This is a genomic window from Mycobacterium sp. DBP42 (assembly GCF_005924235.1).
Taxonomy (GTDB): Bacteria; Actinomycetota; Actinomycetes; order Mycobacteriales; family Mycobacteriaceae; genus Mycobacterium; species Mycobacterium syngnathidarum.
In genome coordinates this window covers 1-114,336 of record NZ_VCMY01000006.1, presented here as the reverse complement: position 1 = coordinate 114,336, position 114,336 = coordinate 1, and the positions used below count along the sequence as shown (strand labels likewise).

The 114,336-nt window shown below is 66.9% G+C and carries 109 protein-coding genes, 2 tRNA genes and 2 pseudogenes (1 of these 113 only partly in view); 32 read left to right on the top strand and 81 right to left on the bottom strand.

Going from position 1 to position 114,336, the window contains the following annotated elements:
* A protein-coding gene (locus E0T84_RS09315; RefSeq protein WP_249383602.1) for a glycoside hydrolase family 3 C-terminal domain-containing protein crosses the window boundary here: on the top strand, positions 1-1,511 show its 3' portion. It extends 703 nt beyond the left edge of the window; the window shows 1,511 of its 2,214 coding nt (coding positions 704-2,214); its start codon lies beyond the left edge, outside the window; the stop codon is at positions 1,509-1,511.
* On the opposite strand, the gene E0T84_RS09310 is transcribed toward E0T84_RS09315, so the two are convergent.
* Positions 1,499-2,680, bottom strand: a complete 1,182-nt coding sequence (locus E0T84_RS09310; protein ID WP_070944121.1) for a CaiB/BaiF CoA-transferase family protein — start codon at positions 2,678-2,680, stop codon at positions 1,499-1,501. The genes E0T84_RS09315 and E0T84_RS09310 overlap by 13 nt on opposite strands.
* Positions 2,681-2,734: 54 nt before the next feature.
* Here E0T84_RS09310 and E0T84_RS09305 point away from each other — a divergent pair, with 54 nt between their 5' ends.
* From E0T84_RS09305 to E0T84_RS09290, 4 genes are all read left to right on the top strand, one after another.
* Entirely contained in the window at positions 2,735-3,874 is a 1,140-nt protein-coding gene (locus tag E0T84_RS09305; protein ID WP_138744277.1) for a phosphotransferase, read from the top strand.
* 43 nt (positions 3,875-3,917) lie between these two features.
* On the top strand, positions 3,918-4,475 hold the full coding sequence (locus tag E0T84_RS09300) for a TetR/AcrR family transcriptional regulator (RefSeq protein WP_070944123.1): 558 nt from the start codon (positions 3,918-3,920) through the stop codon (positions 4,473-4,475).
* Positions 4,476-4,661: 186 nt separating this feature from the next.
* Positions 4,662-6,146 (top strand): aldehyde dehydrogenase family protein, encoded by a 1,485-nt coding sequence (locus E0T84_RS09295; protein WP_138744276.1) that lies wholly within the window; start codon positions 4,662-4,664, stop codon positions 6,144-6,146.
* Positions 6,147-6,238: 92 nt separating this feature from the next.
* The gene (locus tag E0T84_RS09290) at positions 6,239-6,661 is read left to right on the top strand and encodes a nuclear transport factor 2 family protein (protein WP_070944125.1); all 423 of its coding nucleotides are present in this window, start codon (positions 6,239-6,241) and stop codon (positions 6,659-6,661) included.
* 77 nt (positions 6,662-6,738) lie between these two features.
* On the opposite strand, the gene rlmN is transcribed toward E0T84_RS09290, so the two are convergent.
* Both rlmN and E0T84_RS09280 read right to left on the bottom strand, forming a co-directional pair.
* The gene (rlmN, locus tag E0T84_RS09285; protein WP_138744275.1) at positions 6,739-7,857 is read right to left on the bottom strand and encodes a 23S rRNA (adenine(2503)-C(2))-methyltransferase RlmN; all 1,119 of its coding nucleotides are present in this window, start codon (positions 7,855-7,857) and stop codon (positions 6,739-6,741) included.
* 13 nt (positions 7,858-7,870) lie between these two features.
* A complete protein-coding gene (locus E0T84_RS09280) occupies positions 7,871-8,722 on the bottom strand; it encodes a LysR family transcriptional regulator (RefSeq protein ID WP_070944127.1) in 852 nt (283 codons plus the stop codon).
* Positions 8,723-8,876: 154 nt separating this feature from the next.
* Here E0T84_RS09280 and E0T84_RS09275 point away from each other — a divergent pair, with 154 nt between their 5' ends.
* A complete protein-coding gene (locus E0T84_RS09275) occupies positions 8,877-9,842 on the top strand; it encodes a DMT family transporter (RefSeq protein ID WP_371725753.1) in 966 nt (321 codons plus the stop codon).
* On the opposite strand, the gene E0T84_RS09270 is transcribed toward E0T84_RS09275, so the two are convergent.
* The 4 genes from E0T84_RS09270 to E0T84_RS09255 all read right to left on the bottom strand — a co-directional run bounded on the left by E0T84_RS09270 (position 9,753) and on the right by E0T84_RS09255 (position 12,792).
* Positions 9,753-10,631 (bottom strand): phosphatidate cytidylyltransferase, encoded by an 879-nt coding sequence (locus E0T84_RS09270; RefSeq protein ID WP_171054960.1) that lies wholly within the window; start codon positions 10,629-10,631, stop codon positions 9,753-9,755. The two genes, E0T84_RS09275 and E0T84_RS09270, sit on opposite strands and share 90 nt — an antisense overlap.
* Positions 10,631-11,188: a ribosome recycling factor gene (gene frr / locus E0T84_RS09265; RefSeq protein WP_070187929.1), complete on the bottom strand. Its 558-nt coding sequence runs from the start codon at positions 11,186-11,188 to the stop codon at positions 10,631-10,633. Before frr ends, E0T84_RS09270 begins: the two co-directional genes overlap by 1 nt.
* A gap of 15 nt (positions 11,189-11,203) precedes the next feature.
* Positions 11,204-11,953, bottom strand: a complete 750-nt coding sequence (gene pyrH / locus E0T84_RS09260; RefSeq protein WP_070187928.1) for a UMP kinase — start codon at positions 11,951-11,953, stop codon at positions 11,204-11,206.
* A gap of 146 nt (positions 11,954-12,099) precedes the next feature.
* A complete protein-coding gene (locus tag E0T84_RS09255; protein WP_138744273.1) occupies positions 12,100-12,792 on the bottom strand; it encodes a class I SAM-dependent methyltransferase in 693 nt (230 codons plus the stop codon).
* Between the two features lie 45 nt (positions 12,793-12,837).
* Between E0T84_RS09255 and E0T84_RS09250 the strand changes: the two genes are divergently transcribed.
* The gene (locus tag E0T84_RS09250; protein ID WP_371725751.1) at positions 12,838-13,269 is read left to right on the top strand and encodes a MarR family winged helix-turn-helix transcriptional regulator; all 432 of its coding nucleotides are present in this window, start codon (positions 12,838-12,840) and stop codon (positions 13,267-13,269) included.
* A gap of 65 nt (positions 13,270-13,334) precedes the next feature.
* The gene (locus E0T84_RS09245; RefSeq protein ID WP_070944130.1) at positions 13,335-14,456 is read left to right on the top strand and encodes a glycerate kinase; all 1,122 of its coding nucleotides are present in this window, start codon (positions 13,335-13,337) and stop codon (positions 14,454-14,456) included.
* 6 nt (positions 14,457-14,462) lie between these two features.
* Here E0T84_RS09245 and E0T84_RS09240 read toward each other — a convergent pair whose 3' ends face one another.
* From E0T84_RS09240 to rpsB, 7 genes are all read right to left on the bottom strand, one after another.
* Entirely contained in the window at positions 14,463-14,918 is a 456-nt protein-coding gene (locus E0T84_RS09240) for a DUF350 domain-containing protein (protein ID WP_110765104.1), read from the bottom strand.
* Positions 14,919-14,940: 22 nt separating this feature from the next.
* Entirely contained in the window at positions 14,941-16,104 is a 1,164-nt protein-coding gene (locus tag E0T84_RS09235; protein ID WP_138744272.1) for a glutathionylspermidine synthase family protein, read from the bottom strand.
* Positions 16,105-16,659, bottom strand: a complete 555-nt coding sequence (locus tag E0T84_RS09230) for a hypothetical protein (protein ID WP_138744271.1) — start codon at positions 16,657-16,659, stop codon at positions 16,105-16,107.
* 75 nt (positions 16,660-16,734) lie between these two features.
* Positions 16,735-18,219: an amidase gene (locus tag E0T84_RS09225; protein WP_070944133.1), complete on the bottom strand. Its 1,485-nt coding sequence runs from the start codon at positions 18,217-18,219 to the stop codon at positions 16,735-16,737.
* A gap of 20 nt (positions 18,220-18,239) precedes the next feature.
* Positions 18,240-19,094 (bottom strand): LLM class F420-dependent oxidoreductase, encoded by an 855-nt coding sequence (locus E0T84_RS09220; RefSeq protein ID WP_070944134.1) that lies wholly within the window; start codon positions 19,092-19,094, stop codon positions 18,240-18,242.
* A gap of 286 nt (positions 19,095-19,380) precedes the next feature.
* Positions 19,381-20,208 carry a translation elongation factor Ts gene (tsf, locus tag E0T84_RS09215; RefSeq protein ID WP_138744270.1) on the bottom strand — a complete coding sequence of 276 codons (828 nt, stop codon included), beginning with the start codon at positions 20,206-20,208 and terminating at the stop codon, positions 19,381-19,383.
* Between the two features lie 18 nt (positions 20,209-20,226).
* Positions 20,227-21,060: a 30S ribosomal protein S2 gene (rpsB, locus tag E0T84_RS09210; protein WP_138744269.1), complete on the bottom strand. Its 834-nt coding sequence runs from the start codon at positions 21,058-21,060 to the stop codon at positions 20,227-20,229.
* A 327-nt stretch (positions 21,061-21,387) separates the two neighbouring features.
* On the opposite strand from rpsB, the gene E0T84_RS09205 reads away from it, so the two are divergent.
* Together E0T84_RS09205 and E0T84_RS09200 are read left to right on the top strand one after the other, a co-directional pair.
* Positions 21,388-21,858 carry a M23 family metallopeptidase gene (locus tag E0T84_RS09205; RefSeq protein WP_138744341.1) on the top strand — a complete coding sequence of 157 codons (471 nt, stop codon included), beginning with the start codon at positions 21,388-21,390 and terminating at the stop codon, positions 21,856-21,858.
* A 37-nt stretch (positions 21,859-21,895) separates the two neighbouring features.
* Positions 21,896-22,861 (top strand): TIGR03621 family F420-dependent LLM class oxidoreductase, encoded by a 966-nt coding sequence (locus E0T84_RS09200; protein ID WP_171054959.1) that lies wholly within the window; start codon positions 21,896-21,898, stop codon positions 22,859-22,861.
* Here E0T84_RS09200 and E0T84_RS09195 read toward each other — a convergent pair.
* From E0T84_RS09195 to E0T84_RS09115, 17 genes are all read right to left on the bottom strand, one after another.
* Positions 22,845-23,783 carry an alpha/beta fold hydrolase gene (locus E0T84_RS09195; RefSeq protein WP_249383601.1) on the bottom strand — a complete coding sequence of 313 codons (939 nt, stop codon included), beginning with the start codon at positions 23,781-23,783 and terminating at the stop codon, positions 22,845-22,847. The two genes, E0T84_RS09200 and E0T84_RS09195, sit on opposite strands and share 17 nt — an antisense overlap.
* Entirely contained in the window at positions 23,749-24,627 is an 879-nt protein-coding gene (locus E0T84_RS09190; RefSeq protein ID WP_371725771.1) for a tyrosine recombinase XerC, read from the bottom strand. The genes E0T84_RS09195 and E0T84_RS09190 overlap by 35 nt, the downstream gene beginning before the upstream one ends.
* Before the next feature lie 86 nt (positions 24,628-24,713).
* On the bottom strand, positions 24,714-26,636 hold the full coding sequence (locus E0T84_RS09185; RefSeq protein ID WP_138744267.1) for an acyl-CoA dehydrogenase: 1,923 nt from the start codon (positions 26,634-26,636) through the stop codon (positions 24,714-24,716).
* Positions 26,633-27,679, bottom strand: coding sequence for an oxygenase MpaB family protein (locus E0T84_RS09180; protein WP_138744266.1), 1,047 nt, complete (start codon positions 27,677-27,679; stop codon positions 26,633-26,635). Before E0T84_RS09180 ends, E0T84_RS09185 begins: the two co-directional genes overlap by 4 nt.
* A gap of 22 nt (positions 27,680-27,701) precedes the next feature.
* Positions 27,702-28,325: a TetR/AcrR family transcriptional regulator gene (locus tag E0T84_RS09175; RefSeq protein WP_138744265.1), complete on the bottom strand. Its 624-nt coding sequence runs from the start codon at positions 28,323-28,325 to the stop codon at positions 27,702-27,704.
* Between the two features lie 197 nt (positions 28,326-28,522).
* Entirely contained in the window at positions 28,523-29,683 is a 1,161-nt protein-coding gene (locus E0T84_RS09170; protein ID WP_138744264.1) for an alpha-hydroxy-acid oxidizing protein, read from the bottom strand.
* Between the two features lie 46 nt (positions 29,684-29,729).
* Entirely contained in the window at positions 29,730-30,596 is an 867-nt protein-coding gene (locus E0T84_RS09165) for a siderophore-interacting protein (RefSeq protein WP_138744263.1), read from the bottom strand.
* A gap of 87 nt (positions 30,597-30,683) precedes the next feature.
* Positions 30,684-31,055, bottom strand: coding sequence for a thiocyanate hydrolase (locus tag E0T84_RS09160; protein ID WP_138744262.1), 372 nt, complete (start codon positions 31,053-31,055; stop codon positions 30,684-30,686).
* Positions 31,056-31,065: 10 nt separating this feature from the next.
* Positions 31,066-31,776 carry a thiocyanate hydrolase subunit gamma gene (gene scnC / locus E0T84_RS09155; protein WP_138744261.1) on the bottom strand — a complete coding sequence of 237 codons (711 nt, stop codon included), beginning with the start codon at positions 31,774-31,776 and terminating at the stop codon, positions 31,066-31,068.
* Positions 31,777-31,806: 30 nt separating this feature from the next.
* Positions 31,807-32,646 (bottom strand): SH3-like domain-containing protein, encoded by an 840-nt coding sequence (locus tag E0T84_RS09150; RefSeq protein ID WP_138744260.1) that lies wholly within the window; start codon positions 32,644-32,646, stop codon positions 31,807-31,809.
* 148 nt (positions 32,647-32,794) lie between these two features.
* Positions 32,795-33,937, bottom strand: coding sequence for a DNA-processing protein DprA (gene dprA, locus E0T84_RS09145; protein WP_138744259.1), 1,143 nt, complete (start codon positions 33,935-33,937; stop codon positions 32,795-32,797).
* A complete protein-coding gene (locus tag E0T84_RS09140; protein ID WP_070187907.1) occupies positions 33,934-35,445 on the bottom strand; it encodes a YifB family Mg chelatase-like AAA ATPase in 1,512 nt (503 codons plus the stop codon). The genes dprA and E0T84_RS09140 overlap by 4 nt, the downstream gene beginning before the upstream one ends.
* Position 35,446: 1 nt before the next feature.
* Positions 35,447-35,815 carry a YraN family protein gene (locus E0T84_RS09135; RefSeq protein WP_070187906.1) on the bottom strand — a complete coding sequence of 123 codons (369 nt, stop codon included), beginning with the start codon at positions 35,813-35,815 and terminating at the stop codon, positions 35,447-35,449.
* Positions 35,816-35,919: 104 nt separating this feature from the next.
* A complete protein-coding gene (locus E0T84_RS09130) occupies positions 35,920-36,729 on the bottom strand; it encodes an acyl-CoA thioesterase II (protein WP_138744258.1) in 810 nt (269 codons plus the stop codon).
* Complete coding sequence (locus E0T84_RS09125; RefSeq protein ID WP_138744257.1) at positions 36,726-37,955, bottom strand: CoA transferase; 1,230 nt, start codon at positions 37,953-37,955, stop codon at positions 36,726-36,728. Before E0T84_RS09125 ends, E0T84_RS09130 begins: the two co-directional genes overlap by 4 nt.
* Positions 37,956-37,965: 10 nt before the next feature.
* Positions 37,966-40,110: a thiamine pyrophosphate-dependent enzyme gene (locus E0T84_RS09120; protein WP_138744256.1), complete on the bottom strand. Its 2,145-nt coding sequence runs from the start codon at positions 40,108-40,110 to the stop codon at positions 37,966-37,968.
* A 1-nt stretch (position 40,111) separates the two neighbouring features.
* The gene (locus E0T84_RS09115; RefSeq protein ID WP_070944149.1) at positions 40,112-40,885 is read right to left on the bottom strand and encodes an HAD-IIA family hydrolase; all 774 of its coding nucleotides are present in this window, start codon (positions 40,883-40,885) and stop codon (positions 40,112-40,114) included.
* A gap of 105 nt (positions 40,886-40,990) precedes the next feature.
* On the opposite strand from E0T84_RS09115, the gene E0T84_RS09110 reads away from it, so the two are divergent.
* Positions 40,991-41,269: a hypothetical protein gene (locus tag E0T84_RS09110; RefSeq protein WP_070187901.1), complete on the top strand. Its 279-nt coding sequence runs from the start codon at positions 40,991-40,993 to the stop codon at positions 41,267-41,269.
* A gap of 50 nt (positions 41,270-41,319) precedes the next feature.
* Here E0T84_RS09110 and E0T84_RS09105 read toward each other — a convergent pair whose 3' ends face one another.
* Both E0T84_RS09105 and E0T84_RS09100 read right to left on the bottom strand, forming a co-directional pair.
* Positions 41,320-42,705, bottom strand: a complete 1,386-nt coding sequence (locus E0T84_RS09105) for an aspartate aminotransferase family protein (RefSeq protein WP_138744255.1) — start codon at positions 42,703-42,705, stop codon at positions 41,320-41,322.
* 13 nt (positions 42,706-42,718) lie between these two features.
* Complete coding sequence (locus E0T84_RS09100; RefSeq protein WP_070944151.1) at positions 42,719-44,221, bottom strand: CoA-acylating methylmalonate-semialdehyde dehydrogenase; 1,503 nt, start codon at positions 44,219-44,221, stop codon at positions 42,719-42,721.
* A gap of 112 nt (positions 44,222-44,333) precedes the next feature.
* Here E0T84_RS09100 and E0T84_RS09095 point away from each other — a divergent pair, with 112 nt between their 5' ends.
* From E0T84_RS09095 to E0T84_RS09080, 4 genes are read left to right on the top strand one after another with little or no spacing between them, the layout of a single operon-like run.
* Positions 44,334-45,938, top strand: coding sequence for a PucR family transcriptional regulator (locus E0T84_RS09095; RefSeq protein WP_070944152.1), 1,605 nt, complete (start codon positions 44,334-44,336; stop codon positions 45,936-45,938).
* A 27-nt stretch (positions 45,939-45,965) separates the two neighbouring features.
* Positions 45,966-46,352, top strand: a complete 387-nt coding sequence (locus E0T84_RS09090) for a DUF2237 family protein (RefSeq protein ID WP_070944153.1) — start codon at positions 45,966-45,968, stop codon at positions 46,350-46,352.
* A gap of 19 nt (positions 46,353-46,371) precedes the next feature.
* Positions 46,372-47,826: a YdiU family protein gene (locus E0T84_RS09085; protein WP_070944154.1), complete on the top strand. Its 1,455-nt coding sequence runs from the start codon at positions 46,372-46,374 to the stop codon at positions 47,824-47,826.
* A gap of 24 nt (positions 47,827-47,850) precedes the next feature.
* The gene (locus E0T84_RS09080; RefSeq protein WP_070944155.1) at positions 47,851-48,555 is read left to right on the top strand and encodes a dienelactone hydrolase family protein; all 705 of its coding nucleotides are present in this window, start codon (positions 47,851-47,853) and stop codon (positions 48,553-48,555) included.
* Here E0T84_RS09080 and E0T84_RS09075 read toward each other — a convergent pair.
* The 5 genes from E0T84_RS09075 to rplS form a co-directional block, all read right to left on the bottom strand.
* Positions 48,542-49,744 (bottom strand): amidohydrolase, encoded by a 1,203-nt coding sequence (locus E0T84_RS09075; protein ID WP_070944182.1) that lies wholly within the window; start codon positions 49,742-49,744, stop codon positions 48,542-48,544. The two genes, E0T84_RS09080 and E0T84_RS09075, sit on opposite strands and share 14 nt — an antisense overlap.
* 71 nt (positions 49,745-49,815) lie before the next feature.
* The gene (locus tag E0T84_RS09070; RefSeq protein WP_003881082.1) at positions 49,816-50,121 is read right to left on the bottom strand and encodes a DUF2469 domain-containing protein; all 306 of its coding nucleotides are present in this window, start codon (positions 50,119-50,121) and stop codon (positions 49,816-49,818) included.
* Positions 50,118-50,906 (bottom strand): ribonuclease HII, encoded by a 789-nt coding sequence (locus E0T84_RS09065; RefSeq protein ID WP_083284375.1) that lies wholly within the window; start codon positions 50,904-50,906, stop codon positions 50,118-50,120. Before E0T84_RS09065 ends, E0T84_RS09070 begins: the two co-directional genes overlap by 4 nt.
* A gap of 19 nt (positions 50,907-50,925) precedes the next feature.
* Positions 50,926-51,786 carry a signal peptidase I gene (gene lepB, locus E0T84_RS09060; protein ID WP_070187894.1) on the bottom strand — a complete coding sequence of 287 codons (861 nt, stop codon included), beginning with the start codon at positions 51,784-51,786 and terminating at the stop codon, positions 50,926-50,928.
* A 67-nt stretch (positions 51,787-51,853) separates the two neighbouring features.
* Positions 51,854-52,195, bottom strand: coding sequence for a 50S ribosomal protein L19 (rplS, locus tag E0T84_RS09055; RefSeq protein WP_019347348.1), 342 nt, complete (start codon positions 52,193-52,195; stop codon positions 51,854-51,856).
* Between the two features lie 323 nt (positions 52,196-52,518).
* Between rplS and E0T84_RS09050 the strand changes: the two genes are divergently transcribed.
* On the top strand, positions 52,519-53,475 hold the full coding sequence (locus E0T84_RS09050; RefSeq protein ID WP_070187893.1) for a hypothetical protein: 957 nt from the start codon (positions 52,519-52,521) through the stop codon (positions 53,473-53,475).
* On the opposite strand, the gene trmD is transcribed toward E0T84_RS09050, so the two are convergent.
* The 6 genes from trmD to E0T84_RS09020 all read right to left on the bottom strand — a co-directional run bounded on the left by trmD (position 53,472) and on the right by E0T84_RS09020 (position 57,333).
* The gene (gene trmD, locus E0T84_RS09045; RefSeq protein WP_070187892.1) at positions 53,472-54,155 is read right to left on the bottom strand and encodes a tRNA (guanosine(37)-N1)-methyltransferase TrmD; all 684 of its coding nucleotides are present in this window, start codon (positions 54,153-54,155) and stop codon (positions 53,472-53,474) included. The two genes, E0T84_RS09050 and trmD, sit on opposite strands and share 4 nt — an antisense overlap.
* Positions 54,156-54,166: 11 nt before the next feature.
* Entirely contained in the window at positions 54,167-54,694 is a 528-nt protein-coding gene (gene rimM / locus E0T84_RS09040; RefSeq protein ID WP_138744254.1) for a ribosome maturation factor RimM, read from the bottom strand.
* Positions 54,695-54,704: 10 nt separating this feature from the next.
* Complete coding sequence (locus tag E0T84_RS09035; RefSeq protein WP_003881089.1) at positions 54,705-54,947, bottom strand: RNA-binding protein; 243 nt, start codon at positions 54,945-54,947, stop codon at positions 54,705-54,707.
* Positions 54,948-54,955: 8 nt separating this feature from the next.
* Entirely contained in the window at positions 54,956-55,420 is a 465-nt protein-coding gene (gene rpsP / locus E0T84_RS09030) for a 30S ribosomal protein S16 (protein ID WP_070187890.1), read from the bottom strand.
* A 238-nt stretch (positions 55,421-55,658) separates the two neighbouring features.
* On the bottom strand, positions 55,659-56,078 hold the full coding sequence (locus tag E0T84_RS09025; RefSeq protein ID WP_070187889.1) for a nuclear transport factor 2 family protein: 420 nt from the start codon (positions 56,076-56,078) through the stop codon (positions 55,659-55,661).
* A 19-nt stretch (positions 56,079-56,097) separates the two neighbouring features.
* Positions 56,098-57,333: an osmoprotectant NAGGN system M42 family peptidase gene (locus tag E0T84_RS09020; RefSeq protein ID WP_070187888.1), complete on the bottom strand. Its 1,236-nt coding sequence runs from the start codon at positions 57,331-57,333 to the stop codon at positions 56,098-56,100.
* 75 nt (positions 57,334-57,408) lie between these two features.
* Here E0T84_RS09020 and E0T84_RS09015 point away from each other — a divergent pair, with 75 nt between their 5' ends.
* The 3 genes from E0T84_RS09015 (at position 57,409) to E0T84_RS09005 (ending at position 60,843) form a co-directional block, all read left to right on the top strand.
* Positions 57,409-58,293: a D-alanyl-D-alanine carboxypeptidase family protein gene (locus E0T84_RS09015; RefSeq protein ID WP_070188026.1), complete on the top strand. Its 885-nt coding sequence runs from the start codon at positions 57,409-57,411 to the stop codon at positions 58,291-58,293.
* Between the two features lie 87 nt (positions 58,294-58,380).
* The gene (locus tag E0T84_RS09010) at positions 58,381-59,196 is read left to right on the top strand and encodes a D-alanyl-D-alanine carboxypeptidase (RefSeq protein WP_070187887.1); all 816 of its coding nucleotides are present in this window, start codon (positions 58,381-58,383) and stop codon (positions 59,194-59,196) included.
* An 84-nt stretch (positions 59,197-59,280) separates the two neighbouring features.
* Positions 59,281-60,843 (top strand): sulfite reductase flavoprotein subunit alpha, encoded by a 1,563-nt coding sequence (locus E0T84_RS09005; protein ID WP_138744253.1) that lies wholly within the window; start codon positions 59,281-59,283, stop codon positions 60,841-60,843.
* Positions 60,844-60,901: 58 nt separating this feature from the next.
* Here E0T84_RS09005 and E0T84_RS09000 read toward each other — a convergent pair whose 3' ends face one another.
* From E0T84_RS09000 to ftsY, 6 genes are all read right to left on the bottom strand, one after another.
* Positions 60,902-61,963, bottom strand: coding sequence for an amidohydrolase family protein (locus E0T84_RS09000; protein WP_138744252.1), 1,062 nt, complete (start codon positions 61,961-61,963; stop codon positions 60,902-60,904).
* Positions 61,964-61,967: 4 nt separating this feature from the next.
* Complete coding sequence (gene ffh, locus E0T84_RS08995; RefSeq protein WP_070187885.1) at positions 61,968-63,542, bottom strand: signal recognition particle protein; 1,575 nt, start codon at positions 63,540-63,542, stop codon at positions 61,968-61,970.
* Positions 63,543-63,606: 64 nt separating this feature from the next.
* Positions 63,607-66,096 (bottom strand): [protein-PII] uridylyltransferase, encoded by a 2,490-nt coding sequence (locus E0T84_RS08990; protein WP_138744251.1) that lies wholly within the window; start codon positions 66,094-66,096, stop codon positions 63,607-63,609.
* Between the two features lie 80 nt (positions 66,097-66,176).
* Entirely contained in the window at positions 66,177-66,515 is a 339-nt protein-coding gene (locus E0T84_RS08985; protein WP_003881099.1) for a P-II family nitrogen regulator, read from the bottom strand.
* Between the two features lie 33 nt (positions 66,516-66,548).
* On the bottom strand, positions 66,549-67,898 hold the full coding sequence (locus E0T84_RS08980) for an ammonium transporter (RefSeq protein ID WP_070187883.1): 1,350 nt from the start codon (positions 67,896-67,898) through the stop codon (positions 66,549-66,551).
* A gap of 163 nt (positions 67,899-68,061) precedes the next feature.
* Positions 68,062-69,444, bottom strand: coding sequence for a signal recognition particle-docking protein FtsY (gene ftsY, locus E0T84_RS08975; RefSeq protein ID WP_171054958.1), 1,383 nt, complete (start codon positions 69,442-69,444; stop codon positions 68,062-68,064).
* A 397-nt stretch (positions 69,445-69,841) separates the two neighbouring features.
* Between ftsY and E0T84_RS08970 the strand changes: the two genes are divergently transcribed.
* On the top strand, positions 69,842-71,323 hold the full coding sequence (locus E0T84_RS08970; protein ID WP_138744250.1) for a PE-PPE domain-containing protein: 1,482 nt from the start codon (positions 69,842-69,844) through the stop codon (positions 71,321-71,323).
* Between the two features lie 37 nt (positions 71,324-71,360).
* Here the strand turns inward: E0T84_RS08970 and smc are convergent, their stop codons facing one another.
* The 3 genes from smc to E0T84_RS08955 are packed head-to-tail and all read right to left on the bottom strand — an operon-like array spanning position 71,361 to position 75,687.
* Positions 71,361-74,948 carry a chromosome segregation protein SMC gene (smc, locus tag E0T84_RS08965; RefSeq protein ID WP_070947141.1) on the bottom strand — a complete coding sequence of 1,196 codons (3,588 nt, stop codon included), beginning with the start codon at positions 74,946-74,948 and terminating at the stop codon, positions 71,361-71,363.
* Between the two features lie 26 nt (positions 74,949-74,974).
* Positions 74,975-75,283, bottom strand: coding sequence for an acylphosphatase (locus E0T84_RS08960; protein WP_070187879.1), 309 nt, complete (start codon positions 75,281-75,283; stop codon positions 74,975-74,977).
* A complete protein-coding gene (locus tag E0T84_RS08955; protein WP_070187878.1) occupies positions 75,280-75,687 on the bottom strand; it encodes an OsmC family protein in 408 nt (135 codons plus the stop codon). The genes E0T84_RS08960 and E0T84_RS08955 overlap by 4 nt, the downstream gene beginning before the upstream one ends.
* A gap of 139 nt (positions 75,688-75,826) precedes the next feature.
* Between E0T84_RS08955 and E0T84_RS08950 the strand changes: the two genes are divergently transcribed.
* Positions 75,827-76,654, top strand: coding sequence for a DUF4878 domain-containing protein (locus E0T84_RS08950; RefSeq protein ID WP_070187877.1), 828 nt, complete (start codon positions 75,827-75,829; stop codon positions 76,652-76,654).
* Positions 76,655-76,675: 21 nt separating this feature from the next.
* Here the strand turns inward: E0T84_RS08950 and mutM are convergent, their stop codons facing one another.
* The 11 genes and pseudogenes from mutM to E0T84_RS08895 all read right to left on the bottom strand — a co-directional run bounded on the left by mutM (position 76,676) and on the right by E0T84_RS08895 (position 87,284).
* On the bottom strand, positions 76,676-77,548 hold the full coding sequence (mutM, locus tag E0T84_RS08945) for a bifunctional DNA-formamidopyrimidine glycosylase/DNA-(apurinic or apyrimidinic site) lyase (RefSeq protein ID WP_070947143.1): 873 nt from the start codon (positions 77,546-77,548) through the stop codon (positions 76,676-76,678).
* 6 nt (positions 77,549-77,554) lie between these two features.
* Positions 77,555-78,247, bottom strand: a complete 693-nt coding sequence (rnc, locus tag E0T84_RS08940; protein WP_070947144.1) for a ribonuclease III — start codon at positions 78,245-78,247, stop codon at positions 77,555-77,557.
* Positions 78,244-78,861, bottom strand: a complete 618-nt coding sequence (locus tag E0T84_RS08935) for a DUF177 domain-containing protein (protein ID WP_070187874.1) — start codon at positions 78,859-78,861, stop codon at positions 78,244-78,246. Before E0T84_RS08935 ends, rnc begins: the two co-directional genes overlap by 4 nt.
* 65 nt (positions 78,862-78,926) lie before the next feature.
* A complete protein-coding gene (gene sepIVA / locus E0T84_RS08930; protein ID WP_070187873.1) occupies positions 78,927-79,664 on the bottom strand; it encodes a cell division protein SepIVA in 738 nt (245 codons plus the stop codon).
* Positions 79,665-79,808: 144 nt separating this feature from the next.
* Positions 79,809-80,057, bottom strand: a pseudogene (locus tag E0T84_RS08925) (hemerythrin domain-containing protein); the annotation flags it as partial.
* Between the two features lie 101 nt (positions 80,058-80,158).
* The gene (gene coaD / locus E0T84_RS08920; protein WP_070187871.1) at positions 80,159-80,635 is read right to left on the bottom strand and encodes a pantetheine-phosphate adenylyltransferase; all 477 of its coding nucleotides are present in this window, start codon (positions 80,633-80,635) and stop codon (positions 80,159-80,161) included.
* Positions 80,636-80,673: 38 nt separating this feature from the next.
* Entirely contained in the window at positions 80,674-81,228 is a 555-nt protein-coding gene (gene rsmD, locus E0T84_RS08915) for a 16S rRNA (guanine(966)-N(2))-methyltransferase RsmD (RefSeq protein ID WP_171054965.1), read from the bottom strand.
* Complete coding sequence (locus E0T84_RS08910; protein ID WP_138744248.1) at positions 81,225-84,644, bottom strand: pyruvate carboxylase; 3,420 nt, start codon at positions 84,642-84,644, stop codon at positions 81,225-81,227. Before E0T84_RS08910 ends, rsmD begins: the two co-directional genes overlap by 4 nt.
* A gap of 34 nt (positions 84,645-84,678) precedes the next feature.
* Positions 84,679-85,302 carry a vitamin K epoxide reductase family protein gene (locus E0T84_RS08905; RefSeq protein WP_138744247.1) on the bottom strand — a complete coding sequence of 208 codons (624 nt, stop codon included), beginning with the start codon at positions 85,300-85,302 and terminating at the stop codon, positions 84,679-84,681.
* Positions 85,299-86,120 (bottom strand): DsbA family protein, encoded by an 822-nt coding sequence (locus tag E0T84_RS08900; protein WP_138744246.1) that lies wholly within the window; start codon positions 86,118-86,120, stop codon positions 85,299-85,301. Before E0T84_RS08900 ends, E0T84_RS08905 begins: the two co-directional genes overlap by 4 nt.
* A 27-nt stretch (positions 86,121-86,147) precedes the next feature.
* The gene (locus E0T84_RS08895; protein WP_171054957.1) at positions 86,148-87,284 is read right to left on the bottom strand and encodes an alpha/beta hydrolase; all 1,137 of its coding nucleotides are present in this window, start codon (positions 87,282-87,284) and stop codon (positions 86,148-86,150) included.
* 13 nt (positions 87,285-87,297) lie between these two features.
* Here E0T84_RS08895 and E0T84_RS08890 point away from each other — a divergent pair, with 13 nt between their 5' ends.
* Positions 87,298-88,125 (top strand): aldo/keto reductase, encoded by an 828-nt coding sequence (locus tag E0T84_RS08890; RefSeq protein ID WP_138744338.1) that lies wholly within the window; start codon positions 87,298-87,300, stop codon positions 88,123-88,125.
* Between the two features lie 5 nt (positions 88,126-88,130).
* On the top strand, positions 88,131-88,973 hold the full coding sequence (locus E0T84_RS08885) for an aldo/keto reductase (RefSeq protein WP_138744245.1): 843 nt from the start codon (positions 88,131-88,133) through the stop codon (positions 88,971-88,973).
* 131 nt (positions 88,974-89,104) lie between these two features.
* Here E0T84_RS08885 and E0T84_RS08880 read toward each other — a convergent pair whose 3' ends face one another.
* From E0T84_RS08880 to E0T84_RS08870, 3 genes are read right to left on the bottom strand one after another with little or no spacing between them, the layout of a single operon-like run.
* On the bottom strand, positions 89,105-89,812 hold the full coding sequence (locus tag E0T84_RS08880; protein ID WP_138744244.1) for an HNH endonuclease family protein: 708 nt from the start codon (positions 89,810-89,812) through the stop codon (positions 89,105-89,107).
* Positions 89,809-92,058, bottom strand: a complete 2,250-nt coding sequence (gene recG / locus E0T84_RS08875; protein WP_138744243.1) for an ATP-dependent DNA helicase RecG — start codon at positions 92,056-92,058, stop codon at positions 89,809-89,811. Before recG ends, E0T84_RS08880 begins: the two co-directional genes overlap by 4 nt.
* On the bottom strand, positions 92,058-93,695 hold the full coding sequence (locus E0T84_RS08870) for a DAK2 domain-containing protein (RefSeq protein WP_138744242.1): 1,638 nt from the start codon (positions 93,693-93,695) through the stop codon (positions 92,058-92,060). Before E0T84_RS08870 ends, recG begins: the two co-directional genes overlap by 1 nt.
* A 262-nt stretch (positions 93,696-93,957) precedes the next feature.
* On the opposite strand from E0T84_RS08870, the gene rpmB reads away from it, so the two are divergent.
* Together rpmB and E0T84_RS08860 are read left to right on the top strand one after the other, a co-directional pair.
* The gene (gene rpmB / locus E0T84_RS08865) at positions 93,958-94,152 is read left to right on the top strand and encodes a 50S ribosomal protein L28 (RefSeq protein WP_003881125.1); all 195 of its coding nucleotides are present in this window, start codon (positions 93,958-93,960) and stop codon (positions 94,150-94,152) included.
* 70 nt (positions 94,153-94,222) lie between these two features.
* Positions 94,223-94,579, top strand: coding sequence for a hypothetical protein (locus E0T84_RS08860; protein WP_131823174.1), 357 nt, complete (start codon positions 94,223-94,225; stop codon positions 94,577-94,579).
* A 3-nt stretch (positions 94,580-94,582) separates the two neighbouring features.
* Here E0T84_RS08860 and E0T84_RS08855 read toward each other — a convergent pair whose 3' ends face one another.
* Together E0T84_RS08855 and E0T84_RS08850 are read right to left on the bottom strand one after the other, a co-directional pair.
* Complete coding sequence (locus tag E0T84_RS08855; protein WP_138744241.1) at positions 94,583-95,293, bottom strand: uracil-DNA glycosylase; 711 nt, start codon at positions 95,291-95,293, stop codon at positions 94,583-94,585.
* A 24-nt stretch (positions 95,294-95,317) separates the two neighbouring features.
* On the bottom strand, positions 95,318-96,301 hold the full coding sequence (locus E0T84_RS08850) for a thiamine-phosphate kinase (protein WP_138744240.1): 984 nt from the start codon (positions 96,299-96,301) through the stop codon (positions 95,318-95,320).
* 106 nt (positions 96,302-96,407) lie between these two features.
* Here E0T84_RS08850 and E0T84_RS08845 point away from each other — a divergent pair, with 106 nt between their 5' ends.
* Both E0T84_RS08845 and E0T84_RS08840 read left to right on the top strand, forming a co-directional pair.
* On the top strand, positions 96,408-96,650 hold the full coding sequence (locus tag E0T84_RS08845) for an Lrp/AsnC ligand binding domain-containing protein (protein WP_070188966.1): 243 nt from the start codon (positions 96,408-96,410) through the stop codon (positions 96,648-96,650).
* Positions 96,651-96,660: 10 nt separating this feature from the next.
* Entirely contained in the window at positions 96,661-97,224 is a 564-nt protein-coding gene (locus E0T84_RS08840; protein ID WP_138744239.1) for a DUF3515 domain-containing protein, read from the top strand.
* Between the two features lie 32 nt (positions 97,225-97,256).
* Here E0T84_RS08840 and E0T84_RS08835 read toward each other — a convergent pair whose 3' ends face one another.
* The 3 genes from E0T84_RS08835 to E0T84_RS08825 form a co-directional block, all read right to left on the bottom strand.
* A complete protein-coding gene (locus tag E0T84_RS08835) occupies positions 97,257-98,390 on the bottom strand; it encodes a D-alanine--D-alanine ligase family protein (protein ID WP_070945269.1) in 1,134 nt (377 codons plus the stop codon).
* A 61-nt stretch (positions 98,391-98,451) separates the two neighbouring features.
* The gene (locus E0T84_RS08830; protein ID WP_138744238.1) at positions 98,452-99,558 is read right to left on the bottom strand and encodes a cystathionine gamma-lyase; all 1,107 of its coding nucleotides are present in this window, start codon (positions 99,556-99,558) and stop codon (positions 98,452-98,454) included.
* 28 nt (positions 99,559-99,586) lie between these two features.
* The gene (locus tag E0T84_RS08825) at positions 99,587-100,567 is read right to left on the bottom strand and encodes an NAD(P)H-dependent glycerol-3-phosphate dehydrogenase (protein ID WP_070188999.1); all 981 of its coding nucleotides are present in this window, start codon (positions 100,565-100,567) and stop codon (positions 99,587-99,589) included.
* Between the two features lie 82 nt (positions 100,568-100,649).
* Between E0T84_RS08825 and cofC the strand changes: the two genes are divergently transcribed.
* From cofC to E0T84_RS08810, 3 genes are read left to right on the top strand one after another with little or no spacing between them, the layout of a single operon-like run.
* Positions 100,650-101,315 (top strand): 2-phospho-L-lactate guanylyltransferase, encoded by a 666-nt coding sequence (cofC, locus tag E0T84_RS08820; RefSeq protein WP_070188962.1) that lies wholly within the window; start codon positions 100,650-100,652, stop codon positions 101,313-101,315.
* A 21-nt stretch (positions 101,316-101,336) separates the two neighbouring features.
* Positions 101,337-103,544 carry an RNA degradosome polyphosphate kinase gene (locus E0T84_RS08815; RefSeq protein ID WP_070945267.1) on the top strand — a complete coding sequence of 736 codons (2,208 nt, stop codon included), beginning with the start codon at positions 101,337-101,339 and terminating at the stop codon, positions 103,542-103,544.
* 41 nt (positions 103,545-103,585) lie between these two features.
* The gene (locus E0T84_RS08810) at positions 103,586-104,518 is read left to right on the top strand and encodes an NUDIX hydrolase (RefSeq protein WP_138744237.1); all 933 of its coding nucleotides are present in this window, start codon (positions 103,586-103,588) and stop codon (positions 104,516-104,518) included.
* Between the two features lie 62 nt (positions 104,519-104,580).
* On the opposite strand, the gene E0T84_RS08805 is transcribed toward E0T84_RS08810, so the two are convergent.
* The 3 genes from E0T84_RS08805 to leuC form a co-directional block, all read right to left on the bottom strand.
* Entirely contained in the window at positions 104,581-105,234 is a 654-nt protein-coding gene (locus tag E0T84_RS08805; RefSeq protein ID WP_070188959.1) for an HU family DNA-binding protein, read from the bottom strand.
* Positions 105,235-105,449: 215 nt separating this feature from the next.
* A complete protein-coding gene (gene leuD, locus E0T84_RS08800) occupies positions 105,450-106,043 on the bottom strand; it encodes a 3-isopropylmalate dehydratase small subunit (RefSeq protein WP_019343116.1) in 594 nt (197 codons plus the stop codon).
* 22 nt (positions 106,044-106,065) lie between these two features.
* Complete coding sequence (gene leuC, locus E0T84_RS08795; protein ID WP_070945264.1) at positions 106,066-107,520, bottom strand: 3-isopropylmalate dehydratase large subunit; 1,455 nt, start codon at positions 107,518-107,520, stop codon at positions 106,066-106,068.
* Positions 107,521-107,638: 118 nt separating this feature from the next.
* On the opposite strand from leuC, the gene E0T84_RS08790 reads away from it, so the two are divergent.
* Complete coding sequence (locus tag E0T84_RS08790) at positions 107,639-108,340, top strand: IclR family transcriptional regulator (protein ID WP_070945263.1); 702 nt, start codon at positions 107,639-107,641, stop codon at positions 108,338-108,340.
* Between the two features lie 317 nt (positions 108,341-108,657).
* Here E0T84_RS08790 and E0T84_RS08785 read toward each other — a convergent pair.
* The 5 genes from E0T84_RS08785 to E0T84_RS08765 all read right to left on the bottom strand — a co-directional run bounded on the left by E0T84_RS08785 (position 108,658) and on the right by E0T84_RS08765 (position 112,472).
* Positions 108,658-108,730: transfer RNA gene (locus E0T84_RS08785), tRNA-Glu, on the bottom strand.
* Between the two features lie 68 nt (positions 108,731-108,798).
* Positions 108,799-108,873: transfer RNA gene (locus E0T84_RS08780), tRNA-Gln, on the bottom strand.
* 143 nt (positions 108,874-109,016) lie between these two features.
* Positions 109,017-110,483 carry a glutamate--tRNA ligase gene (gltX, locus tag E0T84_RS08775; RefSeq protein ID WP_138744236.1) on the bottom strand — a complete coding sequence of 489 codons (1,467 nt, stop codon included), beginning with the start codon at positions 110,481-110,483 and terminating at the stop codon, positions 109,017-109,019.
* A 9-nt stretch (positions 110,484-110,492) separates the two neighbouring features.
* The gene (locus E0T84_RS08770) at positions 110,493-111,269 is read right to left on the bottom strand and encodes a fumarylacetoacetate hydrolase family protein (protein ID WP_070188954.1); all 777 of its coding nucleotides are present in this window, start codon (positions 111,267-111,269) and stop codon (positions 110,493-110,495) included.
* A gap of 57 nt (positions 111,270-111,326) precedes the next feature.
* Positions 111,327-112,472 carry a S9 family peptidase gene (locus E0T84_RS08765; protein WP_070188953.1) on the bottom strand — a complete coding sequence of 382 codons (1,146 nt, stop codon included), beginning with the start codon at positions 112,470-112,472 and terminating at the stop codon, positions 111,327-111,329.
* A gap of 118 nt (positions 112,473-112,590) precedes the next feature.
* On the opposite strand from E0T84_RS08765, the gene E0T84_RS08760 reads away from it, so the two are divergent.
* The gene (locus E0T84_RS08760) at positions 112,591-113,781 is read left to right on the top strand and encodes an MFS transporter (protein ID WP_070188952.1); all 1,191 of its coding nucleotides are present in this window, start codon (positions 112,591-112,593) and stop codon (positions 113,779-113,781) included.
* 11 nt (positions 113,782-113,792) lie between these two features.
* Here E0T84_RS08760 and E0T84_RS08755 read toward each other — a convergent pair.
* Positions 113,793-114,224, bottom strand: a pseudogene (locus E0T84_RS08755) (dihydrofolate reductase family protein); the annotation flags it as partial.
* Positions 114,225-114,336: the final 112 nt, after the last annotated feature.

The following is a 114,336-nucleotide window of genomic DNA, read 5'->3' as shown; positions in this document are numbered from 1 at the left end:
ACCGCGCCGCGGCCATGGCCGCGGGCCTGGATCTGGAGATGCCGACGACGGGAGGCGTCTCCGACGCCGAGGTGGTGCGTGCGGTGAGCGCCGGCACGCTGGACACCGCCACTGTCGCGCGGGCCGCAGGCCGGGTGGCGCAGCTCACCCAACGGGTCACCCAAACCGACAACACCGCTACATCTTTCGATGCCGATGCCCATCACCAGCTGGCACGTGAGGCAGCGCAGCGGGCCATCGTGCTGTTGAAGAACGACGGCGATCTGCTGCCGCTGGCGCCGTCACCGCTGGCGGTCATCGGCGGATTCGCCCAGGAGCCGAGATATCAGGGTGGCGGCAGCTCCCATGTGAACCCGACCCGGCTCGACATTCCGCTGGACGAGATCCGCAAGCTCACGGGCGATCACCCGGTGAGCCACTGCTCGGGAAGCGACATCGCGGCTGCGGTGGCCGCCGCCGAATCTGCCGAATCCGCAGTCGTATTCCTCGGCCTCACTGCCGAAGAGGAGTCCGAGGGCTACGACCGCGAGCACATCGACCTCCCGGAAACCCAGCTCGAGCTGCTGCGTGCCGTGGTGCAGGCCCAGCCCCGCACCGTCGTGGTGCTGTCCCACGGCGGTGTGGTGCGTCTGGACGCCGTCGCCGGACTGGCCCCCGCCGTGGTGGACGGGGCCCTGCTCGGGCAGGCTGGGGGCGGCGCGCTGGCCGACGTGCTGTTCGGTGTCGTCAACCCGTCGGGCCGACTGGCCGAGACCGTGCCGCTGAGGCTGCAGGATTCCCCGGCCTACCTCAACTTTCCGTCCGAAGCGGGCCATACCGTGTACGGCGAGCGAATGTTTGTCGGCTACCGCTGGTACGACACCCGGGACCTGCCGGTGGCGTTCCCGTTCGGCCACGGCCTGTCCTACACCCGGTTCGAGTACTCCGACCTGGCGGTCAGTACCGTCGACGCGGGATTGTCCGTGCGGCTGACGGTGACCAACACCGGTACCCGGTCAGGTCGTGAGGTGGTCCAGGTCTATGTCGGGCTACCCGGATCTTCCGTCGGGCGGCCGGTGAGGTGGCTGGCCGGATTCGGGGCGGTCACGCTGGAGCCCGCGGAGCAACGTGCAGTCGAGATCTCCATCAGCCGAGACGATCTCGCGTATTGGAGTACCGATGCCGGGCGGTGGGTTGTCGAGACCGGCGAATACGCGGTCTGGGTCGGCGCGTCGAGCCGAGACCTGCGGTTGACGGCGGCGGTGACGGTGGCCGGCGACGTGCCGACGCTCCCGTTCACCCGCGATTCCACCCTGGGCGAACTCCTCGCCGATCCGGTGGCGGCCCAGTCCATCGCGGACATACTCAGTAGCGCCTCACCGTTCGACACCGGCGATTCCGCACTCGGCACGAATCTGCTGCGGATGCTGGAGTCGGTGCCGATCGGGCGGATAGTGGCGTTCTCGGCGGGCAAGGTCACCGGCGAGCAGCTCGACCGATTGCTGGCGAGCGTCAACGCTCAACGCTCCTGACCGCGGCGCAGCTCGGCCAGGATTTCGTCGGTGTGCGCGCCGAGCGCCGGCGCGACCGTGCGCGGCTGCCACGGAGTGGCCGAAAAATCGGCTGGGCTGGCCACCATCGGAACCGTCGAAATCCCGTCGGGCACTTCGACGATACCTCCCGCGGCATGGAACTGCTCATCGGCGATCACATCGTCGAGGCTGTTGATCGGTGACCAGAAGAAGTCCGGTTCTGCATCGAACAATTGGGCCCAGTGCTCCATCGGATGGCCGGCGAAGATGCCGTCCAGCTGCCCGATCAGCTCGCGGGCATTGACGTATCGGTCGCGCGCCGTGGCGAACCGCGGATCGGTCAGCCAGTCTTCGCGGCCCACGACCCGGCACAGTGCAGGCCAGTGCCGGTCCCCTTGCAGCCCCACGATCCAGAAGCGTTTCCCGTCGCCGGTGATGTAGTTGTTCATGCACGGGTTGGCCATCGCCTCACGCTGGCCGATCGCGACCTGCTGCCCACTCATCAGCATGGTGTTGAGATCGAAGCTGACGGTGTAGGCGCCCTGGCGGTAGAGCGAGGTGCTGACCAATTGACCTGTCCCCGTGCGATTCCTGGCCAGCAAGGCGGCGCACACCGCGGCTGCCAGCGTCGTCCCGGCGGAGTGGTCCCCCATCCCGCCGCGCTGGAACGGCGGGGTGTCCCCCGGACGAGTGAGCAGATCGGCCAGCCCGGCGCGGGCCCAGAACGCGGCGACGTCGTAAGCCGCCCGGTCGGCTTCCGGTCCGGTCAGTCCGTAGCCGGTGATCAGGCCGTACACCAGGCGCGGATTGCGTGCGGCCACGGTCTCGAAGTCCAGTTCGAGCCGACGCAATGCGGACGGCCGCACATTGGTGAGGAAAACGTCTGCGGTGGAAAGCAATTCGTTCGCGGTCTGCCGCCCTTCAGCAGTACCGAGGTCGAGCACGATACTGCGCTTGGAGCGATTGTCCATTTCGAACGGCGGGTTGGCAGCCACGCCGAGATCGGGTTCCAGGCCGAGCATGCGACCGAATGTTCGCGCCGGGTCGCCTGACGGCGGTTCGATCTTGATCACGTCGGCGCCCCAGTCGGCCAGGAGCGCTCCGGCCGCCGGTGCGGCGACCCACACACCCAACTCGACGACCCGGAACCCCTCCATCGGACCCGCCATGCCGCTCCTTCCCAAACCGCTTTACAATCAGGCGCAAATTTGTAAACTTGGCCAATGCTCACACCGGCCCGTCGCCTCGTCCCTGCCGCCGGTCTGGCGGCACACATCGGCCACGGCGTGCAACGTATCGCAACAGACGCGGTCATCGGCCGCATGCGCGCACTGCCCCGCCGCGTGGCCGACCTCGACGCGGCCCACCTCTCTGACCTCACCGGCCGCAACGTCGAGTCGGTGTCGGTGGTCGGCGGCGACGCAGGCACGTCGTCGCGTGCCCGGCTGGCGCTGTCCGGCACCGGGGTCCCCGAATCCGTCTTCGTCAAGATGCCCGCCGAAACCGCGGCCACCCGCATGATGGGCGAGCTGGGTCGGCTGGGACATACCGAGGTTCGCTTCTACCAACAGCTGTCCGCGGGTCTGCCCGGCGTCCCCCGTGCCCATGGTGCGGCCTTCGACGCCCTCACCGGGCGGTACGTGCTGGTGCTGGAGGACCTGACTCTGGGCCCCTGCGAATTCACCGACACCTTGCACCCGCTGGACAAGGACCGCGCCGCGCGGACGGTGGAGCTGCTGGCCCGGGTACACGCGGCATTTTGGGGCAAGCTGCCGGACCGCAGTGGCAACGGGCCGTTGGGCTGGCTGTATTCGGCATCGGGCGATCACACGTCGTTGATGACCGGCTCGCTGCTGAAGTTGTCGGCCAAGCGACTCGCCGAGCGCACCGACATCCCCGTCGCCGACGGGCGGTTCATCGACGAGAACTACCGCGCGGCCGCACAGCTGCTGGACCGCCCGCCACACACCGTGATGCACGGCGACGCGCATCCGGGCAACCTGTTCTTCCGCAATGACGAGGCCGGCCTGCTCGACTGGCAGGCCGCGCGCCGCGGACATCCGGGCCGTGAACTGGCATACACCCTGGTCACCTGCATGACCACAGCCGATCGCCAGGCCGCCGAGCGGGATCTGCTCGACGAGTACCGTCGCGCGCTCGCCTCGGCCGGTGGTCCACAGCTCGATCACGACGAGCTGTGGGAGCGCTACCGCCTCGGCGCGGTCTATGCCTACGCCGCACCCGTCATCACCGCCGGCCTCGGCGGTATGCAGGACGAAGGCATCGCGATCGAAGGCGCGAGACGCGGTGTGGCGGCTTTGGCCGACCTGGAGACTGTGGCAATACTCAAGAAGTTGCTGTGATGGTCCTACCATTTGGTGAACCACGATCAACCAAGGCCTGGACGTGAATGAACCTGTACCCGCGCAGCGGGACGCACCAGTCGAAGACACCTCGACGCGCCATCGAATCCTGGTCGCGACCGCCGAGGTACTGGCCCGCAGCGGTCAGACCAAGCTCAGCCTCTCCGAGGTGGCGTTGCAAGCGGGGGTCTCCCGGCCCACGCTGTACCGCTGGTTCGCCGACAAACAGGAGCTGCTCGACGCGTTCGGCACCTACGAGCGCGAGATGTTCGACCACGGCATCAGCCGTGCCACCGTCGGGCTGCGGGGCACCGAGAAGCTCGACGCCGCACTGCGTTTCATCGTGCAGTATCAGCAGTCGTATTCCGGGGTCCGGCTGGTCGACATCGAACCCGAGGTCGTGATCGCCCAGCTGGCCAACGTCATACCGTTGATGCGGGCACGGCTGCTCAAACTCCTGTCGGGCGCCAACGCCCCGGTCAAGGCCGCCACCGCGATCCGGGTCGCGGTGTCGCACTACATCGTGCGTAGCGATGACGGCGATCAATTCCTGGCGCAGCTACGCCACGCTGTCGGCATCAAGCAGCCCGACTCCAACTGAGGACTTCGGTCTCAACTCTCGTTTCCGCATCTCCTTTCGCACCCACAGCCACTCTGACGCGACACTCGGCACCGACCGCCACCCTGGCGTGACAATCTTGACTCTACGATCGCAGAGACTTACCGAGCGGTCAATGCTTCATTCAAAGGGGTGACACGAGACGCAATTTTTGTAAAGCTGTCTCCTATGACTCAGGTGCAGAGCGACACCGGCGTGCTCGCCGGTGACGAGCGGATGCTCATCGATGGTGAACTCCAATACACCGGCAGCGGTGCGAAATTCGACGTCATCCATCCCGCCAGCGAGCAGGTGGCCGGCCAGGCGACCGACGGCACGGTGGCCGACATGGAACGTGCCGTGGGTGCTGCGCGCCGCGCGTTCGACGAGACCGACTGGAGCCGCGACGTCGACTTCCGCCACCACTGCCTGATGCAGCTGCACGACGCGCTGGAATCCGAGAAGGAGCGGCTGCGCCGGGTGCTGGTCACCGAGGTCGGCTGTCCGGTGACCGTCACGGGCTCACAGATCGAGGACCCGATCGGCGAGGTCAAGCACTGGGCCGAGCATGGGAAGAGCTTCGATTACGTCGTCGACAACGGCGTGCACCAGACGCAGCTGGGGCCGGCGCGCCGCAAGATCGCCTACGAGCCGGTCGGCGTGGTCGGGGCGATCACCCCGTGGAACGTGCCGTTCTATCTCAACATCGCCGAGACGATGCCTGCGCTGATGGCCGGCAACACCGTGGTGCTCAAGCCCGCGCAGCTCACGCCGTGGTCGGGAACCGAGTTGGGCCGCATCGTGGCCGAACACACCGATATCCCGGCCGGCGTGTTCAACGTCGTGGTCTCCAACGCCAACGAGGTCGGCGCCGCACTCTCGGCAGACCCGCGGGTCGACATGATCACCTTCACCGGGTCAACGGCGACGGGGCGGGCCATCTTGGCCGCCGGTGCGTCCACGGTCAAGAAGACCATGCTGGAACTGGGCGGCAAGTCCGCCCACATCGTGCTCGACGATGCCGACTTCAACTCGGCATTGCCGATCGCGGCGATGATGGCCTGCGTCATGAGTGGGCAGTCATGCATCCTGCCCAGCCGAATCCTGCTCCCCCGCAGCCGCTACGACGAGGGCATCGAGCTCCTCAAGGGCGCGATGGAGAACTTCCCGGTCGGCGACCCGTGGACGCCGGGCATCATGCAGGGCCCGCAGATCAGCGCGCCCCAGCGCGAAAAGGTCCTGGGCCTCATCAAGTCCGGCATCGATTCCGGCGCCCGGTTGGTCACCGGCGGCGGCATTCCGGAGGACCTGCCGACGGGCTACTTCACCCAGCCCACCCTGCTCGCCGATGTCGACCCGGATTCGCAGGTCGCCCAAGAGGAGATCTTCGGGCCGGTGCTGACGGTCACCCCCTACGACTCCGATGACGAAGCGGTTGCCATCGCCAACAACTCCATCTACGGGCTGTCCGGGGAGGTTTCGTCCGGGGACGTGGACCGGGCGTTCGCCGTGGCGCGACGCATCCGGACCGGCAACGTCACGATCAACAGCCGCAGCCACTTCGGCATCAACAGCCCGTTCGGCGGCTCCAAGCAGAGCGGCCTGGGACGGCGCAACGGCGAGGAGGGCTTCAAGGAGTACTTCGAGTCCAAGACCATCGGGATGCCCGAATAGCCACACCGAATGTGCACACAGATCGTGCTCTGGCGGCAGAACGCGATCTGGGTGCACGGTCGTTCGGACAACGAAGTGCAGGAGGTGCCCGGGTGAGCTGGGCAGACGATCAACTGGAAATCCAGGCCCTACTGACGCGCTACGCCACAGCCGTGGACTCCAAGGACTGGGAGCGCTACCGGTCGGTGTTCACCGAGGACGCCCAGATCGACTACTCGTCGGCGGGCGCCGTGGTGGGCACCCGCGACGAAGTCGTCGATTGGTTCGCGGCCAACTTCGGGGTGATCCCATGGAGCATGCACTACATCACCAATATCGAGATCTTGGAAACCGATGGGGACACCGCGACCGTTCGGGCGATGTTCTACAACCCCATGCAGTTGCCGGGCATGCCGGACATGAGTGTGTGCGGCGGCTACTACCACCACGAACTGGTACGCACGGCCGACGGCTGGCGCAGCCGCAGCCTGCGCGAGGAGAACGTCTGGTTCAGCAACCCGCCGGGTCAGGCCTGACCGACCACGTTGACATTGAATCCACGCAGACGCCTACTCGAACTTTTGCGGCCTCAGTTCAAAGTCAACGCCGTGACTCAGCCTTCGGCGGCCAATTGACCGCAGGCCGCGGCTATCTCCCGCCCTCGGGTATCGCGCACAGTGCACGAAACCCCTTTGGCCTGAACGCGCTTGACGAACTCCCGCTCGACGGGCTTGGGGCTGGCGTCCCACTTGCTTCCCGGCGTCGGATTGAGCGGAATCAGGTTCACATGCACCAGCTGGCCCAGTTTGGCGTGCAGCTTCTTGCCCAAAAGGTCTGCACGCCAGGGCTGGTCGTTGACATCGCGGATCAACGCGTACTCGATGGACACCCGGCGTGCGGTGACATCGGCGTAATAGCGCGCGGCGTCGAGCACCTCGTCGACACTCCACCGGTTGTTCACCGGCACCAAGGTGTCGCGCAGCTCGTCGTCGGGAGTGTGCAGAGACACGGCCAGCGTGACACCGAGGCGCTCGTCGGCCAGCTTGCGGATGGCCGGGGCCAGCCCCACGGTCGAGACCGTCACGGACCGGGCGCTGATCCCGAAACCGTTGGGCGGCGGCGCGATGATCCGCTTCACGGCGGCCAGCACCCGGTTGTAGTTGGCCAGCGGCTCGCCCATGCCCATGAAGACGATGTTGGACAGCCTTCTGCCGGCGGAGCCGGCAATCCCATCACTGTCATGCTCGTTCCTCAAAATCGACGAGGCCGCCCGGACCTGTTCGAGGATCTCGGCGGTGGACAGGTTGCGCATCAGCCCGCCCTGGCCGGTCGCGCAGAACGGGCAGGCCATGCCACAGCCGGCCTGCGAGGAGATGCACACGGTGTTGCGCTGCGGATAGCGCATCAGCACGGACTCGAAGGTGGTGCCGTCCCCGGCACGCCACAGCGTCTTGCGGGTCTCGCCCGCGTCGCACTGGATCTGCTTCACCGGATCGATCAACGTCGGGAACAGGGCCTCGGCCACCTGGTCACGCACGGCGGCGGGCAGGTCGGTCATTTGTTTCGGATCGGCGATCAGCCGGCCGTAGTACTGGTTGGCCAGCTGCTTGGCCCGAAACTTCGGCAGCCCGAGTTCGGTGACGGCGGCGGCGCGGCCGTCTTCGTCGAGATCGGCAAGGTGCCGCGGCGGCATGCCGCGACGCGGTGCTTCGAAGACCAATTCCTGCTTCATGTCACGTCCAGTATCAGGCTTGTCCGGCGAGAACATCGTGCACAGTGCGCTCAACGGTGTCGAGGACATCGGTGTCGACCCCCGCCCGACCGCGGACGAACACCGATGCACGGCTGGCCGGCGGCAGCCCCTCGGCCAGACACAGCCCGTCGGGGAGTCGGCCGATCATCGGCAGCAGTGCCACACCCAGGCCGGAGCGCACCGCTGCGAACAGGCCGGAAAGGTCGGCGGATTCGGCGGCGATGCGGTATGCGGTCCCACACCGGTCGAGCGTGGCGAACGTGGGTTCGCGCAGCGTGCACGGTTCGGAGAACATCACCACCGGCAACGGCTGGTTCGGCTGAGCGCCGAAGCCGCGGCCCGAAACCCATTTCAGGTCGAGCGTTCCGGCTGCGTGAGCAGGATCCATTCCGGAACCGTCGAGCATCACGGCCAGATCGACCAGACCGTGCTCGAGGGCGTCGGCCAGCGTGACGTTGCGGTCGAGACGAAACCGCAGCCGCCAGTTGGGCAACCGCTCGCCCAGCGCCGCGGTGAGTGCGGGCAGCATCACGTCGGCGCCGTGCTCGGTGGCACCGATCAGCAGCACCTGTTCTTCGGCCGCACCGAGATCGGCCAGCGCCGCGTCGTGTGCGGCGAGGATGCCCCGGGCGTGGCCGAGAACGCGATGCCCCAGTTCGGTGAAGGCGATACCGCGGCCGGATCGTTCGACCACGGGACCGCCGACGACGGCCTCGATGCGTCGCATGTGCTGACTCACGGCGGATTGAGTCATGTGCAACACCGCGGCGGCGCGGTGAAACCCGCCACAGTCCGCCACCGCAACCAGGCTGCGCAGCGGTGCGATATCCAGCACCTGACCCATGCGGCCAACGTACTCCGATCAGTGCATGCGATCAAAAACCAGGGATTTCCTGCTATTCGCAGATTCATTCCGAGTGATTGATTAGCATCAACGATCGGTCATGATTGCCGATAATCGTTGGACCGGCGGTACGGCACTCACCCACGATGGGGCCATGGCGACCATTGCGATGCCCGCGCGCACGGCGACGACCGTGACGTTCTTCTACGCCCTGGGTTATCCGATCGGAAACCTGGCGGTGCACGCCCTGTCCCCGATGGCCGTGCTGGCCGTGCGATTCGGGCTGGCCGGGTTGGTCCTGGGCATCTGGGCGGCGCTGGCCCGGGTCCGCTTTCCCACCGGCCGCAAGCTGCTCCACGTCGCCGTCACGGGCCTGCTGATGCAGGCCGTGCAGTTCTGCGCGCCCTACGTCGCGATTCAGCAGGGCGCGCCGGCGGTGCTGTGCGCGGTGGTCATCGCGATGAACCCGGTCGCGACGGCCTTGCTGGCGGCGATGTTCCTGCGCGACCGGTTGACGCCGCGCCGCGTCGTCGCCCTGGTGCTCGGAGTGGCGGCCGTGCTGACGGCCTGCGCGACGCGCCTGCTCGCCTCGGGCGGGATCGACCCCGCGGTCGGATTGTTGTTGGTGGCGCTGCTCGGCCTGGCCGCCGGCGGGGTCTATCAACAGCGGTTCTGCTCCGATGTCGACTTCCGGGTCTCGACGTCGGTGCAGAACACCGTCGCATTCGTACCCGCCTTGGCACTCATGCTCACCACACCGGTCGAGGTGCATGACGCCACCAAAGCGGTGCTGGCCGTGGCGGGTGTGGTGCTGCTCAACGCCATCCTCGGGGTGTCGCTGTACGTGCGGGCCATCAATCTGCACGGCGCCTCGTCCGTGGCGATGCTGTTCTGCGTCATCCCCGCGGTCGCCGGGGTGCTGTCCTGGTTCATGCTCGGTGAGCGGGTGAACATCGGCATCGCGGCGGGACTGGTTCTGGGCGCGATCGCGTGCTGGCTGAACGCGTCGGCCGCGCGCAGCGACCGTGGCCTACGCCAGCAGCGTCAGCACGATCCAACCGACGACGGCCGACGGCAGCATCGCGTCGATCCGGTCCATGATCCCGCCGTGGCCGGGTAGCAACGTGCCCATGTCCTTGATCCCGAGATCGCGTTTGATCTGCGATTCGATCAGGTCGCCCAGGACGCCGGTGATGACCAGCAGCAAACCTAGCGGCACGCCCACCCAGGCCGGCTTGTCCAGCAGGAATGTCACCGACAAAACGGCGGCGGCGATGCCGAATATCAGCGAGCCACCGAGCCCCTCCCACGATTTCTTGGGGCTGATCGCCGGTGCGAGTAGATGCTTGCCGAACAGGACCCCGGCGACATAGCCGCCGATGTCGGCGAAGACGACGGTCACGATGATGGTGAAGACCCTGGCGCCGCCGTGGTCGGCGAAGATCAGCAGCGCGGTGAAGGCCGCGAACAGCGGCACCCAGGTCGCGAGCAGGATCGTGGCGGCGACATCGCGCAGGTAGTTGACTGGCTGCCGGTCCAAACCCTGGCCGATCAGGCGCCAGACCATGCACAAAACAATGGTCCCGCCGTAGGCACCCAACATCCCCACGGCGCCGAATGGCCAGGTCAGCCAGATCATCGCCTGACCGCCGAGCAGCAGCGGGACGGTCGGCAATGCGTATCCGTGTTCGCGTAGCCGCCGGATCACCTCGTGGGTGGCGATGGCGATGGCGACCGCGAGTAACGGCAGCCACCACATCGGCGCGAACAGGAGGGTTCCGATCGCCATGGCGCCGAGGACGACGCCGACAACGATGGCGGCCGGAAGGTTACGGCCGGCCCGGGACTGCTTCTTCTGCGGTTCTCCGACCGGTGTGTCTGTCACGAAAGGTACTTGCTGATCGGCCACTAGACCTCCAGCAGTTCGCCTTCCTTGTGCTTGACCAGCTCATCGATCTGGCTGGTGTAGGTGTGGGTGGACTTGTCGAGGTCCTTCTCGGCGCGCCCGACCTCGTCCTCGCCCGCCTCGCCATCCTTCTTGATCCGGCTCAGCTCTTCCATCGCCTTGCGCCGGATGTTGCGCACCGACACCTTGGCGTCCTCGCCCTTGGACTTGGCCTGCTTGACCAGATCGCGGCGGCGTTCCTCGGTCAGCTGCGGGATGGAGATCCGGATGATGCTGCCGTCGTTGGTCGGATTGACACCGAGGTCGGAGTTGCGGATCGCGTCCTCGATCGGCTTGAGCTGCGCGGCCTCGTAGGGCTTGATGACGACCATGCGTGCCTCCGGAACATTGATGCTCGCCATCTGCGTGATCGGCGTCATCGCCCCGTAGTAGTCGATGTTGATCCGGGAGAACATGCCCGGGTTGGCCCGGCCGGTCCGAATGGTGGCCAGATCGTCACGCGCCACACTTACGGCCTTTTCCATCTTCTCTTCGGCGTCGAAGAGAGTTTCGTCGATCACGTCGGCATCTCCAGTTCAGGTGGTGACCAGTGTTCCGATCTTCTCACCCGCCACCGCGCGGGCGATATTGCCTTCGGTCAGCAGGTTGAAGACCAGCATCGGCATCCGGTTGTCCATGCACAGACTGAAGGCGGTGGCGTCGGCGACGCGCAGGCCGCGATCGATGACGTCGCGATGGCTGACCTCGGTGAGCAGCTCAGCATTCGGGTCCTCGCGCGGGTCGGCGGTGTAGACGCCGTCGACGGCCTTGGCCATCAGCACAACCTCGGCCCCGATTTCCAGGGCGCGCTGCGCGGCGGTGGTATCGGTGGAGAAATACGGAAGGCCCATGCCGGCACCGAAGATGACGACACGACCCTTCTCCAAGTGCCGCACTGCCCGCAACGGGATGTACGGCTCGGCGACCTGACCCATGGTGATGGCGGTCTGCACGCGGGTGTCGATGCCCTCTTTTTGCAGGAAGTCCTGCAGCGCAAGGCTGTTCATCACGGTTCCGAGCATGCCCATGTAGTCGCTGCGCGTGCGTTCCATGCCGCGCTGCTGCAGTTGTGCGCCGCGGAAGAAGTTTCCGCCCCCGATGACGACCGCGACCTGCACGCCGCTACGCACCACTGCGGCGATCTGGCGGGCTACCTGATGAACGACGTCGGGGTCGAGGCCGACCTCGCCACCGCCGAACATCTCTCCGCCAAGCTTCAGCAGAACCCTCGTATAGAAGGGACGAATGGGTGCTGCGCCCTCGCCGGTGACAGTCGGATCCGCCATGGGTCTCCTCGGCACTCCTCGCATGTAGAGAGCCACCCGGGTTACCCCTGGACGGCCTTCTCCATCCTGCCCTATAGCGAGCAGCACACCTAGTGGGGGGAGCCTTCGCAGACCGAGTGTCGCCGGCGGGCGCAGGTGACTGGCAACTATCCCAGGTGCGCCTGAAGCAGCCACGCCGCCACCGATTTGCGGCCGTTGCCCTCGTCCTGGATGTCGGAACCGGCGAAGTCGGCAAAGTTGGTGAACTGGGGCGGCACATGGGCGTGGATACGGGCCGGGCGGATGTCGTCGATCACCCAGTACTTGCCGACGACCTCGCGCAGTTCGTCCTGGCTGACCGGGTTGGCGGGGCCGGCGTCGCCCATCGTCGTCTTGTCGAAAACCAGCACGAAGTAGGAGGCACCGGGGGCGGCGGCACGCACGATCGACTGCTGGTAGCCCTCCCGCAGTTCGACGGGCATCGAGTGAAACAGCGTCGAATCGATGATCGTCCCGAAGCGGCCGTCGTAGCCGGTGAAGGCGCTGATGTCGGCAACCTCGAAGGTGGCGTTGGCCAGCCCCCGCTTGGCAGCCTCGGCCCGGGCCATGTCGATGGCGGTGGCCGATTGGTCCAGCCCGACCGTGGTGAATCCCCGCGCCGCCAGGTCCAGTGCGGTGGCCGCCTCACCGCAGCCGGCGTCGAGCACCTCGCCGTGGACTTTGCCTTCGGCGATCAGCGCCGCGATCTCGGGTTGCGGTTCGCCGATGCTCCACGGTGGACGGGCCCCGACGAGATCGGGAGCCTCGCCGCGATAGGCGGATTCGAACATTGCGTCAGACATTTCGCTTGATGTGGTCATACGTCCGGTATATCAACGTGGTTGATATGTGTCAATATGGTTGATATGAACGCCGAAATGGGCGGCATCCTGGAGGAGCAGCCTCTCGGATACCTGATGTACCGCGTGGTCGCGGTGTTGCAACCCAAGGTCACCGCGCGGCTGCAGCCACTCGGACTCACGTTGCCGGAATTCGTCTGCCTGCGAGTGCTGTCCATGGCGCCCGGCCAGTCCAATGCCGAGCTGGCCCGTCACACCAACGTCTCGCCGCAGGCCATGAACAACGTGCTGCGCGGACTGCAGGACCGGGGCGCGGTGCGCAGGCCCGCTACCGTCAACTCGGGACGGGCGCTGCCGGCCGAGCTGACTGCCGAGGGAGCCGGATTGCTCAAGCACGCAGAAGCCTCGGTGCTCGCCGCCGAGGACGAGGTACTCGACCGACTCGACGGCGAGCAAAGACGCGAACTCAAGCGGCTCCTGGCCCACGCGGTGATCTGAACAGCGCGCTCCCCCGGCCACTCATACCGCGCCGCGCGGCCGCACAATCGGTAAGTTCCAGAACGATGAAGATCGTTCTGGCCCCAGACTCCTTCAAGGAGTCGATGACCGCGTCGCAAGCCGTGGCGGCGATGCGCGAAGGTGTCCGGTCGGTACTGCCCGACGCCGAGTGCATCGGGGTGCCGATGGCAGACGGCGGCGAAGGGACGGTCGACGCTGTCGTCGACGCGCTCGGTGGCGAACGCATCACGGTCGAGGTCACCGATCCACTCGCACGACCGGTGCAGGCCACCTACGGCTACGTCGGCGGACGCCGCCTGGCCGTGATCGAGATGGCCGGCGCCTCCGGGCTGGAGCTGGTGGCACCGGCAGACCGGGATATACTGCGCGCCAGCACATTCGGTGTCGGACAGCTGATCACCTCGGCGCTGGATCACGGCGCGACCGAGCTGCTGATCGGGATCGGCGGATCAGCGACCAACGACGGCGGGGTCGGCATGCTCACCGCCCTCGGGGTGACCTTCACCGACACCGACGGCGCCGCCCTGCCGCCCGGCGGCGCAGCTCTCACCCGGCTCCATCACATCGACACCTCGGGCCTGGACCGCCGACTGGCCGGTGTCCACGTTCAGATCGCCTCCGACGTCACCGCACCGCTGCTCGGGACCGGCGGCGCCAGCGCCGTTTTCGGCCCTCAGAAAGGTGCCGGCCCCGCTGATGTCGAGACACTTGAGGCCGCGCTGACCCGGTTGGTGGGCGTGACCGAAACCGCCCTGGGGCATGCTCGCCCGAACCGCCCGGGCGCCGGGGCAGCCGGCGGCCTGGGCTTCGGACTGATGGAATTCCTTGCCGCCGACTGCGATCCCGGTGTCGAGGTGATCGCGCAGACCGTCGGCCTGGAGCAGGCGCTGACCGGCGCAGACTGGGTGTTCACCGGCGAGGGCAGCGTCGATGCCCAGACCTTGTTGGGCAAAACCCCGTTCGGCGTCGCGCAGGTGGCCGCACGCACCGGGGCCCGGGTGGCGATATTCGCCGGCCGGGTGGCGGCCGACGCCGACATCCTGCTGGCCCACGGGGTCGAGAAACTGGTGGCCATCACCGAACCGGGCACCCCGTTGGAGCAGGCCTTGCGCGACGGCCCGGCCGCACTGGCCCGCGCGACCGCCTCGGTGTGCCGCGCCCTGTAGCGCGAGCTACAGGATTGCCGCCGCGATGATCAGGCCGAAGGCCACATACGCGGCCGTCACCACCAGGACCTGCGGGGTGAACCTCTCGGAAGCCAGGACGCCGCCGATGTCGATGCCCTTGATCGCCCCGACCAACCGGACCGAGACAGCCTGAGCCGCAATGCCCAACAGACCGAACACCAGCGTGGTGATCAGGCCTTGGACCAAGTCACCCAGGGAGCTGTAGATGGCGATTACGACGATGAACGCCATCGACAACACGCCGGAAGCCGCCACCGCGGCGGCGTTGGGCCGCCCGGCCTGCACGAGTGTGCGCAGCGGGCCGGGCGTGGTCCAGTCGATGACGTAGAAGCCCAGGATCATCAGCGCCACACCGACAATCGAGTACAGCACGATCGCCGAAACGCCGTGTCCGAGGAACGACCAGTAATCGGAGCCGAGCGCAACCATGGTGGTAGTCATATTGGGGTTGTTCCTTCCGGGGTCACAGCGGGATGCGGTGTGGCACAAAGGCAGCGCCGTTGTCGGTGACGAGACCAGAAGTCTCGCGGATTCCGAGTCCGGCGGATTCGTCGCCGACGATCCACGCCCCCAATGCCGGGCGCATGTCGTCGAATTGTGGAAGCGGATCGAGCAGTTGGTATACGTAGCCCTCTTCGCCGTACACACCGCCCGTCTCGGTCTCGTACCCGGCACCCACGATGGTGATGTTGGCACCCTCACGCCCCAATTTGGGTTTGCGCACGTAGTCGGTCAGCTCATGCGGGTCGTCGACATAGGCAGGCAACAGATTCGGATGCCCGGGGTACATCTCCCACAACACCGCCAGGATCGCCTTGTTGCTCAGCAACGTCTTCCACAGCGGTTCCACCCACATCGTGGCCGGCAACTGTTCGACGGCCCGGCGGCCGAAATCGTCGTCGAGCATCCACTCCCACGGGTAGAGCTTGAAGATCGACGACATCGGAGCTTCCTCCAGGTCGACGAAGCGGTCGAGATCCTGGTCGAACCCGATGTCCTCGATGGCCAGGCCCACGGTGTGCAGACCGGCTTCGGCTGCGCACTCCTGCAGGTAGGCCACCGTGACGTGGTCCTCGCCGGTGTGCTCAGCACCCGACCAGGTGAAATAAGTCTCGGCACCCGGGAGCTGGTCACGGATCTCAGTCCAGCGGGCAACCAGCTTCTCGTGCAACGAGTTCCATTGATCGTCGGCTGGGTAGACGTCGGTCTTCCAGTGCCACTGCAGGATCGCCGCCTCCAGCAGCGTGGTGGGCGTATCGGCGTTGTATTCCAACAGGACCGGCGGCCGACGGCCGTCATAACGTAGGTCGAATCTGCCGTACAGGTGCGGATCGCTTCGCCGCCAAGACTTCTCGATATGCTCCCAGCTCCACTCGGGAAGCCCGAAATCGCGGTAGCGACCGGTCAGCACGACGTGCTCAACAGCTTCAAGGCACATCGAGTGGAGCACCTCGACGGAGGCCTCGATCGACAGCACTTCGTCCATGTCGAACACGTAGTGCACCGATTCGTCCCAGTACGGGCGGTCGGCTCCGGTCGCGTCGCGCGCCGGAGTCCCGTAACACATCCCCTGGTCGGCGACGATCTGTTCCCAGCCCGGTCGCGGGGAACTACGTTGGCGGCGCATTCAGCTCCCTGAACTTTTGCCGTAGCTCGACGACGAGCCGAAACCGCCGCGCGAGATCGATGTCCCCGACTTCGTCCTGGCGGTGGTCCCCTTGGGCATCTCCAATGTCCCGCCGCGTGCGATGGTGCCAACCCCACCGTTGTTGCCGCCGTAGTAATAGCGGTACGGCGAACCCAAGTAGATGAAGGTGCCGCCGGCGCTGCTGTGGCCACTGGAACAGTACGAGTCCGGCACGACCTCGTTGGTGCCGTCCTTGACGCAGGACGCCGCGATCTCTTCTTTGTGCAACAGGTGGTAGCCCAGCGCGATGACACCGACGACACCGACCACGGCCACCGAGCCCATCAGTACCTTCTTGCCCGTGGCCGCACGCTGGTCGCGGGTCTCCTGCTGGAGCCGGGCCCATTCCTCGGCGGCCTCGCGTTCCTTCTGCATCTTGTCGCGCTGTCGCGCCTCGGCCACCGTCGGCGGCCGTGGCGTGGCGGTAGCCGGATCCTGCCAGCGAATCGATCCCCGACCGTCCTGGCTCCACTGCTCCTCTGGCCCAGACGTCATTCAACCCCCCGCAAAGTCCGACACCTGCCGGTCATCATAGGAGCAGGCTCGGAGTACCCGCCCAGCGCCCGACGTCTATTTCGCCGCTTTTCGCGCTCGCCTGCGCGGGGCAGCCGGGGCCGGGTCCTGAATCCGCGGCCATGGCCTGGCCTCCTCGAGCTCGAAAGCCAGTTCCAGCAGCAGGGCTTCACGGCCGCGGGTCGTCGACAGCATCATCCCCGCGGGCAAGCCGTTGGCCGTCTGGGCCAGCGGCAGCGAGATCGCCGGATCCCCGGTGGCGTTCTGCAGCGGCGTGAAGGCCACCCAGCTCAGCAGTCGGTCGATGATCTGTTCGTAGTCCGCCGCCGGGTCGAGCCGGCCGATCTCCAGGGTGGGCTCGGCCAAAGTGGGCATGAGCACCGCGTCGTAACTGTTGGACAACCGCTCGGTGATCCGCCGCGACCGGGCCAGCCGGGCGATCGCCGCGGGGACACGATAGAGGTTGCGGGAGGCGTGCCGTTCCAGCCCCAACGTGAGATTGTCCAGTTTGTCGCGGTCGAAACCGGGGCCGAAGGACCGCTTGCCTCCGCGCACCAGGGCATACGCCAAAAATGCCCAGTACAACAGGAAATCGTCCTTGAACCGAGCCTGGACCGGATTGCCGATCACGGTGATCCGGTGGCCGAGTTCTTCGAGCAGCGCGGCTGTCTTGTGGGTCAGTTCGGTCATCTCGACACCGGCGTCGTGGACGACGGACTGCGTGCACACCGCGATACGCAGACGCTGCTTGCCCGGGCGGCTGATGTCACCGATCGGCGGCAGTTTGGGGTTGCGGTAGACCCGCTCCATCTCCCGCAGCAGCGCGGCGGTGTCACGCACCGATCGGGTCAGTACACCGTCGGACACGATCCGCAACGGCATCGTGCGCATGTCCTTGTCCTGCGGCAGCCGGCCCCGCGTCGGTTTGAGACCGACCAACCCGTTACACGCGGCCGGGATCCGGATCGACCCTCCCCCGTCATTGGCGTGCGCGATGGGAACCACCCCTGCCGCGACGAATGCCCCCGAACCCGACGACGAGGCGCCCGCCGTGTAGGCAGGGTTCCACGGGTTGCGGACCGGCCCGAGGCGCGGGTGCTCACACGACGCGCTGAACCCGAACTCCGAGAGCCGCGTCTTGCCCAGCGGTACCAACCCGGTGGCCAGGTAGGCGCGGGCGAAGTCGCCGTTGGCCGGTTCGGGCTGAGGCTCCCACGCGTCGGTTCCGCGCATGGTCGGCATCCCCTCGACCGCCGCGTTGTCCTTGACGAAGGTCGGGACGCCGTCGAAATACCCGCCGTAGCTGCTGGGTGCGGCACCCCGGGCGTGGGCCCGGTCGAAGGCTTCGAACGCCAAACCGTTGAGAGTCGGATTGACCGCTTCGACCCGGGCGATCGCCGCCTCGATCAGATCTGCTGCCGACACCCGCCCGGCCCGCAACTCCTCGACCAGGCCGACCGCATCGTGCTCGCCGAGGGCATCATCGCCGAAGGCACTGCAACGGGTCGGGGCTTTTCGCGCGGGGCGCGGACCGCTAGTCACGCTGCGACGCTAGCAGTCCGTCACTGCGCCCGAGCCACGCTCTGCAGCGCGGCCAGATGCTCGTCGACTGTCCGCAGGCCAGCGCCCATGGTGTTCACCGTGACATGGGTGGCTCCGGCGTCAGCCCATGCCGCGATGTCGGCGGCGGTTTTGTCCGGATCGCCGGCCCAGGCCACCCGACCCTCCATTCCGATGGTCGCCGGGTCGCGTTCGGCCGAGACGGCGGCACGCTCGACTCGGGCCCTGGCCTCCTCGAGCTCGACACCGGGCGCAACCATGGGGAACCAACCGTCGCCCAAACGTCCGGCCCGCTCCAGGGCCCGGGCAGAGGACCCTCCGAACCACACCGGGATCGGGCGCTGTACGGGCAACGGCGCCAGACCGGCCCCGGTCACCCGGTGGTACCGGCCCTCGAACGTTACCGAGGATTCGGTCCACAACCGACGCATCAGCTCGACCTGCTCCTCGGACCGCTTGCCGCGGTTCCCGAATTCCTCGCCGAGCGCCTCGTACTCGACCTGGTTCCAGCCCAGCCCCACGCCCAGGCGCAATCGCCCCTCGGTGAGCAGGTCTACCTCGGCCGCCTGCTTGGCCACCAGCACAGCTTGGCGCTGCGGCAGGATGACCACGCCGGTGACCAGCTCCAGCGAGGTGACCGCGGCGAGGTAGCCGAACATCACCATCGGCTCGTGGAACGTGGTGTACAGGTCATAGGGCCCGGACCAGTCCCGATGCACTGCCGGATCGGCCCCGACGACATGGTCATAGGCCAGAATGTGGGTGAAGCCCAACTCTTCGACACGCTGGCCGTAGGCGCGCACGGCTCCCGGATCTCCGCCGAGTTCCGTCTGCGGAAATACCACACCTATGCGCATGTCACCTCCAACACCATTGCTACCTGCCACACTCCCACATCGGCAAAGCCAGTCGCCCCTGCGTGAGCAACTACCCGGCACCGACCGGGTCACGAATGGACAAAACCCCGCACTTTGGGTGTCTGGGCTTCCTGCGGCGAGCCGGGAAGAACAAAACCCCGCGCTTCCGGGATCGCCGGATCAAGCGCGGGGTTTTGCGACGAGCGGCCGACGGCTGAGCCGTCCATCGGGTGTGGACGGCTGAGCCGTCAAACCGGGTGTGGTGTGCCGCCCGAGTCTTCTGGTGCTAGGCCTGACCGACCTCGAACCGCACGAAGCGGGTCACGGTCACCCCGGCCTCGTCGAGCAGGGCCTTGACGGACTTCTTGTTGTCGGACACCGACGGCTGGTCCAGCAGCACGACATCCTTGTAGAAGCCTGTGACGCGGCCTTCGATGATCTTGGGCAGCGCCTGCTCGGGCTTGCCCTCTTCCTTCGCGGTCTCCTCGGCGATGCGCCGCTCGTTGGCGACGATGTCGGCCGGGACGTCCTCACGGGTGAGGTACTTGGCCTTGAGCGCGGCGATCTGCAGGGCGACCGAGTGAGCGGCCTCCTTGCCCTTGTCCGCGTCCCCGGCGCTGTACTCGACCAGCACACCGACGGCCGGCGGCAGGTCCGCGGCACGCTTGTGCAGGTAGGTCTCGACCGTGCCGTCGAAGTAGGCGGCCCGACGCAGCTCGAGCTTCTCGCCGATCTTGGCGGACAGGTCGGCGACGGCCTGCTCGACCGTGGTGTCACCGATCTTGGCAGCCTTGAGAGCGTCCACGTCGCCGGCCTTGGCGGCAGCGGCGGCCGCCACGACCTGGTTGGCGAGCTCCTGGAATTCGGCGTTCTTGGCGACGAAGTCGGTCTCGGAGTTCAGCTCGATGAGAGCGCCGTCCTTGGCCGCGACCAGACCCTCGGCGGTGGCGCGCTCCGCGCGCTTGCCGACGTCCTTGGCGCCCTTGATACGGAGCAACTCGACGGCCTTGTCGAAATCGCCGTCCGATTCGGCCAGCGCGTTCTTGCAGTCCATCATGCCGGAGCCGGTCAGCTCCCGAAGGCGCTTGACGTCGGCAGCGGTGTAATTAGCCATGTAAGACTTCTCCTGGAATTACGAAGCGTCAGTGGATGTTTCGGGTGCAGCAGCGGCCTCACCCTCGCCGGCGCCTGCGGTCGCACCGGCCAGCAGCTCCTGCTCCCACTCGGCGAGCGGCTCGGCGCCCTCGGCCTGAGCTTCTCCATCACCCTTGCCTGCGCCGGCTCGGGCCTGCAGGCCCTCGGCCACCGCGGAGGCGACGACCTTGGTCAGCAGGGCAGCCGAACGGATGGCGTCGTCGTTGCCCGGGATCGGGTAGTTGACCTGATCCGGATCGCAGTTGGTGTCCAGGATCGCGATGACCGGGATGCCCAGCTTGATGGCCTCGTTGACCGCCAGGTGCTCCTTGTTGGTGTCGACGACCCAGATGGCCGAAGGCACCTTCTGCATGTCCCGGATACCGCCGAGGCTGCGCTCCAGCTTGTTCTTCTCACGCGTGAGCATGAGGATTTCCTTCTTGGTGCGCCCCTCGAAGCCACCGGTCTGCTCCATGGCCTCAAGCTCCTTGAGGCGCTGAAGGCGCTTGTGCACGGTGGAGAAGTTGGTGAGCATGCCGCCCAGCCAGCGCTGGTTCACGTACGGCATGCCGACGCGGGTGGCCTCTTCGGCGATGGACTCCTGCGCCTGCTTCTTGGTGCCGACGAACAGGACGGTGCCACCGTGGGCAACCGTCTCCTTGACGAACTCGTAAGCCTTGTCGATGTAGGTCAGCGTCTGCTGTAGATCGATGATGTAGATGCCATTGCGGTCGGTGAAGATGAACCGCTTCATCTTGGGGTTCCAGCGTCGGGTCTGATGCCCGAAGTGAGCGCCGCTGTCCAGCAGCTGCTTCATGGTCACAACAGCCATGAGCTCATTCCTTTATGTTGTCGGTTGCCGCCCGGCTTCGGGTGATGCCAGGCCCTGGTGCCTGCCGGTTGCCGAACCCGCTCTGGGAAACCCCAGGTCAGGACCGTCGGCACCCGTGTACGACCCCGTTTAGGCGATCGATGTGCGCAGACACGCGAAGTCAGCCCGCAAGCGAGCTGCGGGTAGAAGTTTACACGCTGCTGGTGGGTGCTTTTACCACGCGGCAAACGCGGGCCCGTTCATCCACAGACTCGATATCGGGGCTTCCGAACCGGCTGGGATTGACGGTGAACTGGGGCGGTGAGGTTTGCCGCGGCGGCGCTGCTGATGACCATGGCGTGGGCATGGCCGGCGGCCGCGCACGCCGAAGGCTCCCGGCTGCACTGGCCGGTGTCCCCGCGGCCGACGGTGACCAGGGGTTTCGATGCGCCTTCCCCCAATTGGAACCGCGGCCACCGAGGCGTCGACCTGGCTGCCGTCCCCGAGCAGCCGGTCTATGCCGCGGGGGGCGGCACCGTGGTGTTCGCCGGAGTCCTGGCCGGGCGGCCGGTGGTCTCGGTGGCCCACCCGGGCGGGCTGCGCACCAGCTACGAGCCGGTACAGGCCGTGGTGCGGCCCGGACAGACCGTCACCGCCGGCCAGCTGCTCGGCCCGCTGCTGGCCGGTCATCCGGGGTGCGCGGCGACGGCCTGCCTGCATTGGGGGGCGATGTGGGGTGCGGCCGCCCGGGCGGACTACGTCAACCCGTTGGGGCTGCTGGCCGAGACACCGATCCGCCTCAAACCACTGGCCAGGTGACCCGTGCACCCCGAGCGTGCGGCCTAGTGTCGAAACCATGACCGTCGCGGCGCAATCCCATCGCACCCGGCCGATGCGATTCGGTCTGCACACCGCGCTACCCCGCGGTGCTGCTTTCGCGGAGTTCGCCCGCACGGTCGAGGAATCCGGATTCGACGTGCTGACCATTCCCGATCATCTCGCGCCGACGCTGGCCCCGTTCAGCGGTGCCGCCACCGCCTGTGCGGTCACCTCACATCTGCGCACCGGCACATTGGTGCTCAACAACGATCTGCGCCACCCGGTCGACACCGCCCGGGAAACGGTGAGCGTGGCCGCGCTGTCCGGTGGGCGGTTCGAGTTGGGCCTGGGTGCGGGCCACATGAAGTCCGAATATGACGCCGCCGGGCTGAAATTCGATCCCGGTGGCACGCGGGTTGACCGGCTGATCGAGTCGGTGGAGGTGATCCGTCCACTGCTGGCCGGCGAGCCCGTGGATGTTGACGGTGCGCACTACTGCGTGCGGGCGGACGCCGGTGCCCTGGTCGCGCCGCCTGACGTCGACGTCCCGCTGCTCATCGGCGGTAACGGCACACGCGTGCTGCAACTGGCCGGTCGAATCGCCGACGTCGCCGGGCTGGCTGGTTTCAGCCACAACCACGACGCCACCGAGGTGCGGCTGACCCATTTCGGTGTCGCGGGGTTGCTGGACCGGATCGAGGTCGTCGCCGACGCCGCGGGTGACCGATTCGAAGCCATCGAACTCAATGCCTTGCTGCAGTTCGTGGTCCACACCGACGACCCGGCGGCCGCGGCGGCGGAGGTGGCCGGACCGCTGGGAACATCGGCGGAACTGCTGTTGGAATCGCCGTTTGCGCTGTTCGGCACCTATGAGCAGATGGCCGAGGCGTTGGTGGACCGCCAACGCCGGTTCGGGATCAGCTATTGGACGGTGTTCGACGAATGGCCCGGCCGCGAATCCGCGCTGCCGCACATCGCCGAGGTGCTCAAGCTGTTGCGTTGATGTTCCGCAGGAATCCGATGATCGCATCGAGCACGACGTCAGGACGGTCGCGCTGAACCCAATGTCCGGCGCCTGCAACCACTGTGAGGTGGGCATCGGGGATGAGTCCGGCCGCGGCGCGAGCCCGCGCGACGGGAACGCCGGGATCGCGGTCGCCGTGGACGACGAGAGTGGGGCACCTCAGCTCGCCCAGCCGTGGCGTGTAGACGGTGCGCAGCAGGTTCCACCGCACCTGGTCGCGTTGCCATTGTTCGAATGCGTCGAATCCGCCGGGTTGTTCTGCCGCAGTCATGATCTCGTCCAACAACTCGTCGGTCAGCTGTCGCGGATCCCTGATCAGCGCGTGCATGCTGCGGGTCATCGCGGCCCGGTTGCCGCCCGCCCAACGGGTCACCGCACCGAGCAGACCCGTCCGCAGCATCGCCCAGGTGACCAGCTGGCGGACGCCCGACAGCGGTCCGTCCGACAGCCTCGGCATGAGGCCGTAGCTGCCCAGCAACATCGCGCCGGTCACCCGGTCCGGCCGGTCGAGCACATGGCCGATGGTCATCCCGCCGCCGAGCGACAACCCGCCGATCACGTAGCGGTCCAACTGAATCCGGTCGACGAACTCCCCTACGTAGGCGACCAACCGTTCCTGGGTCACCGCCACTCGCCCCGGCGGACTCTGGCCATAGCCGGGGTGGTCCGGGGCGATGACGCGACAACCCGCCTCGGCCAGTCGGGGGCCGATACCACCCCACGACAACGAAGCGTTGTCCACGCCGCCGCCGTGCAGCAATACGACGGTTGAAACGGGTTGGTGTGGCGCCCAGGTGAGATACGAGACGGGTCCGGATGGCAGGTCCACAGTGGATCGAATTGCGGGTTTCTCCTCTTCGGCGATGTCAGGCGCGCGGGTGAGCTTGGTCGTGCACGGCACGCAACCGCTCCACGGTGACATGGGTGTACAGCTGCGTGGTGGCCAAGGAGGTGTGGCCCAGCAATTCCTGCACGATGCGCAGATCGGCACCGCCTTCGAGCAGGTGGGTGGCCGCGCTGTGACGCAGCCCGTGCGGGCCGATGTCGGGGGCGCCGTCGACGGCGGAGACCGTCTGATGCACCACGGTGCGGGCCTGACGCGGGTCCAGCCGTTTCCCTCGGGCCCCGAGCAACAACGCCGGTCCGGAATCGGCAGTGGCCAACGCCCGACGACCCTCGGTGAGCCACGCCGTCAAAGCGATGTGCGCAGGCTCACCGAACGGGACCGTGCGCTGTTTGTTGCCCTTGCCCAGCACCTGCAGCACCCGCCGTGAGGTGTCGATGTCGTCGATGTCCAACCCGCACAGCTCGCTGACACGGATGCCGGTCGCGTACAGCATCTCCACGACCAGCCGGTCCCGAAGCGCGAGCGGATCACCCTCGCGGGCAGCGGAATTCATCGCCTCCATGGCATTGATCGCCTGATCGCGGCGGAGCACCGCGGGCAGCGTGCGGTGGGCTTTGGGAACCTGCAGCCGCGCAGCGACGTCGTCGGTCAGCAGTCCCCGCCGGGCCGCCCAGGTAGAAAAGGTCTTGACCGTCGAAGTGCGCCGCGCCAGCGTGGTCCGCGCTGCCCCGGCCGCAGCCTGGCCGGCCAGCCACGACCGCAGCGCCGGCAGGGTCACGGTCTCCGGCCCGCCACCGGTGAAATCGAACAACGCCACCAGGTCACCCCGGTACGCCCGGCGCGTGTGCTCCGACCGGCCGCACTGCAGCGCCAGGTATTCATCGAACTCGGCGAGCACATCCGGGACCGCGGGCACCCTGCCACGGTGGCAGAAGTCCGCCGGCCCTGCAGCCGACGCGCCGAGCCGCTACCGTCGCGTGACCATCACGGGGTCATCTCGTAGCGGCCGGCCAGTCCGCGTGCGGCGGTCACCACACGATCGCGGCGTGCGGCGTCGGCCACCGGTTGCTTGACGATGTCGAGGGCACGCTGCTGTTGCACCGCCGTGGCATCGGGGTGGCAATGCAGCTTGGTCGCGTGCGTGGCCATGTCGGTGACGAGCACCTCGAACAGCTGGTCGATCAGGTTGGCGTCGATCGCTTCGATCTCGGCCTGCTCGAGGATCAGCTGGGCGTACGGGATGAGGGTGAACATCTCCCCGATCGCGAACAGGAAGTCCACGTTGCGCTGCTGCTCGGCGTTGGGCGTGGCCACCGCGAGCAGCGTTTGCAACGCCTGGGCCTGGTCGAGGAAGACCGCGACATTCGGCGTCGACGAGAACCGGTGCAGCACCGACTGCCAGTCGCCGAACCTGATCTTCGCCAGCCCACTGCTCGGCCCCTGCCGGAACAAGAAGTCGTCGTTGGCCGCATCCCGGCGGGTCGGGATTTCCGGTAGCTCGACCAGCAGCGGCTTGAGTTGCGGAATCCGTTGCGCCACCGGCAAACCAGCGATGGCGCCGCCGGCCGCCCGCAGGCCTCCGGCGAGCGCACCGAGCACCGGAGCCGGAGCCCGCCCGACCGGCAGTAGGTTCAACGCGGCCAGGCCGGCATCCGACGCGCCGAACATGTAGTTCTGCATGAACTTCAGCGACAGTGCCATGTTGACGTGCACCGTGCCCTCCAGGCGCGGCAGGCCGGTGAGCCCCAGCAGCGCCATGGTGAAGTACATGTCGGATTCGAAGGCCCGCGCCGCGATGGTGTCGGCGAGCAGCGTGACGATCTTCTCGCCCTCGCGGGTGACGTTCATCTTCTCGATCGCGTTGAACAGCAGGTAGCGCCGGTCGTTCGGGTTCGCGCTGCGCATGTAGTCGATCGCCCGCTCGCTGTAGAGCTTCATCCCGACCAGACGGGCGTAGCCGTCGGCGAGCATGCGGCGGATCTGCGGGAATTCGGTGACCCGCTGGCCGAACAGCACACGGTTCTCGGCGTGGGTGACGGCCTCGTACATGGCGTGCTCACACGCCCCGATCGCCCCGAATCCGAGGTTGAACTTGCCGATGTTGACGGTGTTGATCGCGGCGTTGAAGGCCGCCTTGCCCGCATGCAGGATGTCGTCCGCGCTGACCCGATAGTCCTCCAGGTCGAACGCCGCGACGTACATCTGGCCGTCGACGACGTTCTTACGCAGGTGGTAGCTCGAATGTTGGCTGTCGGCGGCGAAGAACAGGTATCCCTCGAAGTCCTGCTCGGGACGGCGCCGATCGAGATCGGAACTGTCGATGATCGGTTTGTCGGAGCGACGGCCGAATACCGAGACCATGCCGGCGAGATTCCCGTTGCCGATGTAGTACTTGCCACCGGTCGCGGTATATGAACCGTCTGGTCTGGGTTCCAGCATCATGTCGGTGGAGTAGACGTCGGCGCCGTGGGACTGCTCGGACAGTCCGAACGCGAAGATCTCCCCCGAGTCGAGCAGGGCGGCAGCCTTTTTGCGCGCGATCTCATTCTCCGATTGCCAGATCGGCCCGAGCCCGAGGATCGTCACCTGCCAGACATACCAGTACTGCATGCCGTAGAACCCCAGGATCTGGCTGTACATGGCATTGCGCGCGGTGTCCCAGCGCTTGTCTGGGTCGCCGTCGGCCTGCGAGGCCGGCGTCAGGAATGTCGCGAAGATGGCCTCCCGCTTGACCAGATCGAGAAAATCGCTGTACCAGACCCGATCCCGGTCCTGCTGCTTGAGCCAGCGCTTGCCGTGCGACTCGAAGAAATCGATGGTGGCCCGGAAGATCTCCCGGGTTCTGGTGTCGAACTGGTCGAAGTCGGTCCGGTTCGGGTCGAACAGGACATCCGATCGTGTGGTCACGCCAAACTCCCTAGATAGGACTGAGATTCGATGAGGCCTTCATCGCTGGGCAGTTGCCCCTGCCCGAACACCCGCTCGTGCTGGCGGGCCCGCAGCTCGTGGTGCGCGTCGGCGGGTTTGACGTAGCCGTAGCGCCTGCGTCCTTCTTCCGGGCTGAGCACTTCGGCGGACCGCGGCGGGATGCCCATGATATAAGGGCCGGCGATCGGTGCCACGGACGGCGCAATGATCTTGGCCACCAACAGCTTCAGCCGCGGTACCCGGTCGACGACGCCGAACCCGAGCTTGAGCACCGGCCGTACGGCCAGGTCGACCGCGCGCGGCTGATCGAATCCGCTGAGCTTGCGCATCCACCGTGGCATGGTGGCGATGGTGCCCGCCCGCAGAAACCGGTTGAGAATCTCGATGGCCGGCCTCGCGATGCGCGGCGCGGGCGGCAGCACCACCTTGGCGTTGAGCAGGTGGTCCATCATGGCGCGGGCGGCCTCGCTGACCGCAAGGTGCGGCCGCATCTGTTCGAAGTAGGCGTTGATACCTTCGCGGGTCCGCGGGACATCGGCCGGATCGCAGGTCTGGAACTCTGCGGCGCGTGCGCAGTCCTGCCAGTAGCGGGCCTCCTCCTCCGCCGTCAGTTTTCCGCCGCCGTAGCATTCGTAGGCCTTGAGCACCGAGTGCCAGCCGGTGAGCAGGATCCACAGCTGCGAATCCGGGTCGTTCGCGTCGTACTTGTTGCCACTCAGGGGTTCGGTGCCAATGGCTTTCGAGTGAACTTTCACGAGCACGTCGGCGGCTTTGAGCACCGATTCGGTGTCGGCGAAGGCGACCATCGCGAAGTAGCGCACGGTCCGGTCGTAGCGGGTGCGGGGTCGATCGTAGTTGGCACCGGTGGTATCGACCGCGGCGATCAGCGCAGGGTCGAGTTCCTCGACCACCACCGCGCGCTGCAGTCCGATGATCGGCGTGGTCGCATGACCCCAGACCTTCCACGTCACCGAATCCGGTCCGAAGAACCCGTAATCAGCCATCGGCTGAAGATCAGACATGTGACAACTCCTCAGTTCTAACTCAGGCGGAGCGAAACGCCCGATAGGTGGCCGATCCGATGAATTCACCCAATGAATTTGGGGTCCAGTCTTTTCCGTCGTCATGCAACAAGGTCCGCACCGCGCCTTCACAGGTGGAGACGAACTGCTCGACCAGCACAGGTAGCTTCTTGTCGGCGTCGGTGGTACCCCAACGTTGCAGCGTGGGCGCCAACCGGCGGGAGACCTTGCCGACCATCAGCGCGCGACCATTGCGGAAGTGCTTGGCCACGGCCGGGTCCGGGTCGGCGCTCATCACGAGCCGCCAGGAATCAGGGCGCCCGGCGACGGCCTCAAGTAGGGCTTGGAAACCCTCGACGAAGACGGTTTCGTCGGCGTCGGCGCGACCGTGGGGCAGCGCGTCGATTGCCCCCTGGACCAGCAGCGCCAATTCCCGCTCGAGCAATGCCCTCAGCAATTCGACCCGGTCAGGGAAACACGAGTACACAACCGGCCGGGTGACCTTGAGTCGCTGAGCCACCGCGCCGATCGTGACCGCGGCGACCCCCTCCGTCACCGCGATCGCCAGGGCCGCATCCAGCACCTGTGGGCGCCGCCGCTCGGGCCCCAGGTGGGCGGCCCTGCGTCGGACGGTTTCTACACTCATGAAGGAAAATGCTACACGGATGAAGAATCATTGACCAGACAGCATGAGCTGGCTTTTTACTTCCACTTCGTCATGCTGGAGTGGCCATCGAGTTCGGATGCCACTCCAGCGTGATGTGATGCAGGGGGCGGGCTCGATGCTTACGGACCGCGACCCGTCGAGGGGTGACGCAGTCTCGTTCGCAAGCGGTGAGGCGGTCAGTCCACCCGACGCAGGGCATCGGGCGTGAGATCGGCCAGCGTCGGATACCCGTCGACGCCCATGATCAGGTCGGCCTCGGCGAGCAACGACCGCAGCACGTGCACGATGCCGTCGGCCCCACCCAGCGCCAGGCCGTACGCATACGGGCGGCCGACGCCGACTGCGGTGGCACCCAACGCGAGCGCTTTGACGATGTCGGCCCCGTTGCGGATTCCCGAATCGAACAACACCGGCAACCCGTCGGCTGCCTCGACCACACCGGGCAGGCAATCGATGGCGGGCAGACCGCCATTGGCTTGGCGCCCACCATGATTGGAGCAGTAGATGCCGTCGGCGCCCCCGTCCTTGGCGCGGCGGACGTCGTCGGGGTGACAGATGCCCTTCAGGATCAGTGGCAGCTTCGTCAGCGACCGCAGCCACGGAAGGTCATCCCAGGTCAGCGGGTTGCCGAACAGGCTCACCCAGCGCAGCACGGTGGCCTGCGGGTTCTCCTCGGGTGCTTGCTGCAGGCCGGCCCGGAACACCGGGTCACTGGTGTAGTTGGACAGGCACTTTCCGCGGAGCTGCGGAAAGTTCGACGTGGCCAGGTCCCGCGGGCGCCACCCCGGCACCCAGGTGTCGAGCGTGACGACGATGCCCTTGTACCCGGCCGCCTCGGCGCGCCGCACCAGGCTGGCGGCCAGGTCTTTGTCGGTCGGCGTATACAACTGGAAAAAGCCTGGGGTCTCGCCGAATTCGGCGGCGACGTCTTCCAGCGGATCCTCGGTCAGGGTGGACACCACCATGGGCACCCCGGTGCGGGCGGCGGCGCGGGCACCGGCCAGGTCTCCGTGACCGTCCTGACCGCAGATGCCCAGCACCCCGATCGGTGCCATGAACAACGGCGAGGGCAGTTGCAGCCCGAACAGATCCACGGACAGATCGCGCTCGCGGTGCGCGTTGAACATGCGCGGGATCAGACCCCACCGGTCGAACGCCGTGCGGTTGACCCGCTGAGTTCGTTCGTCACCGGCGCCCCCGGCCACATAGGACCAGATCGATGCCGGCATGGCGGCTTGGGCTTTGGCCTCCAGGCTCGCATAGTCCATCGGCATGGTCGGCAGCACGCCGGACAGCCCCTGCAGGTAGATCTCGAGTTGGTAGTCGCCGTATGCCATGACGGCTACCTTGCCATCCCGGACCCGTCCTGGATGGCACTCGGACTCAGCCGGCGGTGTCGGCCTCGGCTTTTGCCAACTCGGCCTTCCACTGCCGGAAAGTCTCCTCGGTGCGCCCACGGCGCCAATATCCCGAGATCGACGCCGCCCACTTCGCGGCGACGCCTCGTTCCTTGCGGATGTAGGGGCGCAAGTTGTGCATGACGGCTTGGGCCTCGCCGTGGATGAACACCTGAACCTGGCCCGGCAGCCAGGCGGCCTCCTTCACCGCGGCGATCAGCGGTGCGTTGTCTCCAGCGTGGTCGTCACCCACCATGTCGGCACGACCGCCGCGATGGATCCAGTTGACCTCGACCCCGGCGGGGGCGGTCAGCTCGACTTCTTCCTGCGGACCGGCCACCTCGATGAAAACCTTGCCGATCGCATTGTCGGGTAAGGCCTCCAACGCGGCCGCGATGGCCGGCAGCGCCGATTCGTCTCCGGCAAGCAGGTGCCAGTCGGCGGCCGGGTCGGGGGTGTAGGCCCCGCTGGGCCCCATCAGGTAGGCGGGTTGGCCTGGTACCGCCGCTGCGGCCCATGGGGCGGCCACGCCCTGCTCGCCGTGCACGACGAAATCGATGGTGATCTCGCCGCGCTCCTTGTCGACTTTGCGCACCGTGTAGGTACGCACCGTCGGTCGGAGTTCAGCGGGCAGCTCCTGAAAGCTGTCCAGCGTCAAGGGCTTCGGGAGCACCGACACATCCACATTCGCCGGAACGATGACGAGTTTGGCGTAGGCATCGCTGAAGTCGTTGGGCGAGAACGTGTCAAAGCCCGTGCCCTCGCCGGATCCACCCAGTACCAGGCGGACGATATGGTCGGTCAACTGCTCGCGATGCACCACCTGAAACGTGTGCACGGGCCGTCCTGCCATGGCGCCTCCAAAAGTTTCTGCCGCTCATTGATTAGCCGACCTCATCGACTATACGGAGACCAGACGCCGGCTTGGGGGCTCCGTGATTCAGGCCTCGAGTCGCCTCCGGACCGCTGCCAGCCTCCTCTGCAGCTCGGACTCGGTGATCACGCCACGGGCCAGCAACGAGTGAGCAAGGGCCACGAGTTGGTTCTCGGGGTACGGCAGGTCGGCATAGACAGTGGTCGACAGCAGGTCTTCCTCGTCGCGGCGTTGTTTGAAATCAGGCACCCCGATGTCGCAGGCGGCACGGTCGAGGGCGTCGCAGAAACCGTCGAGGCTGGTCTTCCAGGGGGGAACCAGGTTTTCGACGCCGTATTTCTCGGCCATCCGTGGCCATACCTGATTGCGTTCGACGATCCGCGCGAGCGTCGGAATTGGGTCGTCCCCCAGCGGTACCGGGTCATACGATGCACTCATCCGGGGCTCCTCAGTCACCGGCGGGATGCATCGCAGGCCGGGTGTCGGTGACGACGTTGGTGGTCACACCGGCCTTGGGCAGTGCCACACCGATGAGGCAGTCGCGGGTGATGATCTCGGTGAGCTGATCCTCGGTCCAGCCGTCGGTGCCCGCCGGACGCATCGGCATGACCATGAAGCGATGCTTCTGATTCGAATCTTGCACGCGCACGTCAACACTGCCGGGCAGGTACAGCCCGAACTCTGCCAGCACCTGCCTCGGCCAACGGACGAGGCGGCGCCGGTAGTTGGGGGTCCGGTACCACTCGGGCGAATTGCCGAGAATCGGCCGCGGATAACACGAGCACAGCGCACACACGATCACATGGTGCACGGTGGGGGTGTCTTCGAGGATCTGAAATGCGGTGAAGTCGCTCGGTGTCCCGAATCCGGTGGGCTCCAGCCAGTCGACACCGACTTCCTTGCTGGCTGTCATCGGCTCGGCCACGGCCAGCTGTTTGAAGTCGGGGTCCAGCCAGGCTCGGGCGACCAGCCGGGCGGCCGGGGTCGGTCCGATCTGTTCGGCGAACTCGGTGAACAGCCGGTGCTCTTCTGCGGTGAAAATTCCTTTTTCGATACATAATTCGCGCAACGCGATCTCGAGTACCTCGAAGTCGGTGATCTCGTCGACCATCGGCTTGACGGTGCGCTCGTGGTCGTGGTCATGGTCGTGCTCTGCCATGGTGCGCCCTTCTTGAGGAGGCTGACGACGTCAGCTGACCGCCTGCAACCAGTGCTCGGGAATCTCTGTTCTCAGCGTGTCGGTGGACGTGCCGGTGTAGCCGTCCCACAGTGTCGCCATGGTGAAGCTGACGACGTAGAACCATTCGGGTGTGGCCTCGGTACGGTCCCAGGTTTCGTCTTCGGCTGCCGGGCTCTCGTATGCCACCGCGGCGATCTCGCCGCGTGCGCCGCGGACGTATTCGGGGGTGCGGGTATAGAACAGCACCGGCAATTCGCGCACCACCACCGCATCGCCAACCTTGAACTTGGGTGTCCCGGCGCGGCCCGCATACACCTGCGGATCGCCTTTTCCTTTGGCGTGCACGACGTGGCTGTTGCGCTTGACGTTCGAACCGTCGCCTTCGCACTTCGGCTGGGCCTCGAGCCGCCTACCGGACAGACCGCCGGCGTAGCGTTCCTGGACTTCGGCCATCCGCTCGGACAGTTCGGTCAAACCGATGTGATGCTTCTCGACGAGGACACGCGCCACCGACAGGAGCCAACGGCCGTAGTACGGAAAGCCCAGATAGACCGCACGCCCGACGTCGACGTTGCCCATCCGCCGCCGTTCCTCGGACAGCCAGATGCCGCGCCAGGCAAGGACTTCGCAGATGACATAGGTCATGTGCTCCCAATACTCGTAGTCCTTGTTCTCGTACTTCATCGGGGCATCCGGCTCCCCGCCGACATCGTGCACGGGCTTCATGTAGGCGGTGAACTTGTCATGGTCGAGCAGATCCGGTGTCGGCGCATCGGGCAGTTCTGGGTATGCCGATTTGAGGCGAGCGACCAAACCCAGTTGGGCGGCGCGTTCGGCGGCTGTGCTCATGTCGGACCCTCCCCAAGCCCGGCGTACGCCGGTGCGGTCCGGCGTTGCGCCTGGGTCGTGAGCTCACTCGATGGGTGCAAACTAACACCGGGCCAGCTCGCCCTGCAGCCAATCGAACCGATTGCGCCCAGGTCTACGCAGGCGTCATTTACGACGACCGCACCCGTCGCCGGCGCGCGATGCGCCAGCATCCGTCGACGCCTTCGATCAACCCTGCGAGCTCCAGCGTCGCCAAAGGCCCCAGGATCTGATGTGGTGGTAGCGCGGCGAGCATCGCGATCTCGTCGACAGTGTGGGCACCGCGCGCCGGCAGTGCGTCGTAGACCTGTTTCTCGGCCGGTGCGAGCTGATCCAGCGGCCCGGTCGGATGTTCCTCCTGCGGTGCGAGTTCGCCTATGCGGCCAACGAGTTCGACGATCTCTTCGGCGCGGCCGACCAGCCTGGCGTCACCGCGGAGCAGCGCATGACAGCCCGCCGATGCGGCCGAGGTGACCGGGCCCGGGACCGCGCACACCGAGCGGCCCAGCAACTTGGCCCACGCCGCGGTATTGGCCGCGCCACTGCGCAACCCAGCCTCGACCACCACCGTCGCCCCCGACAGCGCCGCGACCAGCCGGTTGCGGGTGAGAAACCGTAGCCGACCGGGTGCTACCCCCGGCGGATACTCGCTGATCAACAGGCACTCCTGGCGGATCCGGTGAAACAACGCACTGTGCCCCGCCGGGTACGGGTTGTCGATACCGCCGGCCACGATCGCGACCGTCACGCCCTCACATGCCAGGGCAGCGCGGTGTGCTGCGCCGTCGATGCCGTAGGCCCCACCGGACACCACCGTGACATCGCGCTCGACCAGCCCGGCGGCGAGTTCAGCGGCGACATGCTCCCCGTAGGCGGTGGCCGCGCGGGTACCGACGATCGCCGCGGAGCGCTCAGCCGCCTCGTCGAGCCGCACCGGACCGGCCGCCCACAGCACCAACGGCGGATGATCGTTGGACCGCTTGCGGTCCTTGGGTACGCCCAATGCCCGAAAGCTCAGCAACGGCCATTCACCGTCATCGGGGGTGATCAGCCGGCCACCCATTCGATCGATCATGTCGAGATCATGTACCGCACAATCCAATTCGCGGCGCGCCTCGATCCGGCTGAACAACTCCGGCTCGATGTCACCAGCCTTGACTCGGCCGGCCGCCTCGACCGGGCCGACCTTTGCGACCAAGGCCGTCAACTCTGCGCATGGCGGCTCGGCGACCCGTGACAGGTAGGCCCACGCCCGCCGCACCTCATCGGTCATGACACACCGCCTACCTGACGGAAGCTCAACGCCGTGGCCACGTCTTCGCGGGCCGGCATCGTCCGACCGGCCAGATCGGCCAACGTCCAAGCCACTCTCAAACTCCGGTCGGCCCCGCGCATGCTGATCAGCCCCCGGTCGAGTGCGAACCGCAACGGTTCCATGGCGGGTTTGGGCAAGCGGAACTCGCGTCGTAGCAGCGGGCCACGTACCTCGGCGTTGGTACCGATTCCGTACGGCTTCCACCGTTGTTGGGCGGCAAGGCGAGCGATGGCAACCCGCTCCCCCACCACGGCGCTGGACTCGCCGGCCTGTGGGGTGAACGCCCCGACGGTCACCGGGTGCAATTCCACCTGCAGGTCGACGCGGTCCACCAACGGTCCCGACAGCTTGCCGCGGTATCGCAGCTTGGCCTGAGCCGAACAGACGCAATCCTCCGATTTGGGCGGTGCGCACGGGCACGGGTTCGCCGCCAGAACCAATTGAAACCGGGCCGGGTAACATGCCACGCCGTCGCGACGGGCCAGCCGAATCTCACCATCCTCCAAGGGAGTTCGTAGTGCTTCCAGCGCCCTGGTACCCATTTCGGCGAATTCGTCGAGAAACAGTACGCCACGATGTGCCCGGCTGACCGCCCCCGGACGGGCGAAACCACTTCCTCCCCCGACCAGTGCCGCCACCGACGACGTGTGGTGCGGAGCGACAAACTGCGGTCGGGTTATCAACGGGGTATCCCCGGCCAGCAACCCCGCCACCGAGTGAATCGCGGTCACCTCCAGCGACTCGCTCTGCGACAGCGGTGGCAACAAGCCCGGAAGACGCTGCGCCAGCATCGTTTTACCGATGCCGGGCGGGCCGGTGAGCAGCAGGTGATGAGCACCCGCGGCGGCGACTTCCAGGGCGTATCGCGCCTGAGCCTGACCGACCACGTCGGCGAGATCGGACGTGGGCTCCGGCGCCCGCCCGGGCGCGGCGACCCGGGCGACCAGATCGCCTTTGCCGTCCAGCCAGGTCTGCAGTTGACCCAAGGTGCGCACACCGCACACCTCGATCCCGTCCACCAAACTCGCCTCGGCCAGGTTGTCGACGGGCACCACCACCAAGGGCCAGCCCTCGGCCTTGGCGGCGAGCACCGCGGGCAGGATGCCGTGGACCGGACGGACGCGGCCGTCGAGCGCGAGTTCGCCCAGCAGCACCGACTTCTCCAACCGGGCCCAGACCGTCTTGGTGTGCGCCGAGAGCACTGCCGCGGCCAGCGCCAGGTCATACACCGACCCGACCTTGCGCAAGGTGGCCGGTGACAGCGCCAACGTCAGCCGCGACATCGGCCAGGTGTTGCCACAGTTGGTGATCGCTGCGCGTACCCGATCACGTGATTCCTGCAATGCCGTATCGGGCAGCCCCACCAGATGCACCCCGGGCAGCCCCGAGGTGATGTCTGCCTCGATCTCCACGATCACGCCGTCCACCGCCCGCACGGCCACCGAATAGGCTCTGCCCAAACCCATTTCAGCCCACCCCCTTGAGGTGTGTCAGCTCAGGTTCCCGGCGGTGCCCGATCCGCACCCCGATCACGTCGAGGCGCAGCGCGGCGAAACGCACCTCCTGCTCGGTCAGCCACAGCGCCGCCAACCGTCGGATCCGACGCACTTTCTGCGCCGTCACCGCCTCGGCAAGCCCACCGAACCCGTCGCCGGTGCGAGTCTTCACCTCGACGAACACCACGGTGTTCGTCGCGACCTCTTCGGCGATCACGTCGAGTTCGCCATAACGGCAGCGCCAATTGCGCGTCAGCATGCGCAACCCCTGCGCCGCCAGGTGCTCGACGGCCAACTGTTCACCCAGTGCGCCGATCTCGGCCCGTGTCATAGAACTCATGACCACACCGTGCTGACCAGGTCCGACAGAATCGACCCCTCAGGCCTGAGTTATCCCCAGCGTGGATTCCATCCACAGGCGTCGGCAGCCTGGATGGCAGTCGATCATTCCGGCACGCGGTCGGCGACCAATCCCTCCTGCACCAAGGTGGCCGCCACCGCACCGTCGGCGCGCAACAGGCTCGACGTGATCAGCCCGCGGCCCCGCACGGTGGCCGGTGAACGTGACTCCAACAGGTTCCACTCCCCGGCCCGCACCGGACGGTGAAACCAGATCGAGGAATCCGTGGTGCCACTGCGGTGACTCCGCGAACGCATGCTGTGCCCGTGCACGGCCAGCGCCGGATCGATTCCGTACAGGTCGGTGATGTAGACCGCAATCAGCATGTGCACCAACGGATCCTCGGGCAGGGCGGTGGTGACCCGCCACCACATCCGGCGCACGAAATCCTCCCCGGATCCCTCGTCGGCGATACGGATGTCGAACTCGTCGAGTGGCAACGATGGTGCGGGCCCGCGGGGCCCGGTGCAGGGCAGCACCTCGGGATCGTGCGGCATCGCACCGATACCGTGTTCGGGGCCGGCTAGTTCCGTCGCGAACGACACCGTGGCCGTGGTGAGCATGCGGCCGTGCTCATACGATTCGACCCGCCGAGCCGAGGCGGTACGCCCGTCGTACACCTGCTGCACGCGATATTCGGCTGCTTCCCCGGCGTTTCCACCACGCAGGAACTGCAGGTGCATGTTGGTCGGTGACCGGTCCTCCCCCACGGTCCGGCAGGCCGCCGCCAGGCTCTGGGCGGCCAGCAGACCGCCGTAGGCCCGTTTGCCGGCCGGACCACTGGCCGGCCCAGTGAACACGTCACCGTCGGGGTTGGTCCCGCGCACCTCAAGAAGATTCAGCAGATCGCTCATCGCTGGTCGGTACCCGTCGCAACGGTGCCGGATTCGGTCAGCGCCACGATCTCGTCGGCCCCGAGGCCGAGATGTTCGGCCAGCACTGTGGTGGTGTCATCGCCGAGGGCGGGCGCGGGGACCGCAGACGGATACATCCCGCCGATGGACATGGGCAGGCCCGGCGCCAGGTAGGTGCCGATGCCTGGCTGCTCCAGCGGGGTGAACAGCGGGTTGGCCACTACGCGGTGGTCGACGGCCACCTCGGCGAAGCTGCGGTACCGCTCCCACAGCACCGAGGTTCCCGACAACGCCGCGCTGATCTCGTCGGCGGTGTGTTCGGAAAACCACAGGGTGAACAGTCCGGTCAGCGCGTCGCGGTGAACGTAACGCTGGCCTTCGTCGCTGAAGTCCGCACCGAAGGCCTCGGCAAGTGCGGCAACGGCTTTGGTGGTGCCGGTCACCTCGGTGAGGTCACGGAAGTGCCGGCCGGTGAGCGCCACCAGCATGAAGCCCACGCCATCACTGCTGGTGAAGTTCTGCCCGTATGTGCCGTAGAGCGTGTTGCCGAGCCGTTCGCGTCCGGTGCCGTTGATCATCACCTCGGTGAGGAATCCGAGATTGCCTGCGGTGGCGAGAGCGACGTTCTCCAGCGGGATGCTGACCCTGGCGCCCTCACCCGTGGAATCGCGGTGACGCAGCGCGGTACTGACTGCCAGCGCCACGTACAACCCGCAGCTGACATCCCAGGCCGGCAGCACGTGGTTGACCGGGGTGGACAGCTGCGACGGCCCGGTGACCAGCGGGAAACCCAGCCCGGCGTTGACCGTGTAATCCACCCCGGTACCGCCGTCGGCTCGGCCGGACACCTCGACGTGGATCAGGTCAGGCCGCAGCGCCGCCAGCACGTCATATGAATGCCATTGCCGCCCAGCAACATTTGTGATGAGAACGCCGGCTTCGGCGATCAGGCGCTGCACCAGCTGCTGCCCCTCGGGCGAGCGCATGTCGGCAGCCACCGATCGCTTGCCCTTGTTCAGGCCGGCCCAGTAGATACTTTCGCCGCCGTCGGTCAGCGGCCAGCGGTGATAGTCGGCAGCCCCGCCGATCGGGTCGACCCGCACCACCTCGGCGCCCAGCTGAGCCAGGGTCATGCCGGCCAGCGGTACCGCGACGAAACTGGAAATCTCGATGATCCGTATGCCCGCCAGCGGGCGGGTCGGGTCCGGCGTTACAGAGTCGGCCATGGCAGTCAAGCTATCGTGCGCTCACCAGTTTCACCGCGGCGGCCTCGATGGTGTCCTCGGACAACAGCACCTGCAGCGCGGCATCACCGAGCGGGATGAAACTGTCGGCACTGGCGACCCGCTGCACCGCCCCGGCGTAGCCGTGGTCGGTGAGTTCCGCCAGCACTCCCTCGCCCACGCCCCCCGTGTGGCGGGTCTCGTCGACGATGAGCACCCGCCCGCTCACATTCGCTTCGCGCAGCATGTCCTCGACCGGGAGCGGCGACAACCAACGCAGATCGACCACCCGCGCCGCGATGCCGGCCCCGGCCAGTCGCCGAGCCACCCGCAGGCTCATGAACACACCGTTCCCGAACGTGAGAATGGTCAGATCGGTGCCGTCACCGTAGGTGCGGGCCGCACCGACGCGCACGGGTTGGTTCGGATAGGGCGCCAGCCAGCACTGATCACCGTCGGCGTAGAGGTCCTTGGTGTGGTACAGCGCGATCGGTTCGAGGTAAACACACACCGCGCCAGCATCTTTGGCAGCAACGACACACGTGTGCAGCATGGCCGCGGCATCATCGGGACGCGACGGTGAGGCGATCACCACCCCGGGAATGTCGCGGACCGCCGCGATCGAGTTGTCGTTGTGAAAGTGGCCGCCGAACCCCTTCTGATAGCCGTAGCCCGCGATCCGCACCACCATCGGGTTGCGGTATTGGCGTTTCGAGAAGAACTGCAGCGTGGCCCCTTCACCGCGGATCTGGTCGCCGGCGTTGTGCAGATAGGCCAGGTACTGGATCTCCGGGATCGGCAGCAGGCCCGATACCCCGGCCCCCAGCGCCAGTCCGAGGATCGTCTGTTCGTCGAGCAAGGTATCGAACACCCGGGCGGGCCCCGCGGTGGCCTGCAATCCGCGGGTCACCCCGTAGACCCCACCCTTGCGGGCGATGTCCTCGCCGAACACGATCGCCTCCGGGTGGATGTGGAGCACCTCCTGCAGCGCCCGGTTGATGGCCAGAGCCAGGGTCAGCGGCGGGCCGCCGGGATCACCCGGCGCGACGACGGACACGGCGCGGGTGTCGTCGAGTGTTTCGCGCAGCGGCTGCATCACCGTGGGTGCGCTGTCCAACTGCGGGCAGGCGCTGATCACGCGAGCCAGTTCCGTCACCTCGGCCCGCTTGTCCTCGTAACGTCGCAGTGCCTGCTCGGGGGTCAGCACACCATGGGCCACCAGCATTCTCGCCGTATTGAGCACCGGATCACGCTCATAGTCGGCGACGATGTCGGCGGGCGCGCGGTAGGCCTGCTCGTAGTCGCTACCGGCATGCCCCATCAATCGCACCGTACAAAGGTGCAGGAACGCCGGCTTGCGTTCACGGCGGACCCAATCTGCTGCGGCACGCGCCGTTTCGACCGTCTCGACGAGGTCGCAGCCATCGGCGGCGAAGTACCGCAGCCCCTTACGGTCGCCATACGCGCGGGCGATCCAGCCGCGCGGTGTCGGCGTGCTGATTCCGATGCCGTTGTCCTCGCAGACGAACAGCAGCGGCATCGGAAGCCCCTGATAGGCGGCGTGCAACGTGGCGTTCACCGCGCCGACGGTGGTCGAGTGGTTCGCAGAGGCGTCACCGAAGCTACACACCGTCACCGCGTCGTCCGGCCATGGGCATGGCACACCCAGCTTGCGGGTGCGCGCGATCGAGAAGGCCACCCCGACCGCCCGTGGCAGGTGCGAGGCGATGGTGGAGGTCTGCGGAATGATGTTCAGGTCGTGGCGGCCGAACACCTTGTGCCGCCCACCGGAGATCGGTTCGGCCGTGGCCGCCACCAACCCCAGCAGCACGTCGCGCAGCGGATCGCAACCACCGATCTGAGCGGCGCGCGCCAGGTAGAAGCCGCCCGAGCGGTAGTGCAGCAGCGCAGGATCGGTAAGCCGCAGCGCGGCGGCGACAGCGGCATTGCCCTCGTGCCCAGAAGATCCGATGGTGTAGAAGCCCTTGCCTTGGCCGCGCAGCCACCGGGCGGCCAAGTCCAAATGCCTGCTGCCCAGCTGGGCGTCGAAGAGCGCCAAGGCATTCGGCACCTTCAGCGTGGGCGCCTCGCCTCGGCCCGGCGTGCCGAGCGCCGACACCGTTGCGGTGTAGTACGCGTCGATGGGCTCGCTGGTCATCTCAGATCAGCTCGATCGCCTCGGCGATCGACGGCAATACCCGGCTCGGCCGGAAGGGGAACCGCTCGATGTCGGAGACTGACGTCGATCCGGTGAGCACCAGGATGGTTTCCAACCCGGCCTCGATCCCGGCCACCACGTCGGTGTCCATCCGGTCACCCACCATCACGGTGTTCTCCGAATGCGCCGCGATCCGGTTGAGCGCGCTGCGGAACATCATCGGGTTCGGCTTGCCGACGAAGTAGGGGTCGCGACCGGTGGCCTTGGTGATCATCGCCGCCACCGAGCCGGTCGCGGGCAACGGGCCCTCGGCCGACGGACCCGAGACATCGGGATTGGTGGCGATGAACCGGGCACCGCCGAGAATCAGCCGAACGGCCTTGGTGATCGCCTCGAACGAATACGTGCGGGTCTCGCCCAACACCACGTAGTCCGGCTCGATGTCGGTCAGGGTGTAACCGACCTCGTGCAGAGCGGTGGTCAGCCCGGCCTCGCCGATCACATACGCCGAGCCGCCCGGCTGCTGGTCGGCCAGGAACGCCGCCGTCGCCAGGGCCGACGTCCAGATCGATGCCTCGGGCACCACCAGCCCCGAACGCGCCAATCGGGCCGCGAGATCACGCGGCGTGAAAATCGAGTTGTTGGTCAACACCAGGAACGGCCGTTGTTTGTCCGTCAGGGTCTGCAGGAACTCGGCGGCGCCCGGCAGCGCATGTTCTTCGCGCACCAGGACGCCGTCCATGTCGGTTAGCCAGCACTGGGCAGGTGAACGCACCCGTCCAGTGTCTCAACTTGGGGTGCGGATCAGGGGCCAACGGAGTTATCCACAGGGTGTCGCGATGGCATGGCTGTGGTGATCTGACGCCCTTACGATGGGGCCATGGCCGCCCTGGAAGACCTCGAAGCGCGCGTCGCCGCACTCGAGGCCGATCGCTTCGACTACCGCGCGGTGCTGGCGGCGATCAACGCACTGGGCGCGAATCAGCGGGATCAGGGAACGAGGTTGACATCCGTCGAGGGACTGCTCACGTCAGTTGAGGGACGCCTCGCCTCGGTTGAAACCGAGCTCGCTGATTTTCGGTTGGAGACCCGCGCCCGCTTCCGTTCAGTCGACGAGCACCTGGCCGAGATCAAGGACCTCATCATCGGGAGGCGCTGACGCCGAAGGCCCGGTATGCGAACACATACCGGGGCTTCGCGCGTGGGACGTCAGTTGGTGTGCTGATCGGCGACGTCGAGTGCGGAGTCCAGGATCGCCAGACCTTCCCGCGCCTCTTCCACCGTCACGTTGCACGGCGGCACGACGTGGATGCGGTTGTAGTTCGCGAACGGCAGCAGGCCGCCTGCCTTGCAGGCACCGACCACGGCGTTCATCGCCGGGCTGGAGCCACCGTAGGGCGCCAACGGCTCGCGGGTCTGCTGATCGGCGACGAGCTCGACCGCCCAGAACACGCCGGCGCCGCGCACCTCGCCGACGCTGCGGTGCTTGGCAGCCAACTCGGCCAGGCCCGGCGCCAGCACCTCCGTGCCGATCGTGGCCGCATTCTCGACCATGCCCTCGTCGGCCATCGCATTGATGGTCGCGACCGCTGCGGCACAAGCCAACGGATGACCCGAGTAGGTCAGCCCACCGGGGTAGGCGCGGTGCGCGAAGGTCTGGTAGATCTCGGGGCTGATCGCCACACCGCCGAGCGGCACGTACCCGGAGTTGACCCCCTTGGCGAACGTCATCAGGTCCGGCACCACGTCGAAGTGGTTGATGGAGAACCACTTTCCACTGCGCCCGAAGCCGGCCATCACCTCGTCGGCAATGAACACGATGCCGTGCCTGCTACAGATCTCACGCACCCCGGCGATGTATCCGGGCGGCGGGACCATGATGCCCGCGGTGCCCGGGATCGATTCCAGGATGATCGCGGCGATGGTGGTCGGACCCTCCATCTGGATCAGCTTGTCGAGGTACTCCAGCGCGCGCTGGGACTCCTGTTCCTCGGTCTCGGCATAGAACGAAGAGCGGTACAGGAACGGACCGTTGAAGTGCACGACACCGGCGTTGCCCCGGTCGTTGGGCCAGCGCCGCGGGTCACCGGTGAGGTTGATCGCGGTCTCGGTGCCGCCGTGGTAGGCCCGGTACCGCGACAAGACCTTGTAGCGGCCGGTGTGCAGACGCGCCATGCGCACCGCATGCTCGACCGCGTCGGCACCACCGTTGGTGAAGAACACCTTGTTCAGCTCACCGGGGGTGCGCTCGGCGATCAGCCGGGCCGCCTCCGAGCGTGCCGCGTTGGCGTACTGCGGGGCCACCGTGCACAGCTTGTCCGCCTGTTCGGCAATGGCGGCAACAACTTTCGGGTGCTGATGCCCGATGTTGGTGTTGACCAGCTGGGAGGAGAAGTCCAGCAGCCGGTTGCCGTCACCGTCCCACACGTAGGAGCCCTGCGCGGCGGTGATCGTCATCGGCGAGATCTCCTCCTGCGCCGACCAGGAGTGGAACACGTGCGCGCGGTCGAGTTCATAGGCACGCGCAGCCTCGGCCTTCGCCGCCTCGACGGTCAATCCGTTGGGCAGCGTGGCGGACTCTTGGGTCACAGTCATGGGTGGAATTCTCTCACTTGTTCTCGGGGAACCCGAGGTTGATGCCGCCGTGGCTGGGGTCCAGCCAGCGGGTGGTGATGGCCTTGGTGCGGGTGAAGAAATGCACGCCCTCGGCACCATGGGCGTGGCTGTCGCCGAACAGCGACGCCTTCCAACCGCCAAAGCTGTAGTAGGACATCGGAACCGGGATCGGCACGTTGATGCCGACCATGCCGACCTCGACCTCGTTCTGGAACCGCCGTGCCGCACCACCGTCGTTGGTGAAGATCGCCGTACCGTTGCCGTAGGGGTTGCTGTTGATCAACTCAAGGGCCTCGTCGTAGGTCTCGACACGCAGCACCGACAGCACCGGGCCGAAGATCTCGTCTGTGTACACACTCATCTCAGGGGTGACGTTGTCGAGCAGGGTCGGGCCCAACCAGAAACCACCTGAATCTCGTTGACCCGCCCCGTCCATGACCGTGCGGCCGTCGAGCACCACCTTGGCGCCGGCCGCCTCGCCGGCATCGATGTAGGAGGCCACCTTGTCGCGGTGAACCTTGGTGACCAGCGGACCCATATCCGAATCCTTGGTGCCGTCACCGGTTTTGATGGTCGCGGCACGCTCGGCGATCTTGGCCACCAGATCATCGGCGATCGGTCCGACGGCCACCGCGGCCGAGATTGCCATGCACCGCTCCCCGGCCGAACCGAAACCGGCGTTCACCATGGCGTCGGCGGCCAGGTCCAGATCGGCGTCAGGCAGGATCACCGCGTGGTTCTTGGCTCCGCCGAGGGCCTGCACGCGCTTGCCGGCGGCGGTGGCGGTGGCATAGACGTACTGCGCGATCGGGGTCGACCCGACGAAGGAGATCGCCTTGATCTTGGGGTTGGTCAGCAGCTCGTCGACCGCGGTCTTGTCACCCTGCAACACGTTGAACACGCCTTCGGGCAGGCCGGCCTCGGCCCACAGCCGAGCCATCCACAGCGCCGACGACGGATCCTTCTCCGACGGCTTGAGCACCACGGTGTTGCCCGCGGCGATGGCGATCGGGAAAAACCACATCGGCACCATGGCCGGAAAGTTGAACGGTGAGATGATGCCGACCGGCCCCAGCGGCTGCAGCACGGAGTGCACGTCCACGTTGGTCGAGGCGTTCTCGGTGAACCCGCCCTTGAGCAGACTCGGTATACCGCACGCGAATTCGACGACCTCCAGGCCTCGGCTCACCTCGCCGAGGGCATCGGAGAGCACCTTGCCGTGCTCGGCGGTGATGAGCGCGGCCAGCTCTTCTTTGCGGGCGTTGAGCAGCTCGCGGAAGGCAAACAGCACCGAGGTGCGTTTGGCGAGCGATGTGTCACGCCAGGCCGGGAAGGCCGCCGCGGCGGCGTCGATCACCGCACGCGCATCATCCACACTCGCGAGTGCGACCTCGCCGGTGACCGCGCCCGTGGCCGGGTTGGTTACCGGGGCGGTGGCGGTCGAAGTCCCGGCAAAGACCTTGCCGTCGCGCCAGTGCTGGATGACATTGCTCATGGGTGCGAACCTTCCTGTGGCTTGGGGGTACGGCTACTACAGTGAGCCACTGTCGGCACGCCAAGCCCCATCAACTTGTAAGGCTGATTCGCATGTTCATTACACTTTGTAAATGATCCCGACCGTGCGCGACATCATCGCGCTGCCGGTGGTGCAAGCCGGAGAGCCTGAGGTACTCAGCGCCCAGCAGCTCGATCGGCCGGTGCGCTGGGTCCACGTCAGCGACATGCCCGACCTCGCCGGCCTGCTGCAGGGCGGCGAACTGGTGCTCACCACGGGCGCCGCTCTGCGCGACGCACCCCGCGATTACCTCCGCCGGATGCACCGCGCCGGCGTCGTGGGCGTGGTGGTCGAACTGGGCACCCGCATCGAATCGCTTCCCCCCAATGTCGGGGCGATGGCCCAAACCCTCGGTCTGGCGCTCGTCGTGTTGCATCGGGAGACGAAGTTCGTCGAAGTCACCGAAGCCGTGCACCGACTGATCGTGGCCGACCAGTACGAGGAGCTCGAGTTCGCCCATCGCACCCACAAGACCTTCACCGAGTTGAGCATGAAGCGCCCGACGATGGCAGACATCGTGCGAGCGGCAGCGGAGATGACCGATGAATCGGTGGTACTGGAGGACCTCTCGCACCAGGTGCTGGCGATCTCGCCGCGCAACGAGCCGGCCACCACCGTCCTCTCCGATTGGCAGCGGCGGTCCCGCGCGATGACCGAACCGTGGGCCACCACCGCCGTCGGCCCCCGAGCCGAAGAGTGGGGACGGCTCATCGTTCCGCATGCCCCTTCCGCACCGGCCAAGACCACGATGGTCCTGGAACGCGCCGCCCAGGCCCTGGCACTGCATCGGATGGCCGAACGTGGCCGCTCCGGCCTCGAGCATCAGGCCCAGAGCGGGTTGATCGACGACGTGCTGGGCGGGCGGATCGACGACGACCGCGAGGCCGACGCCCGAGCACTGGCGCTCGGCCTGCGCACCGGCGGGCCTTGTCTACCCGTCACGATCCGAGTCGGTGCGCCGCCGGACCGGCTCGACCCGGTCGCCACGCAACGCCGCAACATCCGCATCCTCGATGCGGTCACCCACAGCGTGAAAGCCCAAGGGCACAGCGCGATCTGCTCGGTCCGACGAGACGGCGAGATCGGCCTGGTGCTGGCGCTGAACCCACGGCGCGGATTGAGCGCCGATGCCGTGCTCGCCCGCCTGGCCGAAGGCTGGCGCGAGGCCATCGCCCGCGGTGGCGACACCGACAAGGTCGTCATTGCAATCGGCAGTGACGCCGCAGCATTCGCCGACGCCGTCCATGGCCTGCGCGAAGCCGCCCACGTCGCCGAGGTCGCGGCATCGATGCCAGATCTGACGCGCCGCTTCGTGCGTGCTTCCGACGTGCGGCTGCGCGGGCTGATCACGCTGCTGCTCGACGATCCGCGCGTTCAGATGTTCGCCGAAACCGAACTCAAGACCTTGCTGATCCACGACGCCGAGCAGGGCACTGACGACGTGGCAGTGCTGCGCGGCTACCTGGAACTCGCGGGCAACAAATCCGCGCTGGCCAAACGCCTGCACATGAGCCGCCCGGCCCTCTACAGCCGGCTGGCCTCGATCGAACGCCGGCTCGGCGTCAACCTCGACGACGGTGAATCGATGACCTCACTGCACGTGGCGCTGCTCGTCCTCGACGCGCAACGCAGCACGGCACCGCAGCCGGGGCGCTGAACCCGCCGCGGCACCCATACTGATGCCATGGCTGATCGCAACGTGCTGGGTGGCCCGCTGCAGGAATGCGGTACCGACCCGCTCACCGGCTTCTACCGCGACGGATGCTGCTCCACCGGCGACGCGGACGCGGGCCGGCACACCATCTGCGCCGTGGTGACCGCCGAATTCCTCGAACACCAGCGGTCCATCGGCAACGACCTGTCGACGCCGGCGCCGCAGTACCGATTTCCCGGCCTGACTCCCGGAGACCGCTGGTGCGTCACCGCGGTCAACTGGCTGCGCGCGCACAACGACGGCAAGGCTGCCCCGGTGGTGCTGGCCGCCACCCATGAACGCACGCTCGACCTGGTGCCGCTCGACGTCCTTCGGCAATACGCTGTCGATGTGCCGGACGACCTGGGCAGTCTCTGAGGCTCCGTAGGCTCGAGAGGTGAGCGTCGCATCCGAACCGACCGTCGTGCTCGACAACCGCTTCGCCCGCGCCCTGCCCGAAATGGCGGTCGCGTGGCGGGCTGAAGCGACTCCGGCCCCCCGGTTGCTCGTGCTGAACGAGAAGCTGGCGGCCGAACTCGGCCTCGACGCCTCCTGGCTGCGCACACCCGACGGGGTCGGCCTGCTGTCGGGCACCGTCGTGCCCGATGGCGCCACCCCGGTCGCCCAGGCCTATGCCGGGCATCAGTTCGGCGGGTATGTCCCCCGGCTGGGTGATGGGCGCGCCCTGCTGCTCGGCGAACTCGTCGACGCCGACGGCCGGCCACGCGACCTGCATCTGAAAGGTTCGGGGCGCACCCCCTTCGCCCGCGGCGGCGACGGTCTGGCCGTCGTCGGGCCGATGCTGCGCGAGTACATCGTCAGTGAGGCAATGCACGCCATCGGCATCCCCACCACCCGGGCGCTGGCCGTGGTGGCCACCGGACGGGACGTCCAGCGCGAGAGCCCGCAGCCAGGGGCGGTTCTGGCCCGGATCGCCGGCAGCCACCTGAGGGTCGGCAGTTTCCAGTACGCCGGCGCGTACGAGCAGGCCACCGGCGACGTCGGGTTGCTGCGCCGGCTGGCCGACCACGCCATCGCCCGCCATCACCCCGCAGCGGCCGAGGCCGCCAACCCGTACCTGGCGCTGTACGAGTCGGTTGTCGCGGCGCAAGCCTCGTTGCTGGCGCAGTGGATGCTGGTCGGGTTCGTGCACGGCGTGATGAACACCGACAACATGACCATCTCCGGCGAGACCATCGACTACGGTCCGTGCGCATTCATGGAGACTTTCGATCCCGCAACGGTTTTCAGCTCGATCGACCACGGCGGCCGCTACGCCTACGGCAACCAGCCCACGGTCGCGGCATGGAATCTGGCCCGCTTCGCCGAAACCCTGCTGCCGCTGCTCGCCGAGGGCGGCGACCAGGCCGTCGAACTGGCCACCGGAGCCCTGGAAAAGTTCGGACCGCAGTTCGAGGCGGCGTGGTCGGCGGGCATGCGCGCCAAGCTCGGATTGTCCGCTGATGTCGATGACGAGGCGGCGCGCGCAGTGATCGACGACATGCTCGGGCTGTTGCAGCAGAATCGAACGGATTACACATCGTTCTTTCGCGACCTGGGCCGCACCGCGCGCGGAGAAGCCCCCATTGCCGGCGGTTTCGACCAGTGGTTGGAACGGTGGCGGGCCCTGCACCCCGACACCGCCGCAATGGACCGGATCAACCCCATCTACATTCCCCGTAACCACCTGGTGGAGGAAGCCTTGAGCGCGGCCACCGACGGTGACCTCGCACCGATCCAGCAGCTGATGCAGGCCCTCACGGCACCGTACGAGGAGCGCCCCGGCCTGCAACGATATGCCGCACCCGCGCCCGCCGACTTCGGTGCCTACCGCACGTTCTGCGGAACCTGAGGCTCACCCATTACCGTAGGTCGGGTGACGACGATCACGATAGACACCCCGGCCGGTCCGATCGATGCTCTGCTCAACCGCCCCGAGGGTGACGGGCCATGGCCCGGGGTGGTGATCATCCACGACGCGATCGGATACGGGCCCGACAACGAGGCCATCTCCGAACGCGTCGCGGCGGCGGGTTATCTGGCAGTTACCCCCAACCTCTATTCCCGCGGCGGCCGTGCACGATGCATCACCAGAGTGTTCCGCGAACTGCTCACGCAGCGCGGCCGCGCGCTCGACGACATTCTGGCCGCGCGCGACCACTTGCGCACACACCCGCAGTGCACCGGGGCGATCGGCATCGCCGGGTTCTGCATGGGCGGGCAGTTCGCGCTCATCATGGGTCCCAAGGGTTTCGGCGCCTCAGCCCCGTTCTACGGCACGCCACTGCCGAAACACCTCGACCAGGTACTGGACGCTTCGTGCCCGGTGGTGGCCAGCTTCGGGCGCCGCGACCCGGCAGGCCTCGGCGCGCCCGCAAAGTTGCAGCGCATCGTCGCCGACAAGAACATCCCGGCCGACATCAAGGTCTACCCCGACGCCGGGCACAGCTTCGCCAATCAGCTGCCCGGGCAAGCGATTCTGCGAATCGCCGGCTTCGGCTACAACGAGGCCGCCACAGCCGATGCCTGGTCGCGGGTGTTCGCATTCTTCGGCGAGCACCTGGCCGCTAAAGCCAACTGAGCCCGGCGACCACGAGTGCCTGGGTGCCGGTGTCCAACGTCGGCTGGATCACCGGGGCGAACCGCGGTGAATGGTTCACCGGTATGTCGGCGCTCACGCGGTCAGCCATCACTGCTGCGTGAAAGGCCTGCTCGTCGATGCCGCCGAACCCCCAGTAGGTGTAGGGCGCTCCCAGGGCAACCGGAATATCGCTGAAGTCCTCACTGGCCGGCGCAGCCGGCATGGTCTGCACCCGATCACCGAAGTAGGCGCTGAACGCAGTCTCGACACGAGCCGTCGCCGCATCGTCGTTGACGGTGAGCGGAAAGTTGTCGTACATCTCGAATTCGGGCTCGCGCGGTGAGTTCGATGCCTGACACTCGGCGATGACCACGCGCCGGATCGCGGCGAGCACCGCGGTGCGCACCGATTCGTCGAAGGTGCGCAGGTTGAGCTCGAGCACCGCATGGCCGCCGATGACGTTGCTCTTGGTCCCCGACTGAACGCTGCCGACGGTCAGCACGACCGTCTGGCTCGGATCGACCTCACGAGACACGATCGTCTGCAGACGGATCACGATCATCGACGCCAGCACCACCGGATCCACAGTGGCGTGCGGCATCGAACCGTGCCCGCCTCGGCCGTAAACCGTGATGCGCAGACTGTCCGCCGCGGACAACACCGGACCGGTGCGGGTACGCACCTGCCCGGCCGGCGCCGGAAACACGTGCTGGGCCAATGCCACATCGACAGGACCGATCAGATCGACCAGGCCGTCGTCGACCATGCCGCGGGCTCCGCCGCCGACCTCCTCGGCGGGCTGGAAAAGCGTGATCACGGTGCCGCGCCAGAGATCAGTGGCCCGGGCGAACAATTCCGCCGCACCCAGCAGGCAGGTCACATGCACGTCGTGGCCACAGGCATGCATCACGCCGGGTACGGCGCTCGCATACGGCAGGCCCGTCGCCTCGGTCACCGGCAGGGCATCCATGTCCGCGCGCAACAGCACCCGAGGACCGTCACCGCTACCCAGCACACCGACGACACCGGTTCCCCCGACACCTTCATGGACATCGAGGCCGGACTCCCGCAGGCGCGCGGCGACCACACCGGCGGTACGCCGTTCCTGATGTGAGAGCTCGGGATGCTGATGGAGATCCCGGTAGAGCGGCTCTTGCCACGCCCGAACCTCGGGCAGGTACTCGAGCACCGCGGTGGCGCGACGGCGGATGTCGTCGGGTCCGGTATCGACTGTCACCATCACCTCGCCCCTGACCGCTGTTACTCCGGCAACCGCAACTCGGGCTTTTCGACCTCTTCGATGTTGACGTCCTTGAACGTGATGACCCGCACCTGTTTGACGAACCGGGCCGGCCGGTACATGTCCCACACCCAGGCGTCGGCGAGCCTCAACTCGAAGTAGACCTCACCTTCGGAGTTACGCGGAATCAGCTCAACGCTGTTGGCCAGGTAGAACCGGCGCTCGGTCTCGACGACATAGCTGAACTGGCCGACGATGTCCTTGTATTCGCGGTAAAGCGAGAGCTCCATCTCGGTTTCGTACTTCTCGAGATCCTCGGCGCTCATCTGGTGTGCTGTCCTTCTCGTTGTGCTGATGCCCTGTCGACCATCTTTGCGTACGCCGCTTCAGCATGCCGCATTGGTGCCACATCCCGCCGCACACCTGCCATCTCTGCGGCCCGCCGCACATGCGCTGTCTCTGCGGCCCGCCGCACGTTCACATACGAGTGGCGGTGCTCCGGACACGGCCCCAGCTCCGTCAACGCCGCGGAGTGCGCGGGGGTGCTGTACCCCTTGTGCTCGGCGAACCCGTAACCGGGGTGGTGCTGCTCCATCTCGACCATCAACCGGTCGCGACTCACCTTGGCCAGCACGCTGGCCGCGGCAATGCAGGCAGCTGCGGCGTCTCCCCCGATCACCGGCAGCGACGGCACCGCCAGCCCCGGAACCCGGAACCCGTCAGACAGCACGTAGCCCGGCCGCAGGGTCAGCCCCGCCACCGCACGCCGCATGCCCTCGATGTTGGCCACGTGCACCCCGAGCCGGTCCACCTCGTCAGACGGAATGAACACCACGTGGTAGGCCAGCGCATATCGGCGGATGAGGGGAAACAACCGTTCCCGCTCCCGCTCTCCCAGTTTCTTCGAGTCGTCGAGAGACGCCAGGCTGTCCATCCGGTTGGGGCCCAGCACGCAGGCGGCCACCACCAATGGGCCCGCGCAGGCACCGCGACCGACCTCGTCCACCCCGGCCACGGGGCCCAGACCGTTGCGATACAACGCAGATTCCAGCGTGCGCAGGCCGGACGACCGCCGGATCACGGTCCGAGGCGGCCACGACGTCTTCGCCACTGGAGGCACCGGGCAGCTCCTAGGAGTCGGTCTGCGGGTTCCCGCCAGCAATACCGCCCCAGCGCGACGGCGGCCAGGCGATGAACCGTGCCTTTCCGATTACATTCTCCACCGGGACGGTGCCGGCCATCGGATCACCGGTACACAACAAACCTTCCCGGGCATCGGCCGGCAGATTGCTGCAGTGCACGCGCGAGTCGGCCGAGTGGGTCCGGTTGTCACCCATCACCCAGAGGCGATCGGGCGGGACCGAGACCGGACCGAACTCATTGCCCAGACACGGATAGATGTTCGGATCGGCCATCATGGTGGCCGGATCCAGGTACGGCTCGTTCAGTCGTTTCCCGTCGACCGTCAGACCGGTGTCGGCACGACACTGCACTGTCTGCCCCCCAACCGCAATCACCCGTTTGACCAGGTCGTTCTCATCCGGCGGCACAAATCCCACAAAAGAGAGGGCGTTCTGCACCCAACGGATGGCGGTGTTGTCCGACCGGATCGACTTGTAGCCGATGTTCCACGAGGGCGGGCCCTTGAAGACCACCACATCACCGGGCTCCGGCTTCGAGAACCGGTAGGTGACCTTGTCGACCATGATGCGATCACCCACGCAGCCGGCGCAGCCGTGCAGCGTGGGCTCCATGGATTCCGACGGAATCAGATAGGGCCGAGCAATGAACGTCAGCGTCACGTAATACAGCACCAAGGCGATGCTGGCCAGAATGGCAATCTCACGCGCCGTGGAGTGCTTGGGCTTCGATGGCTCGTCCGGCGTTTCGTCGCCGGCGGACTCCGGTGCGGCTGAGGCGGAATCTGAAGCCGAGTCGGAGTCGAGGTCGCCCTCCGAGCGCGCGTCGGCAGAGTCGGTGGGTCCGGTCACAGGCACCACAGTAGCGAGCGTCGTGACCGATCCCGCGACGAGAGCTTCGTCAGGCGGAGCAGCGCGCTCAGCGCTTTTCCTTGATCTTCGCCTTCTTGCCACGCAGTTCGCGCAGGTAGTAGAGCTTGGCGCGACGCACGTCACCGCGGGTCACGACATCGATGTGATCGATGTTGGGCGAATGCACCGGGAAGGTTCGCTCGACGCCGACGCCGTAGCTCTCCTTGCGCACGGTGAAGGTCTCGCGGATGCCGCCGCCGGAGCGACGGATGACGACACCCTTGAAGACCTGGATGCGCTCCTTGGAGCCCTCGATCACCTTCACATGCACGTTGACGGTGTCGCCGGGGCTGAAGGTCGGGATGTCGTCGCGCAGCGACGCCTGATCGACGAAGTCCAGCGTGTTCATCGGTGACACTTCCTTGTTGTTCGCTGCTCCGGGCAGGCGCGCACAGATCGCGCAGCCGAAGCGATTTTCGGGTGTATCGGGTTGCATCTCGCAGCGGAACGCGGACAAGCCGGCCCAGCCCTGCGCAGACAACTGCTCAATTGTGCCAGATGGGTCCCCATACCGTGAAATCCGGCGAGTTTGAGCACCCATCCGCATCGACTCCGGCAGCATACTTCGAGCACGACTAACGACGCACGCCACGTGGCGAACAGTTAGGCTTCATCCACCGATGTGCCGGTCGTGCAGAACGCATCGGATCCACTGCCGGTTCAAGGAGGACCATGCGACGGCGGCCGTCGAAGCTGATGATTGCCAACGCGGTCAGCATGGTGGCGGTGGTCACGATGGCCGTCGTGACAGTCGGCTGCGAAGCCCGGGTGTACGGGACTCCCCCCACCCCCCTCGGCGCGCCCCAACTGACCGTCGTCGTCCCTCAGGGCAGCATGGCCCCGCTACCCGAGGCATCGCCCGGCGAGCCCGCTCCCAGTTTCCTCGGACTCGAAGACCGCACCCGCCAGGCCACCGAGGACGCCGCCGACGCCGGCGCCGACATCACGGTGCTGGTGCTCGACCGCAACACGGGCCAACTGATCTCCAACGGAAACGGCACCACGATCGCCATCGCGTCGGTGGTCAAGTTGTTCATCGCCGATGATCTGCTTCTGCAGGAGGCGAAGCGGCAGACGATCCTCAGCTCCGAGGATCGTCAGAATCTCGACGTGATGCTGCGATCCTCCGACGACAGCGCCGCGGAGGTGTTCTGGAACCGCAGCGGCGGAAGCGCCATCGTCGACCGGGTGGCCGCCCGCTACGGTCTGGGCTCGACGCGGCCGCCCGATGACGGGCGGTGGTGGAACACCATCAGCACCGCAGCCGATCTGGTGCATTACTACGACATGCTGATGAACGGGCGCGGAGGTCTGCCCGCCGAACAGGCCAATGTGATCCTGTCCAACCTGGCCCAGTCCACTCCGAACGCCATCGACGGCACCCAGCCGGGAGGCATCTACCCCCAGCGATTCGGCATTCCCGACGGCCTCTACGCCGAACCTGTTGCGGTCAAACAAGGTTGGATGTGCTGCATCGGTTCGGATTGGATGCACCTGTCCACCGGAGTGGTGGGCCCGGACCGACGCTTCATCATGGTGATCGGTTCATTGCAGCCCACGAACTCGGCCACCGCTCGCGACACCATCACCGACGCCGTCAAGACCATGTTCCCCGGCGGCCGGATCTAGGACCCGTCGAGCAGATCCGGCCTGCGCTCGCGGGTACGCTGCCGCGATTGCTCATGGCGCCAGGCTGCCACCTTGGCGTGATCCCCCGACAGCAGCACATCAGGCACGTCGAGCCCGCGCCAACTCTGCGGACGGGTGTAGCTGGGCCCTTCGAGCAGGCCATCGGAATGCGAATCCTGTTGATGCGACGCGGGATTGCCCAATACATCGGGCATCAAGCGGACCACGGCCTCGATCATCACCAGGGCCGCAGACTCGCCGCCGTTGAGGACATAATCGCCGATCGAGACCTCTTCGACCCGCATCCGGCGAGCCGCATCCTCGGCCACCCGCTGATCGATCCCTTCGTACCGCCCGCAGGCGAACACCAGGTGCGACTCAGTGCTCCACCGCTCGGCAACCGCCTGGGTGAACAGCCGCCCGGCTGGGGTCGGTACCACCAGAAGCGTTTCTTCAGAACAGATTTCGTCAAGCGCCGCACCCCACACGGGAGCTTTCATGACCATTCCCGGCCCGCCGCCGTACGGTGAATCATCCACCGACCGGTGCACATCATGAGTCCAATTCCTCAGGTCGTGCACCGCAACGGACAGGATTCCCGCGTCGATCGCCTTGCCCGGCAACGACTGACGGATCGGGTCGAGGTAGGCCGGGAAGATCGTGACGACGTCAATACGCACTGCGCGGCCCGTCAGACCTGGTCCAGGTTCAGCAGACCGTCTGGAGGATCGATGACGACGGTGCCGGTGTCCCGGGACACCGAGGTGACGATGGCGCTCACGAACGGGACCAGCACTTCGCGGCCGTCTGGATCGGCCTTCACCGACAACAGCTCACCCGCAGCGGTGTGCAGCACCTCGCGCACCACTCCCACCACCGCGCCGTCGACCGTGACGACCCGCAGACCTTCGAGTTCGTGGTCATAGAACTCGTCGGGATCATCGATCGCGGGCAGGTCGGCGGTGTCGACGACGAACACCGTGCCACGCAACGCGTCGGCGGCATTGCGATCGGCAACACCGGCCAGACGAATCAGCAGCCGACCCGCGTGATCACGCACGGACTCGACGGAGAACTCACGCTCGGCACCCCCTTTGGCGCGGCCCCGCAGGGCCACGCCAGGGGCGAACCGGGCATCGGGGTCGTCGGTGCGGACCTCGACGACAACCTCACCGGAAATGCCGTGAGCTTTGACAACCCGCCCGACAACCAGGTCCATGGATCCGACGCTACTGGTCGGTGTCCACCACGTCGACGCGAATTCCGCGTCCACCGATACCCGCGACCAGGGTCCGCAACGCCGTGGCGGTGCGGCCGCCACGGCCGATGACCTTGCCCAGGTCATCGGGATGCACGTGCACTTCGACGGTCCGCCCGCGGCGGCTGGTGACCATGTCGACGCGTACGTCGTCGGGGTTGTCCACGATGCCGCGGACCAAGTGCTCGACGGCGTCGACCACGACAGAACTCACCGCGGTGCTCAGCTCTCGCTTGCGGCTTCGTCAGCCGCGGCCTCAGCAGCCGGCGCCTCAGCCTCGGCGGCCTCGTCCTTCTTGGGAGCCTTCTTCTTCTTCGGCGTGACGGCGGCGGCACCGGTGCCGCTCTCGGCCTCGGCCAGCGCCGCATTGAACAGGTCCAGCTTGGACGGCTTGGGCTCCTTGACCTTCAGCGTGCCCTCGGCACCCGGCAGGCCCTTGAACTTCTGCCAGTCACCGGTGATCTTCAGCAGGGCCAGCACCGGCTCGGTGGGCTGAGCACCGACACCCAGCCAGTACTGCGCGCGCTCCGAATCGATCTCGATCAGGCTCGGCTCTTCCTTGGGGTGGTAACGGCCGATGACCTCGATGGCGCGGCCTTCGCGGCGGGTGCGCGCGTCGGCGACGGCGATGCGGTACTGGGGGTTGCGGATCTTGCCAAGCCGGGTGAGCTTGATCTTGACAGCCATGGTTGAGACTTCTCCTCGAATGTCACGCTGCAATTCGGCGATGCGGGCGGAATTGCCCGATCCGGTTTTGCCTTACGTGTGTGACCGCCGCGCAGCGCATTGAACGAGTCGCACGGCAGACAGCCGACAATTGTGCCAGAGCAGGCAGTATCGGCCCAAATCGCGCCGAGTACGTCGGTCGGGGCGACTCGGACCACACGTCGGCGAGCGGACTCGGACCACACGTCGGCGAGCCGACTCAAACCACCTTGTCGAAACATTTGGTCTCGACGCGGCGGCTCATCCGCCAGCCGTCGGCGGTCCGGACGAACTCGTCCTCGTACCACAACCCGCAGAACAACACCTGTTGCTCCAACCCCGGCAGCACCATGGGGTTGAAGCAGATCGTGCGCGACGACGCGGTGTCCCCGGTGATCCGCACATCGAAGTTGCCGAGCATGTGGGCGTAGGCCGGGAAGTTCGGCAGCACTTCGGCCAACCAGGCCTTGACCTGGGGGTACTGGCCGTCGATACCGCCCATAGCCCGGTAGTCGATGTAGGCGTCGGGTGTGAACACCGCATCCAGGTCGTCGAACAGTCGGCGGTCAATCGCCGTGGAGTAGTCGATCAACAACTGCTGGATCTCCAGGCGATCCGAAATCTCGGCCAGGCTCAACATGTCTCGATTCAACACCAGGTCAGGATTGAGGGCCCTCCGACGGCGGCCAATGCGTCCCTGGCGAGGCGTGCCCCGGCTCGGTGAAGTCGCCGCGGGACAACGGCACCCACTGCTCACTGGGGGCCGGCTGCTTCGAGGACGGGAAGTCACGCAACGCACCGGTCGGGCTGGAATCCCATGCCTCAAACGTCAACGGTGTCTGCAGCCAGGCATTCAGCAGTAGGTAGGTGGCCTCCAACGAGTCCAGGTGCGTCCGTTCCCAGCCGTGGCTGCCGTCCAGACCGAACCCCACCAGCGCCGCCCGGGTCCCTGCGCCCGCCTCGATGGCAGCCGCCGCGTCGGACCGGTAGTAGCGGAACACGTCCCGCGCGAACGGGATGCCCTGGCCCTCGGCCAGGCGGCAGAGCTTGCGGGTCAGGTGATAGTCGAACGGGCCGTGCAGGTCGGCCATCGGGATCGTCACGCCGTGTTCTATCGAGTGCTGTCCGGGGGCGCAGACCGCGTTGTCCACCGAGACCAACTCGGCCACGTCGGGCGGAAGTCCGTGGCTGGCACCGTGCCCCACTTCCTCGGTGATGGTCACCATCAGCGTGGCGCGGTGCGGCAGCACGATCTTCTGCTCCGAGATGGTTTTGGCCAGGGCCAGCGCGACCGCCACCCCGGCCTTCCCGTCGAGGTGCCGCGACACCACGAAGCCGTCCTGGGTGAGTTCGGGGCTGGCGATCAGCGCGACGAAGTCACCGACGTTCAGACCCAGCCGTTCCAGATCCGCACGCGTCGACACATTTCGGTCCACCCGCACCTCGACGTGATCCCAGTCGGTGGGCTGGGTGTCGATCTCGTCGCCGTAGGCGTGCCCGCTGGCCTTGAGCGGCATGATCGTGCCCGTGAAGAACTCGTCGGGGTCGTCGGAGAAGATGCGCACCCGCGCACCCGCAGCGAACCGTGCGGAGAATGTGCCGACCGGGACCAATTCGAGGCGACCGTTGTCCTTCAGATTTCGGACCATGCAACCGATGGTGTCGGAGTGCACCACCAGCGCTCGGTCGATCGTTGGCGACTCACCAGGCAGTTCGGCGGTCAACGCACCGCGCCGGGTCAACGTGAACGGCACACCGAAATCGTTGAGAGTATCGCCGATCAACTGCATCACGGCGTCTGTGCGTCCCGACGGACTCGGGGTCTGCAGCAACGCCAGCAGCGTGTCGATCATCCACTTACGTTCGGCCTCCGGCATAGCGGCGGTCTCGGCCACGGTTTCACACCTCGAATTCGTCGGATCTTCCTCACACACCGATGCACGCGGATTGTGCCACTAGGGTCAATGGACATGGGCAGGCTCGTCGGCGCGATCTCGCTGTGTCTCGCTGCACTTCTCCCTACATCTCTACCCGGTTCCCCTGCCGCCTTCGCCGACAGCAGCGTGCAGCAGGTCGGCGCGACGCCCATCCCGGACGGCCCGGCCCCGGCCTGGATCGTCGCCGACATGGATACCGGGCAGATCCTGGCCGGCAGAGATCAATACGTTCCGCACGCCCCCGCCAGTACCATCAAGACTCTGTTGGCGCTGGTGGCCATCGACGAGCTTCCGTTGGATGCGACGGTCGTCGCCGACGAAGCCGACGCCAAGGTCGAGTGCACCTGCGTCGGGATCAAAGCCGGACGCACCTACACGATGCGGCAGCTACTGGATGCGGCACTGCTGGTGTCCGGCAACGACGCCGCCAACACATTGGCGCACCTGCTCGGCGGGACCGACTCCGCAGTGGCCAAGATGAACGCCAAGGCCGCCGCGCTCGGCGCGAACGCCACCCATGCCGGGTCACCATCGGGTCTGAACGGCCCCGGCATCGATGGGTCCACCACGCCGCGGGACCTGGCCGTGATCTTCCGCGCCGCGCTGGCGAATCCGACGTTCGCGGCGATCACGTCATCCCCATCGGCGTCCTTCCCAGGCGCCACGGGACCGGTCACGTTGGTCAACCAGGACGAGATGTTGGGCCGCTATCCAGGCATGCTCGGCGGTAAGACCGGTTTCACCGATGTGGCTCGCAAGACGTTCGTCGGCGCTGCACAGCGCGACGGCCGCCGGTTGGTGATCGCCATGATGTACGGGTTGGTCAAGGAAGGTGGCCCGACCTACTGGGACCAGGCCACCAGCCTCTTGGACTGGGGTTTCGCGCAGGACCGCTCGGCGGGCATCAGCCAGCTGTAGCGGGCTGATGCCGCACTCCGGCGCCGCAACCATACGGAGACCTGATCGCACGCTGACCGAGTCCTGTGATCCGTAGCGTCTAGCTCCGTGCGACGACGTTTCGCGGCGACCGTGCTCGCCCTCGGCGCGGTGCTCGCGGTCACCCCCGCCGCGAACGCGCAGCCGGGCGTTCAGCCGGCAGGCGCGCAGATTCCCGACGGGCCCGCCAAGGCCTGGCTCGTCGCCGACATGGACACCGGCCAGGTGCTGGCGTCCAAAGATCCCAACGGTTCGTACGCCCCGGCCAGCACGATCAAGCCATTGTTGGCGATGGTCGTGCTCGACCACCTCCGTCCCGACAATTTCGCCCGGGCCAACCAGTCGCACACCAAGGTCGAATGCTCGTGCGTGGGCCTCGTGCCGGGGCAGCCCTACACCACCCGCCAGCTGCTCGAAGCGCTGCTCATGGTGTCGGGCAACGACGCGGCCAACATGCTTGCCGACATGCTCGGCGGCCAACCGGCCACCGTGGCGGCGATGACGCGCAAGGCGGCCAGTGTCGGCGCCCGCAACACCCGGGCATCCTCACCATCGGGACTCGACGGGCCCGGCTGGGAGACCGTCACCACCCCACACGACCTCGCGGTGATCCTGCGCGCGGCGCTGAGGTATCCGCTGATCGCACAGATCATGCGCCAACCCACGGCGCAATTCCCGGGCAAGACGCTGACCAACCAGAACGAACTGCTCCAGCGCTACCCCGGCGACATCGCCGGCAAGACCGGATATACCGATCTGGCCCGCAAGACCTATGTGGGCGCGGCGCAACGCGGTAACCGGCGCCTGGTCGTGGTCCAGATGTACGGCACGGGCGATCTCTACGGTCAGGCGATCGACCTGTTCGACTACGGCTTCTCACGCTGACCATGAGCGCCGGCGCTAAAAGGTAGGGCCCCAGCGGGACTCGCTCCAAACTAAGGTAACCCTAAATTCGGCGTGGATCACGCGATGAAGGGAGCCGATGTGTCCGACCGGGAATTCTCGCTGGTGGTCGCCTATGGCACCGACATGGGCAACGCCGAAGACGCAGCCATGTCGTTCGCCGAAGCCGCCACGGCCGCCGGAATTCCCGCCGAGGCCGTCGAACTCAACCAGGTGGAGCTAGACCGTCTCGGCACCACAACGCATTTCATCGTCGTCACGTCCACGTTCGGCGACGGCGAGTTCCCCGACACCGCCACACTGTTCTGGGAAGCGATCAGCGCCGCGACCGCGCGGCTGGAGCACATGAGTTTCGCTGTGCTCGCCCTTGGGGACACGTCCTACGAATTGTTCTGCAACGCAGGAAAACTCCTCGATGCCCGGCTCGAAGAGCTCGGCGCCACCCGGCTGGCCGACCGCGTCGACGTGGACGGGTACTACGAGGAACCCGCCGCCGCCTGGACCACCGATCTCGTCAAACAACTCGTGGCCGCCCACGCCGGCCCGACCGCCACCGTCTCCGTCCTCGAGACCTCGCCTGCCGAGCCCCCGCTTCGCGCGCAGGAACGCAATCCTCATCACGCTGCTCCCCTCACGGTGAATCGGCTGCTCACCGCAGCAGACTCCCACAAGGAGGTGCGTCACTACGAGCTGGACCTCACGGACTCCGGGATCGCTTACCAGGCAGGCGATTCACTGGCCGTCCACGCCGTCAACGACCCCGACCTCGTCGCGGCGATCCTGACCGAACTCAATGTCGGCCCCGAGTACCGGGTAGCCGAGGCGGAGGAGACATTGGGGGTCCTGCTCGCCGAGCAGTTCGAGATCCGCACCCCCTCACGCGCACTCCAGGACCTGGCGGGCCCGGCGGCCTACGGCGAGGACGTCCTCGATCTGATCAGGCGCGCCGACCTCACCGTCGAAGACGTCATCGATACGTTGCGCCCGTTACAGTTCCGCGATTACTCGATTGCCTCGAGCCCGCTGGTGCACCCCGACAGCGTGCATCTGACCGTGGGCACCGTGCGCTACCCGGGCACCGACCGCCGATATGGCGGTGTGGCCTCGACCTATCTGGCCGAACGCACTCAGACGGTTCGAGTTCACCTGCGCCCCAACCATCATTTCCGGCTGCCCGCAGCCGATGTGCCGATCGTCATGATCGGCCCTGGCACCGGCATCGCGCCGTTCCGGGCTTTCCTGCAGGAACGTCGGGCCACCGCCGCGCCGGGCCGCTCGTGGCTGTTCTTCGGGGACCGGCGCCGCACCACCGACTTCCTGTACGGCGAGGAGCTGACAGGCTTCGCCGACTCCGGCACGCTCACCCGGTTCGACGTGGCCTTCTCCCGCGATCAGAGCACGAAAGTGTATGTGCAGCACCGGATGCGAGAGAACGCGGCCGAGTTGTTCAGCTGGCTACAGGACGGCGCGTACCTCTACGTGTGTGGTGATGCCGACCGTATGGCCAAGGATGTCGATGCCGCCCTGCACCAGATCATCGCCGACGCCGGCGGCATGGACGCCGACGCCGCGCACGCCTACGTCAACGACCTGATCAAGACCCACCGCTACCTGCGCGACGTCTACTAGCCTTCGATTCTGCGCTGGCGGCGCGGTCCACTCACACTTCTGCGTCCTCGGCGCGGGATCAACGCCAGACTTTGCCGCGCAAGATCACCAGATCTGGGTGGCTGACACCGCCGAGACGCGGATCCTCGGTGTAGCAGACCAGATCCGCCGGTGCCCCGTGCTCCAACGCGGGCCGGCCCAGCCAGGCCCGGGCATCCCAACTGGCCGCGCCCAGTGCTGCGGTCGGGCTCATACCGATGCCCTTGAGCGCCTCGATCTCGTCGGCGATGCGACCGTGGGCGATCATCCCGCCGGCATCGGTACCCGCGAAAATCGGCACCCCCGCCTCGTAGGCCGCGCCGACCCGGCCGCGGCAAGAGGCATACAGATCCCGCATGTGTTTGGCATACGTCGGGTACTTGCCTGCCGCGTCGGCGATCCCGGGAAAGTTGTCGATGTTGATCAGTGTGGGTACCAGCGCCGTGCCGTGCTCCAGCATCAATTCGATGGTGGCGTCGGTGATCCCGGTGCCGTGCTCGATGCAGTCGATACCGGCGTTGATGAGCCCCGGAAGCGCATCCTCGCCGAACACGTGCGCGGTCACCCGTGCCCCCTCGGCGTGAGCGGCGGCGATCGCCGCCTTGAGGACCTCGTCAGACCACAGCGGCGCCAAGTCCCCGACACCCCGGTCGATCCAGTCGCCGACCAGCTTCACCCAGCCGTCACCCCACCGCGCCTGCTCGGCGACGGCAGCGGGCAGTTGCGACTCGTCCTCGATGTCGATCGGCAAACCCGGCGAATAGCGCTTGGGGCGGGCCAAATGCCGCCCGGCCCGGATGATGCGCGGCAAGTCCTCGCGATCGTCAAAGCTACGGGTGTCCACGGGCGATCCGGCATCGCGCAGCAGCAGCGCACCGGCGTCGCGCTCGATCTCGGCCTGCACCACCGACTCGTCCAGCGACACCGCGCCGCCGGGCCCCAAACCCACGTGGCAGTGCGCGTCGACCAGACCCGCAATGATCCAGCCACCGTCAAAGACCGTGTCGGCGTTGGCGATCGGTTCCGCCGACAGCACCCCGTGGGCGACCCACCACTCGACGGGCTCGCCGTCGGGCAGGGCGCGTCCGCGCAGGTGCAGCACCGAACTACTTCTGGCCCGGGAATTTCAGTTTGGACAGGTCGAAATCGGCCAGGCCGGGCGGCAATTCGTCCAGGCCCTTGGGCATGTTCGACAGGTCGGGGAAGCCGGCCGGCATCCCGGCACCCAACGGGTTGCGCGGCGGGGTCGGACCTTTCCCTGACTGACGGCCCTTCTTCTTGCCGGCCTGCTTGTTCTTGCCCTTGGCCGCCTTGCGCGGCGAGTTCTTGCGGCCGAACGGCATGCCCATCTGGCCGGCCATCGACGACATCATCTTGCGGGCGTCGAAGAACCGGTCCACCAGCTGGTTGACCTCCGACACCGTGACACCGGAGCCGTTGGCGATGCGTAGCCGCCGGGAGGCGTTGATGATCTTCGGATCGGCCCGTTCGGCGGGGGTCATGCCGCGGATGATGGCCTGCACGCGGTCCAACTGCTTGTCGTCGACCGCGGCCAACGCGTCCTTCATCTGACCGGCCCCGGGCAACATGCCCAGCAGGTTGCCGATCGGACCCATCTTGCGGATCGCCAGCATCTGCTCGAGGAAGTCCTCCAGCGTCAGCTCACCGGAGCCGATCTTGGCTGCGGCCTCCTCGGCCTTCTGCTGGTCGAAGACCTGCTCGGCCTGCTCGATGAGGGTGAGCACATCGCCCATGCCGAGGATGCGGCTGGCCATGCGGTCGGGGTGGAAGACGTCGAAGTCTTCGAGCTTCTCCCCCGCGGAGGCGAACAGGATCGGCACGCCGGTGATCTCGCGGACCGACAGCGCGGCACCACCGCGGGCGTCACCGTCGAGTTTCGTCAGAACGACACCGGTGAAGCCGACGCCCTCACGGAAGGCCTCGGCGGTGGCGACGGCGTCCTGACCGATCATCGCGTCGAGCACGAACAGGGTCTCATCGGGCTTCACGGCGTCGCGGATGGCCGCGGCCTGACCCATCAGCTCCTCGTCGATACCGAGCCGGCCGGCGGTGTCGACGATGACCACGTCGAAGTGCTTGGCACGGGCCTCGGCCAGACCGGCCGAAGCGACTGCCACCGGATCTCCGAGCCCACCGACCGCTGTGCTGACCTCGCCATCAGGGCCGGTGCCCGGATGCGGGGCGAAGGCAGCCACGCCGGCACGCTCGGCGACGATCTGCAGCTGGTTGACCGCGCCGGGCCGCTGCAGGTCACACGCCACCAGCAACGGGGTGTGCCCGAGTCCTTTGAGCCATTTCGCCAGCTTGCCGGCCAAAGTGGTCTTACCGGCACCCTGCAGACCGGCCAGCATGATCACCGTCGGCGGGTTCTTGGCGAAGTTCAGTTGGCGCGTTTCACCACCGAGGATGCCGATGAGCTCCTCGTTGACGATCTTGACCACCTGCTGCGCGGGATTCAGCGCGGCCGAGACCTCGGCGCCCTTGGCGCGATCCTTGATCCGTGCGACGAACTCACGCACCACCGGCAGCGAGACGTCAGCCTCGAGCAGTGCCAACCGGATCTCGCGCGCCGTGGCGTCGATATCGGCGTCGGTCAACCGCCCCTTGCCGCGTAGGCCCTGCAGGGCTCCGGTCAACCGGTCAGACAGGCTCTCAAACACGTGGTAAGCCTAGCGGCCGGGTCGGGGCGGGGTGGTGAGCCCACCGGCCGGCCCGCTCAACCGGTCAGCCCGCTTGCTCCACCGCTTTGGCCGGTTTCGGCGGCGGGGCGGGCAGGATCGCGAGCATGTCGCGCTCCAGCTCCTCGCGGAACGCCGCCCGGCCGGCCTCATCGGCGGCCAGTGCCGGGGCGTTGATGCAGAACACGTCGACCACCGAAGACCCCAGCGTGGTCACCTTGGCCCAGGCGATGTCGACGCCGTCCCGTTCGAACACCGCGGTGAGCCTGGCCAGCAGACCCGCCCGGTCGGCTGTGCGGATCTGGACGATCAGATCGGACGGCTCGGACCCGGTGGACCACAGGATGCGCGGCGGGGGCGGCACGTGGTTGGCCGGCACCGAGGCGAGGATCTCGCCGGCGCGGCCGGCCGGATGCTGAGCGGCCTCCTGATCGCGCCGTTGCAGCGCACCGATGACGTCCAGTTCGCCCTCGAGCGCCAGGATGAACTGCTGGCGCAGCAGCTCGGCCGGCGGCGGAGCACCGAAGTGCGGTGAGACCACGAAGGTGTTGATCGCCGAACCGTCGTGACTGTTGACCGATGCCGAGTGGACCCGCAGGGAATTCAACGCCAGCACGCCGGCGGCCTTCGACAGCAGGCCCCGCCGGTCCGCGGCGATCATCGTCACGTTGTGGATGTGCGGGCCGTCGCCCGGGGTGAGCTCGACATGGACACCGGCGTTTGCGGCCAGCTCCATGAACCGCGGCTCGACGGGATCAGGCTGCGGCAACGGTTCACCCGCCATCACCAGACGGCACCGTCTGACCAGGTCACCGATCAGCGATGCCTTCCAATCCCCCCACACCCCGGGCCCGGTGGCCAGCGAATCGGCCTCAGCCAGGGCGTGAAGCAGCTCCAGCAGCACCATGTCCCCACCGAGCGCGGCGGCTACCGTGTCAATGGTCTTGGGGTCCTGCAGATCTCGTCGCGTTGCGGTGTCGGGCAGCAGCAAGTGGTAGCGGACGATCTTCGACAGCACCTCGATGTCGGAGGGCCACAGGCCCAGCCGGGTGCCGATCTGCGTGGCCAACTCCGCACCGATCACGCTGTGGTCCCCGCCGCGACCCTTGCCGATGTCGTGGCACAGCGCACCCAGCAGCAGCAGATCCGGACGCGACACCCGGGTGGTGAAAGCGCCCGCGCGCGAGACGGTTTCAACCAGGTGGCGATCGACGGTCCAGATGTGCACCACGTCCCGCGGCGGCAGATCCCGTACCGCACCCCACTCGGGGAACAGTCGGCCCCACAGACCGGTCCGGTCCAGGGCCTCGATGGTGGCCACGGCGGCGGGCCCGGACGCGAGCAGGACCAGGAGGTCCTTGAGGGCCTGCCGCGGCCACGGCGTGCGCAGTTCCGGTGCAGTCTCGGCCAGCCTGCTCAAGGTGGACACCGCCATCGGCAGCCCGGTGCCGGCCGATGCGGCCGCGACCCGCAGGATCAGGCCCGGGTCACGTTGCGGACGGGCGTCGCGGGCCAGGATCACCTCGCCGGCATATTCGACCACCCCTTCGTCGAGCGGCCGGCGCACCGGGCGACGCAACGCGGCAAACCCACGTTTCGGCAGGGCGTTGGCGGCGGTGCGGATCCCGGAGTCGACGTAGTAGCTGACGGTGCGGGCCGCATCCGAGAGGGTACGGGCCAGGTCGAATCGGTCCCCGATCCGCAACGCCGCGCCGATCTCGTCGGCGTGCTGGGCCAGCAACAACTCCCGGCCCCGGCCGGAAGCCCGGTGTAGTTCGGTGCGCACATTCAGCAGCGCCAGGTGGGCATCGCCCAGGGTCCTGGTCGGAGAGGCCAGCGCCCGACTCGGATACACGTCGGCCAGTTGTGCGATCGCGAGCGCGTTGAGCAGTTGAACGTCCCGCAGACCGCCCCGGCCGGACTTCAGATCCGGCTCGGCGCGGTGCGCGATCTGGCCGCTGCGCTCCCACCGCGACTGTGCGTGCTCGACGAGTTCGTCGAACCGCGAGGCGATTCCGATCCGCCACTGTCGGCGCGCCCCGCCGACCAGCAACGCCGACAGGTCGGCGTCACCGGCGATGTGGCGTGCGTCCAGCATGGCCAGGCCCACCGAGATGTCCTCACCGGCCACATTGAGCGCCTCGGGCACCGTACGCACGCTGTGGTCGATTCGAATATTGGCGTCCCACAAGGGGTACCAAAGCTTCTCAGCGACCTCGGAGACGAGTTCGACGGGCATGTTGTCATGCAACAACGTCAAGTCGAGGTCGGAGTACGGCAACATCTCGCCGCGCCCCAGACCACCGGTGGCCACGATGGAGAATCCACTGGTGGCGGTGATCCCGATCTCGGCAGCCTTTGTGGCGAGCCAGAATTCATGGAGATCGAGCAAGGCGTGCCGCAGGGCAGCCGCATCCAGTTGACGCGATCCGCCGGAGAGCAACTGTTGGACCGCCGCGGCCAGGTCATTGGCGGGCCGGGACGGCGCCGGGGCCTCCCGAGGAGAGGCCCCGACTTCTGGTCTGTTCTCTGTCATCTCGACTCCTCCCCGGCCGATCACCGGATAATGCTCACGCGAGTGCTGGCCGGGGAGAAGACGTCTCACAGACGCCCCGGCTACAGCGCGTCAGCTCCCCGTTCACCGGTACGCACCCGAACCACGGTGTCGACCGGGCTGACCCATACCTTCCCGTCGCCGATCTTGCCGGTGCGTGCGGCCTGCACGATGACATCCACAACCTTGTCGACCGCGGAATCGTCGACCACGACCTCCACCCGAACCTTCGGTACGAAATCGACCGAGTACTCGGCACCGCGGTAGACCTCGGTATGGCCCTTCTGACGGCCGTAGCCCTGTACCTCGCTGACCGTCATTCCCAGAATGCCCGTCTGCTCGAGCCCGGTCTTGACATCCTCGAGCGTGAACGGCTTGACGATCGCAGTGATCAGCTTCATAAATTCCATCCCTTCCAGGGCAATTGTTCCCGATCAGGCGAGCTCGTAAGCCGTTTCCGCATGCTCGGTCTCATCGATACCGGTCGCCTCATCTTCCTCTGCGACACGCCAGCCCAGCGGTTTGAGGGCCAAAGCAATGATGGCAGTCATCACCGCGGTGAATAGAGTTGCCGCGGCCGCGATCACGATCTGGACGACCAACTGCTTGACGCCGCCGCCGTAGAACAGGCCGGATTCGGTGGCGAAGAAGCCGATTCCGATCGTGCCCCACAAACCGGCAACGAGGTGCACACCGACCACATCGAGCGAATCGTCGTAACCGAACTTGTATTTCAGACCGATGGCCAGAGCAGACAGCGCACCGGCGATCGCTCCCAGGAACAGCGATCCGATCGGGCTGAGCGCGCCGCAGGCCGGGGTGATGGCCACCAGACCGGCCACGATTCCGGAAGCGGCACCGACGCTGGTCGGATGACCGTCGCGAAGGCGCTCGACCAGTAGCCAACCCAGCATCGCGGCGGCGGTGGCGGCAGTGGTGTTGATCCAGACCAGGCCGGCGGTGGCATCGGCAGCGCCTTCCGAACCGACGTTGAATCCGAACCAGCCGAACCACAGCAGTGCGGCACCGAGCATGACCCACGGAATGTTGTGCGGCCGGAAGGCCATCTTGCCGAATCCGCGGCGCCGGCCGACCAGGATCGCCAGCACCAGCGCGGCCATACCTGCGTTGATGTGCACCACCGTGCCACCGGCGAAGTCGATGGGAGCCACCGTGGCCGCCGCCGTGCCGTCATCACCGACTGTGGTTCCGAACAACCAAGAGGCGAAGCCGCGCTCGTTGCCCGACAACAGGCCGCCGCCCCAAACCATGTGGGCCAGAGGGAAGTACACCACGGTGACCCAGATCCCGGTGAACAGCAGCCAAGTGCCGAACTTGACGCGTTCGGCCAGGGCGCCGCTGATCAGCGCGACGGTGATGACCGCGAAGGTGAGCTGGAAAGCCACCCACACGATCGCCGGGACAGACCCGAACCCACCGATGACATGCAGCTCCTGGCCGCCGATCTCCCGGGTCTCCAGTAACTGGGTCAGACCGAACAGCGAGAAGGGGTTGTCGAAGATCCCAGCGATGTCGGATCCGCCGGTGTGCGCCGAGGCGAAGGACATCGAGTAGCCCCACAGCACGTAGATGACGCTGACCACGCCAATAGCTCCGAAGGACATCATCATCATGTTGAGCACGGACTTCTGCCGGGAGAGGCCGCCGTAGAAGAACGCCAGCGCCGGCGTCATCAGCAACACCAATGCGGCGCTGACGAGCACCCACGCCGTGTCGCCGCTGTCGAATGCGGCGAACGATTCGTCAGGTAGGGCTAAGACCACTTTGTGTGAACCTCCTTGGGAAGTGCGCCGAAAGATCGGCCTCCCGATGAGGTTCGTTCGCAGGCGTTTCATCGGTGATGCGCTCACGTTTCGTCAACGTGAACGCAACCCGGATCGCCGTTACACTCATGTTGCGCCAGTCTCACCGCCCCGGGGGACGGCGTCAGCCCAGCAGAGCGTCGACGAACGCTGCCGGCTCGAACGGGGCGAGGTCGTCGGGACCTTCGCCGAGTCCGACGAGCTTGACCGGGACTCCGAGTTCCTGCTGGACCCGGAACACGATCCCGCCCTTGGCGGTGCCGTCGAGCTTGGTCAGCGCCACCCCCGTGATGTCGACGACCTCGGCGAACACCTTGGCCTGCGGCAGGCTGTTCTGGCCGATGGTGGCATCGAGCACCAGCAGCACCTCGTCGACGGCGGCACGCTTCTCGACCACGCGCTTGACCTTGCCGAGTTCGTCCATCAGGCCGGTTTTCGTGTGCAGGCGGCCGGCGGTGTCGATCACGACGACATCGGCCCCGGTCTTGATCCCGTCATCGACGGCATCGAAGGCCACCGACGCCGGATCGGCCCCCTCGGGCCCACGCACCACGTCAGCCCCCACCCGCGAACCCCAGGTCTGCAACTGGTCGGCAGCCGCGGCACGGAACGTGTCGGCGGCACCGAGGACCACGCGGCGGCCATCGGCCACCAGCACCCGCGCCAGCTTGCCCACCGTGGTGGTCTTGCCGGTGCCGTTGACACCCACCACCAACAACACGGACGGCTTGTCCGCATGAGGCAGAGCCTTGATGGAACGGTCCAGATCGGGCCGAAGCTCCGACATCAGCACCTCGCGCAGTACCGCGCGGGCGTCAGCTTCACTGCGCACGTTCTTTGCGGCCATCTTCTCGCGCAGGGCCCCGACGACGGAGGCGGTGACGACCGGGCCGAGGTCGGCGATCAACAGGGTGTCCTCGACGGCCTCCCATGAGTCCTCGTCGAGATCGCCGCCGCCCAGTAATCCGAGCATGCTGCGGCCCAACGCGTTCTGCGACTTGGCCAGCCGGCCGCGCAGCCGGTCCATTCGCCCTTCCGGCGGGGCGATTTCCTCGACCGCGGCGGCGACCGGATCTTGCACCTCAGCCGGTGCCGGTTCGGCCGGTTCGGGTTCGGCCGGTTCCGGTTCGGCCGGTTCGGCCACCACTTCCGGTTCGGCCGGCGGCTGCGGCGTTTGCGGCTCAACCGGCGGTTCGGGCAGCTGAACATCGGAGATGGTGCGTTTGGGCGCATCCCGAGGAATGGTTGCGTCATCGCCGACCGCGGGCATTCCGGTGGTGTCGAGACGTTCGACCGTCGGCGTGCCCGACTGGCTGAACGTGATACCCGAAGAAGCCGTGTAACCGCCCGAGCGGTCGATCGGCTTGGTGCCGTCACCCCCCGACAGGCTGATCCGCCGCCGCCGGTAGCGGACCAGCCCCACGACGAGCGCCACGACGACCAGAACGGCTACGACCGCGATGGCGATCCACAGACCCAACAACGCACCTTCTGTCACGTCCGCCATTGTCTCAGGGCGCTGACGTGGGCACGACCGGCCCCGCGTACCACCCGGTGCGACCGGCCCGGCACATTCCTGCGTCGGTGGGAAAAATCGGTATTCCGCACGGCACAAAATGACGGTACACTCACGTACCACAGCGGCATTTCCTCGCCTCCACACACGAGCTCAAACGTTGTCTCGCCAGCCGTAGATTTCCTCTACGGCTTAGCTGTGTGGCCCGCCATTTTATATTTCTTCGATCTTGAGCTGCATAATTCATTTTTTATGCGACTTTTTTCAATTCGCTGACACGCACCGTAAACGTGGTCCACGATCCAAAGCGGGTCGGGAATGGCTTCAGCATCCGGTGGGCACGTGGTCTTTCCCTTGGGATTTCTCGCGAAAAAAGGGAGGGGCAAAGATGCACATTCGCGCGCTTCGGGGGCTGGCACTGACGCTGGTCGCCGTGTCCGGGACGGTCGGGCTGGTGCTGACGGCCAGCATGACCACGCTCGTACAACTGGCGGCAACGGCACTGATCATGGGTGGCACCGGGATGAAAGCGCTGGGAGATCCGCACCAATGGGGCGCCGGCACCTACGTGGACCAGGTGAACAGCACCTATCTGTCCGACTGGCATCTCGGAGACGACGACCTTGACTGGGTGCAGACACCGGAGCACTTCTGGCCGGCCACCGGCCTGACCGATGTCAGCTTCGACACCTCGGTGGCTCGTGGCGTGCTCGGCCTGAACAACGCCGTCCTGGCGACCCCCGGTGAGAAGATCGTCGTGGGCTATTCGCAGAGCGCCAACATCGCCACCCGGGAGAAGCGCAACCTGGCCGAACTCCGCGCCCAGGGTGCGGCCGTGCCCTCACCCGACGAACTCTCGTTCGTGTTCGTGGCCAACCCGAATCGGCCCAACGGCGGAATTCTGGCCCGGTTCGAAGGGCTGCACATCCCGATCCTCGGGGTCACCTTCGACGGTGCCACCCCGGACGACGAGTACCAGACGATCGACGTGGCCCGTGAGTACGACTTGATCGCCGACTTCCCCAAGTACCCACTGAATCTGCTGGCCGACCTCAACGCCCTGATGGGCTACTTCTACCTGCATCCGAACTACGGGTCGTCCGTGATCGACCTGGACGATCCGACCACCTACCAGTCCTACACGTCCGGCAACACCACCTATTACCTGGTTCACACCGAGCACCTGCCGCTGCTGCAGCCGTTGCGCACCATCGGAATTCTCGACCCACTGCTCGATCTGGCCGAGCCGACCCTGCGGGTGCTCATCGACCTGGGCTACGACCGCACACCGGAGAACATGGGCGTTCCGACCCGAGCCGGGCTGCTACCTCGCATCGATCTGGACAAACTGGCCTCGGACCTGAGAGCTGCGGCCAAGGAGGGGGTGCGCAACGCGCTCACCGACCTGGGCATCAAAACGGCCGATACCGACACAGAAACCCTTGGCACAGTGGAAAAGCCGGCTCCCGATCGGCTCGCGCCCGACGCTGCGGCAGCAAAGCAGCGCAGCGACATCGCCGGGCCGCAGGCCGGAGTCGGCACACCGGATGCCGAGGTGAAAACCACGCCGGGCGACAAGGCCGAATCCGAGTTCGAGGCGCCGCGGCGTCAGGACAAGCAACAGCCGACATCGAAGGCCGAGCATGTCCGGTCATTGCGACGGCCGCTGATCTCCAAGAAGCCGTCCGCTGGTGCAACCCACGCACAGGCGGATGCGCCCCAAGATCCACCTCGTCGGGCCCGCGCACACCATCGCTTCGATGACGGCAAGTCAGCCCACCCGAAAACCGGAACCAGGGGCACGAAAGACAGCGATACGCAAGGCAAGTCGCGCCGGCAGCACCGTTCGGGACATTCCGACGCGGCATAGGGCCCGCGCCGAGCGACCGATCGGCGCGGCAACCGAGTCAGCTCGGGTTGGCTGCCAGTTCCTGTCCCCGCATGCGCTGCGAGATCACGGTGGTGATGCCGTCGCCGCGCATCGTCACACCGTAGAGCGCGTCGGCCACCTCCATCGTGGGCTTCTGGTGGGTGATCACGATCAGCTGGGACTTCTCCCGCAGCTGCTCGAAAAGGCTGATCAGGCGGCGCAGGTTGACATCGTCGAGGGCAGCCTCGACCTCGTCCATCACGTAGAACGGAGAGGGCCGGGCCCGGAAGATCGCCACCAGCATCGCCACCGCGGTCAGCGACTTCTCACCACCGGACAGCAGCGACAGTCGTTTGATCTTCTTGCCCGGCGGTCTGGCCTCCACCTCGATGCCGGTGGTCAGCATGTCGGCCGGGTTGGTCAGCAGCAGCCGACCCTCTCCGCCGGGGAACAGCGTGGCGAACACCTGCTCGAATTCGCGCTCCACGTCGACGTAGGCCTCGGTGAACACCTGCAGGATGCGCGTGTCGACATCAGCGATGACGTCGAGAAGATCGGTGCGCGCGGCCTTGACGTCTTCCAGCTGGGTCGACAAGAAGTTGTAGCGCTCTTCCAACGCCGCAAACTCTTCCAGTGCAAGCGGATTGACCCGGCCGAGCTCGGAGAGCTCACGCTCGGCTTTCTTGGCCCGGCGCTCCTGCATCGGCCGGTCGAACGGCATCGGGGCGGGCGCCATTACCTGTTCGCCGCGCTCGCGCGCCTGCTCGTACTCCGCCATCTCCAGCTCGCTGGGCGGCAACGCGACCTGCGGGCCGTACTCGGCAATCAGGTCGGCGGCGGGCATACCAAACTGTTCGAGCACCTGGGCTTCGAGCTGTTCGATACGAAGTGCCGCTTGCGCTTTGGCCATCTCGTCGCGGTGCAGGGAGTCGGTGAGCGCGGTGATCCGCGCGTTGAGTTCGTTGACCGTGTCGCGCACCTGCGACAGCGCGGTGGCGCGCATCTGACGCTCGGTGGCCAACTCGTCGCGCATCCGTGAAGCCACCGACACCACGGCGCTCAAGCGCTGGGCCACCACGCGGCCGGACTCCGACACTGCCGCCGCCACCCGCGCGGCGTGTTCGCGCGCTTCCCGGGCACGTTGCGCGCGCACTCGGGCCTCGCGCTCGGCAGCAGCCGCCCGGCGCAGCGAATCAGCGCGTCCGCGAACCGCGTTCGCGCGCTCCTCGGCGGTACGCACCGCCAGCCGGGCCTCCACCTCGACCGAGCGCGCCGCCTCAGCAGCGGCTACCGTGGTCTGCCGGTCCACCGGCTCGGCCTCGAAGGTCGGCAGCTGCTCGGCGTTGTGCAACCGCGACTCCAGCTCGGCGAGTTCCTCCACCGTCTTGCCGCGTGCGGCCTCGAGCTCGTCACGTTGACGAACCAGCCGCTGATATTCGTCATCGGCCCCACGGGCATCCTGTCCCAAGCGGCCCAGCTGCTCATAGATCGCCGAAATCGCGGCATCGGATTCGTTGAGCGCGGCCATCGCCTCTTCGGCCGATTCCTGCCGGGCCGCTTGCTCGGCGAGCGCCCCCGACAGTGCAGCGGCGAGCTCGCCGGTCTGCCGGTCGGCGATCTCCAGTTCCGCTCGGGCCTTGTCGATCTCAGCGCTGATCTCGAGTGTGGACGGCTTGCGGTCGGAGCCGCCGCTGATCCACCCGGCGCCGACCAGGTCACCATCCGCGGTCACCGCACGCAGGTCCGGCCGGCCCGATACCAGCCGCACTCCGGTGGCCAGGTCGCTCACCACCGCCACCCCGGCGAGCATCGCGGTGATCGCCGGGCGCAGCCGGTCCGGAACGCTGACCACGTCGTTGGCCCAGATCGCCCCGTCGGGCAACACCCCTGACGGTGCCGAGCCGTTGCCGCTCCAGTCCCCCAGCAGCAGCGCCGCCCGGCCGCCGTCGGACTCTTTGAGCGCAGCCACGGCAGCCGCGGCCACCCCGAAATCCTCGGCCGCCAATGCGTCGGCAGCGGCACCCAAAACCGTCGCCACCGCCACCTCATGCCCCGGCTGTACCTTCAGGTACTCGCCGATGGTGCCGAAAAGGCCTGTGCCACTGTGGTTTTTCTGCAACCAGGCGGCCCCGTCACGCCGGTCCAGGCTGACCGAGAGAGCCTCGATACGGGCCCGCAGCGAAGCCACCTGCCGTTCGGCGGCCCGCTCGGCGGCCTGCAGCTCGGCAACCCGCTCGTCGGCGAGCCGCAGCGCTGCCACCGAGCGGTCGTGCTGGTCATCCAGGCCCACTTCCCCGGCGTCGAGCTCGCCGACGCGGTTCTGCACGGTTTCGAATTCGGCCTGCGTCTGTTGGGCTTTGGCGGCGGCTTCCTCGATGTTCACCGACAGGCGCATGACCCCGTCGTCGATCGACTCGACCCGAGTGCGCATCGTGTCGACCTGACCGGCCAACCGGGCCAGCCCTTCACGCCGGTCAGCCTCGGCCCGAGCGGCCGCCAGATGCGCCCGCTCGGCCTCGGCGGCGATTTGCTCACGCTCGGCCAGCTCGGCGCGGGCGGTCTCCAACACGATGCGCGACTCCTCGAGCTCGCCGAGCAGCTCCATTTCGAGCTCGGCAACCTCGTCGGCCTCGGCTTCGAGCGCCTCGGGATCCTGTCCGGTGGACACCTCGGTCTCGGCCTCGAACAACTGGGCCCGATCGGTCGCGATACGCACGGTCGCGCTCAACCGTTCGGCCAGGGCCGAGGCTCGGAACCAGGTCTGCTGGGCCGCTTCGGCGCGGCGGGTCAGTTCAGCGACGGCGGCCTCGTGCGCCTGCAGTTCGACGGTCGATGCCTCCAGCCGGACGGTCGCCTCATCGTGCTCGCGGCGCAGCGTGGTCTCGGCCTGGTTGGTGTTGTGGAACTCAACCTGCCGCCGCACCAAATCGTCGGCGGCCAGGCGCAGCCGGGCATCACGCAGATCGGCCTGGATCGTCGCCGCGCGCCGGGCCATCTCGGCCTGACGGCCCAGCGGCTTGAGCTGACGGCGCAGCTCGGTGGTCAGGTCGGTCAGGCGGGCAAGGTTCGCCGCCATCGAGTCGAGCTTGCGCACCGCCTTTTCCTTGCGCTTGCGGTGCTTGAGCACCCCGGCGGCCTCCTCGATGAAGGCGCGGCGATCTTCGGGACGCGACTCCAGGATCTCCGAGAGCTTGCCCTGGCCGACGATGACGTGCATCTCGCGGCCGATGCCGGAGTCGCTGAGCAGCTCCTGAACATCCATCAACCGGCAGCTGCTGCCGTTGATCTCGTATTCGCCTGCGCCGTCACGGAACACGCGGCGGGTGATCGACACCTCGGAATACTCGATCGGCAGCGCGTTGTCGGAGTTGTCGATGGTCAGCGTCACCTCGGCGCGGCCCAGCGGCGCCCGCGAGGACGTGCCGGCGAAGATGACGTCCTCCATCTTGCCGCCGCGCAGGGTCTTGGCACCCTGCTCGCCCATCACCCAGGTCAGTGCGTCGACCACGTTCGACTTGCCCGACCCGTTCGGGCCGACGACGCAGGTGATGCCGGGTTCGAAACGCAGAGTCGTCGGCGAAGCGAAGGACTTGAAGCCCTTCAGCGTCAGACTCTTGAGGTGCACGGCGATTTACCCTACCGCCGAGTCGGCTACCGTTCGCGAAACCCCGCCATCGGGGCGTCGGCATCCGCCCAATCTGCGACGACGTGATCCACCGACCCCGGCGTCTGCCCGCTCTGCAGCAGCTCAAGCAATCGCTGACATTTCTCGCGCGGCCCCTGGGCCACCACGTGCACCCGGCCGTCGGGGCGATTCGAAGCAAACCCGGTCAGGCCGAGCTCCAGCGCCCGTGACCGGGTCCACCACCGGAACCCCACGCCTTGCACATGACCGTGCACCCAGGCACTCAGGCGCACCTCGGCGCCGGGCCCATCCGCGGGGAGTTCCGGCCCGGTCATCGACTGGCGACCTCGAACTTCACCTCTGTGCCCGATTTGAGGGTCCGGCCGACTGTGCACACCTGGTCGATCGCGCGTTCGACCACCGTCAGCAGCCGGGCCACCTCGGCTTCTGAGAGGTTCGACACGTCGATCTCGAGTTTCTCCTCAAGCAGCGGGTAACGCTCCTGCTCTCGGTCCGCCGGGCCCGAGACCCGGATCGTCGCCGGATAGTCGTCGCCCAAGCGGCGGCGCAGTGGCTGGTCACTGGACATGCCGCTGCACGCCGCCAGCGCGATTTTCATCAACTCGCCCGGGGTGAACACGCCCTCGACGTCCTCGCTGCCGACCAGTACCTCTGCACCGCGCGAACTGCGCCCGACATACCTGCGCACACCGGTGCGGTCAACCCAAAGTTCGGTCATGCGGTATTTCTACACGTCGCGACACGCGGGTATTCCGGCGGTGACGGCTGCCGATTCACCCCGACGCTCATGATTCGGGGCGCCGGCGAACGAGACAGCGACGATAGACTCGACTGACCGACTTTCGCCGAGGAGCACTGTGACCTATCCGCCGAGTAATCCGCCCACTCCGCCACCGGGTTCTCCCGAGCCGTGGCAGCAGCCGTACCAGCAGGGCGGGCCTCAGGGATATCCGAACACCGGCGGTAATCCCGAGCAGCCTTTCGGCTCGCCCTACGGGGCACCTCAGCAGCCGCAGCAGCCCTACGGATCCCCTTACGGTCCACCACAGCAGCCGCAGCAGCCCTACGGATCCCCCTACGGGGCACCGCAGCAGCCGCAACAACCTCAGAACCCCTACGGATCACCGTATGGAGCGCCCCAGCAGCCTTACGGAACGCCTTACGGAGCCCAGCCTTACGGCGCTCCGCAGCAGCCATACGGCTACCCCACTCCGCAACCGCCCAAAGGTGGCAACGGCAAATGGCTCGCGATCGCTGGTGCGGTCCTCGCGGTGGTCGTGGTGGTCGGGGCCGTCCTCATCTTCGGGCTGGGCGGCGATTCGAAGTCCAACGGCCGCATCAGCGCGGGCTCCTCGACCGGCGAGAGTTCGGCCGAGCAGGAGGTCAGAGAATTCCTCGAACAGGTGATGGCCGACAAAGGTGACTTCAAGGACGCCCTGCCCTACTTCTGCCAAGCCGATCAGGACCTTTTCGAGAAGGTAGGCGGTTTGGACGCGATCGACATTCCGCACGACAACACCGGCGCGAACGAGACCGCAGAGATCAGCAAGATCACGGTCACCGGTGACAAGGCCGTGGTGGATCTGTCGACAAGCCGGGGTGCGGCCAAGTTCTACCTGCGCAAGGAGAACGGGTCGTGGAAGATCTGCATGTCCGACTCGCCGGAGCTGTCCGGCATCCGATGAGCGCCGCTCACCTCTGCGGCGTCAGCCTCGCGGACCCCTCGGGCGGGGCTGACATCGTGGACAGTAAAACGACGACCGATTCATGAACTTGTCGCGGCGCATCACCGCGCCGCACCGTCGGCACGGTTCCCCTTCGCGGCCGTAGGCGTCCAACGACCGTTCGAAGTACCCGGATTCGCCGTTGACATTGACATACAGCGAATCGAATGACGTCCCGCCCTGACTCAGCGCGTCGGTCATCACCTCCGCCGCGGCGTCGAGCACTTCTGCCAGTCGGCGACGCGGCAGCAGTGCTGCGGTTCTGGCGCCGTTGACCTTGGTCCGCCACAGTGCCTCGTCGGCGTAGATGTTGCCGATACCGGACACCACGGTCTGATCGAGCAGCTGACGTTTGATCTCAGAGTGCTTGCGCCGCAGCACGGTAACCACATGGTCGCGGTCGAAGAGCGGGTCGAGCGGATCACGGGCGACGTGCGCCACCGGTTGCGGCACCGCGGTGCCGTCGACCGTCACCAACTCGGCCAGCTGCCAGCCGCCGAACGTACGTTGGTCGACGAAGCTCAAGGCGGTGCCGTCGTCGAGCATCGCGGCGATCCGCAGATGCCGATCGTCACGGATCGGCCCCAGCAGCATCTGGCCGCTCATCCCGAGGTGCACCACCAAGGCGCCGGTCTCCTCGCCGTCGTCGGCCCCCAGGGTCAGCCACAGATACTTGCCGCGGCGACCGGTCCCGGTGATGCGGGCACCGAGTAGCCGGGCGGTCAGGTCAGCGGGGCCGGCCTCATGACGGCGTATGGCGCGCGGATGATGCACCCGCACCGCCGAAATCGATTTGCCCGCAACATGTTCCTGTAACCCGCGGCGGACTACCTCTACCTCGGGTAGCTCGGGCATCGATGCTCACGCATTGTCGAGTGCATTCCAGGCTGCGGCGGCCGCCTTGAGTTCAGCCTCTTTCTTGTTGCGACCGACGCCCCTGCCGTACTCGACATCGGCCACCACCACGACCGCCGAGAACTCCTTGTCGTGATCGGGCCCGGTTGAGGTCACCACATAGCTGGGAGCCCCGAGGCCGCGGGAGGCGGTCAGCTCCTGCAAGCTGCTCTTCCAATCCAGTCCGGCGCCCAGCGTCGGCGCCGTATCGAGCAGCTCACCGAACAACCGCAGGATCACCTCACGCGAAGTCCTCAGACCGTGTTGCAAGTAGATTGCGCCGAGCAGGGATTCGACCCCATCGGCGAGGATGCTGGACTTGTCGGCACCACCGGAGTTCTCCTCGCCCTTGCCCAGAAACAGGTGAGTGCCGAGGCCGCCGTCGGTCAGCCCGCGGCCCACATCGGCCAGCGCCTGGGTGTTGACGATGCTGGCGCGAAGCTTCGCCAGATCCCCCTCCGAGCGCTCGGGGTGGCGGTGATAGAGCTCCTCGGTGATCGTCAATCCGAGCACCGCGTCGCCGAGGAACTCCAGCCGCTCGTTGGTCGGCAGGCCACCGTTCTCGTAGGAATAGCTGCGATGGGTCAACGCGATGGTGAGTAGTTCGGCCGGGAGGTCGACGCCGAGTGCCTCCAGCAAATCCGCGTGCGGGTCGGTCACTCGTCGCCCCTGGGCCGTTCTTCGTCGGGCAACATCGCGGCCAGCTTGGCCCAGCGAGGGTCGATCTTGTCGTGGTGATGTCCCGGCTCGGCGCTGGCCAGCGCGACACCGCAATCGGGGCACAGGCCCGGACAATCCGGACGACACAGCGGGGAGAACGGCAATGCCAATCCGACGGCGTCGATGATCGGCTGTTCCAGATCGACCGTGTCGGCCTGCCCGGAGCCGCCCACCCGACCGAGCTCGTCAGCCTCGGTCGTCTCGTCAGTGGTGCTGTCGGGGTAGGCGTACAGCTCGGTCAGGTCGATCTCGACATCGCCGGTCAGCTCTTGCAGGCAACGCGCGCACTCGCCGACGGTGGGGGCCGAGACGGTTCCGCTGACCAGCACACCCTCCGAAACCGACTGAAGCTGCAGATCGAGCTGCAGCGGCGCGCCCTTCTCGATGGCGACCAGCTCGGCGCCGATCCGCACCGGGCTGGGCACCGTTTCCTGGTGAGCCAAGAACGAACCCGGTCGCCGACCCAGGCGGGAAACATCGATCACCAAGGGCGATCGGGGGTTACTGCGCTTATCGGGCCCCTCCCGACCGGCCGATCTCGCGTGCGTCGCCATGCTTCCGATCCTACGGCGGCGGCAGAGCGCGCCACGACGCAGTAGCGCGCCGACACCGCCCGCCGTCAGCGGGTGGCGTAATCGTGTGTACCCGCGGTCGTGCGCAGCTGGTGACGTCCGCGGCCAACGGAGCGCAACGTGCCGTTGAGGAACTCCTCGAACTCCGCCAGTTTGCTGTCGACGTAGATGTCGCACTCCCCGCGCAACCGGTCGGCTTCGGCGTGCGCCGCGTCGATGAGGCGGGTGGCCTCAGCGGTCGCCGTCGCGACGATCTCGGTCTGCGACACGAGGCGCTGCTGCTCCTTGATGCCCTCCTGGACAGCCTTCTCGTAGGACAGGTTGCCGTTCTCGATCAGGCGGTCGGCTTCGGCCTTCGCCCGGCCCGTGCTGGCGTCGTACTCGCGCTTCGCCACCGCCGCCTGCCGCGCCGCCTCTTCGCGGGCCTCACCGACCATGCGCTCACTGTGCTGGCGCGCCTCGGCGACCATCCGATCGGCCTGGGCCTTGGCATCGGCCAAAAGCCGGTCGGCCTCACTCCTGGCGTGGTTGAGCATGCCGTCGGCGTCCGCGTTGGACTTGGACATCACCGACTCGCAGTGTTCCTTGGCCTCGCGCAGCAGCGAGTCACGTGCATCGAGGACGTCCTGCGCGTCGTCGAGCTCGCCCGGGATGGCGTCCTTGATGTCATCGATCAACTCGAGGACGTCCCCGCGCGGGACCACGCAGCCGGCGGTCATCGGCACGCCGCGCGCTTCTTCGACGATCGCGCCGAGCTCGTCGAGCGCTTCAAAAACTCGGTACACGGCAAAACCCTCCAGGTCGTCGTTGTTAGTGACTAGTGTGCCTGGTGTTACGCCTGTGACTGGGGAGCACAAACGGTGTGTCGCCCCGGCCGTCGCCGGCTGTGAGCGGCGTCATCCCGCCATCGGCCGGTCGTCCGGGCAAATTCACCGCAGCGCGGCGCCGATCAGATCGCGTGCCCGATCGAGTATCGAGGCGAACGGTCCGACCGCGAAATTCAGCGCAGCCGATTCCACGCCGGGGTGCGGGCGGGTGGGCGCGATCGCCTCGGCGGCCTGAACGGCCTTGACCATCCGTTCGAGATCGTCGGCGTCGAGCTTGCGATGTAGCTTGTCGAACTCTTCGTGTTCTTCGTGCTCGGCGTGGTCGATCACGGCGTCGCGGAACTTGGCAACGAACGTATCGGGCACGGCGAAAACCTCCGCGAATCGGGTTTCAGGTCGGGGCGCATGGGCTGAGCGCCACCCAGAACGCAGATACCCCCCGCCGCCGCGAGCTAACCCCCGAGCTTCTCCCGCAACCGGCGGTTGACCGGCTCGGGAAGCAGCGCAGACACGTCACCGCCCAGGGAGGCAACCTCCTTGGCCAACGACGACGACACGAACGAATACTGCGGCGTGGTCGCGACGAAGAACGTGTCGACACCGGCCACGTGCTTGTTCATCTGCGCCATCTGCAGCTCGTACTCGAAGTCGGTGCCGGTGCGCAGGCCCTTGACGATCGCGGTCAGCCCACGGGCCTTGACGAAGTCGACCACCAGGCCCTGCCCCGACTCGACCCTCAGATTCGGCAGGTGCGCCGTCGACTCGGCGATCATCGCCATACGCTCGTCGAGATCGAACATGCCCTTCTTGTTGGGATTCACCAGAACCGCGACCACGACTTCGTCGAACTGCGCAGCCGCGCGCTCGAAGATGTCCACATGGCCAAGGGTCACCGGATCGAAGGAACCGGGGCATACCGCGCCACTCATGGGTGACGACGCTACAGGCCGCCGAATCAGCCGCTCCGCTAGCCCACATCGGCGAGCTCGACGCGGGTGTCGCCGTAGCGCCGCGTGCTCAGCTCATCCCAGCCCGTCGGCCAACTCGCCGGCCGGCTCGATGCGCGTCGCTCGACCAGCACGAGGGTGCCCGCGGCCACCCATCCGGTACCGGCCAACGCCGCGAGCATCGCATCGACTGCGGCGTCATCCAGGTCATACGGCGGGTCGGCGAACACCAGATCCACCGGCCGCGTCGCACCGCCGGCCAATACCGTGTCGACACTGCCCCGGCGTACCGTGGCGTGGCGGACGCCGAGAGCGGCGATGTTCTCGGCGATGACCGTAGCCGCCCGCGCATCCGACTCGACAAAAGTGGCCGACGTTGCGCCCCGCGAAAGCGCTTCCAGGCCAAGCGCTCCCGAACCTGCGTACAGATCCAGCACAGCCAATCCGGCGAAGTCCAGCCGCGCCGTCAACGCATTGAACACGGCCTCCCTGACCCGATCGGAAGTAGGTCGGGTACCGCTGCGCGGCACCGCAATCCGACGGCCCCCGTACGCGCCGGCGATGATGCGGGTCAGATTGATCCCCCGGTCGCTTCGCTCCTGCCCGCCGAACCGACCACCACCAGGAGGTCACCGCCTTCGACCTGGGCCGTGGCAGCCACCGCGACGCGTTCGACAGTGCCGGCCCTGGGCGCGGTGATCGCGGCTTCCATCTTCATCGCCTCGATGGTGGCAATGGTCGCGCCGGCCTCCACCGTGTCACCGGCGGCGACGCCGACGGTGACCACACCGGCGAACGGGGCCGCGACATGATCCGGGTTGTTGCGGTCGGCCTTCTCGGCGGCCGGGACCTCGCTGGCGATGCTGCGGTCGCGCACGGTGATCGGACGAAGTTGCCCGTTGAGGATGCACATCACCGTGCGCATACCGCGTTCATCGGCATCCGAGATCGCTTCCAGACCGATCAGCAGCTGCACACCGCGCTCAAGCTCGACCCGATGCTCGTCGCCGTAACGCAGACCGTAGAAGAACTGGTTGGCGCTCAGGCCAGAGGTGTCCCCGTACTCCTCGCGGTGCGCCTCGAACTCCTTGGTCGGCCCCGGGAACAACAACCGGTTCAACGCCGCCTGACGCTTGGGACCGGGCGCAGCCAACAACGCTTCGTCCTCGACCGAGAGTTCCTGGATCGGCCTGGCCGGACCCCGCCCTTCGAGAGCCTTGGTCCGCAACGGCTCCGGCCATCCGCCCGGTGGGTCACCGAGTTCGCCACGCAGGAAACCGATCACGCTGTCGGGGATGTCGTAGCGGGCCGGGTCGGCGGCAAACTCCTGCGCGCTCACACCGGCGCCCAGCAGCGCCAGTGCCAGATCCCCGACCACCTTGCTCGACGGCGTCACCTTCACCAACCGACCCAACATCCGGTCGGCCGCAGCGTAATTGGCCTCGATGTCCTCGAACCGGTCCCCGAACCCCAGCGCGATGGCCTGCTGGCGCAGATTGCTCAACTGCCCACCGGGGATCTCGTGGGTGTAGACCCGTCCCGTCGGAGAAGGAAGGCCGGACTCGAACGGCGCGTACACCTTTCGCAGCGCCTCCCAGTACGGCTCCAGATCGCACACCGCGCCCAGCGACAACCCGGTGTCGTACTCGGTATGGGCGGCCGCGGCCACGATCGAGGACAACGCCGGCTGACTGGTAGTGCCGGCCAGCGGCGCCGCCGCACCGTCGACCGCAGACGCACCGGCCTGCCAGGCCGCCAGATACGTGGCCAACTGCCCACCCGGGGTGTCATGGGTATGCACGTGTACCGGCAGATCGAAGCGAGACCGCAACGCGCTCACCAACAGATGTGCCGACTGCGGGCGCAACAACCCGGCCATGTCCTTGATCGCGAGCACATGCGCGCCCGCGTCGACGATCTGCTCGGCCAACTTGAGGTAGTAGTCCAGCGTGTACAGATTCTCCGCCGGGTCCGACAGGTCTCCGGTGTAGGACATCGCGACTTCGGCGATCGCCGTGCCGGTTTCGCGCACCGCGTCGATCGCCGGACGCATGGATTCGACATTGTTCAGCGCGTCGAAGATCCGGAAGATGTCAATGCCGGTGGCCGCTGCTTCTTCCACGAACGCCTGGGTCACCAGTTCCGGATAGGGCGTGTAGCCCACCGTGTTGCGGCCCCGCAACAGCATCTGCAGACAGATGTTGGGTATGGCCTCACGCAGCGCAGCCAGGCGCTCCCACGGGTCTTCCTTCAAGAACCGAAGCGCCACATCGTAAGTCGCCCCACCCCAGCATTCGATGGACAGCAACTGCGGCATCATCCGCGACACATACGGTGCCACCTTCAGCAGCCCGGTGGACCGCAGCCGCGTGGCCAGCAGTGACTGATGGGCATCGCGGAACGTCGTATCGGTAACGCCGACCGCCTTGGAATCACGCATCCAACGCGCGAACCCTTCGGGCCCCAACTCGACCAGGCGCTGCTTGGAGCCCGCCGCAGGCACCGTCGACAGGTCCAGCGCAGGCAGCTTGTCCTGCGGGTACACCCCCGTCGGCCGCTCGCCGTTGGGCTTGTTCACCGTGACATCAGCCAGGTAGTTCAAGATCTTGGTGCCGCGGTCGGCCGGGGTGTGCGCGGTCAGCAACTGCGGGCGATCGTCGATGAACGAAGTGGTGATCCGTCCGGCACGGAAATCCGGATCGTCGATCACCGCCTGCAAAAACGGGATGTTCGTCGAAACCCCGCGAATCCGGAACTCGGCCAGCGCCCGCCGGGCACGCGAGACCGCGGTGGAGAAGTCCCGCCCGCGGCAGGTCAGCTTGACCAGCATCGAATCGAAATGCGCCGAGATCTCGGCACCCAGGTTCGAGCCACCGTCCAAGCGGATACCCGCACCGCCGGGCGACCGGTAGGCGGTAATCCGCCCGGTATCCGGCCGGAACCCGTTGGCCGGATCCTCGGTCGTGATCCGACACTGCATCGCGGCCCCGCGGATCACCAACGAGTCCTGGCTCAAGCCCAGATCGGCCAGGCTCTCCCCGGCCGCGATGCGCAACTGCGAGCCCACCAGGTCCACGTCGGTGATCTCCTCGGTCACCGTGTGCTCCACCTGGATACGTGGATTGCACTCGATGAACACGTGATGGCCGCGCTCGTCGAGCAGGAACTCGATGGTGCCCGCGCAGCTGTAGCCGATCTGTCGGGCCAGAGCCACCGCATCCGCGCAAATCTGTTCGCGCAAACCAGGATCCAGATTCGGTGCCGGCGCCAGCTCGATCACCTTCTGATGCCGCCGCTGCACGCTGCAATCCCGCTCGAACAGGTGCATCACGTTGCCCTGCGTATCGGCGAGGATCTGCACCTCGATGTGGCGCGGGTTGATGACGGCCTGCTCCAGATACACCGCGGGATCACCGAAGGCCGACTCCGCCTCCCGCGAGGCCGCCTCCACCGCCTCGGGCAGCGCCTCGGGGTCGGTGACGCGGCGCATACCGCGCCCACCACCACCGGACACCGCCTTGACGAACAGCGGGAACGTCATATCCCGTGCCGCGGCGACCAATTCGTCCACCGACGACGACGGCGCCGAAGACGCGAGCACCGGCAGTCCCGCGGCCTTCGCCGCCGCGATCGCCCGTGCCTTGTTGCCGGTCAATTCCAAGACCTGCGCCGAAGGCCCCACAAACGTGATGCCCGCCTCCGCACACGCCGAGGCCAGTTCCGGGTTCTCCGACAAGAACCCGTATCCCGGATAGACCGCATCCGCACCGGAATGCTTGGCCACCCTGATGATCTCTTCCACCGACAGGTATGCCCGTACCGGATGACCGATCTCACCGATCTGATACGACTCATCGGCCTTCAACCGGTGCAGCGAATTGCGATCCTCATACGGATACACCGCCACCGTCGCGATACCCATCTCATAAGCAGCACGGAACGCGCGGATCGCAATCTCGCCACGATTGGCGACTAGCAGTTTGGAAATCACGGGTAGACCTAACCGACAAGTTATTTCGGAAGTGTTACAGCAGCGTTGACCAGTATTCCCAGAAACGCACCAAGATCAACAGCACAAGTGAGGTGAACCAGAATGCCACGAGCGACCAGCGCCACTGATAGACCGCCCGGGCGACCGCATTGGTGTGCAGCGGCCGCAGCGCGATGGAGCTCGTGACCACCAGCAGCGGGATGGTCACCGACCACACCACCATGCAGTACGGGCACAGGGCGCCGATGCGGTAAAGGCTCTGGAAGATCAGCCAGTGCACCAAGACGGCACCGAGCAGGGTTCCGGTGGCAAACCCGGCCCAGTACCAGCGCGGCAGCCGGACACCCGCCACCGCCAGCACGCCGGTGACCAGGGTGAGCGTGAACGCGACCACCCCGATCAGCGAATTCGGGAATCCGAAGACCGATGCTTGCGGGGTGGTCATCACCGACCCGCAGGAGATCACCGGGTTGATGCTGCAGGTCGGGACGTAAGCCGGATCGATCAGCAGCTCGATCTTCTCGACCGTGAGTGCCAGCGCCGCGGCCAGGCCGAGGACACCTGCGATGAGCACCCAGATGGCACTGGCCCTGCCCACCGCTACGCCCCGGGACTCCTCGGTCCCGAGCTCATCGAGCTCAGCGGCAGTGTCAGTCATGGGGCGGCAGGCGCGGGAGCGGGAGCTGCCGGTGCGGCCGGAGCCCCAGGGGCAGGCGCAGCGGGTGCGGCGGGGCCGGGGGCCGGGCCCTTCAGCGCAGGTAGGTCACCGACGACTTCCTTGACCTTCGCGATCAGCGCGTCAGGGGTGCTCGGGTCGTAGTCCTCGCCGTTGAACCGGACGGTCGGGGTCGAGCGGATTCCGGTGGCGGCCGCCATGCCCTGCACCATCTCGACGTACCGGCCCTTGGTGATGCAATCGGGTACCTCACCTGCGGCACCGGCCTGGCGGGCGAGTTCTATGATCCGGGCGTTGTCGGGATAGACCCCACCGCCCTCCTCCGGCTGGATACCGGGCGTGAAGAGAGCGGAATGGAAACGGCGGAATGCTTCGACGGACTCGTCGGCGATGCAGTACGCGGCGCCGCCGGCCCGCGACGAGTAACCGTTGCCGGCCCTGTCCAGGATCGCCACCATGTGGTAGTCGACGGCGACCGCGCCGGTGTCGATGAGCTTGTTGATGGTCGGGCCGAACTGCTGCTCCAGATTGCCGCAGGCCGGGCACAGGAAATCCTCGAAGAGGCTCAGCGTGACCTTGGGCTCGGTGGTGCCCTCCTTGGTGATCACGTTGGGCGCGGCCACGTGCACGGCCCGGGCTTCCCCCGCGGCCGGCCGCTTGTGGCCGGTGGTCACGATGTAGAGCACCAGGCCGACGGCAAACAGCACCACCACGGCTGTCAGTCCGATCTGAACCCACCGGTTGCGCTTGCGGTCAGCCGCCTTGAGGTCGTACTTCGCGGTCTTCTTCGGTTTGGCCACGTCGACCAGCGTACCGGCGCCGACCGGTCAACTTTCGGCGTGGCTGAGATGTGCGCGCAGCGCAGAGATCATCGCGCCCGTGGCGGTGGCGCTGCCGCCACCCAGCGGAAAGAAGTTGGCGAACGCGTGGATCATGGATCGCTCCTCGCGAAGGTCGACCACCACCCCGGCCTCGCGCAGCGCCCTGGCATATCGGTTGCCCTCGTCCCGCAACGGATCGAATCCCGCGGTGACTACCAGTGCCGGAGGCAAGCCGGACAGATCCTCGCTGAGCAGCGGCGAAACCAGCGGATCCTGCGCCGACACCTCAGCGCCGTCGAGGTAATGCCCGGCAAACCAGTCCATGTCGCGCTTACCCAGGAAATAGCCGTCGGCGAACAATGTCTTGGATCGCGTGTCGCTCGACAGGTCGGTGACCGGATAGAGCAGCAGCTGCAATGCGGGCAACGGCAGTTCGGAGTCGCGGGCCTGCTGAGCCACCACGGCTGCCAGGTTGCCCCCGGCACTGTCTCCCCCGACGACGATGCGGGTGGCCCCCAGGCCGGCAGCATGGTCGAGTGCCCATTGGTACGCCGCGTAGGCGTCGTCGACGGCAGCGGGCGCCTTGTGCTCGGGCGCGAGCCGATAGTCGACGGAGATCACCTGGATTCCGCCGTCCCGGCAGATCAGCCGGCACAGACTGTCGTGGGTGTCGAGATCACCGATCACGAAGCCACCGCCGTGGAAGTACAACAGCAGCGCCGGGAGCGCCGGGGACCCGCTGCCGTCGGGGACGTACCGTCGCGCCGACATCGGCCCAGCCGGCCCCGGAATGGAAATATCGGTCACGTCCGCACGGATCCGGGCCTTCATCATGCCCGCCGTCACCGCCAACGCCGCGCGAGAGACGGCGACACCGGATTCCGGGCTGTAATCGGCAACCAATCCGCCGACTCCGGCCGCATGTTGGGCGGCCAGGGTGAACTGCAGCGTCGTGTCCAGGGTGTTGCCGTCGACCGTGACCGAACGCCCACCCAGCAACAGTCTCTTGAGCCGATCCGGGATCCGCGGAATCGCCGCCAAGGTGAACCCGGTCGCCCGTTCCAGCACCACCTGTTTGACCGCATCCCGGCCATGACCGTCACGTCTGCCTCCGACTGGTCCGCCTGGCAGACTTTCAGTCATGGCTGCTCCCTCTGTGAGTCCTCGTGTCACGCTCAACGACGGTAATTCGATACCGCAAGTCGGATTGGGGGTTTGGCAGACCCCCGCCGAAGAAACCGAACGTGCAGTGAGCGCGGCTCTGCAGGCAGGCTATCGGCACATCGACACCGCGGCCGCCTACCGCAACGAGGCCGAGACCGGCCGCGGCCTGGTCGACTCCGGGGTCCCCCGCGACGAAGTGTTCCTGGTGACCAAGCTGTGGAACAGCGACCAGGGATATGAGTCCACGCTGGCTGCGTTCGACGCCAGCCTGGACCGGCTCGGTGTCGACTACCTCGACCTCTATCTGATCCACTGGCCGATGCCGGCCAACAACGCATTTGTCGACACGTTCAAGGCGTTCGCGCACCTGCACGATCAGGGCCGGGTCCGGTCGATCGGAGTGAGCAACTTCGAACCCGAACACCTCGAGGTCCTCATCGACTCGACCGGCATCGTGCCCGCAGTCAATCAGGTCGAATTGCACCCACTGCTACCGCAACAAGAACTTCGTGAGGTGCACGCCAGACTGGGCATCGCCACCGAGGCCTGGAGCCCGCTCGGCCAGGGCTCGCTGCTGACCGATCCGGTGATCACCGGGATCTCCGAACGGCATGGTAAAACCGCCGCACAGGTACTGATTAGGTGGCATATCCATCTGGGTAATATCGTCATCCCCAAGTCGGTAAACCCCGAGCGGATTGTCAGCAATTTCGACGTGTTCGATTTCGATCTGGACGAAACGGACATGGCGGCCATCGCCACGTTGAAGACAGACACCCGCCTGGGTCCCGATCCGCGAACCTTCAACTTCACAGGATAGGTGACATGACCTCCTCGGACGGGGCTGCGATTCCCACCGTCACGCTCAACGACGACCGCACGATCCCCGTGGTCGGCCTCGGCGTCGGCGGCCTCTCGGATTCTGAGGCAGAGCGCGTGGTGTCCGCGGCACTGGAGGCGGGCCACCGGTTGATCGACACGGCAGCTGCCTATGACAACGAAGCCGGCGTCGGGCGCGCCATCGCGGCCTCGGGCATTCCCCGCGAAGACATCTCGGTCACCACCAAACTGGCCATCACCGACCACGGCTTCCAGTCCTCACAAAACGCCGGACGGGCCAGCCTGGAGCGGCTGGGCCTGGACTACGTCGACCTGTATCTGATCCATTGGCCCGGCAACGACGTCGGCAAGTACGTCGACAGCTGGGGTGGGCTGATGGCGCTCAAGCAGGAGGGGCTGGCCCGCTCCACCGGGGTGTCCAATTTCAGCCCGGAGAACCTCTCGACGATCGTCGACCTGACGTTCACGGCGCCCGCGGTCAATCAGATCGAGCTGCACCCGTTGCTGAACCAGAGTGACTGGCGGGCCGCGAACGCCCGGTACAACGTCGTCACACAGGCCTACAGCCCGCTCGGCGTCGGCAATCTGCTCGACAACCCGGCGGTCACGGCCATCGCCGAGGCGCACGGCAAAACCCCGGCGCAGGTGCTGATCCGCTGGAGCATCCAGCTGGGCAACATCGTGATCTCCCGGTCGACCAACCCGGAGCGGATCGCGTCCAACCTCGACGTGTTCGGCTTCGAGCTGAGCGCCGCGCAGATGGACAGCCTGAGCGGCCTCGATGACGGCACCCGGTTCCGGCCGGACCCGGCGACCTTCACGGGGTAACACCCCAAACCGGTGTCACTCAGCCGATCGGGCTGACCAGAATGGTTCCCGAAGTTCGCGCTTCAGCACCTTGCCGGGGTCCGTGCCCTCGTGACGAACCCACGAGGATGACGGGCGAGCGCCGAGGTCTCTCAGCCCATGGGGCAGGTACCCGCGGCGTCACGCAGCACCACAGCCGACGCCGTGTCGACCGGCAGCGCGTACCCGCGCAGTACCTCGACGAACTGCACCGCGTATTGGCACCAGAACGCCCGGTTCGGCGGCATCCAATGGGCGGGTTCCTGATCGCCCTTGTCCTGATTGGCTTTACCCGCGACGGCCAGGAGATTGGCCGGGTCGTTGGCGAACCGCAACCGCAGGTCGTCGGGCCAGTCACGGGCCCCGAGGTCCCATGCCAAGGCCAACGGCACGATGTGGTCGATCTGTACCGAGGCACCGGTCTGATTGCCGCGGACGAACGACACCACCGCGTTCGTGTAGGGATCATGCAGAGTGCCCGTCGCCACGGCGGCCGGGCAACGCTTGATCGCGACGGACGTCTTGTCGACGAGGTCCCGGTTGAGGATGTCGTTGCGGGTGTCGCAGCCGTTGTGCCCGCCGGGCGCGCTGTTGTCGTCGTCCCAGGACTCGCCGAACGCCGCGCGACGATAGTCGTTGCCGCGGACGCGAACCGGAATCTGGGGCACACCGGCCAGCAGGTCGACGCCGGGCGCCACGGTGGGTGGCTGCGCCTGAGCCGCGAATCGCGCGGCGTCGTGCGTCGAAGTGGTCACCTGGACGGCGACCACCACCGCGAGTGCGACGGCCGCCACCAGCCACCACACCCGCGAGCCGGTCATGCCTTGTCCAGGTACTCGACGCGGTCGGTGTTCACGAATTGCGCTGCCAGCAGATCCATTCCGGGATCGTGCGGGCTCTGCTCGTACCGTCGCTCGCAGAATGCCCGGGCCTCCTGGATCACTTCGAGATGATCGCGTAGGGACAGGAAGCGCAGGTTGATGGTGCGCCCGGACTGGTTGAGGCCCAACACATCTCCCTCGCGACGCTCGTCGAGGTCGAGATCCGCCAGGGCGAAACCGTCCAGTGTCGCGGCCACGGCCTTGATCCGCTCACCGGCCTTGGAGGTTTCCGGGAGCCTGGTGGCCAGCAGGCACAGGCTGGGATGCTGACCGCGGCCGATCCGGCCGCGCAACTGATGCAGCTGGCTGATGCCGAAACGGTCGGCGTCCATCACCACCATCATGGTCGCGTTGGGCACGTCGACACCGACCTCGATGACGGTGGTACACACCAGAACATCGATCTCGCCGGCCCGGAACAGGCCCATCACCGCATCCTTCTCGTCACCGGACAACCGGCCGTGCATGAGCCCGAGCCGCAACCCCGAGAGCGGGCCCGCACTCAACCGGTCGAACAGGTCGACCACGGTGATGGGCGGTGGGCCGCCGCGATTGTCGTTCTTGTCGGCGGGCTTGTCCGATTCGTCGATGCGCGATGCCACCACATAGGCCTGCCGGCCGGCGCCCACCTCCTCACGGATCCTGGCCCAGGCCCGGTCCAGCCAGGCCGGCTTCTGAGAGATGAAAATGGTGTTGGTGGTGATGGGTTGACGGCCACGCGGCAGCTCGCGCAACGTCGAGGTCTCCAGGTCGCCGTACACCGTGAGCGCCACCGTGCGCGGAATCGGTGTGGCCGTCATCACCAAAAGATGCGGAGTCAGACCATCACGCGCCTTGGCGCGCAACGTGTCCCGCTGTTCAACCCCGAAGCGATGCTGTTCGTCGACGACCGCCATGCCCAAGTTGTGGAACTCGACCGCCTCCTGCAGCAATGCGTGCGTACCGACGACGATGCCGGCCTGCCCGGACGCCACCTGGGCACGCACCGCACGCTTCTGCGGTGCGGTCATCGACCCGGTGAGCAGAGCGACCCCGGTTGCCGTCTCGGCACCGCCGAGTTCCCCCGCCATCGCCAGCGGCCCAAGCACGTCACGGATCGAGCGCGCATGTTGGGCCGCAAGCACTTCGGTGGGCGCCAGTAAAGCGCACTGATAGCCCGCGTCGACCATCTGCAACATCGCCAACACCGACACGATGGTCTTACCCGAACCCACCTCGCCCTGCAGCATCCGGTTCATCGGCCGCGTCGACGCCAGCTCGCCCGAGATCACCTCCAGCACTTCGGATTGCCCGGCAGTCAGCTCGAAAGGCATCCGGCTGCGCATGGCAGCGGCCAGCCCGTGATCCAGCGGCGGTGCAGCAGGGCCGGATTCGCTCAGTTCGCTGTAGCGCCGGCCCACCAATCCCCACTGCAGGCCGATGGCCTCATCGAAGGTCAGCCGCTCCCGGGCCCGGTCACGCTGGGTCGAGTTCTCCGCCAGGTGGATCGCCCGCAACGCCTCATCCTCGGATATCAGGTTGTGTTGGCGGACAAAGTCTTCCGGAAGAGGATCGGGAATGGGATCGAGCATGTCGAGCGTCTGCCGCACACACGCGTAGATGTCCCAACTCTGCACCTTCGCCGACGCCGGGTAGATCGGGAAGAAGTCACGCTCGAACTCGGCCAGCATGTCCTCACCGCTGGCTCCTGACGCCGACGCGATGGTGGTCAGCGACTTGGTGCCGATCTGCTTTCCTGGTGGCGGATTGAGCACCAGGAATGCCGGGTGGTTCAACTGCAGGGTGTTGCGGAAGTATTTGACCTCACCGGAGAGCATCAGGCGGGTGCCCTTCTCCACCTTGTCCACCATCCAGCCCGCATTGAAGAACGTGGCCGTCACCGCGGGCCGGTGATCTCCCAGTGCCACCCGCAGATACTTGGCCCGTCTGGTCCCACCGGATTTGGTTCGAACGGTCGAGCGCATCTCGCCGATCTCGGCTTTGGTCACCACGTCGATGAACGTGACGTGCTCGCCCTCCTCCAGATCGAGGGCCTCACCCTCCTCACGCACCGTCATGCCGTCGCTGTACTTGCGCGGGTAGTGCCGCAGCAGGTCGTTGACCGTGCGAAGGCCGAAATTCGCATTCAGCTTGTCCGCGTTCTTCTTTCCGATCACGAACTCGAGGCGCTCGCTGAGACTGACCACTACTCCACCCCGATCAGCAGGGCGTCGCCGCGGTGGCCCGTGTGATAGGTGACCAGCTCTGCGCCGAGGTGCTCGCGATGCACGTGGGCCTGCAGAGCCTCTCCCACGGCGCCGTCCACACCGTCGCCGGTCAGCACCGTGATCAGCTCTCCGCCGGCCACCATCAGCAGATCGATCAACCCGGCGGCAGCCGTGGTGATGTCGGGCCCCACGATCAGTACCTCGTCGCCGGCGATGCCCAGCCCGTCGCCCGGCTTGCAGGCACCCGCCCACGTCAACGCCTCTTCGCTGGCGAGCCTGACCGTGCCGTGCCGCGCGCCGGCGGCCGCCCGCGCCATGGTGTACCCGTCGTCGACGGCTTGTCTACTCCCGTCGTGCACCGCCAGCGCCGCCAGCCCCTGCACCATCGACCCGGCCGGCACCGGCACGACGTCGATACCCCGCCCGATCGCCGCCGTGCAGCCGGCCACCAACTCCTCGGCGGCCACATAGCCGTTGGGCAGCACCATGACCTGGGCTGCCCCCACATCGATCAGGGCACGCAACAACTGCTGGGCGCTGACGGGCTCGTCCGCCTCGGGCCGCAGCACGTGTGCGCCCTCGCCGGCGAACAATTCCACGCCGCCGTCCCCGTCGACGACGGCCAGCACGGCCCGCTCGCGGACCCAGCCCCCGGCCGACCTGGGGCCCGGGCCCACCGTCAGGGCGGTGATCTGGATACGGTTCAGCGTCCCGACCGCGAGCCCGGCCTCAACCGCGGCCCCGGCATCGTCGAGGTGAACGTGCACCGAGTACTGGTCGCTGCCCGACGCAGCGATCGCCACGGACTCACCCATCTGTTCGAGCGCGGCCCGTAATCCCTCGACGGCCGGCGCACCGCAGCCCGTCAGCAGGTACATGACCTCGAACTGGGGTGGGGCCTCTGCGCCGGCAAGATCCGTCGCGGCCAGTGGAGTCTGCGGTGCCGGTGTGTAGACGGGCCGGGTGGGCGCATGCCCCGCCAGCGTGGCCGTCATGGCGTCGAGCAGGACCAGCAGGCCGCGCCCGCCCGAATCGACCACGCCGGCCTTGGCCAGCACGTCGAGCTGCTCCGGGGTGCGGTCCAGCGCAGCCGCCGCGGCATCGCCTGCTGCCGCCGCCGCATCGGCGACGTCACCACCTTCGGCCGCGCATCGCTCGGCTGCCCCGGCCGCGGCCTCCAGCACCGACACGATGGTGCCCGGCACCGGCTCGCCCATCGACGCACCGGCCAGGGCAGCGGCATGGCGCAGCGCCGCGGCCAGCAGCGCGGCGTCCACAACGGAGAGATCACCGTCACGCTGAGCCGCCCCGGTGGTGATCGCCTCGGCCAGGCCGAGCAGGATCTGCGACAAGATCACCCCGGAGTTACCGCGAGCCCCCTGCAACGCCCCGGCCGCCAGCGCGCTGGCCAGGGCCGGGATGTCCCCGTCGACCGGTTCGGCGTCGACGTGCGCCCACGCCGAACGCATCGTGAACAGCATGTTTGTCCCGGTGTCTGCATCGGCCACCGGGAAGACGTTGAGCCGGTTGATCTCGTCGGTGTGGGCGATCAGATCATCGACGGCAGTGTGGGCCCAGGCGCGCAGAGCGGGACCGTCCAGCCGTCGAGCCGACATCGGACCTCCCAATCCCCATCAGATCCCCACAGAATGGCGCGGCCGTCCCCCGCAGTCACCGCCGTGGGCGCCAGCCTATCGAGTTGCGGCGACACACTTGATCAGAGCACCGTCAGCTGTGGACAACCTGGAGTCGTGTTCACAGGCCGTTTTGGCGATCCTCTGGCCTCCCGGTATTCTGATCAGGTTGTCGGGTTGAGCCCCGCCGTTAGCGGCGAGCGGGCCCAGACCCCCCAAGGACTGAATTCGAGGAGTTGTTGATATGGCTGCCGTGTGCGATATCTGCGGAAAGGCCCCGGGCTTCGGCAAGTCGGTGTCGCACTCGCATCGGCGGACCAGCCGACGCTGGGATCCGAACATCCAGTCGGTGCGTGCCGTCGCGCGTCCGGGTGGCAACAAGCAGCGCGTGAACGCCTGCACCTCCTGCATCAAGGCCGGCAAGGTCTCGCGCGGCTGACGTCGCGCGCCTGATTCGGTGCGCGACCATCCTGTTTATCAGCGGTCTTGGCGGGGTATCTCCTGCCGTCATGACCCCATGTCGTGCATCCCACACACCGCCCTATGCGTTTGCTGCCGCCGTCGCGGTCGGCTTGATGCTGACCGCGTGTGGCGGCACCGCCTCCGACACAGATACCACCACCTCGGAGACCTCTACGACCACCGAGGCACCCGTGACCTCGGAAGGCCCGGCCACTCACACCGAGACCACGGTGATCGAGACCCCGGTATCGCCTGGCCCCGGATCGCCACCGGCTGAGATGCCCGGTCCGACCGAGGGGGACGGTGACGTGACCGTACAGATTCCTTCACCGGGTATCCCGTCACCCCCGCCGGTCCCGGCGCCACCGGCGATCCCGGCCCCGCCGGCAGTACCGATGCCCTGACGCTCAGGGCAGCCGCCAGTCGATCGGATCGACACCCTTCTGCTGCAACAGCTCGTTGGCACGGCTGAACGGGCGCGAGCCGAAGAACCCGCGCGAAGCCGACAACGGCGACGGATGTGGCGATTCGATCGTCGCGCAGTCGCCCTCGGCCAACAGTGGTTTCAGCGTGGACGCGTCGCGACCCCAGAGCACCGCAACCATTGGTTGCTCACGGGCTACCAGCGCCCGGATCGCACACTCGGTCACCGCTTCCCAGCCTTTGCCTCGGTGGGAGGCCGGGGTGCCCGGAGACACCGTCAGCACCCTGTTGAGAAGCATCACGCCTTGTTCTGCCCACGGAGTGAGGTCACCGTTGGCCGGCTGCGGATGACCCAGATCCGCGCTGTACTCGGTGAAGATGTTCGACAGACTGCGCGGCAGCGGGCGCACGTCGGCGCCGACCGAGAAACTGAGGCCGACGGCATGTCCCGGTGTCGGATAGGGATCCTGGCCGACGATCAGCACTCGCACCTTGTCGAACGGAAAGGTGAAGGCGCGCAGGACATTCTGACCGGCAGGGAGATAACGCCGGCCCGCTGAGAGCTCAGCCCGCAGAAACTCCCCCATCTTCGAGACGTGCGCGCCCACCGGCTGGAGTGCGCGGGCCCAGCCGTCCTCGACCAGTTCATCCAGGGGACGTGCACCCGTTGAATTGCTTGTCGCATCCGCAGTCACAGAAAGCCAACTTAGCCTGACCGCTCAGTCAAACGACTGCCATCCCGCACTCCCCGCCCACGGCGCGCCGTCGACGAGCACCGCGGCCGGACCTTTACCCACTCGACCGATGGCCCGCCACCCCGGTGGCGCAGCGCCCGGGAACGTCGCGACCAGCGCGTGGTCCTCGCCACCGCCGAGCACCCACGCCCACGGGTCGGCGCCCACTGCCGCGGCGGCCTCGGCGACCGCCTGCCGATCGCCCTCCAGAGAGCCGCGGTCCAGGTCGATGCGTACCCCGGAAGCCGCAGCGATGTGGCCCAGGTCGGCGAGCAGTCCGTCGGACACGTCGGTCATCGAGGTGGCACCCGCATCGGCGGCCCGCGCCCCCTGCCCATACGGCGGCTCCGGCGTCAGGTGCCGCTGCCGCAATTCGGGGAACCCGTCGACGCCGTCGAGCAGCAACGCGTATCCCGCCGCGGAACGGCCCAGCTCACCGACCACCGCGACGATGTCACCGGGCCGGGCATCGCTGCGGCACACCGGTTCCCGTCCACCGAGGTCGCCGAGGACAGTGACCGATATCACCCACTGCGAGGCGCTCACCAGGTCTCCCCCGGCGATACTGGCACCCAGCCGGTGCGCCTCATCCCACAGGCCGTCGGCCAATTCGGCTCCGGCGGCGACCGGCGTGTCCGGCGGCGCGCCGAAGGCCACCACGAATGCGGTGCTGCGGCCACCCATCGCTTCGATATCAGCGGCGTTCTGGGCGATCGCCTTGCGCCCGATGTCGTGCGGCGTCGACCAATCCAGCCGGAAATGGCGGTCTTGGATCAGCATGTCGGTGGAGACCACCGTGCGGCCGTCGGCCGAGGTCACCACTGCTGCGTCATCGCCCGGGCCCAACGTCACCGCATCGGCTTGTACGCGCCCGGCCACCAAGCGGTCGATGACCACGAATTCTCCGGCTCCGCCCAGCGTGTCGTCGTTGTCGTCACCGGAATCGCTGCCGATGGTCTCGCCGGTCATGTGGCCTCCTGCCGGTCGGCTGCCGCGTCCTGAACCCAAACCAGACCTGCGGTACGTTTGGTGCCTGCGGCCAGCAGTTTATGCAGCGATACGGAGGAGACAGCCGGTGGTGGAGGCTTACGTGCTGATCCAGACGGAGGTGGGCCGCGCCGAAGTCGTCGCCAAACAGCTCGCCGGGCTGCCGGGTGTGGTGTCCGCGGAATACGTGACCGGGCCCTATGACGTGGTGTTGCGCATCAGCGCAGAGACCTTGGCGGCGCTGCAGTCCGATGTGGTTCCCGCCGTGCAACAGGTGTCGGGGATCACGCGGACCCTGACCTGCCCGATCGCCCACGCCGGTCACCCATAGAGTTGGTGGTGTGACCGACTCGCACGCCGCCGATGGACCGCCCCGGGCCTTGCTCATCGCGGCGGTTGTCGTCGCGGTCTCGGTGCTGATCACCGTGCTCGGCATCGCCGCATCCCGGCAGCGATCCCCCACGCAGCAACCCGTCGCCATTCCGGCGATACCGGCACCGCAGGCCGACAGCCAGCAGTGCCACGACCTGCTGAACGCGCTGCCCGAGCAGCTCGGGGACTTCCGCCGGGCACCGACCGTGGACCCGACACCTCCCGCCACCGCGGCTTGGCGCGCCCAGCCCGACACCGAACCCGTCGTGCTGCGATGCGGGCTGGAACGCCCCGCCGATTTCGTCGTGGGTACCCCGCTGCAGGTGGTCGACGAAGTGCAGTGGTTCCGGGTGGGCGAGGCAGGTCCGGCCGCCGACGATCAGGGCCGCAGCACGTGGTACGCCGTGGACCGCCCGGTGTACGTCGCATTGACGCTGCCGGCCGGCTCGGGGCCGACACCCATTCAGCAGATCTCGGGTCAGATCGCCCGCACGATGGGCGCCCAGGAGCCGGCGCCGGGTCAGGTGCGCTGAAGTCTGGATCGCTCCTCGCGCGCGGAGAACGTTCAGCGCAAGCCGGTGCCGCGCGCCAGGGCGGTCTCGACCATCGCGGTCAGCAAGCTCGGGTAGTCGACGCCGCTGGCGGCCCACATCCGGGGGAACATCGAGATGGTGGTGAACCCCGGCATGGTGTTGATCTCGTTGATCACCGGCCCGTCGTCGGTGAGGAAGAAGTCGACGCGGGCCAGTCCCTGGCAGTCGATCGCGTTGAAGGCGCGCACGGCCAGGCGACGGACCTCCTCGGACACGTCATCGTCGACTTTCGCAGGCACATCCAATTCGGCCGCGTCGACAAGGTACTTGGTGGCGAAGTCGTAGAAGCCGTCCTCGCGTCCGCGCACTCCGGCCACCCGGATCTCGCCGACCGTGCTGGCTTCGATGCTGCCGTCGGGGAACTCGAGCACACCGCATTCCAGTTCACGGCCCGGGACGGCGGCCTCGACGATCACCTTCGGGTCGTGGCGGCGCGCAAGTTCGATCGCTGCGGGCAGTTCGTCCCACGCCGCGACCCGGCTCACGCCGATCGACGAGCCACCCCGGGCGGGCTTGACGAACACCGGCAGGCCCAGCCGTTCCCGGTCTTCGAAGTCGAGGGTGGGATCTGAACCGTCGGGGCTGGGGCGCAGCACCACGAAGTCGCCGATCGGCAGGTCCTCGGCGACCAGGAGCTTCTTGGTGAACTCCTTGTCCATCCCGGCGGCGCTGGACAGTACGCCGGAGCCCACATACGGAATCCCGGCCAGCTCCAGCAGACCCTGAATGGTGCCGTCCTCGCCGTAAGGACCGTGCAACACCGGGAAGACCACGTCGACGGCGGCCAACAGCTCACCGGGCCCGTTGCTCAGCGCCAGCAGCTGGCCGCTGCGGTTGGGGGCGGCAGGCAGCGCCAGTTCGGTACCGGATGTCTCGGTGACCTCGGGCAGCTGGCCGTCGCTGATCGCAAGCGTCTCGGGGCGTCCGTCGGTCAGCATCCACGAGCCGTCGGGGGTGATCCCGACGGCGACCACCTCGAACCGCTCCGGGTCGAGATTGCGCAGGATGCTGCCCGCCGACACACACGAGATCGCGTGTTCCGAGCTACGCCCGCCGTAGACGACGGCGACGCGGGTGCGGGATCCGGTCCGATTGCGGGCACTCACAACCTAGAGAGGCTACCGTCCCGGCCTGCCCCTGCCTGTCGGCGCATCCTGACCTGGGGTTTCAGCCGGCAAGCGCTTGCTCGACATCGGCGAGCAGGTCTTCGGTGTCCTCGATCCCCGCCGAGATGCGGGCGAACCCCGCAGGCACCGGGTCACCCCAGCGGGCCCGGCGGTCGACCGAGGTGTGGATGCCGCCGAAGCTGGTCGAGGCGATCAGCAGGGCGCTGCGTTCCACCAGGGCGTGCACGGCGGCCTTATCGGCCAGCTCGATCGACACCAGTCCCCCGAACCGCTTCATCTGGGTGGCCGCCAGCTCGTGTGCCGGGTCTGCGGGCAGGCCCGGGTAACGCACCGAACGCACCGCCGGATGAGTGCGCAGCATCAGCGCCAGCGCCGCGGCGTTCTGGCACTGCCGTTCGAAACGCAGTCCGGCACTGCCGAGGCTGCGCAACACCAACCAGGCCTCGAACGCGCCCAGGATCGGCCCGGCCAGCAGCCGGTCCCGCTCTATCGCGGCCATCAGCTCGGGCTGGCTGCCCGCAACGTAACCGGCGACCAGATCGCTGTGTCCGGACAACGATTTGGTGGCACTGGCCACCACCAGATCGGCTCCGAGTGAAAGTGGTTGCTGGCCCAGCGGTGTCGCCGTGGTGTTGTCGACGACAAGGGTCGCCCCACGGCGGCGGCAGATCATCGCCAATCGATGGAGGTCGACCACATCGAGCCCGGGGTTGGCCGGCGTCTCGGCGAGCACCACGTCGGCTCCAGCAGCTGCCTCACAGATGTCGGCCACATTCGCCTCTGTCACCGTAATCCCTTGCGGAGCAAGATATTCGGCGGCGTATCGACGGACCTGATAGTAGCCGTCAGCCGGAACTACGAGCGTGGTTCCGGGTTTGGCGAGCACGCGCAGGGCCGAGGTGATGGCGGCCATGCCGGACCCGAACGTGAGCGCTCCGGCAGCCCCCTCCAGTTCGGCGAGTGCCGATTCCAGTTGCCGCCAGGATGGGTTGGAGCCGCGGCCGTAGGTGTCCAGTGGCTCGGCTTCGTCGGGTGAGAGGTGGTACGCCGACGCCGGAACCGGGCCCGGTGCCACCGGCTGCCCCGGAACAGATTCCAGGCCAACGGCTTTGACGCTTCGGGTGGAATCCCCGTACAAGCCGTCCATTGGTGCCATCTCCTCGTGCCCGAGGTCGCTACTCGGGCTTGGTGCTGCGACCCAGCAGTCCGGCGACCGCCTCGTGAACCGACAAACCCTTGTGGCACACCCGATAAACGGCGTCGGCCAGCGGCATCTCGACGCCGTAGCTGGAGGCCAGCGCCAGTACCGACTCACAGGACGCCACCCCCTCGGCCACATGTCCGGCTCCCGCGATCAGCGCCGATTCCATGGTGCCGCCCTTGCCGAGCCGTTCGCCGAAGGTGCGGTTACGGGAATGCCCGGAAGTACAGGTGGCGACGAGGTCACCGACGCCGGCCAACCCGGCCAGCGTGGCGGGCGTGGCGCCCAGTGCGATGCCCAGCCGCATCACCTCGGCCAGACCGCGGGTGATGATCGCGGCGACGGTGTTCTCCCCCAACCCCACCCCGACCGCCATGCCGCAGGCCAGGGCGATGACGTTCTTGCAGGCCCCGCCGACCTCGGCCCCCACCACGTCGGCATTGGTGTAAGGCCGGAAGTACCCGGTGGCCAGCGCGCGTTGCAGCGTGACCGCGCGTCCGGAGTCGCTGCAGGCCACGACGGTGGCCGCAGGCTGCTCGTCGGCAATCTCGCTGGCCAGGTTCGGTCCGGTCACCACCGCGACCCGGGACGGATCGGCTCCGGTCACCTGGACGATGACCTGGCTCATCCGCATGAGCGTGCCGAGTTCGATTCCCTTGGCCAGACTCACGAGGGTGACGTCGTCACCGATCAGATGTTTCCAGCCCTCCAGGTTCGCCCGCAGCTGCTGCGCGGGGACACCCAACAACACCGTGCAGGCGCCGTCAAGGGCTTCGGCCGGGTCCGTGGTGGCGCGAATCGTCGGAGGCAACTCGACGTCGCCGAGGTAGCGACTGTTGCGGTGATCGGTGTTGATCTCGTCGGCAACCTCGGGGCGCCGGGCCCACATCGTCACCGGATTACCCGCATCCGCCAGCACCTTGGCCAGCGCCGTCCCCCACGCACCGGCACCCATCACCGCAGCCTCTACCACCCGCTCACCCTATCCCGGCGACCGCGTCGCTCGCCGGAGCCGGCCAGGCTGGCAGGATGAACCCATGAGCGGCTCCCGAAGCGACAACGCCGCAGCAACCCAGGCCGCCGACGTCAGTCTGGTGATCGCGGTGAAACGGCTGTCGGCCGCCAAAACCCGGCTGGCGCCAATCTTCTCCGCGCCCACTCGCGAGGCGGTGGTGCTGGCGATGCTCGTCGACACCATTACCGCCGCGTCCGCCATCGCGCCGGTGACCGTCGTGACGCCCGACGACACCGCGGCCGAGGCCGCCAGGCAACTCGGTGCCGGGGTCTTGCTGGACCCGACACCGCCCGGCCATCGTGACCCGCTCAACAACGCCATCGCCGCCGCCGAGGCTGAACTGCGCGCCATCGGACCGAATATCGTTGTTCTACAAGGGGATCTACCCGCCTTGCAGACCCAGGAATTGGCGCAGGCTCTGACCCTGGCCCGCGGCTATCCACGCAGCTTCGTCGGGGACCGGCATGGGACGGGAACCTCGGCGTTGTTCGCGTTCGGCACTTCGCTGGACCCGCACTTCGGATCCGATTCAGCTGCGCGCCATCGACACTCCGGTGCGATCGAGCTCACCGGCGCCTGGCCGGGTCTGCGCTGCGACATCGACACCCCCGACGATCTCCAGGTGGCGCGTCGCCTCGGCGTCGGCGCCGCAACCGCGCGCACCCTCGGCAGGCACGCCAGTAGGTAGCCGCGCACCCGTGGATAGGGAATGATCGGACAGATGAGCGAAGCCACCGAAGCCGAGCCGGGGACCCGATCGAACAACTCCCAACGGGACACCACCTCAACCGCATCGGGGCCCTCCATCGAGTCGGCGACACCCGAGGCGCCGCCGGCGGCCACCTCGCCGGCAGTGGACGACGCGCTACCCGAGGATCGATACCTCAACCGCGAGCTGAGCTGGCTGGACTTCAACGCCCGGGTGCTTGCCCTGGCCGCCGACCCGTCACTGCCCTTGCTCGAGCGCGCAAAGTTCCTGGCGATCTTCGCCTCCAATCTCGACGAGTTCTACATGGTCCGGGTGGCGGGGCTCAAACGTCGCGACGAGATGGGTCTCTCGGTGCGCTCGGCCGACGGTCTGTCCCCGCGCGAGCAATTACGCCGCATCAACGAACGCACGCAGCAGATCGCCAACCGGCACGCCAACGTGTTCCTCAGTTCCGTGCGCCCGGCGCTGGCCGAAGAGGGCATCGTCATCGTCAACTGGGCCCAGCTCGACGAAGCCGAACGCGCCAAGCTCTCCACCTACTTCCACGAGCAGGTGTTCCCGGTGCTCACACCGCTGGCGGTCGACCCGGCCCATCCGTTCCCGTTCGTCAGCGGGCTGAGCCTGAACCTGGCGATCACCGTCAAACATCCCGAGGACGGCGGGCAACACTTCGCCAGGATCAAGGTGCCCGACAACGTCGGCCGCTTCGTGGAACTGAGCCCGCCCGCCGACGGCTCGGCCGCGGTGCGGTTCCTGCCGATGGAGGAACTGATCGCGGCGTTCCTGCCCGTGTTGTTCCCGGGCCTGGAGATCGTCGAGCACCACGCGTTCCGGATCACCCGCAACGCCGACTTCGAGGTCGAAGAGGACCGCGACGAGGACCTGCTGCAGGCGCTCGAACGCGAACTGGCACGCCGCAGATTCGGCTCACCCGTGCGGCTGGAAGTGTCCGACGACATGACCGAGAGCATGCTCGAGCTGCTCTTGCGGGAGCTCGATGTGGCGCCCGGCGATGTCATCGAAGTGCCCGGCCTGCTGGACCTGTCCGCGCTGTGGCAGATCTATGCCGTGGACCGGCCCGCACTCAAGGACCGGCCGTTCGTACCGGCCACCCCACCGGCTTTCGGCGAACGCGAGACACCGAAGAGCATCTTCTCCACCCTGCGCGACGGGGATGTGCTGGTGCACCACCCATATGACTCCTTCTCCACCACCGTGCAGCGCTTCATCGAGCAGGCCGCCGCCGACCCCAACGTGCTGGCGATCAAACAGACGCTCTACCGCACGTCCGGTGACTCGCCGATCATCAACGCACTGATCGATGCGGCGGAAGCCGGCAAGCAGGTGGTCGCACTCGTCGAGATCAAGGCCCGCTTCGACGAACAGGCGAACATCAAGTGGGCCAGGGCGCTCGAACAAGCCGGGGTGCACGTGGTGTACGGGCTGATCGGGCTCAAGACCCACTGCAAGACCTGCCTTGTGGTCCGCCGCGAAGGCTCGGCGATCCGGCGCTACTGCCACATCGGCACCGGCAACTACAATCCGAAAACCGCGCGGTTGTACGAAGACGTCGGCTTGCTCACCGCCGATCCCGACATCGGCGCCGATCTCACGGACCTGTTCAATTCGCTGACCGGCTACTCGCGCAAAGATGCCTACCGCAATCTGCTGGTGGCTCCGCGCGGTGTGCGCAAGGGCATCATCGAGCGCATCGACCGGGAGATCGCCGCCCACCATGAGGGTGCGACGACCGGAATCCGGTTGAAGGCCAACGCCCTGGTCGACGAGCAGGTGATCGACGCGCTGTACCGGGCATCGCAGGCCGGGATCCCGGTCGACATCGTGGTCCGCGGCATCTGCGCCCTACGCCCGGGCGTGCCCGGATACTCCGACAACATCAGGGTGCGCTCGATCCTGGGACGGTTCCTCGAACACTCGCGGATTATTCACTTCCGCGCCATCAACGAGTTCTGGATCGGCAGCGCCGACATGATGCATCGTAATCTCGACCGCCGCGTCGAAGTGATGGCTCAGGTCAAGGATCCGAGGCTGACCGCGCAACTCAACGAGGTGTTCGAATCGGCGATGGATCCGGCCACCCGATGCTGGGAGCTACGACACGATGGTCACTGGACGGCGCTTCCCCAGGAGGGGCAGACGGTTCGCGACCACCAGGTGTCGATGATGGAACGTCACCGGCATCCTTGATACCACCCGGCTGGGCCGGTGAATGACCTGCAGGAGTTGAGGTGTCGAAAGACAGCACGCCAGCGGCGGGACCGGGCAACAAGCTTGTGCCCGCGGCCGGCGCCGTGTTGTGGCGCCGCGGTGAGGACCCGTCGGCCGTCACCGAGGTCGCCGTGATCCACCGTCCACGCTACGACGACTGGTCCCTGCCCAAGGGCAAGGTCGACTTCGGCGAGACCGAACCTGTTGCCGCCGTGCGCGAGGTCCACGAGGAGACGGGCTACACCGCACAACTCGGCCGTCGGCTGGGGTCGATCTCGTACGACATCCCCCAGGGAGCCAAACGGGTCTGGTACTGGGCGGCCCGCGCGACAGGTGGTGACTTCACCCCCAACGACGAGGTGGACAAGCTCATCTGGCTGCCGGTATCTGCGGCAGCGGATCAGCTGGTATACCCGCATGACCGAAAAGTGTTGCGCCGCTTCGCGAAACATCCACCAGATACCAAGACCGTACTGGTCGTCCGGCACGGGGCGGCGGGGCGGCGGTCCCGTTTCAAGGGCGACGACCGCAAGCGCCCGCTGGACAAGAAGGGGCGGGCGCAGGCCGAAGCTTTGGTCGCCCAATTACTGGCATTCGGTGCCACAACGCTTTACGCGGCTGATCGGTTGCGCTGCCACCAGACCCTGGAGCCGCTGGCTCAGGAACTCGGCGTGGACATTCACAACGAGCCGGCACTGACCGAAGAGGCCTACGTCGATGACCACAAGACCGCACGCAATCGACTGGTCGACGTCGCCGCACGCGCAGGGACGCCAGTGGTCTGCTCACAGGGCAAGGTGATCCCGGGGCTGATTTCCTGGTGGTGCGAACGCGACGGGGTCCGCCCGGCCACGACGGGAAATCGCAAAGGCAGCAGCTGGGTTCTGTCGCTGGTCGACGGCGGGCTCGTGGCCGCCGATCACATGTGCAGTCCGCTGGCCGCGGAACACTAGATCCACACGAGAAAAGACACGTCGTGAGCTCACTTACCACTCACGACGTGCCTTTACCGTAATTACTTGCGGCCCTTCTTGGCCGGTGCCTTCTTGGCAGCGGTCTTCTTGGCGGGCGCCTTGGTCGCGGCCTTCCGGGCCGGTGCCTTGGTCGCGGCCTTCTTGGCCGGTGCCTTCTTGACAGCCGCCTTCTTGGCGGGCGCCTTGGTCGCGGCCTTCTTGGCCGGTGCCTTCTTGACAGCCGCCTTCTTGGCCGGTGCCTTCTTGACAGCCGCCTTCTTGGCGGGCGCCTTGGTCGCGGCCTTCTTCGCCGGTGCCTTCTTGACAGCCGCCTTCTTCGCCGGCGCCTTCTTGGCGGCGGTCTTCTTGGCGGCCGTGCGCTTGGCCGGGCCTGCGGTCACGCCACGCTTGACCGCAGGGCCGTCAGACGGGAGACGCTGCGCGCCAGAGACAACCGCCTTGAACTGTGCGCCCGGACGGAAAGCCGGCACCGAGGTGGGCTTGACCTTCACCGTCTCGCCGGTGCGCGGGTTACGCGCCACTCGGGCAGCGCGGCGGCGCTGCTCGAAGACACCGAAGCCGGTGATCGTGACGCTGTCGCCCTTGTGCACCGCGCGGACGATGGTGTCCACCACGTTCTCCACCGCGGCGGTAGCCTGCCGACGATCGGTGCCCAGTTTGGTTGTGAGTACGTCGATGAGCTCCGCTTTGTTCATCCAAAACCTCCGAAACCAGTGGTCCTCCTTGGACCGACTAGAGGACACGGTAAACCCTGCGACCACTGATTTCCAAGAGCCACGCGCAATTTCAGGCGTAGCTAGCGAACAATCCGGCAATCCGCTTGCCCCACTTGGACTCCTGCCGGGAGGGCCCAAAACCGGTTTGGCAGGCGGCTAATTCGGGTGCCGAAACACCCGTACAAGGCCCCCGATCAGGCTGGCAGAGTACGCGGCTTCCAGGCCGGCCTGCGCTTCTCGTAATCCTCGATCGAAGAGAGTTTCCGCAGCGTAAGGCCTATATCGTCGAGTCCTTCGAGCAGCCGCCAGGCCGTGTAGTCGTCAATCCTGAACGGCACCACAACCGTTCCGGCGACGATATTTCGATCTTGAAGATTCACAGTGATTTCCAGCCCAGGATTCTGCTCGATCAGCTTCCACAAGAGCTCGACATCATCTTGGGCGACTTCAGCCGCCAATAGCCCGGCCTTGCCGGCGTTGCCGCGGAAAATGTCGGCGAAACGGGATGAGATAACCACCCGGAAGCCATAGTCCATGAGCGCCCAGACGGCGTGTTCGCGTGAAGATCCGGTACCAAAATCGGGTCCCGCGACCAACACCGAGCCTTTGTCGAATGGCGGGAGATTCAGAATGAACGATGGATCCGAGCGCCAGGCGGCGAACAATCCATCCTCGAAACCCGTTCGGGTAACCCGCTTCAAATAGACGGCGGGGATGATCTGGTCGGTGTCGACATTGGACCGTCGCAGGGGGACGCCGATGCCGGTGTGAGTGCTAAAAGCCTCCATCGGGCTTCTCCTTTTGCTTTGCTTAGTGGGTTGCGGCGGGCAGATCGGCCGGGGACGCCAGCTTTCCGCGCACCGCGGTAGCTGCGGCGACAGCCGGCGAGACCAGGTGCGTGCGGCCGCCCTTGCCCTGTCGGCCTTCGAAATTCCGGTTGGACGTCGAGGCGCAGCGCTGGCCCGGAGACAGTTGGTCGGGGTTCATACCCAGGCACATCGAGCAACCGGCCTGACGCCATTCAGCGCCCGCTGCGGTGAATATCCGGTCGAGACCTTCCGATTCCGCCTGCGCACGGACTCGCATCGACCCAGGGACAACCAGCATCCGCACGCCGTCGGCGACCTTGCGATCGCGCAGCACGTCGGCGACCACCCGCAGGTCCTCGATCCGGCCGTTGGTGCAAGACCCGACGAAAACGGTGTCCACGGCGATGTCACGCATGGCCATCCCGGGCCGAAGATCCATGTAGGCCAAAGCCTTCTCCGCCGCCTGTTGTTCGGCGTCGTCGCCCATCAACTCCGGATCGGGGACCGACGCCGACAGCGGGACGCCCTGCCCCGGGTTGGTGCCCCAGGTCACGAACGGGCTCAACGCAGCGGCGTCCAGGTACACCTCGGTGTCGAATTCGGCGCCCTCGTCAGTACGCAACTGGCTCCACGCGGCAACAGCGGCGTCCCAATCAGCGCCCTTGGGTGCATGCGGGCGGCCCTTGAGGAATTCGAAAGTGGTCTCGTCGGGCGCGACCATGCCCGCGCGAGCCCCGGCCTCGATGCTCATGTTGCAGATCGTCATCCGCCCTTCCATGGACAGCGCCTCGATCGCACTGCCCCGGTATTCGATGACGTGTCCCTGGCCGCCGCCGGTCCCGATCTTGGCGATGACGGCCAAGATGATGTCTTTGGCGCTCACACCGGCGGGCAGTACCCCGTCGACATTGACCGCCATGGTCTTGAACGGCTTGAGCGGCAGTGTCTGCGTGGCCATCACGTGTTCGACCTCGGATGTGCCGATGCCCATCGCGATGGCGCCGAACGCACCGTGGGTCGAGGTGTGGCTGTCCCCACACACCACCGTCATGCCCGGCTGCGTCAATCCCAGCTGCGGCCCGATGATGTGCACAATGCCCTGTTCGGCGTCGCCCATCGGGTGCAGTCGGATGCCGAATTCCTCACAGTTGCGCCGCAATGTCTCGACCTGGGTACGCGAAACCGGGTCTGCGATCGGCTTGTCGATGTCGACCGTGGGCACGTTGTGGTCCTCGGTGGCGATCGTCAGGTCCGGCCGCCGCACCGGCCGGTCCGCCAACCGCAGGCCGTCGAATGCCTGCGGACTGGTGACCTCGTGCACGAGATGTAGGTCGATGTAGATCAGGTCGGGCTCTCTGGCCGCACCCTCTCCCTCACCGCGCGCCACGACGTGGTCGTCCCAAACCTTTTCGGCCAGGGTGCGCGGCTTCACGGATGTCTGTGTCGATTGGTCCATCGCTACTTCTCGATTCGATTAACGGCAATGCGGGCTTGCATCAAGAGTCCGCCAGGGCTGGGCGGTACTGTCGTCATCTCGCCTGTCATCTCACAATGCGAGACGCTAGTATCTCTCTGTGAGAAATGATAGCGGCATCGGCGTTCTCGACAAAGCCGTGGGTGTGCTGCACACCGTGGCCGAGTCACCTTGCGGGCTGGCCGAACTCTGTGAGCGGACCGGGCTGCCCCGGGCTACCGCCCACCGACTCGCCGCAGGGCTCGAAACTCATCGGCTGCTGGCCCGGGACGGTGACGGTCGCTGGCGATTGGGCCCGGCATTGACCGAATTGGCCTCCCACGTCAACGATCCGCTCCTGGCGGCCGGCGCCGCAGTCCTGCCCCGCCTGCGCGAAATCACGGGCGAGAGCGTGCAGCTGTACCGGCGCGAGGGCCAATCCCGGGTCTGTGTGGTGGCACTGGAACCTCCTGCCGGGTTGCGCGACACCGTGCCGGTGGGCACCCACCTGCCGATGACGGCCGGGTCGGGAGCCAAAGTGCTACTGGCGTATGCCGACCCGGCCACCCAGCAGGCCGTGCTGCCTGCCGCCAAATTCACCGACCGCACGCTGGCCGAGGTTCGCAAGCGCGGATGGGCACAGAGCGCCGCTGAACGTGAGCCTGGCGTGGCCAGCGTCTCTGCGCCGGTGCGCGACAGCCGCGGGGCGGTGATCGCGGCGGTGTCGGTCTCCGGGCCGATCGACCGCATGGGGCGCCGGCCAGGTGCCCGCTGGGCCGCCGACCTACTCGCGGCCGCCGACGCGCTCACCCGCCGACTGTGAGGCGAATCTCAGGATTTCCACGACGCCCCGGGCGTGGTGTGCCCCGTCTGCGGGTGTCCCGCCGTCTCACCCCGGCGACGGCCACGCCAGCGTGGCCGTCGACCCCCAGCCCCACTCTGGCGTGACCAAGCGGGGGCGTCGCGGCCGGCTCGTCGCCGAAGAATGCTCGGGCGTCACGCTGGCGTGACGTTCGACACCCAGCACCACTCTGACGTGACAAAGCGGGCGCGAGCCACGGGAGGAACCGCTGCCTCGGACCCGAACCTCGACCAACGCAAAAGCGCCCAGTTTGTAAGAACTGGGCGCTTTTACCTCTGTACCCCCGATGGGATTCGAACCCACGCTACCGCCGTGAGAGGGCGGCGTCCTAGGCCGCTAGACGACGGGGGCTAGAACTTCCGGTTGGTCAGCATAGCTTAGGCGGTCGTGCTCACCTAATCCGGCTGAACCGCTCCGGATGGCTGGGGTACCAGGACTCGAACCTAGAATGGCTGAACCAGAATCAGCTGTGTTGCCAATTACACCATACCCCATTAATTGCCCATCACCGCAGGTCACAGGCAATTTTTGGTCCGACCGGCTCGGCGGGGACCTCCCCGCTTCGCTTTCCGGGCCGACGAGCAGACTACCAAAGATTTTGGGCCCTCTTTACCAAGCCCCGTGCACGCGCGAGGGTTCACAGCGTGGCGCGGGCCGCCCGTAGCCGCGCCAGGCTGCGGTCGGCGCCCAACAGCTCCATCGACTCGAACAGGGGCGGGCTGATCGTGGCGCCCGTGACGGCGACGCGGATCGGCCCGAACGCCTTACGAGGCTTGAGCTCAAGACCGTCCAGGAGCGCCGTCTTGAGCGCCGCCTCGATATTGGCGGTGTTCCACTCCCTGATGCCCTCCAGGGCGCTCAGCGCGGCATCCAGGACCGGCGCGGCCTCTTCCCGCAGTTCTTTGGCGGCGGCTTTCTCGTCGATCTCGTAGGAGCCGTCGTCGAAGAACTTCAGCAGCCCCCACGCGTCGCCGAGGACCACGATGCGGGTCTGGATCAGTGCCGCGGCTTCGGCGAATGCGGTGTCGTCCAAGCCCGTGTCATGGCCGTGGGCGTCGAGATAGGCACGCAGGCGGGCGGTGAAATCCTCGGGCGTCAGCAGCCGGATGTGCTCGGCGTTGATCGCGTCGGCCTTCTTCTGGTCGAACCGCGCCGGGTTGGAGTTGACGTTGGCCACGTCGAAGGCAGCCACCATCTCGTCGAGGCTGAACACGTCGTGGTCGTCGGCGATGCCCCAGCCCAGCAGGGCGAGGTAGTTCAGCAGCCCTTCCGGCAGGAAGCCGCGGTCGCGGTGCAGGAACAGATTCGACTGCGGATCCCGCTTGGACAGCTTCTTGTTGCCCTCACCGAGAACGCTTGGCAAATGAGCGAATTCAGGCACCCGCTCGGCCACACCGATCCGCATCAGCGCTCGGTACAACGCGATCTGTCGCGGGGTCGAGGGCATGATGTCCTCGCCGCGCAGCACGTGGGTGATCCTCATCAACGCGTCGTCGACGGGATTTACCAACGTGTACAACGGATCTCCGTTCGCGCGCGTGATGGCGAAATCCGGTACCGAGCCCGCAGGAAAGCTCACCGGGCCGCGCACCAGGTCGGTCCACCCGAGGTCCTCGTCGGGCATCCGCAAGCGCAGCACCGGCTTACGGCCCTCGTCGGCAAAGGCCCTACGCTGCTCGTCGGTCAGGTCGCGGTCGTAGTTGTCGTAGCCGAGTTTGGGATTCCGCCCGGCCGCCACATGCCGCGCCTCGACCTCTTCCGGCGTGGAATAGGCCTCGTACACCTCGCCGGCTTCGAGCAGGCGGGCTATCACGTCGCGGTAGATCTCACTGCGCTGCGACTGCCGGTACGGCTCGTAGGGGCCGCCGACCTCAGGGCCCTCATCCCAGTCCAGGCCCAGCCACCGAAGGGCGTCGAGGATGGCTGCGTAGCTCTCGTCGCTGTCGCGCGCGGCGTCGGTGTCCTCGATCCGGAAGACGAACGCTCCCCCGGTATGGCGGGCGTAGGCCCAGTTGAACAGCGCGGTGCGCACCAAACCGACGTGCGGGGTTCCGGTCGGCGACGGGCAGAACCGCACCCTGACCGGTCCAGCGGTAGACGTCATCACTTTCCTCTACTTCTGCTTGCGTACAACGGGATTGGTGAGGGTGCCGATGCTTTCGACGGAGACACTCACGGTGTCCCCGTCTTCGATGGGGCCGACCCCCTCGGGGGTTCCGGTCAGGATGAGGTCACCCGGCAGCAGCGTCATCACCGCCGAAACCCATTCGACGATGGCTCCGATGTCGTGGATCATCAGCGAGGTCCGGCTGAGCTGGCGCACTTCGCCGTTCACCTCGGTGCGAATCTCCAGGTCCGAGGGGTCGAGGTCGTTGACGATCCACGGGCCCACCGGGCAGAAGGTGTCGTGCCCCTTGGCCCGCATCCATTGGCCGTCCTTGGCTTGCTGGTCGCGCGCCGAGATGTCGTTGGCGATGGTGTAGCCCAGGATGTTCTCGGCGGCACGTGCGGCGGGTACGTCCTTACAGGGCCGGCCGATGACGATCGCCAGCTCTCCCTCGTGGTGGACCGGGTTCGCATCGGCCGGCAACTGGATCGGCACATTGGGCCCGATGATCGCGGTGTTGGGTTTGAGAAAGATCACCGGATCCTCGGGAGGAGCGCCGCCCATCTCCGCGGCATGCGCCTCGTAGTTCTTTCCCATGCAGATCACCTTGCTGGCCAGGATGGGTGCCAGCAGGCGGACGTCGGCCAGTGGCCAGCTCCGCCCGGTGAAGTTGGGGTTGCCGAATGGATGCTCGGCGATCTCTTTGCAGACGGCGTCGGCACCGTCACCTTCGACACTGACGAAAGCGACGCCGTCGGGACTGGCGATTCGACCTAAGCGCATTTTGATCAGGGTAGTGCGCAGGTTCTCGGGATCAGCGCGGACGCCTGCCAGTTTCGGTCAGCCACGCCCGAACGCTGTGGCGAGGAACGGCGTGGAGTCCGGAACCGAGGCCAGCACGGTGCCCGAGTGATCTTGGTCGGGATAGACCTTGAGGGTGACATCCTGCCCGTTTGCCCGCAGCTGCTCGTCGAGTTGCAGCGACATGTTGGGTGGGACATCGCGGTCCTGGAGCCCGACGCCGAGGAAGATCGGCCGGTCGTAGCCGCTCGTCGGGGTGCTGAGGTGGGCATCGAGGGCTTTCGATACGCCGGGCAGTGCGTCCAGCGGCGCACGGAAGAATGCGTTCGGCGTCATGGCTGTGAGCTGCTGGTCGAGCTGCGGCTTGCACAGCGTCTCGGCCTGGTTGACGGCATCGAGCCCGGCCGGAGAGAGGACACTGTTGACGTCGATGTCGGGGCGGGCCTCGCGGAACCCGGCCAGGATGTAGGCGGTGTAACTGTTGGCGGCCGGCCCCAGGTTGGGCGGCAGCGCCATGGCGGGCCCGGCCTGTTTGACGACGCCCTCGACGTTGAACGGCGTCCCGGTGGCCACCACGCCGCGGTAGTCCAGGCCGGTCCCGCGGCTGAACTCGGTGGCCCATCGCGCGCTGTTGATCGCGGCTCCTCCGCCCTGCGACTGCCCGACGATCGCCCATTTCGGCGACAACGGCAGGTCCATGTGGTGCATCGCGATGACGGAGTCGACGACACTGTGCGCGGTGGCCACGCCGTTGAGATAACTCATCAAACCGGGGGTCCCCAGCCCGGCGTAGTCGGAGCCGACGACGGCGTAGCCCTGGTCGAGCCAGTGCGTGAGGTATTCCACATCCCGTGGACTGCGCGGCTGCGCCGACGGTGCGCAGTCGTCACCGAGGCCCACGGTGCCGTGCGCCCACGCGATCGTGGGCCATCCGCCTTCGGGCGCCTGACCATGCGGGATGAACACCGCGGCAGTGCTGAGTGCCGGCGAATCATGTTGGTCCACGGTCGAATACAAGATGCGGTAAGCGCTGGCCGCGCCCGGCAGCGACAGTGCCGGGTCCAACGGCACCGTCTCGATCAGGCTGCCGGCCACGGGAATCGGCGCGTCATGGTGACGCGCATCCAGGCCCGACCAGTTCGGCACGGCTGCCGCCGCGGTCGGTGCCGCCAGGAGCCCACACATCAGCAAAACGATTGCCGTCCACCACTGCTTCACCGCCACAGCTTATGGCAGCGCAGATGTATCTCATATATTGGGAACGAAGTTCAATATTTTGGGACATCCGTGAAACTATGACCGCATGCCGGTTTCGTCGATCAGCACCTTCCGCCGTTGGTCGATGTTGGCGATCGCCCTGACTGCGACCACGTGTGCCAACGTCTTCATCAACGGCGCGGCGTTCCTCATCCCCACCCTGCATGCCGAACGCGGCCTGGATCTGGCCAAGGCCGGCCTGCTGTCTTCGATGCCGAGCTTCGGCCTCGTGGTCACCCTGATCGCCTGGGGTTACGTCGTGGACCGGGTCGGCGAGCGGATCGTGTTGACGGTGGGCTCTGCGCTGACCGCCGCGGCAGCTTTCGGCGCGGCCGCGGCACACTCCCTGGTAGCCGTCGGAATCTTCCTGCTGGTGGGCGGAATGGCTGCCGCGAGCAGCAATTCGGCGAGCGGGCGAGTCGTGGTCGGCTGGTTCCCGCCTGAACAACGCGGGCTGGCGATGGGAATCCGGCAGACGGCAACCCCTTTGGGAGTCGGCCTGGGCGCGTTGGTGATTCCGCGTCTGGCCGAATCTCACGGCGTGGCAATTGCATTGCTCTTCCCCGCGATTGTGTGCGTATTGGCGGCGGCGATCTGCGCTGTGGGAGTGCTGGATCCGCCACGGCCGCCGCGTCATGAGGCCCCGGCCGAGCACCTGGCCAACCCGTACCGTGGCTCGAATGTGTTGTGGCGCATCCACGCGGTCTCGGTGCTGCTGGTGGTGCCGCAGGGTGTGGTGTGGACGTTCACACTGGTGTGGTTGATGAGCGACCGGGGTTGGTCGGCGGCATCAGCGGGCACCCTGGTGACCATCGCTCAATTGCTGGGCGCGGCAGGGCGGATCGCCGCGGGCCGGTGGTCCGATGTCGTCGGGCAGCGGCTGCGGCCGATCCGGACCATCGCGTTGGCGGCAGCTGCGACGATGGGGCTTCTTGCCCTCACCGACTGGCTGGGTTCACCGATCAGTGTCGCGCTGATCGTGATTGCGTCGGTGATCACGGTGTCGGACAACGGTTTGGCGTTCACCGCGATAGCCGAAATCGCCGGTCCGTTCTGGAGCGGGCGCGCGCTGGGCACGCAGAACACCAGCCAGCATTTGGCGACCGCGAGCTCGGCACCGCTGTTCGGCGCGCTGATCGGCGTGTCGGGCTATCCGGCGGCGTTCGCGGTGTGTGCGTTGTTGCCGTTGATCGCGGTGCCGCTGGTGCCGGCCGATCCGGTGCGCGAAGAGCGTTAGGCGCGTGGACGCTATGCGCGCTCGCTCATGTCCCCCGTCCCGGGCACGCCGTCGGCGAGACCGTACCGCAGGAACACGACACCGCTCGGGCTGGCGACGGGCGGCTCCAGCAGTGTGACATTGGTGGGCACCGAACCCCCGTCGAACACTTTCTTCCCCGCCCCCAGCATGATCGGGTGCACCCACAGGTCGAGGCGATCGAAGAGCTTCTCGCGCATCAGCGTCTGGACCAGGTTCAGGCTTCCGACGACCTTCACATGTTCATGCCCGTCACGGACCTCGCGCACCGCGGCACCCAGATCTGGGCCCAGCTGTTCGGAACCGGCCCACGCCAGATCAGGCTTGCCACGGGACGCGACGTATTTGGGAATGCTGTTGAACAGCGCACCGAACTCGTCCGTTTGATGCGGCCAGTAGGCGGCGAAGATTTGACGTGCTCCCCGCCATGAATGGCGGGGATTCCCGTGCGGCTATGCCGCGGTTGGGGTGCTTCCTGCTTCATCGCCTCGCGCATCCCGTGTGTTGGGAGGACTTACCGAGGCTCCACAGGCGTTT

What these genes read in the sequence shown, in the direction of transcription:
- E0T84_RS09310 (WP_070944121.1), bottom strand. Translation starts at nt 2,680, where the DNA reads ATGGCGGGTCCGATGGAGGGGTTCCGGGTCGTCGAGTTGGGTGTGTGG.
- E0T84_RS09305 (WP_138744277.1), top strand. Translation starts at nt 2,735, where the DNA reads ATGCTCACACCGGCCCGTCGCCTCGTCCCTGCCGCCGGTCTGGCGGCA.
- E0T84_RS09295 (WP_138744276.1), top strand. Translation starts at nt 4,662, where the DNA reads ATGACTCAGGTGCAGAGCGACACCGGCGTGCTCGCCGGTGACGAGCGG.
- rlmN (WP_138744275.1), bottom strand. Translation starts at nt 7,857, where the DNA reads ATGAAGCAGGAATTGGTCTTCGAAGCACCGCGTCGCGGCATGCCGCCG.
- E0T84_RS09280 (WP_070944127.1), bottom strand. Translation starts at nt 8,722, where the DNA reads ATGGGTCAGGTGCTGGATATCGCACCGCTGCGCAGCCTGGTTGCGGTG.
- E0T84_RS09275 (WP_371725753.1), top strand. Translation starts at nt 8,877, where the DNA reads ATGGCGACCATTGCGATGCCCGCGCGCACGGCGACGACCGTGACGTTC.
- pyrH (WP_070187928.1), bottom strand. Translation starts at nt 11,953, where the DNA reads ATGGCGGATCCGACTGTCACCGGCGAGGGCGCAGCACCCATTCGTCCC.
- E0T84_RS09255 (WP_138744273.1), bottom strand. Translation starts at nt 12,792, where the DNA reads ATGACCACATCAAGCGAAATGTCTGACGCAATGTTCGAATCCGCCTAT.
- E0T84_RS09250 (WP_371725751.1), top strand. Translation starts at nt 12,838, where the DNA reads ATGAACGCCGAAATGGGCGGCATCCTGGAGGAGCAGCCTCTCGGATAC.
- E0T84_RS09245 (WP_070944130.1), top strand. Translation starts at nt 13,335, where the DNA reads ATGAAGATCGTTCTGGCCCCAGACTCCTTCAAGGAGTCGATGACCGCG.
- E0T84_RS09240 (WP_110765104.1), bottom strand. Translation starts at nt 14,918, where the DNA reads ATGACTACCACCATGGTTGCGCTCGGCTCCGATTACTGGTCGTTCCTC.
- E0T84_RS09235 (WP_138744272.1), bottom strand. Translation starts at nt 16,104, where the DNA reads ATGCGCCGCCAACGTAGTTCCCCGCGACCGGGCTGGGAACAGATCGTC.
- E0T84_RS09230 (WP_138744271.1), bottom strand. Translation starts at nt 16,659, where the DNA reads ATGACGTCTGGGCCAGAGGAGCAGTGGAGCCAGGACGGTCGGGGATCG.
- E0T84_RS09220 (WP_070944134.1), bottom strand. Translation starts at nt 19,094, where the DNA reads ATGCGCATAGGTGTGGTATTTCCGCAGACGGAACTCGGCGGAGATCCG.
- tsf (WP_138744270.1), bottom strand. Translation starts at nt 20,208, where the DNA reads ATGGCTAATTACACCGCTGCCGACGTCAAGCGCCTTCGGGAGCTGACC.
- rpsB (WP_138744269.1), bottom strand. Translation starts at nt 21,060, where the DNA reads ATGGCTGTTGTGACCATGAAGCAGCTGCTGGACAGCGGCGCTCACTTC.
- E0T84_RS09205 (WP_138744341.1), top strand. Translation starts at nt 21,388, where the DNA reads ATGACCATGGCGTGGGCATGGCCGGCGGCCGCGCACGCCGAAGGCTCC.
- E0T84_RS09200 (WP_171054959.1), top strand. Translation starts at nt 21,896, where the DNA reads ATGACCGTCGCGGCGCAATCCCATCGCACCCGGCCGATGCGATTCGGT.
- E0T84_RS09180 (WP_138744266.1), bottom strand. Translation starts at nt 27,679, where the DNA reads ATGTCTGATCTTCAGCCGATGGCTGATTACGGGTTCTTCGGACCGGAT.
- E0T84_RS09175 (WP_138744265.1), bottom strand. Translation starts at nt 28,325, where the DNA reads ATGAGTGTAGAAACCGTCCGACGCAGGGCCGCCCACCTGGGGCCCGAG.
- E0T84_RS09170 (WP_138744264.1), bottom strand. Translation starts at nt 29,683, where the DNA reads ATGGCATACGGCGACTACCAACTCGAGATCTACCTGCAGGGGCTGTCC.
- E0T84_RS09165 (WP_138744263.1), bottom strand. Translation starts at nt 30,596, where the DNA reads ATGGCAGGACGGCCCGTGCACACGTTTCAGGTGGTGCATCGCGAGCAG.
- E0T84_RS09160 (WP_138744262.1), bottom strand. Translation starts at nt 31,055, where the DNA reads ATGAGTGCATCGTATGACCCGGTACCGCTGGGGGACGACCCAATTCCG.
- scnC (WP_138744261.1), bottom strand. Translation starts at nt 31,776, where the DNA reads ATGGCAGAGCACGACCATGACCACGACCACGAGCGCACCGTCAAGCCG.
- E0T84_RS09150 (WP_138744260.1), bottom strand. Translation starts at nt 32,646, where the DNA reads ATGAGCACAGCCGCCGAACGCGCCGCCCAACTGGGTTTGGTCGCTCGC.
- dprA (WP_138744259.1), bottom strand. Translation starts at nt 33,937, where the DNA reads ATGACCGATGAGGTGCGGCGGGCGTGGGCCTACCTGTCACGGGTCGCC.
- E0T84_RS09140 (WP_070187907.1), bottom strand. Translation starts at nt 35,445, where the DNA reads ATGGGTTTGGGCAGAGCCTATTCGGTGGCCGTGCGGGCGGTGGACGGC.
- E0T84_RS09135 (WP_070187906.1), bottom strand. Translation starts at nt 35,815, where the DNA reads ATGAGTTCTATGACACGGGCCGAGATCGGCGCACTGGGTGAACAGTTG.
- E0T84_RS09130 (WP_138744258.1), bottom strand. Translation starts at nt 36,729, where the DNA reads ATGAGCGATCTGCTGAATCTTCTTGAGGTGCGCGGGACCAACCCCGAC.
- E0T84_RS09125 (WP_138744257.1), bottom strand. Translation starts at nt 37,955, where the DNA reads ATGGCCGACTCTGTAACGCCGGACCCGACCCGCCCGCTGGCGGGCATA.
- E0T84_RS09120 (WP_138744256.1), bottom strand. Translation starts at nt 40,110, where the DNA reads ATGACCAGCGAGCCCATCGACGCGTACTACACCGCAACGGTGTCGGCG.
- E0T84_RS09110 (WP_070187901.1), top strand. Translation starts at nt 40,991, where the DNA reads ATGGCCGCCCTGGAAGACCTCGAAGCGCGCGTCGCCGCACTCGAGGCC.
- E0T84_RS09105 (WP_138744255.1), bottom strand. Translation starts at nt 42,705, where the DNA reads ATGACTGTGACCCAAGAGTCCGCCACGCTGCCCAACGGATTGACCGTC.
- E0T84_RS09100 (WP_070944151.1), bottom strand. Translation starts at nt 44,221, where the DNA reads ATGAGCAATGTCATCCAGCACTGGCGCGACGGCAAGGTCTTTGCCGGG.
- E0T84_RS09095 (WP_070944152.1), top strand. Translation starts at nt 44,334, where the DNA reads ATGATCCCGACCGTGCGCGACATCATCGCGCTGCCGGTGGTGCAAGCC.
- E0T84_RS09090 (WP_070944153.1), top strand. Translation starts at nt 45,966, where the DNA reads ATGGCTGATCGCAACGTGCTGGGTGGCCCGCTGCAGGAATGCGGTACC.
- E0T84_RS09070 (WP_003881082.1), bottom strand. Translation starts at nt 50,121, where the DNA reads ATGAGCGCCGAGGATCTCGAGAAGTACGAAACCGAGATGGAGCTCTCG.
- rplS (WP_019347348.1), bottom strand. Translation starts at nt 52,195, where the DNA reads ATGAACACGCTGGACTTCGTCGATCAGGCGTCGCTGCGCGACGACATC.
- E0T84_RS09050 (WP_070187893.1), top strand. Translation starts at nt 52,519, where the DNA reads ATGCGACGGCGGCCGTCGAAGCTGATGATTGCCAACGCGGTCAGCATG.
- rimM (WP_138744254.1), bottom strand. Translation starts at nt 54,694, where the DNA reads ATGGACCTGGTTGTCGGGCGGGTTGTCAAAGCTCACGGCATTTCCGGT.
- rpsP (WP_070187890.1), bottom strand. Translation starts at nt 55,420, where the DNA reads ATGGCTGTCAAGATCAAGCTCACCCGGCTTGGCAAGATCCGCAACCCC.
- E0T84_RS09025 (WP_070187889.1), bottom strand. Translation starts at nt 56,078, where the DNA reads ATGTTGAGCCTGGCCGAGATTTCGGATCGCCTGGAGATCCAGCAGTTG.
- E0T84_RS09015 (WP_070188026.1), top strand. Translation starts at nt 57,409, where the DNA reads ATGGGCAGGCTCGTCGGCGCGATCTCGCTGTGTCTCGCTGCACTTCTC.
- E0T84_RS09005 (WP_138744253.1), top strand. Translation starts at nt 59,281, where the DNA reads ATGAAGGGAGCCGATGTGTCCGACCGGGAATTCTCGCTGGTGGTCGCC.
- E0T84_RS08990 (WP_138744251.1), bottom strand. Translation starts at nt 66,096, where the DNA reads ATGACAGAGAACAGACCAGAAGTCGGGGCCTCTCCTCGGGAGGCCCCG.
- E0T84_RS08985 (WP_003881099.1), bottom strand. Translation starts at nt 66,515, where the DNA reads ATGAAGCTGATCACTGCGATCGTCAAGCCGTTCACGCTCGAGGATGTC.
- ftsY (WP_171054958.1), bottom strand. Translation starts at nt 69,444, where the DNA reads ATGGCGGACGTGACAGAAGGTGCGTTGTTGGGTCTGTGGATCGCCATC.
- E0T84_RS08970 (WP_138744250.1), top strand. Translation starts at nt 69,842, where the DNA reads ATGCACATTCGCGCGCTTCGGGGGCTGGCACTGACGCTGGTCGCCGTG.
- E0T84_RS08960 (WP_070187879.1), bottom strand. Translation starts at nt 75,283, where the DNA reads ATGACCGGGCCGGAACTCCCCGCGGATGGGCCCGGCGCCGAGGTGCGC.
- E0T84_RS08955 (WP_070187878.1), bottom strand. Translation starts at nt 75,687, where the DNA reads ATGACCGAACTTTGGGTTGACCGCACCGGTGTGCGCAGGTATGTCGGG.
- mutM (WP_070947143.1), bottom strand. Translation starts at nt 77,548, where the DNA reads ATGCCCGAGCTACCCGAGGTAGAGGTAGTCCGCCGCGGGTTACAGGAA.
- E0T84_RS08935 (WP_070187874.1), bottom strand. Translation starts at nt 78,861, where the DNA reads ATGGCGACGCACGCGAGATCGGCCGGTCGGGAGGGGCCCGATAAGCGC.
- coaD (WP_070187871.1), bottom strand. Translation starts at nt 80,635, where the DNA reads ATGAGTGGCGCGGTATGCCCCGGTTCCTTCGATCCGGTGACCCTTGGC.
- E0T84_RS08905 (WP_138744247.1), bottom strand. Translation starts at nt 85,302, where the DNA reads ATGACTGACACTGCCGCTGAGCTCGATGAGCTCGGGACCGAGGAGTCC.
- E0T84_RS08895 (WP_171054957.1), bottom strand. Translation starts at nt 87,284, where the DNA reads ATGACTGAAAGTCTGCCAGGCGGACCAGTCGGAGGCAGACGTGACGGT.
- E0T84_RS08885 (WP_138744245.1), top strand. Translation starts at nt 88,131, where the DNA reads ATGACCTCCTCGGACGGGGCTGCGATTCCCACCGTCACGCTCAACGAC.
- E0T84_RS08880 (WP_138744244.1), bottom strand. Translation starts at nt 89,812, where the DNA reads ATGACCGGCTCGCGGGTGTGGTGGCTGGTGGCGGCCGTCGCACTCGCG.
- E0T84_RS08870 (WP_138744242.1), bottom strand. Translation starts at nt 93,695, where the DNA reads ATGTCGGCTCGACGGCTGGACGGTCCCGCTCTGCGCGCCTGGGCCCAC.
- rpmB (WP_003881125.1), top strand. Translation starts at nt 93,958, where the DNA reads ATGGCTGCCGTGTGCGATATCTGCGGAAAGGCCCCGGGCTTCGGCAAG.
- E0T84_RS08860 (WP_131823174.1), top strand. Translation starts at nt 94,223, where the DNA reads ATGACCCCATGTCGTGCATCCCACACACCGCCCTATGCGTTTGCTGCC.
- E0T84_RS08850 (WP_138744240.1), bottom strand. Translation starts at nt 96,301, where the DNA reads ATGACCGGCGAGACCATCGGCAGCGATTCCGGTGACGACAACGACGAC.
- E0T84_RS08830 (WP_138744238.1), bottom strand. Translation starts at nt 99,558, where the DNA reads ATGGACGGCTTGTACGGGGATTCCACCCGAAGCGTCAAAGCCGTTGGC.
- E0T84_RS08825 (WP_070188999.1), bottom strand. Translation starts at nt 100,567, where the DNA reads ATGGGTGCCGGTGCGTGGGGGACGGCGCTGGCCAAGGTGCTGGCGGAT.
- cofC (WP_070188962.1), top strand. Translation starts at nt 100,650, where the DNA reads ATGAGCGGCTCCCGAAGCGACAACGCCGCAGCAACCCAGGCCGCCGAC.
- E0T84_RS08815 (WP_070945267.1), top strand. Translation starts at nt 101,337, where the DNA reads ATGATCGGACAGATGAGCGAAGCCACCGAAGCCGAGCCGGGGACCCGA.
- E0T84_RS08805 (WP_070188959.1), bottom strand. Translation starts at nt 105,234, where the DNA reads ATGAACAAAGCGGAGCTCATCGACGTACTCACAACCAAACTGGGCACC.
- leuD (WP_019343116.1), bottom strand. Translation starts at nt 106,043, where the DNA reads ATGGAGGCTTTTAGCACTCACACCGGCATCGGCGTCCCCCTGCGACGG.
- leuC (WP_070945264.1), bottom strand. Translation starts at nt 107,520, where the DNA reads ATGGACCAATCGACACAGACATCCGTGAAGCCGCGCACCCTGGCCGAA.
- gltX (WP_138744236.1), bottom strand. Translation starts at nt 110,483, where the DNA reads ATGACGTCTACCGCTGGACCGGTCAGGGTGCGGTTCTGCCCGTCGCCG.
- E0T84_RS08770 (WP_070188954.1), bottom strand. Translation starts at nt 111,269, where the DNA reads ATGCGCTTAGGTCGAATCGCCAGTCCCGACGGCGTCGCTTTCGTCAGT.
- E0T84_RS08765 (WP_070188953.1), bottom strand. Translation starts at nt 112,472, where the DNA reads ATGTGTGGGCTCCTGGCGGCACCGACCGCGGCGGCAGCCGTGCCGAAC.
- E0T84_RS08760 (WP_070188952.1), top strand. Translation starts at nt 112,591, where the DNA reads ATGCCGGTTTCGTCGATCAGCACCTTCCGCCGTTGGTCGATGTTGGCG.